Here is a 115,343-nt window from a genome sequence, read left to right on the forward strand (position 1 = left end):
GCATGCTGCCGCACAATAAACAGATACTTTGCACCAACGAAAGCAAAGGTCAGCATACCTGCAGGAGAACACAGCATGTCATCACTATCAAAAGAAGCCTCGTTGGTACATGAAGCGTTAGTCGCGCGTGGTTTAGAAACCCCGCTACGACCGCCATTGCATGAACTGGATGACGCAACGCGTAAGCAAAAAATTGCCGGTCATATGAAAGAGATCATGGAGCTGTTAAATCTTGATTTGAGCGATGACAGTTTGATGGATACGCCGAAACGTATTGCTAAAATGTACGTCGATGAGATTTTTTCTGGTCTCGATTACGCCAATTTCCCGAAAATTACCGTTATCGAAAATAAAATGAATGTCGATGAGATGGTGACGGTGCGCGATATTACGCTCACCAGTACCTGTGAACACCATTTTGTCACTATCGATGGTAAAGCAACCGTTGCTTATATTCCTAAAGATACAGTTATTGGTTTATCAAAAATAAACCGTATCGTGCAATTTTTTGCCCAGCGTCCGCAGGTCCAGGAACGTCTGACGCAGCAAATCCTGATTGCGTTACAGACTTTACTCGGAACGAATAATGTCGCTGTAAGTATTGATGCCGTCCATTATTGTGTGAAAGCCCGCGGTGTTAAGGATGCAACCAGCGCAACGACGACAACTTCATTAGGTGGGTTATTTAAGTCCAGCCAAAATACGCGTCAGGAATTCTTACGCGCAGTACGCCATAATTAATCATTGCAGGCAGGAAGTATGGAACGAAATGTCACGCTGGATGTTATTCGCGGCGTTGCCGTTCTTGGGATCCTGCTTCTTAATATTACCGCCTTTGGTTTACCAAAGGCGGCCTATCTGAATCCGGCCTGGTATGGTGTTATCACCCCGTCAGATATCTGGACTTGGGCTTTTTTGGATGCATTTGCTCAGGTTAAATTCCTTTCATTATTTGCATTACTGTTTGGTGCGGGTTTGCAGATGCTACTGTCACGCGGTACGCGCTGGATCCAATCCCGACTTTTTCTCTTGATGTTACTCGGTTTAGCACATGGATTATTGCTCTGGGAAGGCGATATATTACTGTCATACGGGCTGGTGGGGCTGCTTTGCTGGCGTACTATTCGTGATGCCCCCGAAGAGTACTCCCTGTTTAATACTGGCGTGCTGCTGTATTTGACAGGGATAGCCGTACTGGTGATTCTGGGTATCCTGCCTGGCGGAGAGCCGACTAACTTTTGGATACCTGACCTCGCTCATCAGCAGTATGAACTGTTCTGGCGTACTCAGGGTGGGTTTGAAGCCATCGAGAATCGAGCCGATTTACTGACATCTGCGTGGGTTGCTCTGGCTATTCAGTACGGCTGGCAGCTTGCCGGGATGATGATGATTGGCGCAGCTTTAATGCGTAATGGTTGGCTGAAAGGAGAGTTTAGTCTCCCGCATTATCGCCGTATCGGCTGGGGTTTAGTGTTCCTGGGTCTGCTGATTAATATTCCCGCTATTATTGCTCAGTGGCAGCTTGACTGGGCATGGCGCTGGTGTGCGTTGTTGTTACAGGCACCACGTGAATTAAGTGCGCCCTTTCAAGTAATAGGTTATGTGGCCTTGATCCTCGGTTTCTGGCCGCAGTTATCCCGTTTTCGCGCGATAAAATGGGTCGGTTGTGTCGGTCGAATGGCGCTGACTAATTATCTTCTGCAGACGATTATCTGTACGATATTGTTCTATCATTTTGGCTTGTTTATGAAACTTGATCGCCTGAGTTTACTGATATTGGTTCCTGTCATCTGGAGTATTAATATTCTGTTCTCAGTCTTGTGGTTGCGCTATTTCCGCCAGGGACCGGTTGAATGGTTGTGGCGTCAATTAACGCGACGAGTCAGTGGTGAACACCAGACCATCAATGTAAGAGAATGATGTGTATCACAGAGGTTAACGAATAGTGTGTAAGCGATTTCACTGATGTGATTCCCGTCACGTCATTTATCCCTCAGTTCACCACAAAATAGACACCTGATTAACACCAGGGTGCTGTTATGAAATTAACCTCTCCAATCCCGATAACGATCCGTGACGTCGCGCGTAGCGCTGGCGTCTCTGTCGCTACTGTTTCACGGGTGCTTAATCACAGCTCGGTGGTCAGCCCGCAAACACGAGAGACAGTGATGCAAGCGGTAACGGAAATGAACTATCGGCCTAATGCAAATGCCCAGGCGCTGGCGACGCAAAATAGTGACACTATTGGTGTCGTGGTGATGGATGTATCCGATCCGTTCTTCGGTGCGCTGGTCAAAGCGGTCGATATGGTTGCCCAGCAGCACAATAAAAATGTGCTGATCGGCAACAGCTATCATCAGGAAGCTAAAGAGCGTAATGCAATTGAAGTATTGTTGAGACAACGATGCAATGCCTTGATTGTTCACTCTAAAACATTGAGTGATAAAGAACTGGCAGGATTCTTGGATAGTACGCCTGGAATGGTATTAATCAACCGAATTATTCCAGGTTACGCGCATCGTTGTGTCTGCCTCGATAATATCAGTGGCGCAATCATGGCCACCAGAACGCTGCTTCAGCAAGGACACCAGCGTATTGGTTATCTGGCATCCAGCCATGAGATTGAAGATAACGATATGCGGCGTACTGGCTGGCTACGTGCATTGTCCGAACAGGGGATCATCGCACCTGATAGCTGGGTAGGCAGCGGGCAACCCGATATGCAGGGTGGTGAAGCGGCGATGGTTGAACTACTTGGCCGTAATTTACAGCTTAGTGCTATTTTCTCATACAATGACAGTATGGCGGCTGGTGCACTTACTGCATTGAAAGATAACGGTATTTCTGTTCCTCACCAAGTTTCGATCATCGGTTTTGATGATATTCCTATTGCCCGCTATACCGATCCCCAATTAACGACGATCCGTTATCCGATAGTCTCGATGGCGCGGCTTGCCACTGAACTGGCACTCCAGGGGGCGAGAGGAAACGGTGATAATAGTGACGCACATTGCTTTATGCCAACTCTGGTGCGGCGTCACTCAGTTGCCGCGAGGCAAAGTGTGTCCGCGATCTCTATCCCGTCATTACTTTGATGTAACCGCTTTCAATTTGTGAGTAAATTCACAGTTAATTAACAACTTGCTGGCTATGATGCTCAGGCATTATCAGGTGAAACGCGATGAAACGCGATGAAACACAAGGCAGTGATGGAGCATTAACGTGACTGTCGTGCCATATATAAAACAAGCAGCCCTACACAATAAAAAAACCGGAGATACCATGAATATAAAGGTGTTAGCTTTAACTGCTCTGATGTCTTGCACAATGTTCGGTTCTATGGCGCATGCAGCTGATGATCGTATTGGTGTGACGATTTATAAGTACGACGATAACTTCATGTCAGTAGTACGTAAAGCCATCGAGAAATACGGCAAAGACTCGCCGCAAGTTCAGTTACTGATGAATGACTCGCAAAACGATCAGTCTAAACAAAACGATCAAATTGATATTTTGTTAGCTAAGGGGGTTAAAGCCCTGGCAATTAACCTGGTGGATCCGGCTGCGGCAGGTACAGTCATCGAAAAAGCGCGCTCACAAAACGTTCCGGTGGTTTTCTTCAACAAAGAACCTTCACGTCAGGCGCTGGATAGTTACGATAAAGCATACTATGTGGGGACTGACTCAAAAGAGTCAGGCATTATTCAGGGTGATTTAATTGCCAAACACTGGGCGGCCAATCCAAACTGGGATTTGAACAAAGATGGTCAGATTCAGTTTGTGTTATTAAAAGGTGAGCCCGGCCATCCGGATGCAGAAGCACGTACCAGCTACGTGATTAAAGAGCTGAATGATAAAGGTGTTAAAACGGAGCAGTTACAGTTGGATACTGCAATGTGGGACACCGCGATGGCTAAAGATAAAGTTGATGCCTGGTTATCTGGTCCGAATGCGAACAAAATTGAAGTGATCATTGCTAACAACGATGCAATGGCAATGGGTGCTATCGAAGCGTTGAAAGCACACAATAAATCTTCCATTCCGGTATTTGGTGTTGATGCTTTACCAGAAGCATTAAGCCTGGTTAAGTCTGGTGCAATGGCGGGTACGGTACTGAATGACGCCAATGGCCAGGCTAAAGCGACTTTTGATCTGGCTAAAAACTTGGCAGAAGGTAAAGCTGCTAACGAAGGAACGGAATGGGTTATCGAAGACAAAGTTGTTCGTATCCCATACGTTGGCGTTGATAAAGAAAATCTTGATGAATTTATCGGTAAATAAACTACTGTTATCAGCCAGGATGTAGAAATAGAGGTTTGTTCACTGGCAGAGAATATTGCCAGTGAACAGCAATTCCGATTAAATTCTTTTTCCTGAATAAATAGCTGCTAGTGAGTAATGCATCAAAACAGTGTGTCAGAAATTTTTCGATACTCACGTTTGGTACCCGTATTCTTTCACGTTGTTGAGGTGATACCTTTATTTCGTTAATTGAATCGTATATACCCGTCATACTGCAAGTTACTTGGGTGTTGTCTGCGTCCAGCCCGTCGAATCACAAAGTTTATCTATGCTCGTCGACGGGCTGAACTGGGAGTCTACAAGCAACTCAAATTATTTTGGGTATAAACAGCGTGAATTATTTAGGGTCTGGAACTGCTATTTAGCGACACAGGTATAATTATGGTCGACAATAACACAGCTGCGCCGACAGAGTTTTTATTAGAAATGACACATATTAATAAGTCATTTCCCGGTGTTAAAGCTCTGGATAATGTAAATTTAAAAGTACGTCCTCACTCCATTCATGCATTAATGGGAGAGAATGGTGCCGGGAAGTCAACATTATTAAAATGCCTGTTTGGTATTTATAGTAAAGACTCAGGAAGTATTGTTTTTCAGGGGCAAGAAGTTAATTTCTCCAGTGCTAAAGAAGCACTGGAGAACGGTGTTTCAATGGTTCACCAGGAATTGAACCTGGTATTACAGCGTACGGTTATGGATAACATGTGGTTGGGGCGTTATCCTGTGAAAGGTATTTTTGTCGATCAGGCTAAAATGTACCGTGATACCAAAAGTATCTTTGAGGAACTCGATATAGATATTGATCCTCGAGCACGCGTTGGTACGCTTTCAGTATCTGAAATGCAGATGATAGAAATTGCCAAGGCATTCTCTTATAACGCCAAAATTGTCATTATGGATGAACCTACTTCTTCATTAACTGAAAAAGAAGTTCACCATCTTTTTACTATTATTCGTAAATTAAAAGAGCGTGGCTGCGGTATCGTTTATATCTCACATAAAATGGAAGAGATTTTTCAGCTTTGTGATGAAGTCACTGTGCTACGTGACGGACAGTGGATTGCGACTCAACCTTTGGCCGGCCTGACCATGGATGCCATTATCTCAATGATGGTCGGTCGTTCTCTTAATCAACGTTTCCCGGATAAATCAAACGTTCCGGGCGAAGTGATTCTTTCCGTTCGTAACTTAACCTCATTACGCCAGCCGTCTATTCGTGATATTTCCTTTGATTTGCATAAAGGTGAGATTCTTGGTATCGCTGGATTAGTCGGCGCTAAGCGAACCGATATTGTTGAGACCTTATTTGGTATTCGTGAAAAATCAAGCGGTACAATTACGCTTCACGGAAAGAAAATAAATAACCACAGTGCCAATGAAGCGATTAACCATGGCTTTGCCCTGGTGACAGAAGAGCGTCGTTCGACGGGTATCTATGCTTATCTGGATATTGGTTTTAACTCTCTTATTTCAAACATTGGTAAATATAAAAATAAAATCGGTTTACTTGATAATACGCGTATGAAAAGTGACACCCAGTGGGTCATTGATTCCATGCGAGTAAAAACTCCCGGACATCGTACCGCAATAGGATCATTATCCGGTGGTAATCAGCAAAAAGTGATTATTGGTCGTTGGTTATTAACGCAACCAGAAATTTTAATGTTGGATGAGCCGACTCGCGGTATTGATGTCGGCGCTAAATTTGAAATTTATCAATTGATTGCTGAGTTGGCTAAAAAAGGGAAGGGGATCATTATCATCTCCTCAGAAATGCCCGAGCTATTAGGAATAACGGACCGGATTCTGGTCATGAGTAATGGCCTCGTTGCAGACATTGTTGATACTAAAACTGCCACGCAGAACGATATTCTTCGTCTCGCATCTGTGCATCTTTGATAATTTAGGGGCGATTAACATGAGTGCATTAAGTAAAAAAAGTTTTCTAACTTATCTGAAAGAAGGCGGCATCTATGTAGTACTTTTGGTGCTGTTAGCCATCATTATTATTCAGGATCCGACTTTTTTAAGCTTGTTGAACCTGAGTAATATTCTGACTCAGTCATCAGTACGTATTATTATTGCTTTGGGTGTTGCAGGTCTTATTGTGACTCAGGGTACTGACCTTTCTGCCGGACGTCAGGTTGGCCTTGCTGCCGTGGTGGCTGCCACGTTGTTACAATCGATGGAAAACGTCAACAAAGTCTTCCCTGAAATGCAGACCGTACCCATTCCTGTCGTCATGCTGATTGTTTGTGCGATTGGTGCAGTCGTTGGTCTGGTGAACGGTATTATCATTGCTTACCTGAAAGTAACGCCGTTTATTACGACTCTGGGTACTATGATCATCGTCTACGGTATCAACTCCCTTTACTATGATTATGTCGGTGCCTCGCCAATTTCAGGATTCGACAGCCAGTTTTCCAGTTTTGCCCAAGGCTATATTGCTTTAGGGAACCTCAGACTCTCTTACATTACATTTTATGCGCTGATTTCGGTATTGTTTGTCTGGGTTCTGTGGACGAAAACCCGTTTCGGTAAGAATATTTTTGCCATCGGCGGTAACCCGGAAGCGGCCAAAGTTTCAGGGGTTAACGTGGGTGTCAACTTGATGTTGATCTATGCGTTGTCCGGAGTGTTTTATGCCTTTGGTGGTATGCTGGAAGCCGGGCGTATCGGATCTGCGACCAACAACCTTGGTTTTATGTATGAACTGGATGCTATTGCTGCTTGCGTAGTAGGTGGGGTGTCGTTCAGTGGTGGGGTAGGTACGGTAATCGGTGTTGTCACCGGGGTTATCATCTTCACCGTCATTAACTACGGCCTGACCTATATCGGCGTGAACCCTTACTGGCAGTATATTATTAAAGGTTCAATTATTATCTTTGCCGTTGCACTTGATTCACTGAAATACGCGCGTAAGAAATAATCCCTTCTACCGCAGACAGGCCATCCTGTCTGCGGTATCTCTTCTTTTCACATTTCTCAATTCAGGTTTTAATTTTTCTTTTGCTGTAATTCAAGCAGTTGTTCCGGACTTACCGCCGGGTAGCCCTGCGCGTCATCGGGTACTTCATGGAGTGGGGGAATCGGTACCAAAGGGCCTAAAAAGCGTGGTTCACGCTTGAAGATATACAAATCAGCTAAGGCTCCAAGACGGGCGGCGAATTCACGTAAACGCACACTCAAGATATTTTTTGGCGAAGGAACAGCCAGGCACTGTGCCTGAATTCCCATATGGCGGGCGATAAACAGCGCTCGTTCACAGTGGAAGCGTTGAGTGATAATAATAAAATCGTTAGTATCAAAGACTTTACGGGTACGTACTACAGAGTCCAGCGTACGAAAACCGGCATAATCCATCACGATATGAGTTGGATTAACGCCCCCTGCGATGAGATCTTTTCGCATCGTTCTGGGTTCGTTATAATTTTGCTGGGCGTTGTCACCACTCAGTAATAAATAATCGACTTTACCGCTGTTATAGGCGTTTAAAGCGCCCTGAATACGGTATTGATAATACTGATTAATCCCACCAGTACGGTAGTATTTTGCCGTTCCGAGAACCACTCCCACTTCACGATAAGGAAGATCCTGTACCTCGTCATAAATATAGGGCGCAGTTTTCCAGCTCATCCAGCGATCCAAGCCTAAGGCCGCTAAAAGCAGTAAAATGATAAAGATAAGCAAGCTATAAAACACGCGCTTCAACATGGACTTGCAGGCTCACCTTAATTAATACAGGAAGGTAAAGGCTACTTTAGCCAGCAATGAAGCGCAAGAATTGTACGTTCGGTTGCAGGAAAAAACAGCAATGCGGGTGATATTTACCCGCAGTATCGTTAATCAAGCAAAGTCTGAATACTATTGGTTACGCCAATGGCATTCAGTGTGGCGCTTACTGCCGGCCACTGAATCAGTGTGGCTCCACGGCGTTCAACCAGCACGGCGCGTTTAATTTCACTGTATTCATATCCGGATAAAGACAGAATATTCAGTGCTGCTTGCAGTGGTGGTAGGGAAGGATTGAATGCGGCATTTTCTGCATAGCTACCCACAAAAATATTGCCGTCCTCAGTTTCTAAAGCGATACCGGAAGGGGCCTGGCTGTAAGGGGCATGGCTACGGTTAGCGGCGACAATGGCCGCCTGGGTCACTTCGTCACCTGCAACAGTCAGCTGATGATCTTCTTCATCAAGCAGCAGGGTTTTAATATCCAGATCGCGTGGGCCAAAGGCATTCGGTAAGTAGTCAGCCAAAGTCGCGGCTGGTACATCCGGTAGATGAATATGTAGCTGTGTACCACTGTTTAATTCGTTCATAAACTGGCGGCAGTGGCCGCAGGGCGTATAGTTAACAGTAATAGATTCAAGCGCTTTTTCACCACGCATCCAGGCATGGGTAATGGCACTCTGCTCGGCATGAACCGTTTGCTGCATGGTGCTACCGATAAACTCCATATTCCCGCCAAAATAGAGATTACCACTGACGCCACGGGCAACGGCACCGACATGAAAATTCGATATTTCTGGACGTGCGCAAGCCGCAGCAAGTGGTAACAGAGAGAAAGCCAGCTCATTATCATTCAGATTTGTATGTTGCTTAATATGTGCGACTTCTGCGGCAGTGAACATTGCAGGGAAGTGTTCATCGGCCAGAAGGGGTTGCAAAACGGTCTGAAGTGAAGGGGATAATTGAGTAAAAGCGGAATCGAAACGTGAGCGCATGTTTTAGCCTCATAACAAGGATAACGGGGAGCCAGTGTACGGTTCTCTCTGGTGTTAATGTGTGATCTATTTCTTATTATTAATGTAATTAATGAAATATATGTTAAAAATACGAGATCGGCAGCAAATATTACCCCCAGAGCGTCAGCAGCACCGGAAAAATAAACGGTGCCAGCAGAGAAGTGATAACACCGCATACCACTAAGGCTAAAGAGCTGAAAGCCCCTTCCTGAAAATCCACTTCGGCGCAACGCGCGGTGCCTAAGGCATGAGAGGCGCTTCCCATTGCTAATCCGCGCGAAGCTTTGGCTCTGATACGCAGAAAATTAAATAAAGAATGGCCAAATACCGCACCAAATACCCCGACCAGAATTACACACATCGCGCTAATGGCGGGAATGCCCCCGATACTCCCCCCGACGGCCATGGCAATGGGAGTGGTAACCGACTTAGGCAGAATAGAGGCTGCAATCTCGGGTGATGCGCCGAGTAATAAGGCGACCGACGTCCCGGTACACATGGCGGTTACACTGCCGATTAAACATACGGTGATAATTGATTTCCAGCGTGCACGAATTTGATGAAGTTGTTCATATAAAGGAAAAGCCAGTGCGACCACTGCAGGCTGGAGTAAATCGTTCAGGACTTCGCTACCTTGAAAATAATCGACATAAGGCGTATTGGTCAGCACCAGTAAAGGAATAATCACCAGCATGGCAATCAGTAAAGGATTCAGTAGCGGAGACTTGTAGCGAATTGCCAGTTTGCGGGCGGCAAAAAATACGAATACGGTAAGGGGAAGTGACCACCAAATATTGTGTATCATTTTTTTGCCTCCTCTTCTTCACCGGCAACGACTTTTTTGTTGTGGACCCACTGTGAACTCCAGCCAACGACCACCATCACAACCAGTGTACTGACCAGACAAGAGACAACTATCGGGCCAAATTGTGCCTTCAGCATATCGTAATATTGCATTACCCCTACACCGATGGGCACGAACAACAGAGCCATATAGCGGATAAGCAAGTGGCTGGTGGGTTTGACCCATTTTGCCGGGAGGATCTGCAAAGCAAGCAAGGTAAACATAATCAGCATACCGATGATACTGCCAGGAATGGCAATAGGCAGCAGCGAGGCGATAAATATGCCAGCGTAGAGACAGGCATAAATAAGGATAAAGGATCGCAGGTACTGCCAGAAAATTTTTACTGTACTGTGCATAGGATATTGTCCCCCGAGATACCCATTCATCATACAATTAAAGTGGTGTATTTTCTATGAGATCTCGCGCTCAATTTATTGCCATCATACTTCACGTTATTTAGGTGTTGTGCTAGGAAGAACTCGCCCAATGGTCGTATGCGTCTGGCGCTATTGTTTATCTGTGCTTCATGCTCGCATGTTTTAATGCGCTACACTTAAGTTATAGCCAGGTAACGAGAAACAGGGAGGATGATATGTGAGAGCGAATGACGGAGAAGTGTTTTATATCGGGCTTATCATCTAACGATAAGCCCGATAATGATGAGAGTTTGGCAGGGATAGTTAGTTCACCAGAACCGGCATTCCGGAACGGTTTTTAATCGCCTCATTAACCACATGCGTGTCAACATCAGCCTGACCCGTAACGTTGACGATAGCGCTGGTCAGTTTAATCGGAACGATGGCTTTTGAATTAAACTGCTCTTCTGTTGTAGAAAGTGGGTTATGCACTTCGAGATAGCGGCTGCCGTCCGGTTCATTTGTTGCTTTAACCGGTTCATCAATAAATTGAACACGCGTACCAACTGGCACATTCTCGAACAGGAATTTAATGTCATCATTACGTAAACGCACACATCCGTGGCTCACGCGTAAGCCAACCCCAAAGTTAGCATTGGTCCCGTGGATAGCATAGAGACGACCAATATACAGCGCGTACAATCCCATTGGATTATCCGGGCCTGCCGGGACAACGGCAGGCAGCGGATTACCTGCAGCAGCGTATTCAGCATGCATTTTTGCCGTCGGGGTCCAAGTCGGACCTGCTTTTTTACGTTCAACTTTAGTGGTCCAGTTAATGGGGGTATCGGTACCTAACTGACCAATACCGATAGGCAGGACAATCACGGTATTCGTGCCTTTCGGATAATAATAGAGGCGCATCTCAGCACTGTTGACAATGATACCTTCATGCACGGTATCCGGTAAAATCAGCTGCTGAGGAATATTCATGACGGTACCGGGTTTTGGCAGATAGGGATCAATACCAGGATTCGCCTCCAGCATGTTGGACAGCCCCATCTGGTACTGTGCCGCATAATCTTCCAGCGGGGCAGTGCTACCTTCAGGAACAGCGACAACTTGGTTTTGGCCGACCAGACGGCTACCATCAGCAGGCAGGGTATAGGTTATGGCTAGCGCAGATTTGCAGAAAAATGCGGTGACGACGAAAGGCAGTAAAAGCGAACTAAGTTTCATATTCATGATGTAAGCGATGTCTATACCGTGCTGGCCAGTGAAATAAAAAGGAGATGAACTCGCTGGCATTATAAGGGTAATGATTGCATTCAGGAAATCAGATATCGACTAAAAGGCACTTTTTTATCCCTCTTACCTTGAGGGGGCAAGATACGGGCGGATTCATTGCTTAGTTTATGGCATAATAAAGCAGAATCACCATTTCAGAACTCAGACAACTTAAATTCTTCAGGACATCTCTGTGCTAGTATCCAGTAACATCACTATGCAATTCGGCAGCAAACCGCTGTTTGAGAACATTTCCGTCAAATTTGGCGGCGGTAATCGCTACGGCCTGATTGGTGCCAATGGCAGCGGTAAATCAACCTTTATGAAAATCCTGGGCGGGGACTTAGAGCCAACGCTTGGTAACGTTTCTCTTGATCCTAATGAACGTATCGGTAAGTTGCGTCAGGATCAGTTTGCCTTCGAAAAGTTCACCGTACTGGATACGGTGATCATGGGTCATAGTGAGCTATGGGAAGTTAAACAAGAGCGCGACCGTATTTATGCTTTGCCTGAAATGAGCGAAGAAGACGGCTACAAAGTTGCTGATCTTGAAGTGACCTACGGTGAGATGGATGGCTATACAGCCGAGTCTCGTGCAGGAGAATTATTACTGGGTGTGGGTATTCCGGTAGAACAGCACTACGGTCCAATGAGTGAAGTCGCTCCGGGCTGGAAACTGCGTGTGCTACTGGCCCAGGCGCTGTTCTCCGATCCAGATATTCTGCTACTCGATGAACCGACCAACAACCTGGATATTGATACTATCCGCTGGCTGGAACAGGTACTGAATGAGCGTGACAGTACCATGATCATTATTTCGCATGACCGTCACTTCCTGAACATGGTTTGTACCCATATGGCCGATTTGGATTACGGCGAATTGCGTGTCTACCCGGGGAACTATGACGAATATATGACGGCAGCCACTCAGGCTCGTGAGCGTCTGCTGGCTGATAACGCCAAGAAAAAAGCACAGATTGCCGATCTGCAATCCTTTGTCAGTCGTTTTAGCGCTAATGCCTCTAAATCCCGTCAGGCGACTTCTCGTGCGCGTCAGATAGACAAAATCAAACTGGATGAAGTCAAAGCGTCCAGCCGTCAGAATCCATTTATTCGTTTTGAACAAGACAAAAAACTGTTCCGTAACGCGTTAGAAATTGATTCCCTGAGCAAAGGCTTTGATAACGGCCCGCTGTTCAAAAATGTCAAATTGCTACTGGAAGTGGGCGAGAAACTGGCCGTGTTAGGAACTAACGGTATCGGTAAATCGACCTTCCTGAAAACACTGATGGGCGAACTGACACCAGACAATGGAACAGTTAAATGGTCTGAAAACGCCAAAATTGGTTACTACGCTCAGGATCACGAATACGAATTTGAAAACGATCTCAGCGTATTTGACTGGATGAGTCAGTGGAAACAAGAAGGTGACGACGAACAGGCAGTACGTAGTATTCTCGGACGCCTGTTATTTAGCCAGGATGATATTAAAAAACCGGCTAAAGTGCTTTCGGGCGGTGAGAAAGGGCGTATGTTGTTCGGTAAGCTGATGATGGAACGTACCAACATTCTGATCATGGATGAACCCACTAACCACCTCGACATGGAGTCTATTGAGTCACTGAATATGGCTCTGGAAATGTTTGAGGGAACGCTTATCTTTGTTTCTCATGACCGTGAATTTGTAAGTTCACTGGCAACCCGAGTTCTGGAAATGACCCCTGAGCGTGTGATTGACTTTACTGGCGGGTATGAAGATTATCTGCGCAGTCAAGGTATTGATAGTTAGTCATACTTTTACAGTAAAATCGGGTGGCCTTAAACCACCCGAAAATATGCTTAACAGGCCGATAGCACCAGAATGGCGGTATATCGGTCATTTTATCCTCATCATCTGTTTGCTTTCATCTGAGCCTCCCTTTCTCAGTAATCCCACCACCGTTACCTGCTCCTTATGCAGACAGTTCTATAATCTCTGTCAACGTTTCTTCATCAAACTCACAATATATTCAACAGAGTAGCGATATCTGACCGCCATACTTCAAATGGTCTGGTGTTGCTTGCGTCCGGTCCGTCGAATCACAGAGGCAATCTGTGCTCATCGACGGTTGATGCTTTGCACCTGTAAACAACTTGAATTACTTTGGGGATAGCGACGATTCGCCTGTTTTCGCAAGGCCCGGTAGCTCAGAGAGGTAATCAGGGAAAATGTTGCTACCCTTAGAACAGGAATGCTTGCCAGAGCAATCATTATGAAGCGTGACGACAACAGGCTGCATACATTATCTGAATGCCCCGCTTATTGAGCGTGGTAACAATGAATCAACCTTTCTTTGACGCTATTCGACAGTGGGGAAATCATCTATGGCTCTTTCAGCTTCAACTTGTCAGCAACTCGGTTTTATTGGTCTTGGTCGTATGGGGGCTGCGATGGTCCGCCGCATTACTCAGGCGGGTATTCAATGTGTGGTCTTTGACAAAAATCCTGATAGCAAGCAGTTAGTGCCAGCCACGGCAGTCTTTAATACCACGATTGAAGAAATGGTAGGTAATCTGCAGGCTCCTCGCCATATCTGGCTGATGCTACCGGCAGCGGTGGTAGACTCTGTCATTGAAACCTTGCTTCCGCTGCTTGAAAAAGGGGACACCTTGATTGACGGGGGAAATTCACACTTCACCGAAGATATCCGCCGGGCGAAAAACCTGGCTGAGAAAGGTATTCATTATATGGATGTTGGTGTCAGTGGCGGTGTCTGGGGTGAAGAACGAGGCTATTGCCACATGATTGGGGGGCCGAAAGATCGCTATGACTTTCTCGAACCGGTATTCCGTGCATTAGCTCCGGGGGTTGATAGCGCCCCACGGACCGCAGGCAAAAACGGTGAACCCTCTCCGGCAGAACAAGGTTACCTCTATTGCGGTGAAACCGGTGCCGGTCACTTCGTTAAAATGGTTCACAATGGTATTGAATACGGCATGATGGCGGCTTATGCAGAAGGTTTGAGTATTCTTAAACACGCCAATCTGGGTCATCAGACAGTTGAAGCGGATGCTGAAACCAGCCCGCTTGAGCATCCGGAATATTATCAATATAACCTCCCGGTCGCTGACATCAGTGAATTGTGGCGACGGGGAAGCGTGGTTGGCTCCTGGCTGCTGGACTTAATTGCTCAGGAAATGCATCACTCTCCGGACCTTGAAAGTTATGAAGGGCGCGTATCTGACTCGGGGGAAGGGCGCTGGACCTCAACGGCTGCAATTGATTTAGGTGTTCCGGCCCCGGTACTGACAAGCGCACTTTATTCACGTTTTGCCTCACGGGGTAATGATTTGTTTGCCTCACGTATTCAGTCGGCAATGCGCCATGCTTTTGGTGGACATCAGGAAAAAACAGCAGACTCAGATGGAAATAAAGGAGCATAACAACATGAGCAATATGTCATTAGTCATTCTGGGTGCGAGTGGCGATCTCACGAAAAGATTACTCATGCCTTCCCTGTTTGAGCTTCATAAACTGGGTTTAATTCCTTCCTTAAATATCATTGGTTATTCAATTGATAAATGGAACCGGGATGATTTTATAAAGCATTTGCACGATTTTTTAGCTGAATCAGGTAAAGATTTTGACGAAGCTGAGTGGCAGACATTTAGCCAGCATTTGGATTTTGTCAGCGGCTCATTAGAGGCCGATGAGTTAAAACAGCTAGAGAGCAAAGTCACCGGATCGGCACTGTTCTACCTGGCGTTACCGCCAACGTTATTTGGCCAGGCTGCACTGGCGATTGGTGAGGCCGGGCTGGCAAAAGAAGACGCTGATAACTGGCGGCGTATCCTGATTGAAAAACCTTTTGGTACGAATCTCGCAACGGCTGAAGAGTTGCGCAATCAGGTTCATACGCATTGGGACGAAACACAGGTCTACCGTATTGACCACTTCTTAGGGAAAGAAGCGACTCAGAACCTGATGATTTTTCGTTTTGCTAACCGGGTATTGGCTCCTGTCTGGGAAGCAACGCATATTGAGCAGGTTCAAATTACCTATGCTGAAACATTAGGCGTCGAAAATCGTGCGGTGTATTACGACAAATCCGGTGCTATGCGCGATATGTTACAAAACCACTTGATGCAGTTACTGACGCTGACCGCAATTGAACCCTTAGGTCGCTGGGACGGTGAAATTCTACGTGACCATAAAGTGGAAGTGCTGAAATCGATTCGTCCTACCGATGATATGGATCCCGCCGACTGGGCGGTACGCGGCCAGTACTGCGCGGGTGTGGTTGAAGGGAAATCGGTAGCAGATTACTGTAATGAGCCCGGTATACCGGTAGAAACCAATACTGAAACCTTTGCCGCACTGAGACTGGAAATCGATAACTGGCGCTGGAAAGGCGTGCCTTTCTATCTGCGCAGCGGTAAGCGTCTTACTAATAACTATGCGGAAATTGCGGTGGAATTTAAGGCCCCAGCCGGCGCGTTGCCGGGTGATTTGGCGGTGGAAAATAACTGGCTGATATTCCGTATGGGTGCCGATATGGGCATGGAAATGCATATGACTGCCAAGTTACCGGGTATGCATGTCAAAACACATAATATCGCGCTCAGCGCACCTTATGCCCAGCCGGGGCAGCATGAAGTCTCAGCCTATGAGCAGTTGTTGATTGATGCGCTTAATGGTGAAAGGGCCCACTTCTTACGCTTTGATGAGGTTGAGTGGGCCTGGCGTGCGATTGAACCGGCGCTGGAAGCCTGGAAAACAGGAATGCCGGATCTGTATAAAGCCGGGACTGAAGGCCCTGATACCCAACACCGCATTATGCGTCCGGGTCATAAATGGCGTTCACTGGTGCATCAGGAGAAACCATGAGTGAAAATATTGCTCCAGGTGCTCCGGGAGGAGCAGCGACCTGGACCAGTAGCGCGAAAGATATCGTGGGAACAGGACTCGGCAATGGCCGTGTCTGGTTCAGTATCGGTTACGGTATCCTCAATGAGGTCTACTGGCCATCAAACAGTACTCCACAAATCAGAGACTTAGGCTTTATTATTGTCGGTGAAGATTTCTGGTCAGAAATCAAACGGGTACACAACTACAGTCTGAGTACGCCAGCAGCGGGTATGCTGTTGCCAAAGATTGTTCATGAACATGAGCGCTATCGCCTGGAGCTGGAGATTGTCGCCGACCCAGTTCGCGATGCGTTATTAATTCGTTATCAGTTGGATGGCGAAGGATTAAGACTGTATCCGTTATTAGCCCCTCATCTTGGAGGAGACGGCGATGATAATACGGGCTATGTCACTGAACAGGGACTGTTGGCAGAAAAGAACAGTCAATGTCTGTTCCTGGCAGCAGAGCGAGGATTTTCTCGTGGCAGTGTCGGCTATGTCGGAACGTCCGATGGCTGGCAGGATTTTAGCCAACATCAACAAATGACCTGGGAATACTCGCAGGCAGGGCCTGGTAATATTGCGATGCTGGGGGAGCTAACCGATGCCAGCGGTACCCTGGCATTAGCCTTTGCCAGTAATCCGGAAGGAGCGATGACCCTGGCAAAGAGTGCGTTAGTGGCAGGCTTTGCACAGGCGAAGGCTCAGTATATTCATCACTGGACAGAGTGGCATAAAAATGTGCATTTTCCTCAGAAAAAACCGCTGTCAAAACCCTTAGCGGATGCCATTAAAACCTCTATTTCGGTCCTCAAAACCCATGAAGGGCGAACCTTTCCAGGGGCTATGGTCGCAAGTCTGAGTACACCATGGGGATATGCGCATAAAGATCCTGGTGGCTATCATCTGGTATGGCCGCGAGATTCGGTTGAAGTCGGGTTTGCCTTACTCGCCTATGGGCTAATTGAGGAGGTCCGCGCCTTACTGGCTTATTTAATTGCTATTCAGCAGCCAGATGGTCACTGGATGCAGAATAACTACACAGATGGTCGGGCGTACTGGCAGGGTATTCAGCTTGATGAAGTCGCTTTGCCGGTGTTGTTTGCGGCCAAGCTACATGAAGAGGGCCTGTTGGGGGATATGCATGGTGCTGTGGTAAAGATGGTACAAAAAGCGTTAACCTATATAGCGCTTCATGGCCCCTCAAGCCCACAAGATCGCTGGGAGGAGAATGCCGGTATTAACCCCTTTACCCTGTCAGTATGCATCGCTGCCTTGGTAGCAGGCGCAGAGTCCGGATTTGTGGAAGAAGGGGAGCGGCATTATGCGCTTTCTCTGGCGGATGACTGGAATGAACGCCTGGAGTCCTGGGTTTATGTCCGTGACAGTGAACTGGACAGGGAGCATCAAATTGCCGGTCATTATATTCGCCTGAACCCCGCCTGGCATTCGGCACGATATGGTCATGTCACTTTACGTAATCGCCATGAAGAAACCATCAAAACTCGCAGTCTGCTGGGAATGGAATATCTTTGTATGGTGAGACTCGGGCTACGTAGTGCGATAGATAGCCGTATCTGTGATACGACTAAGTTAGTCGATAAACTGTTACGCGTTGACTTGCCTGCCGGTCCTTATTATTACCGTTATAACGAAGATGGTTATGGTGAGCACCACGATGGCCGGGCTTTTGATGGCAGTGGAATCGGGCGTTTATGGCCATTGCTCAGCGGTGAACGCGGGCATTATGCTGTCGCGTGTGGAGAAGACGTTCAACCCTATATTGATGCCATGCTGGCATCTGCAAGTATGGGAGGGATGTTACCCGAACAAATCTGGGACCAGGAAGATATTCCGGAACGCGGTCTTGTGAAAGGACGCCCTAGTGGCAGTGCGATGCCTCTTAATTGGGCGCATGCTGAGTTAGTGAAACTTTCCTATGCCCAGGAAAGCGGTAAACCGATAGAGCGACTGGATGTCGTATATCAACGCTATGTTGAACAACCCCTTTCACTGAAGGTACGGCACTGGCGTGACTATTTATCCTGCGATATTTTGCCTTCAGGTGTTGAGTTACTGATTGAAGCCAGCGAACCCTTTGTACTGCACTATGGCTTCGATGGCTGGCAATCTTTGCAGGAAAAAAACAGTATTCCTCTGGGGCTCGGGATTTATGGTGTCCGACTGAAACCTGAACAATTAACCGGAAAGACACTCCAGTTCTCCCGTCGTTTTGATGCTCATGGCTGGGAAGAGAAAGACTGGGAATTGCAGATCAATCCCACAGTTAGCTAACGATTATTTTTGCATGGAATAGTGGCAGGGAGGGATATTTTTCTCTCCCTGCCTGTATCCGTCATACGTCAAGCAGCCTGGGTACTGTCTGTGTGGAACCCGTCGAATCACATTTTTATCTGTGCTCATCAACGCCCTGTAAGTCAGCCGCATGATTCGGGTATTATATTTTTATTTTCATTATGAAATATAAAATATCTTATTTGTAACTTAATCAGTTAAAAACATAATATTTCTATAATCATAATCGTTTTTTATAAGACTAACGATAATAAAGATATCTATATTCAGATATCCATCTTGTTACCTGTTTTAGAGTTAATATTTTCTGTGCTGAATATTTCATTTCTTTTCAGATTGTTTGAAATATAAATGCGCTCTTGTTGTTAGAGTAAAAAAGGATATCAGATGAAGGATTCTATGTCGTTAAAGTTGTTAAAGCCTGTATTTCTAACAGTTATTTTATTTTTATCTGCGTGTTCGTTAAAGGATTCTCAACAGAGCTCAACGCCACAATCCGCGGGGCAAAAATCAGACAGTATTGATTCAAATAAAACCTATTTTCCATTAGGCCACTATCCACAAGAGGTTGAGTATTGGATCCCTACTGCAGCAAAACATAATGATCTTTCAGTTATTAACCAGACTCAGCAGAGAAAGTATTTTTCTTATTTATTATCAAAATATTACGGCACGGGTGAACAGGATAAGTCCCCATGGAATGCCAGCTATATCGCGCACATTCTGAAAAATAAACCAGAAAATAATCGAGATGCCAGTATCAGGCAATTACTGTCGCCAGAAAGCCTCTCCTGGGGGGCTAATTTCAGACAAAACTCGGCGCGCTGGAAGAATGAAATCAGAAACAACAGTATGGGCGCGATTAGTACCATTTATCAGGCATCATCCCGGGCAATTACCGTTCGGGCTACGCTGGTAAGAGCCTTACCTACGGAACAGCCTGCTTATCACGACCCCCGTCGTGCTGGGGAAGGCTATCCCTTTGACTACCTGCAAATGTCAGCAATTCAGCCAGCCACGCCGGTATATATCCTGACCGACAGTCAGGATAAAGCATGGCGATATGTTATTTCACCCGGGGTGACGGGGTGGGTAAAAAGCGAAGATATCGCGACCGTTAGCCCTGCGTTTGTTAATCAGTGGACCACGCTTGCGATGAAAAATGCGGGAACATTTATTCAGCAACCCGTTTCCGTTCATCAGGGGAAGCAATTCTATTTCCTTGCGCGCCCGGGGACTATTTTACCCTTTGAATATCATCGTTCAGGATATTTTTCTGTCTTAATTCCGGTGCGAAAAGCGGATGGCAGGGCAATGATTAAATCGGTCTCTTTGCATCAGGATGTCTTCACGGCTATGCCTTGGCCGATGACACGTACCAATATAGCCACGCTGATGAAATCGATGAGTGGTCTACCCTATGGTTGGGGAAATACGCTGTTTTATAATGACTGTTCATCGGAACTGCGTAACCTGATGATGCCATTTGGTATCCTGCTACCCCGAAATTCAGCGGCACAAATAAAAGCAACTGCGCGTCTGGTTGATTTGAGTAAAGAAAGTCTTCAAGACAGAATTGCTTATCTTGAAAAACACGGTAAGGCCTTTACTACCCTGATTTATCTCCCAGGGCACATTATGTTGTATATCGGAAACAGTCAGATTAACGGTAAATCGGTGCCAATGACCTATCAGAATTTATGGGCTCTGCGTCCTGAAAATGCGGAGAGCCGCAGTATTATCGGTTCGTCGGTCTTTTTTCCGTTACTTTCTGTCTATCCGGAAAAGCCCGAAATGGTCTCTTTGGCAGACAAAAAAGAATTTAAGCTCGGTTTTCTGGAATCCGGGGATGATAACGGATAAAAATAGCTGACATCGTTTTACTGTCCGGACATCAGCAAAGCCCGGACAGTTTGATACATGACAGGAAAGTCTGTCCCGTGATGTTATATTATCTGCTGCAGAAATAAATCCAGATTCTTCCGTCCTCTCTTAGAGGTCAGATAACTAATGTCGATTAGACATTTTTTCTCTCGATAGTCTGCTCACCCCAGAACAATCGCTCTTTATCCGTTTTAGCGAAGGCAAGGGGAAGCACTTCATCACTGCCTTCTTCCCAGATTTTTTCTGCCAGCACCTCATCATAATCTGCTAATTCAAAGATAGCCTGGGCAATTTCAGGTGATGTATTACGCAAACTTGCCCATTCTCCGATATGGTGTTGTTTTTCTTGATCTGTAGACATGATGTTCTCCGTTATTGTTATTTTGGATATAAATATAGAACGTATCCTATGTTTTCGCAAAGCCTGAGATTTTTATCATAAAAAGAGCTATTTTCACCGAACGATACAGTTTATTTATTCCAGGCCATTGCACCTGAATGAATCACACCGCACTATAAGACTTTATTCCTCTATTATGACTTTTCATGGTTCACTCATGCCTGCGTTATTCTCGCGTTATTTTTCACTGAAACCTCAAGAAGCCCTGCTGATCCTTATTACCATGTTCTGGGGGGGAACATTTCTTGCCGTGCAGTTTGCAATGACGCTAAGCGATCCCTTGTTCTTTGTTGGACTGCGTTTTGCGACCGCTGCGTTAGTTGTCGGACTATTTTCAATAAAATCTCTGTCCGGATTAACGTTACTAGAGTTTAAAGCCGGGGTGCTGATAGGTATCTCTATCGCTATTGGTTACAGTTTACAGACTTGGGGTTTGCAGACTATCTCCAGCAGTAAGTCAGCCTTTATTACTGCTATGTATGTGCCGCTCGTGCCATTACTGCAATGGCTCTGCCTCGGGCGAATGCCGGGTCTGATGTCGTGGATTGGTGTGGGGCTGGCATTTATGGGCCTTATTTTACTGGCCGGGCCTGAGGGTTCTTCTCTGACACTGAGCACCGGGGAAATCATTACGTTAATTGGTGCCGTCGCTATTGCTGCGGAAATCATTCTGATCGGTGCTTTTGCCAGCCGGGTTGATATTAAACGCGTCACTGTTGTACAGCTTGCGACCGCCTCTATTATCGCTTTTGCCACTATGGTACCTGCTGGTGAAAGCATTCCTCCTGTCAGTAATCAACTCATGATTGTCGCCTTAGGTCTGGGCATTTTTAGTGCCATTATTCAGGTAACGATGAACTGGGCCCAGCGTAGTGTTTCGCCTACTCGCGCAACGCTTATCTATACCGGTGAGCCAGTTTGGGCAGGAGTCTTTGGTCGTATTGCTGGCGAACGGTTACCGATGCTGGCGTTAGTGGGTGCAGCACTGATTGTTTTCGGTGTTCTGGTCAGTGAGCTTAAGTTAAAAAGAAAACGCAAAAAAGCGTCGCTGACACCAGAAAGTTTATAGCAGAAGTTGAAAAACCAGGCATCAACAATAAATACCTGGTTTCAGATTACTGAAAAAGAAGGAAAACACGCGTTTTTCCTTCTTTGTGGTTAGCAGGCGAAAATCAATAAATTGATTTTCCTGATTTTTTTCTTTTTTCTGTTATCCGATAGTCATCAGGCTGGCATTGCCACCCGCAGCGGCAGTATTCACACTCACTGACCGTTCCAGGTAGAGGCGTTCCAGTTGAATCGAGTGCTCGGCGCGGGCCAGTCCTTGAACCGTGACAATAGCCCCTTCTCTGGCGGCGATATCTTCGCAGAGTTGACGTAGCTTGTCTGAATCTCCGTGATAGATAACGGCATCGAATGATCGAGCGAGTACCGTATCGATAGCAGAGAAATCTATCTGCTGCTGTATCTGGGTAGGTAATTGAGTGTAGAGCGCACGGTGTATTGCGGTTTCTGCCCATAAAGCACGGCTGCCAACACAGATAACGGCAGCAAGTTGTACCAGCAGATCAGACTCATTATCTGCCAGACATAACACGCATGCTCGCGGTAGCAGGTTGTAGCTATTGCGCTCGCCGGTTGGCCCGGTTAATAATCGGGTAGTACCTGACTGATTTTGTTCCGAAAATTTCCTGCAGACGGGTTCCAGTTCCGGGTGGAGGGAGGCAATCCACTGGGTTAAAATATGGTAGGTGGACTGGAATTGCTCTCTGACAGGAAGAGCCATCGGCGCCGGAGAGTCCTCGGAAGTAAAGGGGCCATTATCCGGACTCTGGGCTAACAAACGGTACAGATAAAGTGGCCCACCGGCTTTTGGCCCAGTGCCTGAAAGTCCTTCGCCACCAAAAGGTTGCACTCCGACGACAGCGCCTACCATATTACGATTTACATACAAATTACCGGCTTTCACACTACCGGTAACCTGAACGATAGTTTCATCAATACGGGTATGTACGCCAAGGGTCAGGCCATAGCCTGCGGCATTAATCTGTTCTGTCAGAGCACTGAGCTGATGACGTGGGTAACGTACAACATGCAAGACCGGGCCAAAAATTTCTTGCTGAAGCTCATCAATGCTATTTAACTCAATGAGCGTGGGTTGTACAAAGGTTCCGTTTTCCCACTTCTGCTCATCGGATTTGTTCGCATAAGTTGCCTGAAAAATCGGATGACCTTTGGTTCTCATGGTTTGAATATGTTGTTCAATGCGTTGTTTTGCTTCATCATCAATCACCGGGCCAATATCAGTCGTAAAGCGACCCGGATTGCCCATGCGGTACTCGCCCATGGCTCCCCGAAGCATCTCCAGAGTCTGTTCTGCAATATCTTCTTGCAAACAGAGAATACGTAGTGCGGAGCAGCGCTGACCTGCACTGTCAAACGCTGAGGCCATCACATCGACAACCACTTGTTCTGTCAGTGCTGAGGAGTCGACAATCATTGCATTTATACCACCGGTCTCGGCAATTAAAGGGATCGGACGTCCCTGAAGATCAAGATGGCCGGCAATATTACGCTGTAACAGTGTTGCTACCGCAGTTGAACCGGTAAACATGACCCCCCGAATACGCGAGTCATTTATAAGCGCAGCCCCGACGGTTTCCCCCTGGCCTGGCAGCAGTTGTACGACGCCTGCAGGTACACCGGCTTCCAGTAGCAGACTGACGGCCTGGGCGGCAATCAGCGGCGTCTGTTCAGCAGGTTTTGCCAGCACGCTATTTCCTGCGGCCAGTGCGGCGGCAACTTGTCCGGTAAAAATAGCTAGCGGGAAATTCCATGGGCTAATACAGACCACTGGGCCGAGAGGACGGTGAGTATCATTATCGAAGTTATGGCGTATCTGGCTGGCATAATAGTGCAGAAAATCTACCGCTTCACGCACTTCAGCAATGGCATTACTGAAAGATTTTCCGGCCTCACGTACCAGCAGACCAATCAATTGCTGCATACGATTTGCCATTAAGGTACCGGCTTTATCCAGCACTGCGGCGCGTTCTTTGACTGGTGTGGCAAACCAAATAGAGGCTGCATTCACGGCATTATCCAGTGCCTGAGAAACCTCTTCAGGGGTGGTTTCCCGGCTATAACCGACAATATCGCGGTGGTCCGCCGGGTTTTTTACCGCCTGACAGTGGTCGGCATTTTGTACTTCGTTGAGTACCGGCACCGCCAGCCATTTCTGGGTTGTACTATTGAGCAATGCTGAGGAAAGAGAGGCAAGGCGATGTTCATTTGCCAAATCAAGACCACCGGAGTTCTGTCGTGCATCACCGTATAACGCCAGTGGGAGCGGGATCTTGCTATGGGGCAGACCCGTTTTTCCTTCCTTCAATGCAATGGCTTCAACAGCGCTGACAGGGCAGGCGACCAGTTCATCCAGCGGTAAAGTGGTATCGGCAATACGATTAACAAAAGAGGTATTTGCGCCATTTTCCAGTAACCGACGAACCAGATAGGCAAGTAAGGTTTCATGGGTACCTACCGGGGCATAAATACGACAAGGACGATTGAGTTTACCGTCGGCAACATTGCCCACGACCTGTTCATACAGTGGTTCACCCATACCATGTAAACACTGAAACTCATATTGACCAGGGTAATAATTCTGACCAGCCAGATGATAAATAGCAGCTAAAGTATGGGCGTTATGGGTGGCAAATTGCGGATAAATAAGATTAGGCACCGCCAGTAATTTTTTGGCGCAGGCGAGATAAGAAATATCGGTATAGACCTTACGGGTGTAGACCGGGTAGCCTTCAAGACCGTCTATTTGAGCGCGTTTAATCTCGCTATCCCAGTAAGCGCCTTTAACCAGACGGATCATCAGGCGACGCTGACTGCGGGACGCTAAATCAATCAGATAGTCAATGACGAACGGACACCGCTTCTGGTAGGCCTGAATCACAAACCCAATACCATTCCAGCCTGATAATTCAGGTTCAAAACAGAGTTTTTCCAGTAGGTCGAGTGAGATCTCCAGACGATCGGCTTCTTCTGCATCAATATTAATACCAATATCATACTGACGAGCCAGCAGAGTTAACGAGAGCAAATGGGGATAAAGCTCATCGATAACGCGTTGATATTGCGAACGGCTGTAACGTGGATGCAGAGCAGAAAGTTTAATCGAGATCCCCGGGCCTTCATAAATACCACGCCCATTAGATGCTTTACCTATAGCATGAATCGCCTGCTGATAAGCCAGTAAATAGGCTTTGGCGTCGCCAGCCGTCAGAGCGGCTTCCCCCAGCATGTCGTAAGAATAACGGAACCCTTTATCTTCGAGCTTACGGGCATTAGCCAATGCTTCGGCAATGGTTTCTCCGGTGACGAACTGTTCTCCCATCAAACGCATTGCCATATCTACCCCTTTACGCACCAGAGGTTCGCCGCTTTTACTGATAATTCGATTCAGTGAGCTGGAAAGACTGGTTTCGTTATGAGTGGATACTAATCGTCCGGTAAATAATAAGCCCCAGGTGGCAGCATTAACGAATAACGAGGGACTGTGGCCGAGATGAGAATGCCAGTTGCCGTTACTGATTTTGTCGCGGATTAATGCATCACGCGTAGCCTTATCAGGAATACGTAATAGTGCTTCTGCAAGGCACATTAAGGCGACGCCTTCTTGTGAAGAAAGGGAAAACTCTTGTAATAATCCCTGAATGAGTCCTGCCTTACCAGAGAGGTTCTTATGGCCGCGTAATTGTTCAGCTAATCGATAGGCTGTTTTAGCGGTTTTTTCCGCTATTGCTGGTGGGAGTCTGGCTTGCTCCAGGATCATTGGCACTGCATCTGTCTCGGGACGTCTCCAGGCGGCAGTAATTGCCGATCGTGTGACGGATTGCGGCAGTATCTGTTCAGCAAATTCGAGAAAAGGCTGGGGAGGCTCTTCTGTGACTGTCGTTTCCTCGGGACCTTCCAGTAATGCGTTTCCGGGGATAGCCACCGCCGCCAGGTGCTCGTCTCTATCAAGCTGCTCCAGATAACTAAAAATGGCTTGTTTTATTAGCCAGTGGGGAGTGCGATCAATACGTGACGCCGCCGCTTTTATGCGCTCCCGAGTTGCATCATCAAGCTTTACTCCCATGGTTGTTGTCGCCACGCTTCTCTCTCCAGTGATGTTAGAACAAGTTGTTATCGAGCAATATCCATCAAGTTGCAACTTTGTGCAACCTTGTTAAAAAGCTTCTCTTGTATATGTGATGTTGCTTTCAATTATGTCACTGAAATAGCCATAAGCCGCTATTCACAGACAGGTACTCTTGATGATAAAGGTTGCACCTTTTGGTGGTTCATACCGAATAACGGGCGTGACCTGGGAATGCAAGCAATATGAAAATCTCAAAGAGAGATCGCTGTTTTGATAAATATATTGTCGGGGGGGTTGTTTTATTTTCAATGGTAATGATAATCAATACCATTGAATGCTTACCGTTCTTTACTTAAATTGACAGGTTTTCACACTAAAAGAGGTCTGGAATGTTTGTTCCTTTTCTTATCATGCTACGTGAAGGACTGGAGGCAGCGCTGATTGTTAGCCTGATCGCCAGCTATCTTAAACGTACTCAGCGCGGTCATTTGTTCGTGGCTATGTGGGTTGGCGTGGTGACAGCTGCCGCTCTTTGTCTGATTCTGGGGCTGGTAATTAATGAGACAACCGGTGAGTTTCCACAAAAAGAGCAAGAACTGTTTGAAGGTTTGATTGCTGTCGTGGCTGTTTTTATTCTCACCTGGATGGTGTTCTGGATGCGTAAGGTTTCCCGCAACGTTAAGGGGCAGCTGGAACAGGCAGTGGACAGCGCTCTTGGCAGGAAAAATAATCATAGCTGGGCGCTGATTCTGATGGTGTTTTTTGCTGTGGCGCGAGAAGGGCTGGAGTCGGTCTTTTTCTTACTTGCAGCGTTTCAACAGGATGTTGGCATAATGCCTCCAATCGGCGCGATGCTTGGCCTGGCAACAGCTATTGCGCTCGGATTCCTTATTTATTATGGCGGAGTTCGTCTTAATCTGGCTGCTTTTTTCAAATGGACCAGCCTGTTTATTCTGTTTGTCGCAGCCGGACTCAGTGCCAGCGCGATTAGAGCCTTTCACGAAGCCGGACTCTGGAATCATTTCCAGGATCGCGCTTTTGATATGAGTGAGATGCTGTCAACACATTCACTATTCGGAACCTTACTCGAAGGTCTTTTGGGTTACCAGGAAGCTCCTACTGTCAGTGAAGTTTCGGTCTATTTTATCTATTTGATCTCTGCATTGGTGCTGTTTTTTAGCCCGTGGAGTAGTAATGCTCCGACAAAAAAGGCCCAGACAAACGTAGTGCGTTAATTACCGTCGCGCAGGATATCTGCCGCGAATACATCCATTGATTGCGATACAGGAATGCGTCATGAGTCAGTCTTTCCAGTTTAGTGCCCGGCCTCTTGCTCTGGCTGCTGCTATTTTATCCTCATTTGCGGCTCAGGCCGCGGATGTTCCACAAGTAAAAGTTGTAGTAACAGACAAACAGTGTGAGCCGATGAGTTTGACGGTTAACGCCGGAAAAACCCAATTTATTATCCAGAATAAAAGTCAGAAGGCACTGGAGTGGGAAATCCTGAAAGGAGTGATGGTGGTCGAAGAGCGTGAAAATATCGCCCCTGGCTTCACCCAAAAAATGACGGTAAATCTGCAACCTGGTGATTACGATATAACCTGCGGTTTACTGAGTAATCCGAAAGGCAAACTGGTGGTAAAAGGAACCTCTACCGAGACCGGAAAAACCTCAAATCTGCTGGCGCTTGCGGGCCCTATTGCTGACTATAAGGCTTATGTCCTGGGCGAAACTACCGCGCTGGTAAAAGAGACGCAGGTGTTTACTGCGGCAGTAAAAGCAGGGGATTTAGCACAAGCAAAAGCGCTTTATGCTCCGACTCGCCAGCATTATGAGCGAATTGAACCTATTGCTGAATTATTCTCCGATCTTGATGGCAGTATTGATGCGCGTGAAGATGATTTCGAACAACAAGCCAATGATCCACAGTTCACAGGCTTCCACCGGCTGGAAAAAGGTTTGTTTGGTGATAACTCTACTGCTGGCCTGGAAAAATATGCTGACCAGTTGAACACCGACGTGCTCGATTTACAGACCCGTATCACTGAACTGGCCTTTCCTCCTGCGAAAGTTGTTGGTGGAGCCGCGGCGCTGATAGAGGAAGTTGCCGCCAGTAAAATCAGCGGTGAAGAAGAACGTTACAGCCGTACAGATCTATGGGATTTCCAGGCTAATGTCGATGGCGCAGAGAAAATTGTTAATCTGCTGCGGCCTCAACTCAACAAAGAAGCCCCTGATTTATTAGCAAAAGTGGACGCTAACTTCACTAAAGTGGATGGTATTCTGGCCAAATACCGTACTAAAGATGGTTTTGAGAGTTATGACAAATTAACCGACAGCGATCGTAATGCTCTGAAAGGGCCTATTACGGTACTGGCGGAAGAACTCTCCAAACTCCGTGGTGTCATGGGACTGGACTAAGTTAATGGCAGAGCAGATTAAGCCGGATAATCATCAACCAGCACGGCGAAAATTGCTGAAAACATTAGGCGCACTGGGAGGTGCGCTGGCTGTCGGAGGCGGCTGTCCTGTGACCGCCGCCGCACCAATAGCGACAACGGATACTGACCCCTCAGGCAATGCGCGTCTTGAAACTGAGCCCTTCTATGGTGTGCATCAGGCGGGTATTCTGACTCCACAGCAAGCCTCTATGATGCTGGTCGCTTTTGATGTGCTGGCCAGTGATAAGCAAGAACTGGAACGGTTATTTCGTCTGCTAACGGCACGTTTTGCTTTTCTGACCCAAGGAGGGCCGGTACCAGATACACCTAATCCAAGGTTACCCCCACTAGACTCTGGGATCCTCGGAGCAATGATTTATCCGGATGACCTGACGATGACTCTGTCTGTCGGAAACTCACTGTTTGATGAGCGCTATCAGCTGGCATCGCTTGCTCCTGCTCAATTACAGAAAATGACACGTTTCCCTAACGATTCTCTGGATGCCAGCTTGTGTCATGGCGATATTTTGATACAAATTTGTGCTAATACAGCGGATACCGTGATTCATGCCTTACGAGACATTATTAAACATACCCCCGACTTACTGAGCGTTCGCTGGCGGCGTGAGGGATTTATTTCTCAGCATGCTGCTCGCAGCAAGGGTAAAGAAACACCGATCAATCTTCTGGGTTTTAAAGATGGTACAGCAAATCCAGATAGCCAGAATAGTATACTCATGGATGAAGTCGTCTGGGTGACGTCCGATCAAGATGAACCCTCATGGACAATAGGGGGCAGTTATCAGGCTGTTCGTATTATTCAGTTCAGGGTGGAATTTTGGGATCGAACACCACTACAGGAACAAGAGACTATCTTTGGTCGGGATAAGTACAGTGGCGCACCGTTGGGAATGAAGCTTGAACATGATACTCCTGACTATAGCGCCGATCCCGATGGTGACATTATTGCTCTTGACTCGCATATCCGTCTGGCAAATCCCCGTACTCCGGAAACACAATCGAGTTTGATGATGCGTCGTGGCTATAGCTACTCATCAGGTGCAACAAAATCAGGGCAGCTGGATATGGGACTGCTGTTTGTTTGCTACCAGCATGCGCTGAATAGTGGTTTTATTGCTGTCCAAAAACGGCTCAATGGTGAAGCCCTGGAGGAGTATATCAAGCCTATAGGTGGCGGTTATTTCTTTGCTTTACCGGGTGTGATTGATAACCAGCATTACCTTGGACAGGGATTAATGGAATCTTGATTTGAGGGGATATAATAAAAAATAAGAAAATTTTCGCTGCCGACACAAGCTGTTATCTCACTGTCACATTACTATGGGATAAGACATAAATAGCAATATAATTTGTTTCTTCAATGTAAAATTTTTGTTGCGGCTTATGTGGTTGTTGCTGTAAATACTAATGTAGATAGCGGTGGTTATCAGTAGTGACAACCTATCATCAGGGAGTAGTGTATGACGGCGTCTCATACGGTACGGTTGAAAAAACACACGACTCGCACAGACAAATGCGGGCACTACTCTTCTGGTTTCGTTATCTTCACCCTCACTTACCCCCTTACAGCATTCAACATATGTCATATTGGTGCGTTAAGCCGCATTCCACGTGCGGGCTGTGATGCATCATCCAGTAAGGCAACTCATGGCTTACAAGGAAGCCAAACCTCATCCGTTAGTGACCACTATCGCGCTTGTTTTGACAGCGCGGGAAATGAAACCAACAGTAAGGTGCCATCCATGGGAAGACAGAAAGCTGTTACCAAAGTTCGTCGCGAAGCCAAACGTGTGCTGAGACGCGACTCACGCAGCCATCGGCAGCGTGAAGAAGAGTCGGTTACTGCGCTTGTACAGATGGGCGGCGTAGAATCTATCGGTATGGCGAGAGATACTCGCGATCATTCGCCTATTGAAGCACGCAATGAAGCCCAGGCGCACTACCTTCACGCCATAGAAAGTAAACAGCTGATATTTGCCACTGGTGAAGCAGGCTGCGGCAAAACATTTATTAGTGCTGCCAAAGCTGCTGAAGCATTAATCCTTAAAGACGTTGAAAGAATCATTGTGACTCGCCCGGTATTACAGGCTGATGAAGATCTCGGCTTCCTGCCTGGTGATATTTCTGAGAAGTTTGCCCCTTACTTCCGCCCGGTCTATGACATTCTGGTGCGGCGTTTAGGGAGTTCTTTCATGCAATACTGTCTGCGTCCGGAAATCGGTAAAGTTGAGATAGCGCCTTTTGCTTATATGCGTGGCCGGACATTTGAAAATGCTGTGGTAATTCTGGATGAAGCACAGAATGTTACGTCTGCACAAATGAAAATGTTTCTGACACGGTTAGGAGAGAATGTCACTGTTATTGTTAATGGCGACATCACTCAGTGCGACTTACCCAGAGGCGTTACTTCTGGCCTCAGTGATGCCATGGCACGTTTTGAAGAAGATGACATGGTAGGCGTGGTACGTTTTACCAAACAAGATTGTGTGCGCTCGGCGTTGTGCCAGCGAGCACTGAATGCTTACGATTAGTTTTGTGCGATTAAACAGCCAAAAGCCCGGCCTTGTCCCGGGCTTTTTACTGCCGATCACGTTCATATTCTGTCACTTCGCGTACCCCTGCCTGGGTGGGTAATAATACCTTCTGACTGACTGAGCCCAGAGCAAGGCGAATAGCCTGGGGTGTATGTGATGTGGCACTAAAAGGCTCTGCTGTCGAAACGGAGATACTGACTTTTAGCAACTGGCTGGCACTGGGATATGCGTCATTCTTTAGTATGCTAATTGGCTTTATTTTTTTGCTATCAAGGACTGGTTAAAGGTGGAATAGCGGCTGTAGGTCAGCTGCAGTTATTGCAACCTTTTATTGCGTTGGCACTCTGTGCCTTGTTTTTAGATAAAACGGTAACACCACTAATGATGATCATTACGACGGGCATCATGTTATGCATCATGGGTTCGCGTAAATATGCCAGATAACGCAAACAATAAAAAAAGCCTGAACAATTGTTCAGGCTCTCTCATCAAATATGGCGGTGAGGGGGGGATTCGAACCCCCGATACGTTGCCGTATACACACTTTCCAGGCGTGCTCCTTCAGCCACTCGGACACCTCACCATATTATTGCGTCAACCCAGTGGGCCAACGGGGCGCTACTATAGGGAGTCAGCCCGTTGTGGTCAAGTCTATTTTGTTGTATCCCATCTGTTCGATTAACAGATAACCGATCGGGATACGTTAAGAATGCGCGAATGAATAATGCTTAATCTGTTGTTTTGATCGAGCCTTGGATTGATTCTGATAAGGGATCGAAAGATTGCTAAAAAGAGGAATGAAGTGATGATGGGGAGGGAGCGTGGCGACAAGTATTCCGGACATAAAAAAGCCTGAACATGCGTTCAGGCTCTCTTATCAAATATGGCGGTGAGGGGGGGATTCGAACCCCCGATACGTTGCCGTATACACACTTTCCAGGCGTGCTCCTTCAGCCACTCGGACACCTCACCATATTACTGGCTCATATCAGTAGAGCCGGCGCTAATTTAGGGGAAAAGTGCCTGTCACGTCAATGTTAATTTCACATTTATCTGTCTGTTTAGTCAAACTTCAGCCACTTTGACTCTTTAATCAGCATGAGGTATCAGTTTTATACCATTGAGCTGCGGTAATTTACTGTCATATCAAATATATTAGTTGAATTACAAATAACGTAACCGTAGCAAACTCGATTGAGTTACTTCAATAATGTTGTGTCATCACACCCCACAGGAGCGAACATGGATATCATTTTTTATCATCCGGCACTGACTGTAGATAATTGGTTACAGGCGTTTAAACGCGCTATTCCGCAGGCACGAATACGTCAGTGGACTAAAGGTGATGATGCGCCTGCTGATTACGCTTTAGTGTGGAATCCCCCTGTAGAAGTCCTCAGACAGCGAAAAGGTCTTAAAGCGGTATTTGTACTGGGGGCGGGTGTAGATGCCATACTGAGCAAGTTTCAACAATATCCCGATATGCTGGCGCAAGGGGTGCCGTTATATCGTCTTGAAGATACAGGTATGGCTCAACAAATGCAGGAGTATGCAGTGAGTCAGGTATTACACTGGTTTCGTCGCTTTGATGATTATCAGTTACAGAAAATAGCGGGTCAATGGCAGCCGCTGGATGAGTATCGCCATGAAGAGTTTACTGTTGGATTGTTAGGTGCGGGTGTTCTTGGTGGCAAGGTTGCAGAGAGTCTTACCGCTTGGGGTTTTCCGGTTCGTTGCTGGAGTCGCAGTAATAAAGAATATCCAGGTGTCAGTAGTTATGTCGGTAATGAGCAACTTCCCGCTTTTCTTAGCGGTACGCGAGTACTGATAAATCTGTTACCTAATACACCGCAAACAGCAGGCATTATTAATCAGAACTTATTAAATCAGTTAGCAGAGGGCGCTTATGTTTTAAATCTGGCACGAGGTGCTCATCTGGTAGAATCTGACCTGCTGGCAGCACTTGACAGTGGCAAGATCAAAGGGGCCATGCTGGACGTATTTGCTAAAGAACCCTTACCCGTGGATAGTCCGCTATGGCGACACCCTCGAGTAGCAATAACGCCACATATCGCAGCGGTCAGTCGCCCCGATGAAGCTGCGACTTTCATTGCCAGTACGGTAGCACGTATTGAAGAAGGGACTGTGCCTGCCGGTGAGGTCTCGATCTCTCGCGGTTATTAAGGCTCTGGCCTTTTTTAGTCAGGATATTAACGCAGTCAGGAAAGGCTGGTAACAGAGCTCAGACTAATATTTGTCACGAATTACTGCTATTCTACCTGAAAAGAGAAGGAGAATTGTATGTACCCTGTTGACCTGCATATGCACACTGTTGCCAGCACCCATGCCTATAGTACGTTGCACGACTATGTTGTTGTCGCTGCGAGCAAAGGTATCAAATTATTCGCTATCACTGACCATGGCCCCGATATGGCAGATGCCCCCCATTACTGGCATTTTGTTAATATGCGGATTTGGCCACGCGTTATTAATGGCGTGGGTATTTTACGAGGTATTGAGGCTAATATAAAAAATACTGCGGGTGAAATTGATTGTACTGGCCCAATGCTGGAAGCACTGGATTTGATCCTTGCTGGTTTCCATGAACCTGTATTTCCGCCTAAAGATAAAGCAACACATACAGAAGCAATGATAGCCACTATAGCTAATGGTGATGTCCATATTATTAGTCATCCAGGAAATCCGAAGTACGAAATTGATATTCCTGCTGTTGCGGCTGCTGCTGCCAGATATAACGTTGCTCTTGAGTTAAACAATTCGTCTTTCACACATTCACGTAAAGGCAGTGGACCAAATTGCCGTTTAATTGCCGAAGCTGTTCGTGATGCAGGTGGCTGGTTAGCATTAGGTTCTGACTCACATACCGCTTTCACGCTGGGTGACTTTGATGAATGCCTGAAAATACTTCGTGAAATTAACTTCCCGGAAGATCGTATTTTGAATGTCTCTGCGCAGCGTATGCTTAGTTTCCTTGAAGCTCGCGGTATGACCCCTGTTGCAGAATTTGCTTCGCTCTAAAAGTATGTTTAATGGATAGCCTGTTATGAATGAGTTTTCAGTTATTTGTCGCATTTTAGGTTCACTGTTTTATCGCCAGCCACAAGACCCGTTACTCGCACCTTTATTTACTCTGATCAAAGAAGGGAAGCTGGTAGCCAGCTGGCCATTGGAGCAAGATGAATTGCTCACTCGCCTCCAGCGGGATCTGGAACCTGCTATCATTCAGGAAGACTATCAAGCCTTGTTTACTGGCAGTGAATGCAAAGTTTCACCCTATAGATCAGCCTGGCAAACAGAAGGCAACGAACAGGAGGTTCGCCAGTTTTTGGAACAACGCGGCATGCCTCTGGGGGAAAACCCTGCCGATCATTTTGGAGCCTTGTTACTCGCGGCATCCTGGCTTGAGGACCAATCACAGGAAGATGAATATCAGGCACAGATAACGTTATTTGATAGTTATATCTTACCTTGGGCTGGGAGCTTTTTGGGTAAAGTGGAGGCTTCCGCAACAAGTGCTTTTTATCGTACTTTGGCAGTGATTACGCGTGAAGCGCTCCAGGCGATGAGAGATGAATTACAGGAATCAGAAAGTGAAGATTAGTGATGTTTGTCACATAATTTATGTAAATATGATTACCATTGCATAAAATATGTGATTTATAATGAAAGCAGAAGTGGCGACTGCTATTATTTTTACCTATGAAAACAAAAACACTCCTTTCACTCGCTTTGACGACAGGTGTCCTGTCTGGTCTCTGGGCCTGGACTGCGGATAGTCTCGGCCTGATCAGCTGGATGGGCTTTCTGGGATGTACCGCTTATTTCGCCTGCCCCCAGGGCGGGCTTAAAGGGCTGTTCATCTCACTATTTACTCTTTGCAGTGGTGTAGTGTGGGCACTTGTCATTATTCATGGAAGTGCCCTGATTCAACACATCAATCTCATCAGTTATATCCTGACTGCGGTCGTCGCATTTATGATGTGTCTTCAAGCCCGGCATATCCTTTTGTCGTTCGTTCCTGGTACATTTATTGGCGCTTGTGCAACATTTGCTCATCAAGGCGACTGGCCTGTCGTTATCGCTTCTTTATTACCTGGATTGTTGTTTGGTTTCGCGATGAAAAATAGTGGCTTATGGCTTGCCAGGAGTGATAGCAAAGATAAACTTATAGAATAGTTATAAAAATATTATACAGCATAACATTCAGAAAGGATTACAGAGATTAAGTATAATTGATGAAAGAATACATCAGTGATTAAACAGGAAACAATAAGATTGTTTTTATTCAAAAATATTGTTTTATGATATAAAAAAATAAAAAAATAACGCATCATGAAAATATTTTTATAAACAAATTTAACTATAAAATCAATGTTTTAAATAACTGTAAAATAAAAGCGTTATGACATGTCGGAACAAATAGAGAATGCCGGAATTGTTAATGCTATCCTCATTCTTCATACGTTCACGTAGAGTTTACATTTCATAAATATCAAACTAAACTATGGGTTTTTAAATAAGATAAAGAGAATTATGCTATAATAGTGAATTGATTCAACATAAGGAATAATGTGAATCTTGAGGGAAGCACACTGTATTGTGATATATAAGTAACATTATATTACATTAATAGTGGGTTCATTCATTAAATATCTGACGGACCTGATAATGAATACTAATGAAATGAATGATGGAAATATTTTTTTTCTGAATTTTACATTTAATCGAAAGTTGCGTATTTTGCAACAGGGTGAGCAAGTAACGCAATTAAGAAAAAAAGAAGCAGAAGTACTGGCACTTCTTTGTGATAGTCATCCTAACCCAGTGTCACAGGATGACTTCCTGATGAAGGTATGGGGAGGAGGCTATGTTACTTCGCAAAGTATTGCTCAAGTCATAAGATCGCTTCGACGAAGTCTTGGAGATGATAAAAAAAGTACGATATCGACGATCCCAAAATTAGGTTATAAATTAACAATAACACCTATCTATGAAGATGTATTACCGACTAAAAAAATTCAATATGGTGACGTTTTAAAAATTAGTCATGAACGTGATGATTTTTCTTACACAGAACAAAAAACACCCATAAATGGCATATCTTCTTCCAGCTCTATATCTATTATCCCTTACGTATCAGCCAAGAAAAAAATTTTCTCATCAAGAAAAATTGCCTTCTCAAGTGTGATATTAATTTTAGCAAGCTTGGTCGGTGTTACTATAAATATAAATAGTAATATTGTTGATAATAGCGATAATGCTGAAAAAAATACTGAAAAAGAAGCGCCTGTGTTAGTTTTGCGACAAAATAATAACTCAACTAATACCGATGACGTCTTAACGTATTGTGGTCATCCGAATGAGGTTTTTGTAGGGTTGCTTAATAATAACGTTGCTAACGATTGCTTTGTTAATTGAGGTTTGGGGAAATATGCATTGAATAGTAGCGCAAGTAGTATTTTTTCTCTTGCGCTATACAATTAAATATACTCCTTATTTTCAATCTCAATGACTAGCGCAAGAAAATTTTTCACGTATACCGGACTGATAGGGAACCTTAATTTTATCGATGATTTTATTTTCCTCAAGGATAGTAGCAATAAGTTTTGAAATATATCTATCACGATAATACGGAGTTTTAGAATGATATTTACCTATTCCTTCCCAGGAGTAAGCATTATTCTCTATTACTCTACTTAAGATCCATGACCCTGAAAACACATTCGCACAACTATTCTCACGAATTTCTTTTTCAGTAACCCCCAGTTTTCCCAGTGTATTAAAATGAATACTATTAATTTGCATAATACCTACATCCTGAGTTTTATTTTTATTAACATTTATCACATCCTGGCGATTGTTTGACTCCTGCCAGATGATGGCTTTTATTATCAGTGGGTTAATTTTAAAACACTGAGCTGCTTCATGAATACAATCACTGTAGCTAGCACCGGCAACTGAAGATACTAACAAAAGTGATAAATAATGATAGTTTCTTTTTATTTTCATATCTAAAACAAGAAAGATTTCGAGATGCTAATGTATAAATTAATAGAGAATCAGTTTCTTACTCTCATCGTCTTCATCGACGTCGATCATCTTATTTATCAGTGTATTGTTCAGCATGTTTATACATGCTATCTGACATGTGTTTTTATCTAATACTGCCGTCGTATAGTCCTCATACTCGGGGGTTGAACGTAGCATTAAATCTGCATTCAGCAATGCAGCGTTGAGCTTTTTCATTGTAGCAGGTTCATTCGGTGAAAAACTTTTCATTTTTTCCAATAACTGGTCCAATGTTCCATCTGGTTTATTATTTTTTATATATGTCAAAACTAAATCATTAAAATTAGATTGCTCATCTGCTGATTGAGTCTGATTATTATATTCTGAGTTAACGTTATTTATTATCGTACTCATGGTATTTCTCTCCGTTATACATGATTAATTATTATTTGTTATCGTCCACTATTATGTGTGGAGGTTGCTGTCCGATATTTTCCAAAAAATCAGGGCTAAGTTTGTCAATCTCCTGACTGAGAGAATGAATTGATTCATCTGATTCAGCCAGCCATTGCTGACACACAGAGTCAATTGGAAAGCGAATAGAGTCCATATCATTCTGTATTGTAATGTGATTGTCATCAGTCAATATATAATTTGAATCATCAGCTCCGGTTGGGAGTTTGACTGTTTTAGGTATAATAATACGTAGTGGTTTATGTTGACCCGACTGAATCTGTAAGTTGTGAATAATCCGTTCGACGATCACGGTATCGTTGAAAGACTCTTTTATTGAGCTGAGCAACTTGCTGCGGAAAGTCGTAAGTCTGATTTTTTGTCGTTTCTCATAATCTTCGAGGAAATCGACCAGCTGAGAAAAAAAAAGTTCAAATCCCATTGAGAAACCTTCTTTTTGACTGTTTTCTCTCAATAAGACAGTATGAGATTCATATTCAGCATACATTTCATTACATCGTGCAAGAGTTCGTTCAAGACTTGCCGCCATACGCTGATAATGATCACGTTCCTTTCCTTTAATTATAGAGTGCTGATGATAATTCAACGGTAAATTATTCCCTGATATCATACGCATAATTAATAGCCATCCTAAGTAAGTTTATATTATCAGGTGTTTTTGCGATAAAAAGCTCTGGTAAAATAATATTTTTTGAAAAACAGAGAGATAAACGCTGCCGTAAGGCCGCGGGAAAATGGAGCGTTAAGCCTGTGATAAAGGCTGCTCCCCATATCGAATAATCTGTAACAGGCATTCTTCCATTGATACAAACAGAGTGTCGCAGTGGCAATGATATGAATGCCAATAAATTTTTATCATTGATTAACGACATTTTATTAATAAGAAGTTGATCACGTAAAAGATAACTACCGATCAATTCAGCTATTTTTGGAATCATTTTCCAGTGTCTGAAAATAGATATCGAGATAGCATCATTGGGCTGCCAGCTAGCAGGCAAATTTTCCAGTTTATATTGATTGATAATCCAGTGATTAAGTATTACATCAGCCACTATATTTCTTGCAGAATACAGTGTAAGAAGATTGTCTGAATGTATATACATAACGGGATAATATAAGATATTCAGCATATGGCTATCTTCAGCTTTCATAACTAAGTAACCTGTTTATGATCTGGTTCATAATTATTTTTTTTCTCTTGATTTTTGATGTCTTTCTCGCGATTTGAATTTTTTGTTTTATGTGTGTGTATAAAATAACCAGAAGATATTACTAACAGAATTCCAAAACATAAAAATAAAATTATCCAATCATTAAATACTGATTTTTTTATTTTTAATGGTGATGCATATTGAATTATTGGTGCCTGAAACAATACGACGGAAATATTTTCATATCTTATATCATCAATACTATTTTTTATGAGGTTTTTTATTTTAGAAATAAAAATATTATTATCGATTTCGCCATTATAAGAAATTAATATCCCAATATGACTGGCTGACCTTTTCCCTGAAATATCATTAGCATAATACGGATAGTTAATATGAACACGGGCATTAACAACTTGATCTATTATTCTTAATGACTGTTCAATACGTTGCTCTTGTAAAGATCTGACTCGTGCCTGCTCTGCACTGGGAGATGAAACCAGTGAACTATCGGGAAATGCATGAGCAATTTGAACATCTGCAGCCCAAGGAAGCTGGTACTGATTAATAACAGAAAGTGCTGCTGTATTTTCTGCAGAACCAACGATTACTGCATAACCAGACTTTAGATTTCCATCTTTCTGCGCAGTTATATTATGTTGTTGTAAAACGGATAATACTTGATTAGCCTGCTCCTGTGTTAAGTTATCTAAGATTTTTTCATCATTGCACCCTGAAATGAGTATCACGGTAAATATTAGTACGATGGTATGAGAGATTTTTGATAACATTATTGTGATTTTTCCAGAGTTTCTATCGTCGCAACACCTTTTCGTGCCAGAGTACTGATTAGTGAAATATAGTTACTGTATTCCCCAATATAACTTTGTAACCTTAACAAGGTTTGTGGATCGGAAGAGAAATTTTCTGAGTGACTCAGAGAGTTGATCATCTCTTTATATTGAGTATTTGTTTCGCTAAGTTTGTTAAATGTACTCGACACTAAATTATTAAAATTATTATCATGTACTGAGACTGAATGATGGTCAGTGTCAAGAGAAGAATAAGATGTTAGTTTAGTGAGTGAAGACAATGCTTCAATACTGTGCGTCATAATTTTTCCTTTCTTAGATACAGGTACGGACTTACTCCGTACCTTCGATAGTTAACGGAAGTTCTGGATAATGGCTGCACCAATATCTTTATAGGCTTTAACAGTGCTAGTTTGAGCATTACGGAATAGGGTATATTCCTGAAGTTTTGCTTGATAATTTGCCAGTACTGCCGGGTTTGAAGGATCTCTCTTTAGGTCTTCTTCCGCTTTATTAAGTTCTACCATCATATTTTCGGCTCCGGACTCAAATCCTCCTGAAAGTTCAGTCAAGAAACCATTATCTGTAGCATTGAGTGGTGTATTATTAGACATATTTAAAAATCCTTGTTATTTAGTGGGAAATACCAATGTCTTGGGTTTAGGAATAAATAACCTTTAGCTGAGTCTACGTATGACTTGTTTCTTAGCCAATCTTCATCAAGATTAATGGAGAATGTAATAGCAGTTTCTCCCCAGTTTTGAATATAGCCATTAATAAACTCATGCAATGAATTTAGCATGTTGTCGCTTAAGGTATCTCGAACAACAAGTGAGTAACCTGCTGTGGTATCTATTAATTTATAGTGAATGTTAAGTCTGTCCAAACCCTGCTGAGCGATTTTAAGCAACTGTTCTTTTGTTTTAACAATAAAATCTATACTTAAAGCATAAGGAATTCTTTTTAATATTATTTCTTTTAAGTCAATTTCTTCCTGAGGAGTTAAAGTACGATAAATCGCAAGAACAGGATGTTGAGGTAAACGATAGTCAAACTGTAAAACGGGATAACCTAATTTGGACAGTTCATCAATAAGTTCTATTTTATTTTTACTCAGTAAAACGACAAGAAAATTATCATGATTATTCATTTTATGTACAGCTTCTGTGGCCCATGTCATTTCACGAGATTTTTGTGCAAGAATATATATATTTTTATCTTCTCGGCCTTTGACGACTTCTAATGGTGCAGGGGCCCCAGAAAGTGCTTCGTTGAGACTGATGACTTGCTGATCTCCTGGTTTTTTATAAAAGATGAAAATACTAAAAAATAAAATTATTATGCTGATAAATATCCCTGCAAAAAAAAAGATGAGTCGTTTTTTTTTTGTATTATTTATAGTGTTATCATGAAATGTCGATTCTATGACTGGAACTATATGATTTTTTTTGATATTTTCAGACCATTCATTATCGCTATTTTTAATAGCCAGTCTGATATGTTCATGAATAAATACTTCATTTTCTCTAAGTAATGATTTATAGCTATTGCCATTTTCATCATGGATTTCAATATCAAAATAGCAACCATTATCATCTTGACCACACTCAGATAAGTGGAGTGAGATATTTGGAGAAGTAAGATCACAAGGAATATAAAGAGTATTTGCTGTATAAGAAGTTGCATGTTCACTATCTAGTGTAAATTCTGACGACTTATTCTGTAAGCTCGATGCCGGGTTAATGATAAGAAAATAATCATTTTCAGGCAGGTTGAGTTCACAACCAAACATAGGCCCGAACAATATCTTCAGTGAATAATTTTTAGTTAATTCTTCATTTATCATAGTGCAGATTACTTCTTGTTAGTGTGGTTCATCGATATGGAGCCAGATCATCCCAAACATAGGTATAACATGATAAAAATTAATGGCACCGAATGTACATTACAATAGAATTCATTTTATTGATTAGAACAGACATTTTATGCGGGATGCCTGTCGCGAAAAGTCGGATTCTTATACCATGACTGCATTTTGTTTTAGCCAATAAATGAATCTTGTAAATAGTATTAAATATAAATACAAACAAACTATAGATATTTATTATCAAATATTCAATGATGTTTCGTTGATTTTTTTTTGATTTATTTATTATATTCTTTAAATATTTTTTAATTTTATAAAAGTGAATTGACGCTGAATATTTTTCTGTTAGATTTAATGGAAAACATCTGTTAAATAAAAGAACACAGTTGTATTAAATTGCGCTCTATATAAATATTTAAATTTAAGTATTATATATTGATATGTTTGTAGTTTGTCATGATTTTATCATTGCCTGTTGTGCATATGATTCTAACATCAGATCGAGGCTCTATGAAAAAAACATTAATGAACTGTTCGGGATACTATCGTTCAGATATGAAAAAAGACGATAGATTATTGACTCCCGTTATAGATGAAATCGTTGATGATACTCTACTGATCAATAATGAACTGTTTTTAGCCAGGCCGACGAATGAAAATTCAACGCTGCGTTTTTCCGTAGGCAGGATAAGTAGTAATAACAATACGGTCATAAATAATTCTGTTCTGTTGGCATCGAATGATAGTTTAAGTGTGGAGTTTATCAACCAATGGATAGTTGAAAAATTCCCACTGTCGCAAATATCAACACTATTTTGCTTTCTTGACTATCAGATGAAATATTGTGAATCGAATGTAAAAAAATTAACGAGTGCTTATGAGGAAAACAGAGTTACGGGGAAAGAGTTGATAGATAATGAACGTAGTGTGGTCTTACTGCTCGAAAATAATAATGACCGCTTAATGGACATACTTATCAGTAGCATAATTGATCCTCAAAAACAGGTTATGAAAAATATCTTTGCATTCATTCGCAATATGGAAAGCTATTGGATAGCCTATTTTTTATTATCGCAGGTATTTAGCGATAATAATGATAGTGATGCTTATAAACTCTATAATGCTTGTAAGGTTTATGGCGTTTCTGAGTCATACTTCAGAAAATTATGTCATAACGCATTTACTTGCGGGCCAAAAAAACAGTTGCGGATGTGGAGAGCTGCTTATAGTGCATTGCAACTTATTGAAAAAGACAAATCCATCGCAACTATAGCAGGTAATAACGGATATTCTTCGTCATCTCATTTTTCAAGTGAGATAAAATCTATCTTTGGTATTACACCGAGGGAGTTCAAAAAATTGGAAGGTTTGCTACATGAATAAGCAGTTAAAGAAACGAAAATATCATAAGGTGGTAATATTTTTGTTTGGTCTTTTTATTTGCTCTAACAGTTTTGCAGAGCTATTTAGTGGCAGTAAAAAGGATATTAATCCTGACATTAAAACGCTATCCAGTTCTGATGAGGATAATTTTTACGTTGCAAGTAATAACAGTGTCCAGCAATTATTTTATGTTCTTGGTGGGGCGCTGAATAAACCTGTCATAGTAAGTACTGAAGCAGCAAAAAAAAGAGTATCTGGTAATTTTGACCTGAGCAAGCCGAAAGAACTACTTACAAGTCTGGCTGCGCGTACCGGTCTTATCTGGTATGACGATGGCAGTTCTATTTATATGTATGACACCAGTGAGATACAAAGCAGTGTCGTACGTTTGGCTTATGCACCTTTTGATAGACTTGTTGCTTTTTTACAGTCATCCGGACTCTATGATCTGCGTTTTCCGCTGCGTTCAAATGGTCAGGCTGGTTCATTCTATCTGTCTGGTCCACCCGTTTATGTTGAACTTATTACCGCAGCGGCAAAGTATATTGATGCAACATATGCCAGACCCGGAACCGGTGAGACAACAATCAGGGTTATCAAGTTAAAGAATACCTTTGTCAATGATCGTACCTATAACCAGCGTGATGTACCAATCATTATTCCTGGCGTCGCGACGGTATTAAATCAGTTGCTAAATGGTGGAACAGGGAAAAATGGGAGATTGGCACAGGCGAATATTACCGTTGATAATGATACACAAAAAGCATTAGAAACAATGTCAAATAGTCAGAGTGGTAATTTTCCTCCATTGCCAGATTTTAATTTGTCGTCAAATAGATCATCAGAAGCGATGCCGGGGAAATCAGTAACGGACTCTATCAGTATTGTAGCGTATTCAGATACTAATAGCTTGTTAGTACAGGGCTCGGAACGGCAAGTTAGCTTTGTGGAAGATCTCGTGAGTGCTATTGATTTACCTAAGCAGCAAATTCAACTGTCATTATGGATTATTGATATTTCGAAAGATGATGTCAATGAACTGGGCGTACGCTGGCAGGCTGGCGTACAGATGGGGAATTCGGGTATTACATTTAATACGAGTTCATTACCACCTAAGAATAGTGTTCTTTTTTTAGCCGATGTTACGGCTCTGGCTAAAAAAGGGAACGCGCAGATAGTTTCGCGGCCAGAAATACTGACTCAAGAAAACATACCTGCTTTATTTGATAACAACAGTAGTTTTTATGCAAAATTGGTTGGTGAACGTAATTCCTCACTAGAGAAGATCACATACGGAACAATGATCAGCGTGTTGCCACGTCTTGCACATCGTGAGCAAGAAATAGAAATGGTATTAAACATTCAAGATGGGGGAGTATTACCTAATGCCGATGGTAAGAATGACTATGTTGATAATTTGCCAACGGTTCATAATACCCAAATTAGTACTGAAGCACGTGTACCAGTAGGATATAGTTTATTGGTTGGTGGATATAGTCGTGATCAGGATGAACAAAATAACATTGGCATACCATTATTAAAGGATATTCCATATTTGGGGAAACTCTTTAATTACAGTTACATGAGTAATAAGAAAATGATTCGCTTGTTTTTGATTCAACCGCAATTATTAGCACGCGGTGAGAGTTGGCAAGGATATGAAACGAATGATCCCATTCTGGGAAGGTCCCAGGAAGGCGGCGATGTGACATTAAAATCAACAGTCTCTATGCTACGTAATACGATGAAGTCATATTAAGGAGCATTATATGTCTATCCGCTCTATCACTCCCGTTGACGTGAGTCGCTTTTATTTTCGGCAGAACACGAATCGCGTTGCAACTAATCATTCACGTAATTCGAGTAAAATAGCGGAGTCAACAATTATTAATCTGCAAGATGAAATAAGTTCCGCTAGCGAAGAAATAAGCGACATCTTTAGTGTGTTTGGTCGATTTAGTAAAACCGGACGCAGAAATGATGGTGCGGAAAATGACTTTGTTTCATCAATACTCGAAGATAAGGCTGATGAAAAATTAGGAACTATCGTCAAGAATATTCATAATTTACGGAATCTGGCTAAATTTTTAACTTTTTCCAGGAGTCTTTTTCCTAATGATAGCGATCTTATGTTGGCGCTACGAGAACTTCTATTAAGCCGTCAATTATCAGAGTTACAAAAAAAGATAATTAGAGAGTCGATACATGAGTTAGAGAAGTTTTGTGATAGCGGAAAGATGAACTCAGGCATTAATATTGGTCAGCTTGCAAAACGTTTTAGTAACAGAAAATGTGGGGTTCCAGTCTCATCTAAAGAGTTACGTAATAGTTATTTGCGTTTTCTTGAGCTAGACATTCCCGCAAGTTTGATATATCAAGACTGGATTGATGAGTTTGGGTGCGAAAATCGTACGCGTTTACTTTCTTTCACACTATCGGCATTAGTTGCCGATATGAAATCCAATGTTCCTGGCATACATTTTGATGAATTTGGCCCCTTGAGTTCAAAATTATCTGATGCACGAATGTTGCATACTCTTGATCAGTTATTACTTGAACATTTTAGTAATTTTTCCTTTTATGAAAAGCTAAAAAGTACTAATGGTATCATCGTAGATGAGGGAGTCATAAAGCTATTTATGATTGGTCTGACAGACAGCCATGCTTTTGAAAAAGAGTTGTCATATTTTCATCAACAGTATATGTCTGAACTTTTGATTAAACAAAAAGCGACTGCCTGCCAGGCATTTCGTAATGTTTACAACGTTACTCCTGAGAATTTATATATCTATCCGAAATGTCGACTTTTTATTCAAGATTATATGTCCTCATTGATGCTTTCAATGCATAAAAAAGAAATGAATAATATCCACTGGTAGAGATAATATTTTATCGAAAACCAATCCATGCTATGTTTGATTAATGTTTTAGGTTAAAATGCTGCAAAATTTTATCTCACAAATTAGAACCAGACCTGAACTTATTATTCTGGTAATAATGATTATGGTTGTGGTAATGTTAATTATTCCATTACCCACTTTTTTAGTTGATTTTTTAATCGGTCTTAATTTAACAATAGCTCTATTAATATTCCTTGGGTCATTTTATATTACCAAGATTCTTGACTTCTCAACATTCCCATCAATATTGTTAATTAGTACTATATTTCGGTTGGCAATTTCTATCAGCACAACGCGCTTAGTACTGGCAGACGCTGATGCTGGAGAAATTATCACAAGTTTTGGTGAGTTTGTTATTGCAGATAATTTGGTTGTTGGTTTTGTTATTTTCTTTATTGTTACAATTGTACAATTTATCGTTATTACTAAAGGTTCTGAACGTATTGCAGAGGTTGCAGCCCGGTTTTCTCTTGATGCTATGCCCGGTAAACAAATGAGTATTGATGCTGATTTACGAGCTGGTGTTATCGATGAAGCAGAGGTTAAACGGCGGAGACGCGATTTAGAGGCTGAAAGCCAACTCTATGGAGCTCTCGATGGGGCAATGAAGTTTATCAAAGGTGATGCTATAGCTGGAATCATTATCATCTTTGTTAATTTGTTAGGTGGTATTACAGTCGGTGTTTTTCAGCATGGTATGAGTTTGTCACGTTCTATGTCAGTCTTTACTATGTTAACAATTGGTGATGCTTTGGTTGCTCAGATCCCGGCTCTTCTTATTTCGATCAGTGGTGGGTTGATTGTTACACGGGTTAATAATAATGAAAATAATAACCTTGGCGCAAAAATACTTCGGGATTTATTCTCCAACAAATTTATCCTTGTCATTACGGCAATACTTTCTATTGCGCTTGGCTTGCTGCCTGGATTTCCATTTCCAATATTTGCCGTGCTGTCTGTATTATTTTTGGCTGTATTTTTTCAGCAAAAAAGGACCGAAAAAAGAGGGAGGAATTCAAGTAGTGATATACAGAAAGAAAATGATCAGGTTGAAGAAAAAAATAAACCTGTAATGATTGATGGTCAATACATACCAGAAACGATACCACTGATTATAACGGCCTGGAAAGGTTATGAATCATATTTTGAAGAAAATAACTTATCATCATTGTTGAAACGGAATTTCTTTGTTGAATATGGTGTCAGATTACCTGATGTGGTGATGCATTATGATAATGATGTTGAACATGGCAAGCTATCGGTAGCAATTAATGAAATACAGGTTGCGACATACCAGGTTATTCCCGGAATGTATAAAGTATTAATGAGAGGAGAGGAACTACAAATTCTTGAGCCAAGCGTAAAAGTAATTGATACACCGAAAGGTGATACTTATTGGTTGCCAGAGAATTTGAATAGTAAAGCTCATCAGCTAGGTTTCTATACCAGAAGTTCTATCGATGAATTTTATGCCTGCGTTTCAACATTATTAGTACATAACATTTCGGAATTCTTTGGTATTCAAGAGACCAAAATACTATTGGATGATCTTGAGATAAAATACCCAGAGTTACTCAAAGAGTGTTATCGTAGTAATACTGTCCAACGAATTACTGAAGTTTTTCAAAGATTACTTCAGGAACGAATTTCTATTAGGAATATGCGCCTTATTCTTGAAGCTCTGGTCCAGTGGGCGCCTAAAGAAAAAGATCCGATCATGTTGGTTGAGCATGTGCGAGGTGTACTGGCACGCTATATTTCTAATCGTTTTTCTACTAAAGGAATAATTAGAACATTGGTGATGTCACATGAAATGGAGAGTGATATCCGTGCAGGTATTAGACAGACATCAAATGGAACATTTATTAATCTTGCTCCTCCTGAAACGGAAAACATTATCAGGCAGTTAGAGTCAACATTAAGCATTAATGGTATTGATGCACGGGATATTATTTTAATGGTATCTCTTGATATTAGACGTTTTGTTAAAAAGATAGTTGAAGGAACTTATCCTGAAATGGAAGTGCTCTCTTTTGGAGAAATTTCTACAGGCGTTAAGGTCGATGTTATTGGTTCACTTGATAAATAAAATGAGGTGTTTATGAAGTATGATTTAGTCTCTCTGTTGTCGGCAATGTTAAAAAATGTTGGAATGGATAATATCATTGATAAAAATTTGAGTAATCATTCAACAATTTCTTTAAACATGAAAGACGATATTCCAACTATTCATATCAAAAATGATAATGACCAAGTGTGGGTATGGGCAACGTTATGTGATTATAATGTTTCAAATCTATCTTATTTCAGCAAAAACCTTTTTCCTATTATGTTTAATTATAATGAAGAAGTTTTCTATTGTGGACAGCCTTGTTTATATCCGATTGAAGGAAATCTAGAGTTACGCACGCAGGTTAAAGATGAATATTTAGCGTCACCAGAGGTTTTTTTAGTATTCCTAGATCACTATCTTACTATTTTACAAGACTATCGTATGGTTCTGGTCTGAACACATGGAGTGATAGTATGACCGATCATTGTTTTGTTCATCTCGCACACCCTTTACGAATTCAGGGAAATATGATAGAGGCTCATTTGCCTGGAACGAAAATTGGCGAAGTCTGTGAAGTACAGCGTTCTATTCTTGAACCCGAAGTGATAGGTATCGCACAGGTTATCGGTTTTAACAGGGAGTACACCCTGCTGAGTTTACTCAATGATAATCAAGGCTTCTCCCGGGACAATGTCTTGTTACCAACAGGAAAACCATTTCAAATTGAAGTCAGCAATGACATGAGGGGGGCAATTATTGATGCGACAGGTACGATTCGAGGCAGGCTTGACGATAATTCGCCAGAGATAATAACAACAGGAAGTACCCTGGAAGTCACCGGCTCACCGCGTGATTTTTCACAACGTAAACCAATAACAGATCCTTTAGCTACGGGGGTTAGATCTATTGATGGTTTGCTAACCTGTGGGCAGGGACAGCGTATGGGAATATTCGCTGCAGCAGGCTGCGGTAAAACATCATTAATGAATATGATAGTTGAGCATTCGGAAGCCGATATCTTCGTTATTGGCTTAATCGGTGAGCGTGGAAGGGAGGTGACCGAGTTTATAGAAGAGTTACGCCAGTCTTCGAAGTGTTCTCAAGTGGTTATGATTTATGCTACGTCAGATCGTTCCTGTGTTGAACGCTGTAATGCCGCGCTGATTGCATCGACTGTTGCAGAATACTTCAGTAGGCAGGGGAAGAATGTAATACTTTTTATTGATTCAATTACTCGATATGCCCGAGCGTTGCGAGATATGGCATTGAGTATGGGCGAATTACCTGCTCGTAGAGGGTATCCGGCATCCGTTTTTGAAGCATTGCCCAAATTGCTGGAACGTCCAGGGCGATTTATTGATGGTTCAATTACTGCTTTCTATACGGTATTGATTGAAAATGAAGAAGAATCAGATGTTATTGGAGATGAAGTTCGTTCAATTCTGGACGGACACATCTACTTAAGTCAAAAACTTGCTTCACGCGGACATTTCCCTGCAATTGATATTTTACAAAGCACCAGTCGTGTTTTCCAAAAAGTAACAGCAAATGATCATCAAGAAGCAGCGCTGCGTTTCAGAGATTTTTTAGTTCGTCAAAAAGATATGCAGCTTTATCTTGATCTGGGGGAGTATCGACGCGGTGAAAATATCGACAATGATTTAGCATTTGACAAAAAAGAGCCGATGGAATTTTTTCTTAAGCAAGATATGAACGAATACTCAGATATACACTCTTGCCTGGATAATCTTTATGGATGCGTGGCGTAATGGAAAACAGTTTATTTCTCTACTGGAACGTAAACAGGATATTTTAAAAGGAAATATTGCAAGAACTGAAAATAAAATTGCGGCGATAAAAAAAGAGATAAAAAAACATCAGCAGGAACAGCAATATATAAATCAGCAAATAAAGTCACTCACTCCTTCAGGAAGACTGACACGTGCAGATATTTATAAAGGGATAAGACAGCAGGGGGCATTATTAATACATCTTCAAATAATCATTCATAAAGTGACACAACTTGAAGATGAACAATATAAACAGCAAAATATACTTGATAGTTATCGTTCAGCTATGCAGCAGTTAGATAAACGATACTATAAATTGACGTCATATATAAAAAAGCAAAAGAATATCTATTATCGTCGTTGTGATAATAATGTTGAAAATGAGGCACAAGAGGTGGCTGTTTATGATAGAAAAAAAATCTGAAGTGATATCAGTTCTCACATCTTTCAATGAAAAAGAGTGTGAGGAACGTGATTTTTTGAACAGCCTTTATAAAAAAAGAAAAGATCAAAAAAACGGTCACGGCGAAGATATTAATGCCAGGATATTCAATGTTATTCCTGAATTATATCATAAATATATGTTCCCTGATGATCGAGGTAAGCCGTCTGTTACTAAACACGATTGGTCAGGCGTTCAGAATATTATGCATCAAATGAATCAGGACAGACAGCAACAGATTTTTTTCACAACGATGTCGAAAATAAACGAAAACGATACTAACTTGAAAGAGGGGATAGCATCATCAAATTTGCGTACTACCACAGCAGCAGAGGTTGCCGTGGTGGATAACTCTGAAAAGTTAACTGACGTGGCGGGAGATGACTCCAAAGAATTAAATATAGAAACAATGAAAACGCAGGTATCCACTGTTCCACTGAAAAATGATGTGTTGTCAAGTCGGCAAGAACCAATGAGACCACGTCTGGAAACACACAGATCGCAAAGATTAATATCTGATAAAACATCAAAAAATAATATAAGCATGGTAACTAAGTCCGAAGAAATACAAAAAAAATCATTTAATCTCGATTATCCATTTTCACGCTGGCCGGGTGAACGTTCAGTGAAAGTCTCTATCCCTGTGGATATAAACGCTTCCAGGCATTTGACTTTACTTCCCTCAGATTTTCATGCTGCAGAGATGTTATTACGCCAAGCAGGTCAGTTAAGTGGGTTTACTACTGAATTATTGCATCCACAGCAAGAAGATGAAGAATCTGAAAAAAAACAAACTCGAGATGACAGGGAAGAGGAATAAGAATGAGTCTTCGATCTCAATTGCGCTTGAGTGATTCAAGATATATGAAGCTTATCCGAGCGTGCCATGCCTATCCTGGACGTGAAATCGTTGAGACTCAAGCTGAGACGTGTTACTTGCAATTACTGTTAGTTGATGATGGTGATTGCCAGAGGACAGCATTTTTCAGTATTGATCTCTGGCTTCAAAATATGAATAGTCATTTACCTGACATTCCATGGCAGCAGGTACCAGCAGATTATTTAATCCGTTGGCTAAATACATTGCAGTTAAGTTTCCTCATTGAAGGTTCAATGTGGACTGTTGCTAATATTTGCCAGCCAGAACTATCTATTCCTGGGCGATTATTAGCCATTACAGCAGAGCCATGTAACGTATTATGTACTGACTGGCCAAGTGATTCGCAAGAGAAAGGTGGACTGGATATAAACTTTACACAGTTGCCATTAAATTTACGTTATGTATTAGGGAAAAGTCAGGTTGAACTCTCTGCGTTAGTGGATCTGATGCCAGGCGATCTGCTGATGATAAAACAGCCCTCATATTATCTGGCCATTGGAAAATGTAATTTATTTGAATTTAGTTATCAAGGAAATGATGAGGTCATAGTGGAAAATTTTATTTACGATAGTCAGTTTTCAGAACATGCAGAAGAAGAACATTTATTGAACTGGAGTAATTTACCTGTAGATATAGAGTTTGTCTTAGATAATAACACTCTCACTCTGGAAAGTTTGAATAATATTAATGTCGGTAGTACCTTACCAGTGAGTGCGGGTGCAGAACAAAAAATAAAAATTTATCTGAACAGAAAGTTTTTCGCAATGGGGGAACTCGTTGCACTGGAAGGTGGTGGTTTAGCCGTAGAGGTTAGTCAAATAAATATGCGTCCGGAAAATGGAATGAGTGATCCTGATGCTAAGTAATGATATTTCGTTAATTGCATTATTATCTTTTTTCTCACTGCTTCCATTTATTATTGCAGGGGGGACTTGCTTTATTAAATTTTCTATCGTGTTGATCATGGTACGTAATGCATTAGGCATTCAGCAGGTTCCTTCTACAATAACATTAAATGGTATAGCATTAATGTTAACTGCTTTTGTTATGATGCCAGTATGTCATAAAATATCAAATTATATTGAGTCAAATAACATTGACTTTAATAAAAGTGATTCAATTGTGCAACTCATGGATAATGGACTAAGTAGTTATCGTGAGTATCTTGTTCAATATTCTGACCATGAGCTGATTCGTTTTTTCAATAAAGTGCAACAGCAAACCACAGATGATCAAGAAATTATGATTGAAGAACATGAGTTGAGCTCATTATCTTTAATGACATTGATGCCAGCTTATGCTCTCAGTGAGATACAAAGCGCCTTTAAAATCGCTTTCTATCTTTATGTTCCCTTTGTTGTTATTGATATGGTGATATCTAGCATACTTCTGGCTTTAGGGATGATGATGATGAGCCCTATAACAATATCAATTCCAATAAAACTCATTCTATTTGTTTCGATGAATGGCTGGAGTTTACTGACTAAAGGACTGATTGCACAGTACTCGGATCTGATGACAATATGAACAACATATTATTTATAGGTAACACAGCATTAATTGTGGTATTGAAACTCATTGCTGTGCCTATTGCATTTGCAACAATCGTAGGGATTATAGTCGGCTTGTTTCAAACTATTATGCAAATACAGGAGCAGACATTGCCTTTCGGTCTAAAAATGCTGGCGGTTTTCGCCAGTATTTTTATGTTAATTGAATGGTTCTCTGCGGAACTGATGACTTTTGCTACTATGGCGATGACAATGGCGTTTCGCTAAGCATGGTGAATTTATGTCTTTTGTCATTTATTATTTAAGTTTTCAAAATAACGTTGCCATTTTTGCTATGGCTTATGCTCGGTTGGCTGTGGTTTTTTATATGCTACCAGTATTGGGTGAACGAGTCTTATCAGGGCTGGTTATAAAAAATATCCTGATTTCTTTGACTATAATGGGTCTCTGGCCATACTTTCAGGTGGTTATTTCTCCGGAACAAGGTTGGTTTATTTTACTAATAAAAGAATTTGTTGTTGGGCTAGCCTTGGCGATGACACTATGTGTTCCCTTCTGGATTGCAATTAGCGTTGGAGAGTTACTGGATAATCAAAGAGGTGCAACTTTAAGTGATAGTCTTGATCCCGTTAATGGTGGACAAGGTTCTGTTCTGTCTGGATTTATGAACTTTGCTTTTGGAGCCCTGTTTTTTATCAATAATGGTATTCAACTTATTTTAGAATCAGTGATTGAGAGTTATAAAGTTTTTCCCCGAGGAGGGGAGCTATTAGATTTTCACTGGCAAGAATTAGGTTTACTTCTGATGGTTACTGTCAAAAACAGCCTGATGATGGCGGCACCAGTTTTGATTGTGATGATGGTATCTGAAATTTTGTTGGGCATCTTTGCGCGTTACTGCCCTCAGTTAAATCCATTTTCTATATCACTCACAATTAAAAGTTTTATTGCATTTGTTGTTTTTTTATTATACGGATTTAATTCTCTGTTTGATCAGTCTCTACAGATATTTTCTATAGTTTCATTAAAAAATTTTCTCTCTTAAACGGACCTCATTCTCATGGCAGAGAAAACAGAAAAGCCCACGGGTAAGCGACGGAAAGATTCGGCAAAGAAAGGGCAGACCTTCAAAAGCAAAGATCTAATAACGACAATCTGTTTGCTTTTTAGCATTTATTACATTACCCACTTTCTAAGTTTTAAAGAATTTATAAAGTTGTACTCAATTACTATGCAGCATAACCTAAAAATCAACATCAATGATTTTTTGTTAGAGTTGGTGCGGGTTTTTATTATTACCGTATTACCCGTTATTGTTATTTCTAGTGTGATGAGTATAGCAATGACTTTACTGCAAACTCGATTCTCTATTGCAACTGAAGCGATAAATCTGAATTTTAAAGCACTCAATCCTGTGGAGGGGATGAAAAAAATATTTAACATTAGAACGGTAAAAGAATTAATAAAATCAGTGCTTTATTTGGTGGTGTTTGTAGTAACTGGTTATGTTTTAATTCATAATGACCTGAAGAAAACATTATCTGTGGTATATGGTGATTTGAATGACTTGATTACTCAATGGTTAATTCTGGTCTTTAATGCGGTTATCACTTTTATTATTTGTTCACTCGTCGTATTAGTCGCTGATTTTATAGCAGAGTATTTTCTGCACTTCAAAGATCTCAAAATGGATAAACATGAGGTTCAGCGTGAACGAAAAGAGAGTGATGGTAATCCGGAAATTAAAGGTGCACGTAAACGTATCCATCAGGAGATTCTTTCAGGTGAAGAGATGTCGGCTATCAGAAATTCTGAAGTCGTCATGGCGAACCCAACACATATTGCTGTTGCAATTTATTTTAATCCTGAGGTTGCCGCGCTGCCTTTCATTGCTCTTCGCTCGAGTCATCAGAAAGCCAGAGCTGTAATAGCCTATGCTGAGAAAATCGGTATTCCGGTTATTCGGGACATTTATCTGACACGTAAAATTTATAAGAGCTATCGGCAGTACAGTTTTATTTCTCTTAATGATGAACTACTTATGAAGATAATGGATGTTCTCATCTGGTTACGTCAGGTAGAAACTGTAGGTATGGAGTCAGTATCACTTTCTCCATCTGATACAGGTCCGGTTAGCATATCTGATTCTGAGGGCAGCGATCATCGGTCAACGATAAATAATAAACCATAGATATCATTAGGGGAGTACGTTTTTTTTGTATTAATTATTCTAACCAGTCAGTATGATTTTTATGTTCTTCACTGTCTGCATTCAAGTTAGGAAATTTTTTGGTATTTAAAATAAATAGTGTAAGAGGTAAGAATGGATAACAAGCATATGTGCGACACACCAGGTAACGAAGAACATTTTAATGATGAGAATGATGTTATTCAATATTCTGATAGTTTACTGGAAGCTATTCAGAATGGAGCCACACTGAAGGATGTGAATGGCGTCTCAAACGATACTATGAACGATGTTTATAAATTAGCCTACGATTTCTATCATCATGGAAAACTTAATGATGCTGAGTCACTCTTTAGATTTCTCTGCATATATGATTTTTATAATCCGGAATATGCAATGGGATTAGCTGCGGTCTATCAACTTAAAAAGGATTATCAAAAGGCTATTGATTTTTATGCATTAGCTTATTCTCTTTCAAAAGATGATTATCGTCCCATGTTTTATGCCGGGCAGTGTAATTTAATGCAACGTCGTTCTGTGCAGGCTCGCAAATGTTTTGAAATCGTTGTGAACAGATGTGACGATGAGGTATTAAATCAACGGGCCAGTACCTATCTTTTAGCTCTCAATGAAATAAATAGTGAAGAAGTCGAGGATGGGCCAACAGAAGAAACAAAAGAGGATATATGAATGAGCATTCACGTTGAAAGTTTTGACTATATCAATAATAACCAGGCTGAATTTGAAATTAATCAGCTAAAAAAACAAAGTGAACAGGCAAAGCGTTTTGTCAATCCAGCGATAAAAGACCATCCCCAGTTAGGTAATATTAAAGATGCTTTACAAGTATTACAGCCCAAACAACTTATTAGCATATTGGAAAATACCAGAGATGCAATAAGTGGAAATAGCAGTGCTGTTAATATAGCTCGTCAAAATATGCCTGTATTAACGGAACCGGCTGCCGATACCAATAATACGGCAACGAATTCCTCAGCTCAAATGGTGGAGTTATTAAGTAGAATAAGTCAATTAGTCACCGATAGTTCACTGAATAAACAATTAATTCAGCTTAATAGCTATAATGCCAGTATGGCCGGAGCTGTGAATAGTTATTCAGAACTTGCAGCAGAGTTAGAGTTACAGAGTGAGCAGTGGGCGAATAGTTTTGATGCCCTAAAGCAAGCTCAAGAAAAATCTGCTCAACTTGAGAAAGAGGTTAAGTCTGCCGAGTTTGATCTGAAAAGTAAGCAGGCAGCATTGAGTAAATTAGAATCTCAGGCTCAAGGACAAGACCCAGTGTCATCAGAATTAAATAAACAAATTGATGATGCAAGAAAAGAGGTGATAGCTGCTCAAGGCACCGTTGATAAAAAAATTCAAGCATTAAATCAGCATACTCAGAATGTCTTAAATCCGGCAATCAAGGCCGAGACCGCCTCCCGACAAGCACTGAATATGACATTAGAAAAATCCCGAGAACTGACAAATACCCTGTCTGCACAGCAACAAAGTACAATAGAAAACCAGCGAAAACAGAATGATCAGCAATCGCATAGTTTAACTTTTCTTATGGCATTAATATCTCAGCTGATTGATCAGAGCGCGAGTAATAACCTTAAAGCTACTGCAGAACTTAAAATGAAGTTATCCGAAGCAGCAGCAAAAGATTCAGAAAAAAAAGCGCAAGAGTATGAGGAGAGCGTTCGTAAATCAGAAGAAATGCAAAAAGTTATGGGTTGTATAGGCAAAGTTCTGGGGTGGGTGATTACAGTAGTAAGTTTTGCTGCTGCAATTTTTACTGGTGGTGCATCTCTGGCATTTGCCGCAATCGGTCTGGCATTGGCGATAGGTGATGAAATTAACCAGGCGGTAAATGGTGTTTCATTCATAGCTCAAGCGATGAAACCACTAATGGAATCTGTTATTCAACCTATGATGGAGTTACTTGGTAGTGTATACGCGAAGATCTTGGAGTCTGTTGGTATTGATAACTCTACCGCTAAAATGATAGGACAAATTATGGGGGCAATAGCTACAGCGGTAATAATGGTTGCGGCTGTGGTTGCCGCTGGGAGTCTCGCGAGTAAATTAGCCAGCACAGTTGCCAAAAAAATTGGCTCTAATGTAATTGATAAAGCCATGAACAATATTGTTGGTGACGTACTCAAACGAATCGGGCAGGGTTTGGGAGGGGCTATGGGCATGCAAGAAGCCAAAATAGCACAATTTGGCGTACGTACTGAAATGGCGCTGTCCGCTGCTACTACAGCAAATACAGCAATTCAAACGACAGGAAACATTATTACTGCAGATATGAAGGTTGATGCTGCAAAAATCAAAGCTGCTTTATTAAATAATACAGCATTACAAGATCTTCTTAATGAAATGCTAGAACGTGCCGTAGCGTCTTTTACAGCACGAATAGAATCAACTGATTCAATTATCAGGAATATATCGTCAATTGCAGAAAATAATATGCAAACGGGACAATATGTTACCAGGAAAATGAGCACTGTTGCAGGATGAAAACTTCCACACTACTTACAAATAGGAATATAACTTATGACTAATATCGCTATTTCAGATAGCCATAATTATGCTATTCAGCAAACACAGAGAAATAACATTGTAAAATTATCCGAAGATGATAATGCCCCTCCGTTAACTACTGATGTAAGATCTTTTGTTACATTAGCGACACAGCCAGGGATGATGGGTACTATTCTTCATGATCAAAGTGTGATGTTTAATATCAATACACTACCGGCTTTATTAACGCCACCTGTCGGACGTGAGAAAATTGACTCAGAGCAGAAGGATGAGTTGATGAGTTTAATTACGAAGATGAAAGGTGGAGATATTAATAAACTGGAACGTGCTGCCGCATCAGCGGCAATGGTTTTTAATGCACAAATAAACCCGCATCAAACAGCCAATAGCACTGCTATTGGGACTAAGGCTGCACCGGTTTCTTCTTCGTCGACAGCACCTGCTACTGATGCTACACACGCCCGGACTCCTGTAGAAGGTGGAACAGATATCACTGCGGCTGATGCTTCAGGAGGGCAGTTCATCAATATTACGGGGGATATAAAAAAACTTGAATTGAGTAATTTGTTCACACGCGTTTTAACAGCTCAAGAAGGTCAATTTTTGAATGCTTCCGCGAAGGCGAGTATGCGTGCTGTTGAGGCAGCGGATCGCTCAGGGAATAAACTCATTGATGCCGAGAAGCAGCGTATGACCGGTGCGATCACTTCTGGTTCGCTTGGGCTTGTAGGCCAGGGAATAACCAGCACTCGCACCATCAATGCTCTGAAAACTGAGTCAAAATCTATTAATAATAATCTTGCTTCGGCATCCCGCATGGAAGCCAAACTTGGTACCCATCAGTCTTCAATCGCTTCATCCACAGATAATCTGTTGCACCAAGGAAAATCATTAAGTGATACGGTCTCCGGTAAGATGGATGCAAGTGCATCGAAAATAAAAGATTTTAGTGATACCAAACGTAATGATCATAACCAGATACAGCTTAAGACGAGTCAGACGCGTGTAACGTCCGATTATAGCAATGTGGCCGTTAATTCTAGTCAGAAAGTTATTGATGGTGCATTCAATGTTGAAGCGGCTAATGAAACGAAGCAAGCAGAACTGGCTCGTGCGGATCAGAATGTAAATAATGAAATATCCAATACCCATCAACATGCAGCCAAAAAATCTGCTGAGTCTAAAGCTGCATTAAATCAAGCGATTGAAAATATGATGAACAGTAATAATAGTACTTTATCGGCTATTGCCGACAGAATACGTTAAATCTAACATAACAGGTCGGATAAAACCTGGCCTGTTATAGCAAGGAGTATTATATGTCTTCCCCATTGGAGTATCGGCCGAATATAGAGCCACCTATATTATCTTATGATGCGGATTTAAAAAAAACACCTGTGTTGAGTAATGAAAATATTGAGCCATCTCAAGAAAAACATCAAGATTTTCTTAAGGATGTTATCAAGGCATTATCCTCTCCGAAAATAGAAAATACAATTAATGATATAGAATCCATAATCGATGAATATAAGTTTAATGAAAATACTCATCATGTTAAAAGTGATAAATTATTTAATCTAATCAACGCTCTCAAAAGTAATCACATTCAATTACCTGAATCCTTTGATGGTTTTAATAATGGAAATAAGATTGCAAAAAAAAACTCTGATATATCAGATAACATTCTGAATGAGATTAGAAATCAAAAACTTTACAGAAAATCAGCGTCAGCACAATTTGTAGCATCGCCAGCTATGCTGGAAAAAGAGCATGCGGCTGACGATAAAATCACGACAAGTATGAGCTATGGTGATATATGGAAAAGAATGATTGAGACTATCGGAGTAATTAAAACAGATAGTGTCGATTTTTATGCTGATTTGCTGCACTCATACACTGAATTGTATGCATCATTCGATAAAAATATCCTGACGTCCTCTGCCGAAGCAGTCTCTGCTGGTGATGATGGTAATAATGTTTCATTTGATAAGGATAAAATGGAAAAGGGCTATGATGGATTTAAAAAAGATCTCGATGAGTTAAGTGTTGAACTCGGTAGCGTTCCCGGGTGGGAATATATGACTGAGGAACAAAAAAAACAGCAAACCGCCGCGCTAGCTCCGGCATATAAAATCGATAAGAATGGACAGATCAGTTTTGATTTAGAACAATATGAAACGGTCTCAGGAACTTATCCTACGGGAATAAAAAATGGCAAAGTATCAACAGCCAGTTATCAGGCATGGCTGACCACAATAAATGCTAGCGGGAACGCTTTCCAAAGTAACATGCAGTCTTTTGCCCAGCGTTATACGAATGTAAATAATACTTTCGATAACTTCATTAAAATTTTCAGCTCTTCAATTAGTACATTAGCGGAGAGTGCCAGAGATGTATTTAAGTCTTTGTGAAAATAAACGCATCTTGTCGCCATGTTACAATATAGAATTTCAGTAAATTAATGACTATTTTTATCTGAAGCTGGTTATCTAAGTCTACTTTAATTATTAATATTCAATTGCGCCTAACAAAATATGGAGTAAGTCAATCTACCATAAGTTATCTTTTAAAGATGTTGTGGCGCGTGAATAAAATTGAGAAAGTTAAAAAGGATTAAATTATGGTGTATATAATACCTAAGTCCAAGCCTGTTATTAGTGAGCTAATTTCAGGGCCTGTAAAATCTAATAAATCGACTAAATCTTTTCAGAGCGGCTTTGCTTCCGCTTTTACGGAAGTTACCCTTCAAGATGTCCAGCAGGATTTTATAAAGTTGCCGAGTCAAACTGATTTTTCCGATAAACTATTTGATGAAATGGTTTTACAGAATTTACCAGGTAAATGGTTTGAGAATCATAACAATGATAGGGGGGATGCAATAAGAAGTATGCTGGGAATTATTTATGACTATATTGAGCCTGAAGATTTTTCTGCTGTTGACAGGATTTTCATTGAATTTAATAAGTCAGATGAGAAATTTACGAAAGACGGGAAATGTGCGAAGGATCTGGGTTATCTATTCCAAAAATATGGTGAGTCAGCACTTAGAGCACATACTAAAGAGTATATTCAAAATTGCCGTGATGCATGGCATTATCACCACGAAACGCATAATGAAAAGATATCCGATGATGATATTTTTTTAGTGCAGATGATGGCTTGTAAGGCGGTTATTGAAACGCAAATTGAAGCGTTACGTCAGGAGAAACAAGGATGGTCCGATATCATATGCAGTGGAACGTTCATCAAGGATGCATGTTCATCATTAGCAAAAACGCTGAAACACCATAACATCAATCAGGTTAATCAACGTCCAGATGGATCTCCACTGGGTAATATATCGAAAAATAGCCCCTCATTGCCGTCTGTGTTACAACAACCTAAGACCGAGCATTCTGCTATTACTATTCCTGCGGGGAATGGTTATGTACCTGTCACTATCAATAATACAATGAATGGAGGCAATGGAACGGTTGGCGGCAATGCAGCGGGACGTGTTCCTGCATCAGAGATCGATTATGGAATTGCGTTATTGAATACACCGAATGAAGAACTGGGAAATGAAAAAGCGCGTTTGGTTGAAAAATTCATGGATTTATACTGGGGACGAGCTAAAAATGGTGGGCAGGACAAATTTGCCAATCATGTAGACAGTGTTGTTCAATGCGAGCCTCTCCCAGAATTTTCTGAGACATTGCTATCCTCGCAGACAAACCATACTGTTGGCATCTTACCACAGCCACAATTAGCCCAGGTTATTGAGCGTTTACCTTTACCGCGGCCACAATTAGCCCAAGTTACTGAGAGTTTACCTTTACCACAGCCACAATTAGCCCAGGTTATTGAGCGTTTACCTTTACCGCGGCCACAATTAGCCCAGGTTACTGAGAGTTTACCTTTACCACAGCCACAATTAGCCCAGGTTATTGAGCGTTTACCGTTACCGCGACCACAATTAGTTCAGGTTATTGAGAGTTTACCTTTACCACAGCCACAATTAGCCCAAGTTATTGAGAGTTTACCTCGGCCACTGATGGCACAAGCCGCAAGTGTCAGCGCCACACAAAAAATGGTGTCAGTTGAGCATAATATCGGCCAGAGAGCAGGTGAAGCGTCAACATCCTCGATTCTGAGTTATAATTTACAGTCTGCAGCTAACCAGGTAACAAAAGAATTATCTGGACTCCTGACTGAGATATCAGCTTCGATGAGTTCAAACAATATCCATCAGAAGACGCTGTCAGAATTAACTGCGAAAACGTTTTCTGTGCCTGAACAAAGATTGCCGCCAGCAAGCACTGAAAAAATTGGAAGGATAAAAAATATTGCTCGTTCTAATAACTCAGTGCCGCAATTAGTGACAAGATTCGAGACAATGAACACCCAACATTTGATGGATAATGAGCGAGCCACCAATAGAGAACCTTTAAGTCTGAATGATGAAAGAAATGATATTTCACTATCACGCGTGAATATTAATGAAACAGAATTTCAACCACTTAAACGAGCACCCGATACATTTAAATATTCACCGGTTTATACAACTGACAGAACTATAGATCCGTTTAGTCGTCATGCTGCTAATCTGAATGAACTGGCTAATTATCTTAATGGCCAGCCAGGAGATAAACTTAATGATGTAATATCTGACAGTAATTTTGCGAGCGGTTTATGACGCCGAAAATAACGCATGAAGATGCTTTTCTGATTGTGAAAAAAATTATCAATGAGGTTAATGGCACACCGATTAAAAATATTAATTCTGATGATAGTCTCATCATTGATTTAGCAATGGACTCAGTGGAGTTGATTGATTTTATAATTCGCCTTGAAGAATTCAATGTGACAATCCAAGAGTCAAATATATCAAATGCATTAACAGTAGGAGACATTACGGCATTTTTATTAAGGAAGTGAATTATTCTGTTTTTTACGATGCAATATAAACCCTGTGTATAAAAAAGGATATCTGTATGAGTTTATTATTTTCAGTGTATGTGAATGGTTTTAAAGATTTACCAAAACTCAGTCATGACCTGATAATCGGAAGTAAAAAAATTGCTGAAAAAGTCGCAGGTGAAATAAAGAGTGGATTTATTTCTCTTTTAAATTCAATTTCGAACTCATTTATTTCATTACAAAAAATGTTTTCTTTTTCAGGAGTGGAGAGCAAGTTTTATAACGATGATAGAGGTTCTTTATATCAGGCTGAGCCTTCATCTGCAAAAGTTGAAAATGTAACCGAGAACACCGTTGAGAATACGCGCTCACAAAACATCGGGCGAGATGAATTTAATAAAATGAAGTCGGAGATGCATGCCAAATTAAATTACTGTTTTAATAAGAAACAGGCTAATTAATTCGGTTTTTTCTAAAAGCCAGCAACTGCTGGCTTTTTGTAATATATCTGTGGATGGCAGGTGAATGAATGTATACGTCATGCTATAGATAAATGATAGCTAATAAATATCGTGGTTAAGTTATTGTTCAGGATAAACTCAGATAATTTGCTGTATAGTAGGTATCTCAGTGAGAATAAAATATGAGGTATCACTATGTCACTGCTGAAATGGCAGCAACAATTTGAATATTATCTGCGTGAACACTGGAATCATGATGACAAAGCCCATGATATTGCTCATTTACAGCGTGTCTGGAAAACGGCACAGCACATCATGACAGAAGAAGAAACCGCTTGTGATCTGGTCGTACTGACCGCCTGCTATTTTCATGATATCGTAAATTTGCCGAAGAATAGTCCCCAGCGCCAGCAAGCCTCTTTGCTAGCTGCTCGGGAAACAATAAGAATTTTACAAACGCATTTTCCTGACTTCCCCGCTGTATATTATGACGCTATTGCTCATGCTGTGCATGCGCATAGTTTTAGTGCTGCCATCACTCCTGAATCAATAGAAGCAAAAATTGTACAGGATGCGGATCGGCTGGAATCATTAGGTGCTATTGGATTAGCTCGTGTATTTTATGTTTCAGGAGCACTCGGTCGACCGCTATTTGACAGTGATGATCCTCTGGCTCTTCATCGACCAATCGATGACAGCTATTATGCTTTGGATCACTTCCAGAATAAGCTCCTTAAATTACCCGATACAATGCAAACAGAGACCGGTAAAATGCTTGCCCGGCATAATGCAGATTTTCTGATTCAGTATATGGCTAAGCTTTGTGCTGAGCTCACCGGTGATTATTTACAGGTTGATGAAACGGTGATTCGGCGCTTTTCTTAAACCAATATAGCCAGCTTGATAGCATTCAGGAGTTTGCATGGCTGATGTTCATAGCAAAGAGATCCGTAGCAAGAATATGCGCGCTATCGCAACTCAGTATACGGCGATCGAAAAACAGTTGGCTGCACTGTTGACTGAGCGTGGTATTCCATTCCGTATGCAGGATGCTTCACTTGCAGGAAAACCTGATTTTGTTCTGGAGAGTGAGCGCTGTATTATTTTTACCCACGGCTGTTTCTGGCATCAACATCACTGTTATTTGTTTAAAATGCCAGCAACACGCCATGAGTTCTGGCTTCATAAACTGAAAAACAATGCTGCCCGCGACAGGCGAAATATGACCTCTTTGGCTGCTCTGGGTTGGCGAGTTTTAGTGGTATGGGAATGTTCCTTAAGATGGAAGAAGAAACTGTCACCACAAGCCCTCACGGAACGACTGGAAGAATGGATATATTCTGGCGTATGCCATGCGGAGATCGATACACAAGGCATACACCAACTGGCTTTATAAGAAACCATATCCGACATGCTTCAAGTTGTCTGGGATTGCTGGCGTTCATGCTGCTGAATCACAAACCCTGCCTGTGCCCATCGTCTGTCAACGCTTTGCGCCTCGGAGCGGCTCGAATTATTTTGGGTACAGCTAAAATTATTTGCTCAGTTCCGAAGGAGAAGCTATCGCTTTTTCTGGAAAAAGATATTTTCCCAGTGTCACCAGAACAACGGCAAAAATAATGATGCCGAGTGCCAGCCATTCAATAAGAGATAAACTTTCGCCACCAAAACCTGTTCCTAATAGTACGGCCACCACGGGATTTACATAGGCATAACTGGTCGCGACGGCCGGGGTTACATTACGGATCAGGTACATATACGCACTGATGGCAATGACAGAACCAAAAATGGACAGGTAAGCAACCGCCAGTATACCTGCTGTATCTGGCATAGCGGTGAGCCGTTCACCTGCGAGTATAGATGCGGCCAGCAAAACAAAACCGGCGGTGAGCATCTCAATAGCACCAGCCATCATCCCTTTTGGTAACTCAATACGTGAACCGTAAACAGAACCAAACGCCCAGCTTACTGAACCCAGTAAAATTAGCAGTGCCCCCCAGGGATTGCCGCTCAGATTTCCTCCACTGTTCAGTAACACGATCCCGACTAAACCTATCGCGATACCCAGCCATTCCAGTTTCCGGGTTCTGATTCCGAAAAAACGACTGAAGCAAAGGGTGAATAACGGTACGGTGGCAACCATAACTGCGGCAATACCAGAGGGAACTTGCTGATGTTCTGCGACAGTGACCAGACCATTGCCAATGGCAAGCAGTAGAATACCAAGCAGTACTGCATTTAATAGCGGTCGTAAGGGAGGCAGTTTGTGTCCCTTTAATAGCAGTATTGCCATCATTAATACACCTGCACAGATAAAACGCACGCCAGCCATCAATAGCGGTGGCCAGCTTTGCACTCCGACAGCAATGGCAAAATAGGTCGACCCCCAAATGATGTATAAGGAGAAAAGTGCGGCTATCAGGGGAAGTAATCGAGCCGATCGCAGTTGCATACATCCTCGTGATATTTCAATAAAGTCAGTAAGTAAACTCTAAAAAAATACAGATAGCGAGCATTTTAGTTGTGCTTGTTTTGTTAATGTTTATTGACAAAGCAAGCACAACTTGCGTGGGGAAACCGATGCCTTTAACCGACTTAAAGGGCGGCTTTTCAGGGCAGAGAGCTTGGGGCATCTTGAGAAGATTACAGTCAGGGACGTTTGACTTTCTATTGGAGAAAACATTGATAATGATTTTTATTTATCTCGTGCAGATAACTGGCTTAGTAAACAGAGTACCTGCTACCATGTTGATAATGATTAGTGCTCTGTTCAATAAGACGTTAGAAAAAGACGGGAGAGAAATCCATGCAAATCAATGATCATGTGACGGTGAAGACTGATGGTGGTCCAAGACGTTCCGGCGTTGTGATGGCTGTTGAATCTTTCAGCGAAGGAACGATGTATCTGGTCTCTCTTGAAGATTACCCTTTAGGGGTTTGGTTCTTTAATGAGGAAGGCCATCCGGATGGTATTTTTGTTGAAAAAAAAGGGTAGCATACTCAGGACTTTCTGTATCCGGAGAGAGTAAATAACTCTCTTCCGATGCCAGAGATAATGATGGCTGTAAAATGGCAGCACTCACGAAATCTCTTCACATGTTATGTTTTTATATTCTTTGCCCGTCAGCACGTAGGGCACAGATATAATAGGGTCTTTTGATTCTACTGTGCGTTGGCAGACTCGTATCATTAGGCCACAGAAACACAAAGTCAGTTATAAAAAATGCTTTCGAAAATAATGTGTGGCATTTTTGTTCTTTGTAGCCAGAAATGATGGCGTGAATCAACGTTGTTATTGCCATTTTCAGGTTGATTATACCCGTCATACTTCAAGTTGCCTGGGTGTTGCCGTATTGAGGGCCGCCGAATCACATAGTTATCTATGCTCATCGACGGTTTGAACTTGTTGCCTACATATAACTCGAATTATTTAGGGGATAAAACACAGAACTGTTAAAAACTGTAAACATTTAATCAGGGTTAACAATAATGCCACTTGTCATATTTTCAGTGAGTCGTGCAACATGGAAAATGACTTTTTTATTATGTGTTTTTATCTTTCGCTTAATATTTCCTTTGTGCGATGAAACAGTTTTCGGTTTCACTTTCATTCTTTCTGATATTTTATTTGTTTCCTGCCCCTCCATCCAGAGTTTTAAAATGCAGTTTTCAGTTCTGCTCAAAGTTAATACTGGAATGTTAATACCTGCAATACATTGTCCATTTCTTTGTAAGTAACCTTCCAATATTTCATCTAAAAACTCTGGTTTAATTGATTTTGAACTGATCAATAGATTGTTTTTTACTCGTAGAAATGCATCAAAACTTGCATTGGCTATTGCCATAAAAACCAGAAAAAGAGTTTTTGCATGCAGGTTAATGGTTTTTTTTATCTGAAAGCTGTATTCTGCATTATGAATAAAGCAGTCCTCGTTAATAAATACTACCCGGGGAGATGTACTTTGACAGGCATCTGCCAGTTCAGCTATTGTCTCTACGCCAGAAATATTCTGACTATTTATTCCTCTACTCGTCAGATAAGAGATAAGTCCTTGCTTGGTATAACTACACGAGTCCATGATGACTGTCGACATAATAACCTCAATTCTGAATATCTTATTATTGCTCTAGTTTTATCTGCGATATTTGGATTTTTTAATAAATAATAACTACTCGCTTATTGGCTGTATGATATATTATTTTCGATGGGGTCTACTTTCGCTATTACGCTTGATTAGTTAAAGATGAAAACGCTATTCTGTAAAGGATATTATTATTTTTCAGGAGTTTTCGCAGTAAACACGTAACAAAAAAGTGGGTAATATTTTTATATTACTCGACTGTGATGAGGTTTATTAGTGCTTTTTGACTATTACTGAATATTCAATTGAGCCTTTTTTTGTCTCAAATTTAAAATCAGAGGCGGGGGAGTTCGTGGATAATATTAGCGAGAAGATCAAATATTGTGCTGAATAAATGTTCGGTGAAAGGGGCAACTAACGGCATCATTGCTGAAAAAACTAGCATGCCAATCGATAAGGTTACAGGGAAACCAATGACGAAAATAGAAAGTTGTGGTGACATTCTGTTCAGCATGCCGAGGGCGATATTCAGCGTGAGTAGTAAGGTAATAAGAGGTAGGGCGAGCATTAAGCCATTAATAAAAATAAGTCCGGCAGAACGCGTTAATGTCATAAATACCTGACTATTAATCGACACATTACCAACAGGTAAGGTATGAAACGTATCAACCAGCATGGAAATAAGCCATAAATGGCCATTGAAGGTCAAAAATAGCAGTATCGCCAGGATATCCAGAAATCGGGCAAGAACCGGCATATTAAGGCGGCTACCGGGATCAAAAAAAGTGGCAAATGAGAGTCCCATTTGTAATCCGACGATCTCACCGGCTGTACGCACAGCTGCAAAGGCAAACTGCATCGTAAATCCCAGCGCCGCACCAATTAATAATTGCTGCATCGCAAGCCAGAAACCATCAAGTGAGAAAATAGGAATGTATGCCACTGGCAGAGACGGTGCAATAATGACCGTTATCATAATGCCTAACGCTATCTTGACTCGTTTAGGTATACTGCGCTCGGCCAGTACTGGTGCTGTCATAATCAGCGCTAACACCCGTAACAGTGGCCAGAAATAGTGATTTAACCATTCAAGCCACTGATTGCTGTCAATCTGTATCATCCAATGATGTAGGGTAAATTGGTGAATAGAGTTCGCATATAATCAAGCAATAGATTAAGCATCCACGGGCCGGCAACAACAATAGTGATAAATACAGCGAGGATTTTTGGAATAAATGACAGCGTCATTTCATTTATTTGCGTTGCCGCTTGCAGCAAGCTGATAACTAAGCCACTGAGCAAGGCGACTAACAGTAAAGGGGCTGCCAGCGCCAGAGCAACGGTCATAGCCTCGGTGCCCATCATCATTACGGATTCTGGCGTCATCTTATTTTCCCTAACTATAGAAACTTTGTGCTAAAGAGCCGACCAGCAACTGCCAGCCATCGACCAGAACAAATAGCATTAGCTTGAAGGGTAACGCTATTGTTGCCGGCGGAACCATCATCATCCCCAGCGACATCAACACACTGGCGATAACCAAATCGATAATCAAGAAGGGGATAAAGACCGTAAAACCAATCTGGAAGGCGGTTTTTAATTCACTGGTAACATAGGCTGGTAGCAGAATTCGCATCGATACAGCTTCTGGTCCTGGCAGAGGCGGTGTGTTCGCCAGACGGGCAAATAAGGCCAGATCGGCTTCTCGAGTCTGGCGTAGCATAAATTCCCGTAGCGGTTGTGCACCGGTTTCCAGAGCCGTTTCCAGACTGATTCTGTTCTCACTAAAAGGTTTATAGGCATCAGTATAAATCTTATCAAACACAGGTGACATGATGAAAAAAGTCAGAAAAAGTGAGAGGCCAATTAATACTTGATTAGGCGGTGCTGATGGAGTGCCTAATGCGTTGCGAAGTAATCCAAAAACGATGATTATCCGTGTAAAACTGGTCATCATCAGCAAGATTGCAGGAATAAAAGTTAACGAGCTAATAAAGACCAGCGTTTGTACTGGCAATGACCAGCTTTGTCCGCCATTTGCCAGTGGCTGGCTGACCAGACCGGGTAACTGAGCAAAAGCCGCTCCAGGCATAATCAGGGCTAACAGAATGAATATGTGAAACTGCCCTGATTTCATTGTACTTTTCCGCCAGGTTTTAACAACTTTTTCATTATTTTCTGGAAATCAGTGGCATTATCCGGTGATAAAGGCTGTTCGCTTTCCCCGGACGATGGCAGGGTATGCAAATGTGTGATTTGCGAAGCTGTTACCCCAAGAACTAGCCGAACATCTTCGATATCGACGACAACCACGCGTTCCCGTGGGCCGAGGTTAGCGCTGGCGCGAATGTGGAGTGTTTTTTTACCGGTCATACTGCTCCCCATGAATCCAAAGCGTCGGGCAATCCAGGCGGCAAGTAAAATCAGTATGATAATCCCCCCAAGCGCAGCACTCACCGAGATTAGCGGTGAGTCAGTATGCGCGGGAGTGGATAAAGCAACGGACTGGGTTTTCATTTAGCGACTCAAACGACGCATTCGTTCAGAAGGCGTGATGATATCGGTAATACGGACACCGTATTTATCCGCCACCACCACCACTTCACCCTGAGCGATTAAATAACCGTTAATCAGAATGTCCAGGGGCTCTCCGGCAAGACCATCCAGCGCGACAACGGATCCTTGAGTCAGGCGGAGTAACTCTTTAATTGTCATGCGCGTCCGACCTAGCTCGACAGTGAGTTTGACCGGAATGTCCATTATCAAATCAATATCTTGCAGGTTCCCTGCCACACTGCTGTCTTCCAGTGCACGAAAGACATTATCTGCAGTACTTTTACTGGCGACTTTCTGTTCGTTTAAAGCATCAGCCCACAGGTCGTCCACTGAACCAGGGTTATCATTGGGCGGTTGATTAATGTCACTCATTTGAGCTGTTCCTCGTGCAGTGAATTCAAGACTGGGTTGATCAAATGTTCAACGCGCAGGGCATACTGACCATTCATCGTGCCATACTGACTGGTCAGTACTGGTACCCCATCTACATGGGCAATGATGCGTTCTGGTTTATCAACAGGTAACACGTCACCGGGTTTGAGTTTGAGTATTTGCGATAAACGTAGTGGGATGTCAGCAAAGTTTGCTATCAGTTCCAGTTCTGAATGCTGAACCTGACGTACTAGCGTATCGCGCCAACTTTGATCTTCCTGCCGTGAGTTTTCCAGTGGTGGATTGACGAGTAACTCACGCAACGGTTCAATCATGCTAAAGGGCAAGCAAATATTAAATTCACCGGTCAGATTCCCGATTTCCACATGGAAAGGGGTATTGACCACAATGTCATTAGGTGAGGTCGTGATATTAGTAAATTTCACCTGCATTTCAGAACGGACATACTCAATATCAAGCGGATAAATCGCTTTCCAGGCATCGCTGTAGGACTCCAGCGCCAGTTTGAGCATGCGATTGATAACACGCTGTTCGGTATGTGTGAACTCACGTCCTTCAACTTTGGTTGGAAAACGGCCATCGCCACCAAACAGGTTATCAACGGCAATAAAAACCAGACTTGGTGAGAAAACAAATAAACCGGTGCCGCGTAACGGTTTCAGATGGATCAAGTTAAGGTTTGTTGGCACCGGAAGATTACGGGCAAACTCAAGATATGGCTGAATACGAATGGCGCCGACAGTAATATCCGGACTGCGTCGCAACAGGTTGAATAGCCCCATGCGAAACTGGCGGGCAAAACGCTCATTGATAATTTCCAGCGCTTGTAAGCGCTCTCGAATAACACGACGCTGCGTATTAGGATCATAAGGCCGAATATCGGAGTTGCTGCCAGGGCTTTCTAATGGCAAAGCATTATTGTCGCTGTCGCCATTCAACAACGCATCTATTTCAGCCTGGGAAAGAATACTATCGCCCATAAAGTTATCGCAGAATGAATGCGGTATACAGCACGTCGCTGACTACCTGTGGTTTTTTTCCGGAAACCAGCGGAGTCGCCAGCGTAGATTTTATCGCTTCAATTAACTTCAACTTTCCGTCTTCGGTTGCCAGTACATTGGCATCCTGACGTGAAAATAGCAGTAATAACCGACTGCGAACTTCGGGTAAGAATTCACTCAACCGCTGGCGAGTTTCTTCTTCCTCTAAGCGCAATGTCACACCGATATATAAAACACGATCGGCATCACCAAGATTAACGGTAAAAGTGTCCAAAGCATAAAAAATAGGCGCAGCAGGGGGAGGCGGTGCCTGTTCTTGCTCCCCACTGACTTGTTGTTGCAGACGCCAATAGCTATAACCTGCACTTGCACAGGCGGCAAGAGTAATCAGAACCAGTAACGGCATCCATACGGTGCGACGGCGGCCTTTTTTCGAGGCGGTATCAGTCATTGAACGCTTTATTCCTATATCTCTACAGCTGTAACACAATTATCCCGTGTCTTACGGTGGTCAAAGCGTTGAAAAAGGCTATTTAATGTCTTCACCTCTGGCGTTTACCTTTGAAGGTACCCGTCATGCTTCCCACCCGCGGGGTGAGGCTGGCGTATAGCCAGCTTATTCAGAGACTGTCTTTGTTTATTCAGGCGAATATATCGACAGCCCCTTTATTCTGAGCAAGACGCTGTAATGTTTCGCCGGCGGCTAAGGAGATATCATCCTCTTGTGGTTCCATACTGAATGTAGCGTTCTGTCGGGCAGTTTGCTGTTCTTGCTGAGAAGTCTGTTGCTGCGGCATTGAACCCTCATCGCCGACGTGGCTCTGACTTAACTGCACACCATTTTCATTAAGCGAAGTGCGTAACATTGGCAAGGCTGCCTCAATTGCGGCACGAACATGGCTGTGTGGTGACATAATTTGTAGCTGTAACTGGTTATCATCCAGTTTTAAACTGATTTCGACTTTACCCAGGTGTTCAGGGTGTAAACGTAGCTCTGCATGTTGCTGTCCCTGACGGGTAAACAGCATGACTTGCTGAGATAATTGTTGTTGCCACTCCTGAGTGCCTAGCTGGGCATTCAGTACCGGGGTGGCCGGTACGGTCAACGGGGCGCCAGTCGAAACGGCAGGAGTGCTGCTGCTGAACGACGGGTTTAAAGGGGGCTGATTATCGGTCACTCGCAGGTTGACCGGGGTATCTGCCGGTACAAAGCGAGCGGTCATATTATCCGTTTCCAGCTCGTGTGAGCTATTGGTATCAACAGTAGGGGAGGCGGCAGATTGTGGATTGGCGGTCAGTGCCAAATCCAGTCCTTTAGTCGTTACCGACGCCCTGGCGGAGAGTTTACCCGCGGCCTCGGAAACAGGTGTGAATTCCTGTTGGGGCAGCATAGCAAATAAGGCACTTATCGCCTGCAAGTCAGGGTCATTATCCTTTTCTGCTGTCTCATTTGCTGTGAGTAACGCTTTTGTTGTTGTCGGATTTTTTCCCTGAGGAGCCAGTAAGGCCGCCAGACTTTCTTGTGGTTCACCACGCATACTTTCTGCCACCTGTTCCAGTGCCAGCTTAATACTGTCATTTTTTACAGCAACTTTACGTAACACGGCCTCTTCAATATCGGGTTTAAGGTCTGTTTTGGCTGTTCGGATTAGCTGTAAAAAATTCTCTGCTATCTCTTCGCCGTCACTTACCTGACTTTCCGGTGTGCCGGATTTATTAAGCGAATTTTGTTGTGTCACATGGGGCAGTGTAATCATTCACCTTTCCTCTGAGTGGCGCGCTGGGCATACTCGTCCATTTGTTTCTGATCGCGTTTATTTTCAGCAAGCAATGCAGCGGTTGCTTTTCTTTCCTGTAATGTTTGCCAGGCCTGCAACTTTTTTTTCTTTTCGCGCCATGCCTCCAGCGCTTGTTCAACTTTATGATTCCACTGCATCAATTGCTGACGATGCTGCTCAATCGCTTTTTCCAGTGTCAAAATAAATTGCTGATAGTTATGCCAGCGGGCATTCGGCATTCCCTGGGACATATTAGTGTTGAGGGAATGACGATACTCATCCTGATAATTCATCAGCATATCGAGTTGCTGTTCTGCGTGCTGACAGCCACGGCGCATATCACCGAGCATGATGGCTGCCTTTTCTACTTCCTGAGAAGCAAGCTCACTTAAGGTATCCAGTGCGCTGTATTGAGCCATGTTTATCCTCTATCAAACTGCGGGAAATAACGTCTCCAGGGTCAAACAAGACTCTTCCCAGCCAGCACGCTCCTCAATACCTTGTTGCAGAAAAGCTTCCAGAGCTGGCCAGAGAGTAATGGCTTTATCCAGCATCGGGTCGCTTCCTTTGGCATAAGCACCGACATTGATCAAATCCCGGTTACGCTGATAGTTGGAGAGCAACTGTTTAAAATGTCGTACGCGAGCATAATGTTCATGGCTAATGAGAGAAGTCATGGCCCGGCTGATAGAGGCTTCAATATCGATTGCCGGATAATGACCTGCTTCAGCTAAACGGCGTGACAAGACAATATGCCCGTCAAGAATGGCCCGCGCTGAGTCAGCAATGGGATCTTGCTGGTCATCACCTTCGGTGAGTACGGTATAAAAAGCCGTAATCGATCCGCCGCCTTCCGTGCCGTTACCCGCGCGTTCAACCAGCGCCGGGAGTTTAGCAAATACAGAAGGCGGGTAACCTTTGGTTGCCGGTGGTTCACCTATTGCCAGGGCAATTTCACGCTGAGCCATCGCATAACGTGTCAGGGAGTCCATAATCAGCAAGACATGCTGGCCGCGATCGCGAAAATCTTCTGCTATACGTGTTGCGTAGGCAGCACCTTGCATCCGTAGTAGAGGAGATACATCTGCCGGCGCTGCTATCACAACCGAACGTGCGCGACCTTCAGCACCCAGAATATTTTCAATAAAGTCTTTAACTTCACGGCCACGTTCCCCGATCAGCCCGACGACAATAACGTCGGCTTTGGTATAACGGGCCATCATACCCAGCAAGACACTTTTACCGACCCCCGACCCGGCAAACAGACCCATACGTTGTCCACGACCAACGGTCAGTAAGGCATTAATTGGCCGGACACCGACATCAAGTACTTGCTCAATGGGTGTACGTTGCAATGGGTTAAAAGGCGTTGAACCCAATGAACCATGGGAGGCGGTATCAGGAGAGGGCAGGCCATCAAGCGGACGACCACTCCCATCCAGTACCCGTCCGAGCAAACAAGGACCGAGCGGTAATTGCTTGCTGCCTTGTTTGCTATTCATTGTTGCTGCCCGGGCATAAACGCGAGCGCCGGGCAAGATACCCTCGACTTCTTCCAGGGGCATCAGAAACAGTTTATGGCCATTAAAACCGACAACTTCACTCTCAACGTCGCGCTCATGCTGTTCAATGATACAGGTCGCCCCCAGGGGAAGCTGGAGACCGGTGGCTTCCAGTACCAGGCCGGTGGCACGTGTCAGGCGACCATACTGGCGTACAGCAGGTAATTGAGCCATTCGGGTTTCGAAGCTATCAAGCGTATCGAGCCAGCGTGTCAGTCGGGCAGTCATTAGAGTACTCCCGGTGCCGCCAGGCGACATAGTTCTTGCCAGCGAGTGGCAACGCTTGCATCTAAATCCCCTTCATCTGCAGACACTTTACAGCCGCCTTGATGTAAGGACGGATCGCCGCGTAACCGCCAGCCATGCAAACTTAAGGTCGCACCCAGTACATCCTCAACGCGCTGTAAGTCATCAGGGTGGACACGTAACTGTGGTTTACCGCTAAATAACGGTTCTTGTGCCAACAGGTTTTGAATTTGTTTAATCAGCGCTGCGCTGTCAACTGAGGGAGTCTGACCAATGACCTGACGGGCAGCTTCCAGAGCCATTTGCATTAAACGTGAGGCAATCACACTGTCCAGTGCATCAAGGGTATACTGGAATTCACTGACCAGTTGTTGCATGCGGGCATGGAGTGGGGCTTGCTGAAGCTTTGCTTCAGCCATACCTTGTTCCAGACCTTGTTGAAAGCCCGTTTTTCTGCCTGCTTCCAGGCCTTCGCTGTGGCCCGCAGCAAAGCCGGCTCGCTGCCCTTGTTCATGGGCCTGAGCCTGCAGCATGACCAGAGTTTGCGCGTTGTCCATCTCTGACGAAGGCTCTTGCTGATGCGACTCAGATGCAATCTCAATTTCGGCGGATCCATCCTGTTCCAGCTCCGTTTTCGGAAAGGTGAAATCATCCGGTATCCATGGCTTCCAGGGCTGGGTATCAGACATAGGTATCCTCGCTGGTACCTATCACCATTTCGCCCGTTTCTGCCAGTCGACGTACGATCAGCAAAATCGCCTTCTGTTCGTTTTCGACCTGAGACAAACGAACCGGGCCACGATTGTTCAAATCATCGCGCAGAATATCGGCAGCACGTTGCGACATATTGCGCAGGAATTTCTCGCGAAGTTGCGGTTCTGCGCCTTTCAGGGCCACCAGCAGAGACTCGGATTCCACTTCCTGGAGCAAGCGTTGAATACTGCGATCGTCCACACTGACCAGATTTTCGAACAGGAACATTTCGTCGATGATTTTTTGTGCCAGTTCGCCATCAAAGTCACGTACGGCGCTGATAACCGCTTCTTCCTGCTGGGTTTTCATCAAGTTAATGATCTCTGCTGCGGTTCTTACGCCACCCATTTTGCTGCGTTTAAGATTCTGACCATCCAACAGGTTATTCAGTACCTCTGTCAGTTCGGCGAGCGCAGCAGGCTGTACGCCACCAAAGGTGGCAATACGTAACATAATGTCATTTCGCGCCCGTTCATCGAACAGTGCCAGAATATCCGCAGCCTGATTGCGTTTTAAATGCACCAGAATGGTGGCAATAATCTGCGGATGCTCATCACGGATCAGGTCAGCCGCACTTTGCGGCTCCATAAAGTTCAGTGTTTCAATGCCGCTGGTGGTATCGCGGGTTTCGAAAATATCTTCTAACAGGGTGGCGGCACGTTCTGCCCCCAAGGCTTTTACCAATACCGAGCGCAGATAGTCGCTTGCATTGACGCTCAAGGCGGCAAACTGTTCGGCTTCCTGCTCAAATTCCGTTAATACATCGGTAAGGACTTTGTTCGAAATCTGCTGAACATTGGCCATCGCGGTACTCAGATGCTGCACTTCGCGGGGATTAAGGTGTTTAAATACCTCGGCGGCACGATCTTCGCCAATGGTCATCAGTAAAATCGCACTTTTCTCGGTTCCGGTTATGCTCATAGCTCATTACTCATCCATTGGCGGATCACCAGCGCAACGACACGAGGATCGCTGTCTGACAGGTCACGAACACGCTGGCTCATAATTTCAACACCCAGACGCTGGTTCACTTTACGTTGTTGTATTTGCTCATCACGCGTCAGATGCACGGTTGCGTCAGGTTCTTCCGCTTCTTTACGAGCTTGCGCTGCTTCACTGGCCAGTTTTATCGCTTCTGTGCGTTGAGTTATCAGTGGTCGTATGGCTTTGCGCCACAGCAACCAAGCAACGAGCAGAACGAGTAGCCAGCGCCCGGAAGAGAGCAACAGATCAAAGAACATCTGTGACTTCCAGAACGGCAGATTTTCGAGGGCTTCATCTTCGACTGCGCTGAAAGGAGAGTTAACGACATTCAGGGTATCGCCACGTGTCTCTGAGAAGCCCATCGCTTCGCGGGTCAGGCTCTCAATTTGTTTTAACTGGTCTTCACTCAACGGAGCAGGGCTTCCATCTGCCTGCTGGCGATAATTAATGACCACGGCGACGGACAGACGCTGAACATCACCTACATTGAGGCGGGTATGACGAATTGTCTTATCCACTTCGTAGTTGGTGGTTTCATCCCGGGTGCTATTGTGGCTGCCATTCTGACTGGTGGCAGCGGCTGTGCCGGGTTGATTATTACCTTGAGCATTGGGCTGAGCGGGCGTGGTAATCGGAGCCGTATTGGCGGGCGCTGGCTGGTTAGATAACGCACCCGGAACGCCGCCCGGGAATTGCCCATTCGACTGTTCGCTCTGGTTTAGCTGGCGAGAACGTATGGCACTCTGTTCAGGATCTCCATTGGGACGATATTGCTCTTCGGTCTGTTCTTTGCTGGCAAAATCAATTTGTGCCGTGACCTGAGCGTGGACGTTACCGCTTCCGACAATAGGAACCAGAATGGATTCAATACGACGCTGATAGCGACTTTCAACATCCGTGGCGTAGTTTAATTGCGTGTCATTGAGCGCGCGTCCCGGTGTTTCGGAGCGCGTAAGCAGATGCCCGCCCTGATCGACTAACGTTACATTACCAGGCGGCAGACCTGCAACGGCACTGGAAACCATATGTACGACAGCATTAACTTGGCCTTCATCCAGCGCCCGGCCAGGTTCCAGATTCAAAGTGACCGAGGCTGAAGGCGCCTTTTGCTCACGTACAAATAATGAAGGTTTTGGCATGGCCAGGTGGATACGGGCGCGCTTAACCGGGCCGAGGGTTTCAATTGTCCGCGCCAGTTCGCCTTCCAGTGCCCGCTGATAATTCACCTGTTCACTGAACTGACTGATACCAAATTTTTCTTTATCCAGCAGTTCAAAACCGACGGCGCCACCTTTGGGTAGCCCTTGCTGGGCGAGACGTAAACGCAAGTCATAGACTTTATCGTCAGGGACCAGGATAGCGCTGCCATTGTCTGAATAACGATACGGAATATTCATCTGCGTCAGTTGCGTGACAATAGCCCCGCCGTCCTGGTCGGATAAATTATTATACAGTACGCGGTAATCAGGTGTTTTTGCCCAAAGCACCAAGGCGACAATAATCGCAACTGCAGCCGCAGCGGCCACAATAAGAGGAATTTTCGGGTTGGCGCGCAGGCTGGTTAACCACTCAGTTGCCTTGTCAGGTGGCGTTTGTGCCTGTGTGGCCGTCATTCAGCACCTCGGCGCGCAGCGTATACAGAGTCATTCGAATAAAGAGTGAACACAAAAGGCTCCCTGAGAGACTAATACAACAAAAATGCCACAATATGGCAGTGTCATTATTTTCTTTTTAGGGAATTTCTATGGCTGAATTAGCCTAGTATTTTGTGTCTAATTAACGCCTTTACTCTGTTGGTAAGATGCTAATCTGCTTGTGATTAACTTACAGGGGAAACCAGATGGCGATTCAGGGTATTGAAGGCGTGCTGCAACAGCTAAGGGCCACCGCGGTTCAAGCGCAACAAATCACACCGCAGCCACAAGCCACGGGTAGCGTGAATTTTGCGGGTGAATTACAGGCCGCTCTCGGCCGTATCAGTGAAGCCTCAAATACTGCCAGAACCCAGGCAGAGAAATTTTCTCTTGGTGTGCCGGGTATTGGACTGAATGACATGATGGTTGATCTGCAAAAATCCTCAGTATCATTAGCGATGGGTGTCCAGGTGCGCAATAAACTGGTTAGCGCCTATCAAGAAATGATGAATATGCAAGTTTAGCGAGGTAAGTTATTGATATAAAGCAGTTTTCTACATGGCGGCTTTAGCGGAGCACGTATGTAGCACAAGATCGCTTAATTTCTCATTAATGAGGTCTATCTGATCTGAGTTGTTTTCTGTCATCCCAGGCACCATAAACTCTGTGAACCATCTGCGAGTCTGAATGACCCATTTGAGAGGCAACATAATTTGGATTAGCTCCGACTGACAACAACCAGCAGGCAAATGTATGTCTTGACTGGTAAGCCTTTCTGTGACGCAACCCGGCCTTTCTTAACGCAGCAGTCCAGATCTACGAAATTGAATCCAGTGAGTAATGTGATCCTGACTTCCCGTTTATCGCGTTGACCGATGGGTTGGGTTTCTTTGCTGAAAACGTTTTTGTGGGTAGCTTAACAGCCCACCAGGTGGGTTCTGTTCTCTGCTTTATTAAATCACATCTTAGTTGTACAATTCAGTTGTGATTAATTGAATTCAGCGGAGCCAACCATGATGACCTATACCTTTTCCGACGTTCGCCAGAAATTTGCCAGCGTTCTTGATTCCGCCGTAACTCAGCCGGTGACAATTACGCGCCGCTCTGCTCCTGACATGGTAATCATCACCGCTGAACAGTTCGCGGAACTGCAAAAAGCAAAGTTTGAGGCATCTCTGTCTCGCGTAATGAGCAAGCCAAAGAATCAGGCTCTGTTTCAGGAATTAGCTGATAAATGATTTTCTTTCTGAGCGTTGAGCAGGTCATCGCCATTCACGATATCCAAATCGATTACTACGGTGGCTTGCCGGGATTGCGTGATATTGGCACTGTTGAGGGGATGTTAGGCCGCGTAGAAAACCTGCATGTTTATGAGAGCATCAGTGATTTACACATGTTGGCGGCATCGTTGTTGCTTTCGATAGCTCGCGGTCATGGCTTCAACGATGCCAACAAGAGAACTGCAACGGCATCGGCCATGGTGTTTCTTGATATGAACGGCTCGCCAATCACACCTAACGATGGCTTTGCTGATTTCGTCGTTGAAGCCGCTCAAGGATTGCATGATGTGTATGCGGTAGCTGAGAGGTTAAGAGGTCTGACATCGCCCTCAGGGGCGATGTCAGATTGCTGACAAAGAAGGAAAAAACGTGGTTTTTCCTTCTTTGTGGTGAGCAGCCGAAAATCAATAACTTGATTTTCCTTGTTTTTTATTAGGTGGTCTCTATTTATTCAGAGATGACTTAAGGTTTGTCAATACTCTGAAATCGCCCTCAGGGGCGATGTTTTATGACAAAGTTTAAAGTTCCATCTCCGATAAACTTATCCAAATTTTGCTATTTATTCTGTCATCATGAAAGAGCATTCACAGACATAACGTCAGTAGAGCCCGCTATTTTACCCAATAAACCTCTTCTCTTTTTTCTGTCTTGTTTAATGACTGATACCCAAAATAATTCGGGTGGCCTGTAGGCGCGAGGTGAGGCGAGCCTCACGCACGCAACACCCAAGTCATTTGAAGTATGACGGGTATAAATGAATATGACTTTCTTCCGGGGACTGTTTCACCTGCCTTCATGAAGCGATCTCTTATCGATACAGTGAGCTTCAGGGAAGTCGTTTTTTGATATGAGCGATTGTGAATATTCGTTATCAATGACGACAACTGCCTTTGCCGATGTTCTTTGATGGCCTCTCACTTTATCGTCGTTATTAATCCAGGTCATGAAACCTGCTGATTTTCGTGATAATTGCTTACGCTTTGGTCGAAAATCCGTTAATTTTTCGGTAATCGCTGTAATTTCGCTGTTAATCACAGGAGAAAGACGACTTTATGAACCCGCAAGAAATGCTGGAAAAAAAGACGGTTTTATTAACCCCCGAACTACAGCGTGCCGCAGACTTTATTCGCCAGTATCCTCATGATGCAATTAATCTCTCGATGCGCGCTTTTGCCGACCAGGTGGGTGTGAAGCCTGCAACGTTATTGCGTCTGGCGCAGCGTCTGGAATATTCCGGCTGGGAAGCCTTTAAACAAGATTTTGTTCAGGCTTTAGGGCTGAACCATGAAAGTTATCAGAGCCGCGCCAGGAAACTGTTAAGTCACAGCAGTTCGACCACGCTGTATCAGGCTATGTTTAACGCACATAACGACAATTTACATGAAACCTGGCAGCAAAATCATCAGCAAATGAGCGCCGTTATTGAGGCCCTGTTCCGGGCGGAACATGTCTATATTTGTGGTTTCCGTGCCAGTTATCCGGTGGCTTACAGCCTGTTTTATAGCTACCGGCTATTTGAAAAACACGTTTCACTGATTGACGGTCAGGCCAGCAATTATGAAGTTTTTACACGAGAGCTGACCACCGACGATGTGGTGCTGATGATCGGTTTTTCACCCTATTCCCGAGAGTCGCTTGACGTGCTGGAGGCTGCCCGTCTTGCCGGGAGTAAAATCGTTGCGCTGACTGACTCACCGCTGTCGCCGCTTGCACAATATGCGACCCATACACTCTATTTTTCATCACACAGTCCTTCATTTTTTCCCTCCGTTGTGGCGGCTATGGGAATGGCAGAATCACTGCTCGCGCTTCTGGTTACCCGTTATGGGGATAAAGCCGTAGGGAAAATCGCCCGTGCAGAACAATTCTTTTTCTCTTGCGGGGCTTGGGTAAAGGCTACTCGCTGAACGAAATGAGTCTCTGATATCTGATGCAAAAGAACGCTATCCGGTAAGTAAGGCGACAGGGGCGTGGCTTAATGCTATTTTGAACTTGGGGGACAGCCAGGATTACTGGCAGGATCTGACATTATCCAGGTGAATAAGGAAACGCGGATGAAACAAGGACTACTGATAGCAGGGCTCTTATTGCTAACGGGCTGTGCCGGGAAAGAGTATTCTGAGGTAATAGCGCATCCAGCACCCGCCGGCCTTACGGGATACTGGCAGTCAGTGGGCCCGCAAAGCGAACTTATCAGCCCCGAAGCCCTGGCATCGCTGGTGGTCATGCCGGATGGAACAACCCTCGACTGCCGCCAGTGGCAACGAGTGATCGCCGTTTCAGGTAAGCTATCCCTGAAGTCAGATGGCGAGAGCTGGCAAAATACCACTGAAAAAGAGGATATTTACTCACTGGTACCGCGCGATAACCAGCTTAAATATGCGGGAATGACTTTACAGCGCGTGAGTCAGCTAACAAGCGAATGCACTCAGGCCCTGCAAAACTTGCAAGTGGCCATTGAGCAACAACCGCTTCCGTGAGTTGTTTTGTGATTATAATTCACCGCTGACGACTGGCTCAGCGTCCGGGCTATTGGCTGGCAGCAATAACATACCCGCCAGCCGACCGTAAGCGAGGTTAACTGACTGTTGCTGATTCCCCTGGTGAATAAGCACTTTTAGCTCATCCATCCGTTCCAGTAACAGCCGTTTCACTTCAGCTTCATTTTCCAGTAACTGACGCAGAATCTCCCGTACTTTACCGGGGAAGGGACTGTCAGCTGCGTTAGCATTACTGGCAGAAAGGGCGTTCACATGCTGGATATAATTCAATTCTCCGTCGATTAACGCCTCCCACTGTTGAGTTCTGGCCATAATCAGCATTTGGTTACTCAGCAGCAGTAACTGCTGCCAGTCTGCAAGGGAGGAAGAAGTGGGTGTCATTACGGCATGTCCTGGGTTAAACCAGCGGAAGGATTAATTTGATTCCATGCATCTGCAATACCTTCAAGCAGCCCCTGTACTTCGGTGAGTGCCTGTTTGTTATTACGAAGATTCGCTTCCAGCAGACGGCGTACCATGTAGTCATACAGGCTATCAAGATTGCCTGTAAGTTCACTGTTGACCGAGTGATCAAGGCCTGCTTGCAGGCCATTGGTAATAATATTCACCGCTTTTGAAATGGCCTGACCCTTGCCCGCAATGTCACCTTGATCCATCAGGATCTCGGCTTTTTTTAAGGCGCTGGTCGCGCCTTCAAAGAGCATCACCACTAATTGATAGGGTGAGGCGCTCAGGACCGCACTTTCCAGGCCGACTTGGGCGTATGCATTAACTCCGGCGCGATTATACATCTGTATATCCTTTTATGAACTCATTGCTTCGAACTGCTTCGTCAGATAGTTACCGGTATTCGTTAGCTGATTCACCATCTTATCGAGCTCGGTAAACTGTTTTTTATAGCGCTCAATGACGCTGTTAATGCTGACATTGGTGGTCTTAATTTTGTCATCAAGATTTTTCAGCGTTTTATCAATGCCGTTAGTGGCATTTTTGATTGCTCCGTCACTGGCCAGGACACTGGTTAAAAGCTTATTAATCTGGACGCCAAATCCCGTTTTTTCACCATCGCCTACAAAGAATTCGCTCACGCTGGTGGGTTTCTCATTGAGGGCTTTATCCAGTTGGGCATCGTCGATGCTCAGTCTGCCGTTAATATCCTGGGTCAGACCCAACGAGGCGAGGTTACCAAATTCACCCGTTTGTGATGAACTCAGCATGGAGCGAAGCTGAGTCTGAATGCCACGTAGCGTACCGTCCCCCAACAGATCGCCATTCGAACTGTCTTGCGTGGTGCTGTCTTTATCCACAGCGGTGAATTTGGTTTGTGAATCAATGGTGGTCTGGAGTGAGTTATAGGCATCCACAAAGGCTTTCACTGCGGTTTTCATGGGGGCGGTATCTTTGGTGACGGTTAATTTTTCCGCTTTGTCTTCCGTTGTTGCCGTCAAATTCAGGGTGAGACCTTCCGGTGCGCCGGTGATGGTATTGCTGCTACGGGTGATGGGGATATTATTAATTTTTAGCTCAGCATCTTTAGCTTCAACTTTTTGCTCCATACCATTTTGACTGGCGGTTTTGTCATAACCAATGGCTGCCTGTAGTTCGTCATCACCCGTGACGCTAATCGTCATGGCATTTTTTTCGCCGGTATCCCGGGCAGTAAAGGACAAATGGAAGCTATTATCATCTGCCTGAATAATACTGGCCGTTACGCCACCCTGTTGCTTATTGACGGCATCACGGATTGCGGTCAGTGAGGTTTGATCGTCACTCAATGACACTTTCATCACTTTTTGGTCATCGCCGCTACCCTGGGTAAACACCAGCGTACGCGGTTCTTCAGCAGCGCTTTTAACGGTAGTTAATGGCGTGTCTTTGCTGTCAAATTTACCCGATACCAATGATTGTGCCTGAGCCAGTTGGGTGACTTCTACGGAGTAGTCGCCGGCGGTTGCCGCTGCATCAATAGTGGCAGTAAAGGCTTTATTGGTGCTGGTCACTTTTGTGGTGGCAATGTTTTGCGCTTTTGATAACGCTTCAGCCGCACTTTGCACTTTTTGCACAGAACTCTGCACCACGCTCCAGGCCGTCAGCTTGGCTTTATATGAGGTTTGCTGGCTGGTAAGGGGGGTGAGCCGTCCTTGTTCAGCTTTAGTTAAATCATCAAGCAGATCACCGAGTTTTAAATTAGAACCCACACCGAGCGCACTGACGCTTGCCATATTCTATTCCTTCATTAAACGGATACCAGTGGCACAGTTATCGGCACCCGTTACAGGAAGTTTAATAAAAAAGCATCTGGAGCAATGGCGAAGTTAAGCAGGGTTTAGGGGGGTATTTCATCTTTCAAGGAATTTTAAAAAAAGGCTAAAGATCGTTTTAAAGGAGTCGATAACGGTATCAACGGCAAGCAAGCCGTAGGCCCGCAGCCTGAAACTTAAACTTACAGAAAGGAATACGACTATGGCAGTAATTAGTACTAACAGCTTGTCGCTGATGACTCAAAATAACCTGAACAAATCCCAGGCTTCTCTGGGCAGTGCTATTGAGCGTTTGTCTTCTGGCTCACGTATCAACAGTGCTAAAGACGATGCTTCTGGCCAGGCAATTGCCAACCGTTTTACTTCTAACATTAACGGTCTGACTACCGCAGCGCGTAATGCTAACGACGGTATTTCCATGGCGCAGACTGCTGAAGGTGCGTTGAGCGAAATCAACAACAACTTACAGCGTGTGCGTGACCTGACGGTGAAAGCGCAGAACAGCTCTAACTCTGCCTCTGATATTGACTCCATCCAGTCTGAAGTTAACCAGCGTATGGAAGAGATTGACCGCGTTACCAAGCAGACCGACTTTAACGGTATCAAAATTCTTGATAACCGTGGTGGTGACGCTAAGCCTTATAATTTCCAGGTTGGCGCTAAAGACAGCGAGCAGATCAATATTGATATCAATTCAAGCGCTGGCTGGAATCTGGCTGCTGCTGGTCTGAATGGTGCTTCAAATGAAGTATTGAACCGCAATACAGAAAGTTTAAAAGGAGCAACAGAGACATATAACGATAAGTATACTGAAGTCCTTACAGCTAAATTAGATGCTGCTAAAGATGGTTATACTACTTATGGTGAGAAGGCAACTGAGGCTGAGGATGCTGCTAAAGCCCTTGCTGAAGCTCTGGCTGATCCTACTAAAACTGCTGATGAATTGAAAGAGGCAACTGATGCATCAACTAAAGCTACGACTGAGCAAGCTAAGGCTCTTGAGGCATTTAAAAAGAGTGCAGGTATCGATTCCAAAACCAATCTTTCGAATGAAACTCATACTGCAATAGCTGCATACTATACGGCTGCAGAGAACCTTTCTGATGCAGATCCTGATGACGCTGAAGCAGTAGCAGCAGCAAAAGTAGCAGCAGCAACAGCAGCAGCTAGCGTTGCTGGTAAAATCTCTGGTTTAGATACCACGGCAAAAGATGCTGCAGCTAAAGCGATTAACGATAAACCAGGAGCTCTAGTCAATGGTAGCCTGCGTACCGTTGCAGCGACCGGCTTCGACGTTCTGTCCGGTACCGTTGACTCTAACGGGGCAACTGATGGTAGCCCACTGGCTGACATTGATGCAGCCCTTAAAGCTGTCGATGAGCAACGTAGCTCCCTGGGTGCGTCTCAGAACCGTTTTGAGTCCACCATCTCTAACCTGAACAACACCGTTAACAACCTGTCTTCAGCCCGTAGCCGTATTGAAGATGCAGACTACGCGGTAGAAGTTTCTAACATGTCTAAAGCACAGATCCTGCAACAGGCGGGTACTTCTGTTCTGTCTCAGGCAAACCAGGTTCCTCAGGCAATGATGTCTCTGCTGCGTTAATTATTACTCAGCGCTTAAAAAACTCGCTTCGGCGAGTTTTTTTATTGTTACTGCCTCCCGTTTTATTCAAAGGTCACTATAAAAATCCGGGTATCGATCCCCATCGCTAACCGGTTAATACAGATAAAACAGCAGAATAAATGTTCCCAGCCAATGCTAGCAATTTTGGGTGTTTTTTTCGCCATATCTTGCTTGCTACTGCCAAATATACCCGCTATTTCCCCCACTATTCTGACGATTAAAACGCCTACAGAAACGGATAATTGTGCCGATAAATAAACTAACGCAGGGCTGTTTATGGTGAACGCACTCTATACCGCTGAAGGTGTCATGGATAAACACTCACTGTGGCTGCGCTATGTTCCATTGGTCCGCCATGAAGCATTGCGTTTACAAGTTCGTCTACCCGCCAGTGTTGAACTTGACGATCTGCTGCAAGCCGGGGGGATTGGTTTGCTGAATGCGGTGGACAGGTATGACGCTTTACAGGGCACCGCTTTTACGACTTATGCGGTACAGCGCATTCGTGGGGCGATGCTGGACGAACTACGCAGTCGAGACTGGGCACCCCGTAGTGTCAGACGCAATGCGCGTGGTGTGGCCCAGGCTATCGGGCAGCTGGAACAAGAGCTCGGGCGTAATGCCACAGAGACCGAAGTCGCAGCGCGATTAAATATTTCGCTGGAAAGTTATCGTCAGATGTTGCTCGACACTAACAATAGCCAGTTGTTCTCTTATGACGAATGGCATGAAGAACACGGTGACGGGATTGAACTGATAACCGAGCAGCATCAGCAGGAAAACCCGCTTCAGGCATTACTGGACGGCAACCTGCGACAGCGGGTAATGGAGGCGATAGAAAAATTACCCGAGCGTGAGCAACAGGTTTTAACCCTTTATTACCAGGAAGAGCTCAACCTCAAAGAGATTGGCGCGGTACTGGAAGTAGGGGAGTCAAGAGTCAGTCAGCTACATAGCCAGGCGATTAAACGCTTGCGAAGCAAGCTGGGCAAGTTATAGACCTGGCGAAAAATTCTATAACGATGGGGAATCAAAATGACACAAAAACAAGAGAAAAAAAGACCCTTAAGCCGCTATCTGAAAGACTTTAAGCATATGGCAACGCATTGCGCGCATTGCAGTAAAGAACTGGACAGGATAACCCTGACCCGGGACGGTGCGATTGTCAATAAAATCAGCATTGCTCAGCTTGATACCCTGATTACAGACGCTGACTGGCAGGAAGAGCAGAGTCACTGGGCCGCGCTGTGTCGTTTCTGCGGCGATCTCTATTGTAAAGAGCAAAATAATTTTTTCGATATTATTGGTTTCAAACAGTACCTGTTTGAACAGACTGAAATGAGTCATGGCACTATTCGTGAGTATGTTGTGCGGGTGCGTCGTCTGGGGAATTATTTCAGTCAGCATTGTGTTGCGCGGCCTAAAGAAGCCAATGCATTTAGTCTGGAAGAGCTGAACGACGGGTTACCCGAGATAAGCACAAATAATTATCGTATTGCCCTGCGCAAATATGATCAGTTTATCAGCAACAGAAACAGTGAAATACGTTAGCTATTTGTTTCTCCGGATACGGCTGTTTCAAGCGTGAAAGCGAAAAATGACCGTATCTGGAGAATGCCCTTTCTTAAGCAAGACAGTCAAATCAGAAAACCTTCATCCATATTTTTTCTCGTTTGCACGACAAAATCGTTATCACCAGGCATAATCATTCTTACTTTCCTTCTTGTGTAAGAGGCGTTATGTCGCTCAATAATCTGGTTCGCTTCCCTCGTCTTGAATTGCTGGGGGCTCCCACACCGCTGGAGTATTTACCGCGTTTTTCTGACTATCTTGGGCGTGAAATTTATATTAAACGTGATGATATTACCCCGGTTGCACTGGGGGGAAATAAGCTGCGTAAGCTCGAGTTTTTAGTGGCAGAGGCATTAAGTCAGGGAGCCGATACATTAGTGACCGCCGGGGCCATTCAGTCTAACCATGTCCGCCAGACAGCAGCGGTGGCGGCAAAACTGGGGTTGAATTGTGTGGCGCTGTTGGAAAACCCTCTCGGTACTCAGGCGGCAAATTATCTCACCAACGGCAACCGTCTGCTGTTGGATCTGTTCAATGCAGAGATTGAAATGTGTCCGGTACTTGACCGACCAAACGAGCAACTTGCTGAACTTGCTATTCGTCTGGAAGCGCAGGGCTTTCGTCCCTTTGTTATCCCCGTTGGTGGCTCCAGCGCGCTGGGTGCTTTGGGGTATGTGGAAAGTGCCCAGGAAATTTTTCAGCAATGTGAAGGTAGTGTCGCGCTCTCTTCCGTTGTGGTGGCATCGGGGAGTGGGGGAACCCATGCCGGGCTGGCCGTGGGGCTTGAGCAGTTAATGCCGCAGGTCGAGCTTATTGGTGTCACGGTATCAAGAAGCCGCGATCTGCAATTACCGCAAGTAACCGGTTTACAACAAGAGGTGGCAGAGTCTTTGGCGCTGGTAGCCCAAGCCCCGATAACCTTGTGGGATGACTACTTTGCTCCCGGTTATGGTCGTCCCAATGACGCAGGTCTTACTGCAATAAAAATGCTGGCACAGCTCGAAGGCGTGGTACTTGATCCGGTCTATACGGGTAAGGCCATGGCAGGATTAATTGACGGTGTTGAACAAAAACGTTTTAAAGATGAGGGACCCATTTTGTTTATTCATACGGGAGGGGCTCCGGCACTCTTTGCCTATCACCCGGAATTCTAGTCTTATCGCTATAACCGCAGGTCGATACTGCATCATGATGGCTGGCAAAGCCTGTGCTGCCAGCCATCCGGGTTTATTGCTTGTAAGCCTGTTTTATTTGTTTCACAGTGTTACAAAAAACCTCTGCCTGAGCGGTGTCTTCCATTTCGGCGATTTGTTTTTCCATTTTCAGTATTACACGTCCCGCATCGGCCTGCCCCATAGCCAGTAACATCTGAGTTAACAAGGCTTTCAGGCAGGAAACTTCACTCGCCAGCTGGCGAACATTCTCTTCCGTGGAAAAATCAGGAGTACTCATTTACGTTCCTCAATGCTTGGTGATTTCTCTGTCTCAGCATGGTGAGACATTAAGGCGACGGAGTATATCATGGCTTGCGTGAATTTTTTGCCATGAAACCGATCTGCATCCATTTATCCGAACGCTTGCCGCGCATCGAGATCCCGCATTTGTCGTGTGATGAAATGCATAAATGCGATTTTTTTGTTGTAGAAACGTTAACACGCATCCTGCAATTCGAATGATTTTGGATATAACAATGTGTATAGCGATAAAAACAGGAGGATAAGAGTCTTGTTTCGTAAGCTTTAATCCGTCGACTGTTAGTTTTTTAAACAAACTATCGGTCAAAAAGATAAGAAAACTCTTCATAATGCGTTGTTGTCTACGGTTATAACAAATTGAATTTGCCTCTCGGCTGAAAAGGGTTACTCTATGAATCGTTCCCATCAGTAACATTATCCCTTTTCTGGAGATTTATTCTTTGACCAACGTACTTCTTGTTGATGACCATGAGTTGGTGCGAGCAGGGATACGACGTATTCTGGAAGATATTAAAGGCATTAATGTAACGGGTGAAGTCAATTGCGGTGAAGATGCCATTAAATGGTGCCGTAGCCAGCCGGTGGATGTCGTCTTAATGGATATGAACATGCCGGGGATCGGCGGACTGGAAGCTACCCGCAAAATTTTACGTTACGCGCCCGATATCAAAGTCATTATGTTGACGATTTATACTGAAAATCCTTTACCGGCAAAAGTCATGCAAGCCGGTGCTGCTGGCTATCTGAGCAAAGGCGCTGCGCCACAAGATATGGTTAATGCGATTCGCCTGGTTATGTCGGGGCAGCGTTATATCGCATCTGATATTGCCCAGCAAATGGCCTTAAGCCAGATTGAACCCGATAAATCAGCTTCTCCTTTCGGATGTTTATCTGAGCGTGAGTTACAAATCATGCTGATGATCACCAAAGGGCAAAAGGTAAATGAAATATCTGAACAGCTAAACTTAAGCCCCAAAACAGTCAATAGTTATCGTTATCGTATGTTTAGTAAGCTGAACATCAGTGGTGATGTCGAATTAACGCATCTGGCGATTCGTTACGGACTTTTCGATGCGGAGACATTGTCCGGAAGTGAATGATATTTTTGACCCTCGGGTTTTCTTAAAAACGGTTACCAGTCAGCCTGGTGTCTATCGGATGTATGACACCAGCGAAACCGTCATTTATGTCGGGAAAGCAAAAGATCTTAAAAAACGACTGGCGAGTTACTTTCGCAGCAATCTTGCCAGTCGAAAAACCGAAGCACTGGTGGCGCAGATAGCGCATATTGATGTCACCGTGACCCACACTGAAACGGAAGCGCTGTTGCTTGAGCATAACTATATTAAGCTCTATCAGCCTCGCTACAACGTTCTTTTACGTGACGATAAGTCTTATCCCTTTATTTTCTTAAGTGCGGATAAGCATCCCAGACTGACGATGCACCGTGGGGCTAAACATGCCCGTGGCGAATACTTTGGCCCTTTTCCTAATGGTTACGCGGTTCGTGAAACGCTGGCGCTATTACAGAAAGTTTTTCCGGTGCGTCAATGTGAAAACAACGTTTATCGTAATCGCTCGCGCCCTTGCTTACAGTATCAGATTGGCCGTTGCCTTGGCCCTTGTGTTACCGGGCTTGTCAGCGAGGAGGATTATGCCCGTCAGGTGGACTATGTGCGGCTATTTTTGTCCGGGAAGGATGATCAGGTTCTGAACTTACTGATTGAGCGAATGGAACAGGCCAGTAGTCAGCTGGAATTTGAAGAAGCTGCGCGCATACGCGACCAGATTCAGGCCGTACGGCGGGTGACAGAACAGCAGTTTGTCTCGAATAACGGCGATGACTTAGATGTGGCAGGGGTGGCATTTGACGCCGGTATAGCCTGTATTCACGTGCTTTTTATCCGTCAGGGCAAAGTGCTGGGGAGTCGCAGCTATTATCCTAAAGTTCCGGCAGGCACTGACCTGGCAGAGGTCGTGGAAACCTTTATTGGACAGTTTTATTTACAGGGTAGTGAAAGCCGCAGTTTACCAAGCGAGATCCTGCTCGATTTTACCCTGCAAGATAAAACGGTTCTGGCGGACACGCTCAGTGAACTTGCCGGGCGAAAAATCAATATCCAGAGTAAGCCGCGTGGCCTGCGTGCGCGTTATTTAAAACTGGCGCGTACTAATGCTGCGACTGCCTTAGTCACGCGATTGACTGAACAGTCGACGATTCATCAGCGTCTTAAAGCGCTGGCAGAAATACTGCAGTTGCCTACGATTAATCGTATGGAATGTTTTGATATCAGCCATACCATGGGGGAGCAGACGGTTGCCTCCTGCGTGGTGTTCGATAGCAATGGTCCGTTACGGGCAGAATACCGCCGCTATAATATCACGGGTATTACACCGGGCGATGACTATGCCGCCATGGAGCAGGTATTACAGCGACGCTATGGAAAAGCGATTGAGCCAGATAAGATCCCCGACGTGGTGATTATTGATGGTGGCAAAGGGCAACTGGGGCAGGCCAAAGCGGTATTTGACCATCTTGATGTCCCCTGGGATAAACATCATCCATTGTTACTGGGCGTGGCGAAGGGTAGCGATCGTAAAGCTGGACTGGAAACCTTATTTTTAGAGCCGACCGGCGAAGGTTTTGCGCTGCCGCCTGACTCTCCCGCGCTGCATGTTATCCAGCATATTCGGGATGATTCACATAATCATGCGATTTCCGGACACCGGAATAAGCGTGCCAAGGTAAAAAATACCAGTGCACTTGAAACAATTGAAGGTATTGGACCAAAACGGCGTCAGATGCTGCTAAAATACATGGGCGGATTGCAACCACTCAAGAATGCATCTGTCGAGGAAATAGCAAAAGTGCCGGGTATTTCACAGGCGCTTGCAGAAAAAATCTACTACTCGTTGAAACATTAGGGTCTCTGTAGCAACATAGAGGCAATTTACCACCTTTAGCAGAAATTTACCCGGCGCCATGCAATTTAATATTCCTACAATGCTCACGCTATTTCGAGTCGTGCTTATCCCGTTTTTTGTTCTGGCGTTCTATTTGCCGTTCAACTGGGCTCCTTTCCTCTGTGCGTTTATTTTCTGGCTGGCGGCGATTACCGACTGGTTTGATGGCTTTCTGGCCAGAAGATGGAACCAAAGTACCCGTTTTGGTGCATTCCTCGATCCGGTTGCCGATAAAGTTATGGTCGCCGTAGCATTAGTGCTGGTCGCCGAACATTACCATGCCTGGTGGGTAACGTTACCGGCTGCAACCATGATTGCCCGGGAAATTATCATTTCAGCTTTACGCGAATGGATGGCTGAAATTGGAAAAAGAAGCAGTGTTGCCGTTTCCTGGGTCGGTAAGACCAAAACAATGGCACAGATGCTGGCATTGATTGGCATGTTATGGCGTCCGAATATGTGGGTCGAGTATGCAAGTATCGCGCTTTTCTTTGTCGCAGCAGTGCTGACATTCTGGTCGATGTTCCAATATTTAGCGGCTGCAAGAGGTGATTTGCTCGAACAGTGATCTATCCGGCGCAAAAATAATCAAACGATTCGTAGAGTTAGAAAATTTCATTGACTCGCCGCGCCAGACAAGTAGAATGCAACGCATCGAAAGGCAGCAAGGCTGCTTCGATAAAAGTAAAAGCAAGTGATTAGGTTTTTATCTTCTGACTTGTTAAATGCGGGAATAGCTCAGTTGGTAGAGCACGACCTTGCCAAGGTCGGGGTCGCGAGTTCGAGTCTCGTTTCCCGCTCCAGATATTAAGTAACAGAGTTTCTGTTACTGGTAGTAAAGGCTTAGAGACGGCGCGTTAGCAAAGCGGTTATGTAGCGGATTGCAAATCCGTCTAGTCCGGTTCGACTCCGGAACGCGCCTCCAATTTTTTCCCGAGCCCAGATGGTGAAATCGGTAGACACAAGGGATTTAAAATCCCTCGGCTGTAAGGCTGTGCGGGTTCAAGTCCCGCTCTGGGCACCATGGGAAATATAAGAATAAAATCAATGATAAGCAGTGTCGTGCAAGCCACCTTCGGGTGGTTTTTTATTGCCTGAAATTCAGGTTTCGCCATTAGCTTTCGCCATCAAAACGAGGCGTTACTCCCCCCTGCCAGTCGCGCTTTTTACCGGTATTGTGCTCAGCGTATTGATTACCGTCTTTATAGGGTCGATAACCTGTACAGGCTTATGGATCTATACCCGTCATACTTCGAGTTGCTTGGGTGTTACCTACGTTCAGCCCGTCGAATCACATAGTTTGTCTATGCTCATCGACGGGCTGAACTTGGCGCCTACAAGCAACTCGAATTATTTTGGGTATATAGCCGTTTTCGCCCTTTGCAGGTGAAAGTGCTCAATTAGGGATAAGCCTGGGTAGCGATGATGTTACTTTTCCTGCCTTCGTTTCAGAGAATTTATTGTGTTATGTTTTAGTCTCTTTTTTTAAATTTCCCATAGTAGATGAGAGTTTAGCCTGAGCTAATTTTTTGAAATATTAACATTTTCTCTTTATATTAACGGGTCAGAATGACTAAGAGATTCAGGTCATTTATTCTGAATAAAATATTAATATTTTGGCAGGCTCAGCTATTTACGCTTTAACCGTTTTTTCTGAAATAAATAAGTTAAAAATGCACTTATAACACCAATAAGAGGCATGGCTGTCGCCCCCATCAGAAAATTTTCCTGGTCTGTTTGATTATTTCTACGTATATCTTCAAAGCGTTTAAGTGCTTTTTGTTCATTCATCGCGCTGACTTCTTCAAACTGTTTTTCAAACCCGCTCTGAATTAACTGAAAAGCATGGTCTGTATCTGTTACCTCCAGAGCAATGGTTTGATTATCTTTTTGGAAAAAACAGTAGTCACGCATAAAAACTCCAAATCAAGATGGGGATATGCAGGTTTCGACCAAAATCAACGCATAACTTGCACATCAGTATAGGCTTTTTTTTATAAAAATGAATCGACAGTATCTCAATACTGCTATGAGGATAACTGCCTGAGAACACTTCTTTCCCAGCATATCCCGCACTTTCGTTGTACTATAGTGTGACGATGATTAATTGCCTCACAGATAGCTTGTTCAGACAGGTTATGCTGTGATGCCAGGAGGAAGCAGTAATGAACCAAGGCCCACTCAGTGAAGATGAAATAGAATGGATTGATGAGGTATTAGCGAAGTACGGTATCCCAGATTCGGTCATTGATGCGGCTGAACTGGACGGCTTACTGACGGCGCTGTTATCAATGCGTGATTCTTTTGAGTCAGCAGAACTGTGGCAGGCACTTTGGGGGACGTTACCTGAGTGGGAGAGCGATGCCGAACGGATCCGCTTTGAAGCGCTGGTTTATCAGCATCGGCAGGATATTGCCGAACGTCTGGAGTTTTACCCGACACAGTTTGAACCTCTGTTTGGCAGTGATGAAGTGGATAACCGTGAAATCGTGCTGGTGGAAGAGTGGTGTTATGGCTATATGCGCGGTGTGATGCTGACTCATCGTGATGACTTGCCTGAAGAGTTGCGTCCGGCGCTCGCCGTAATTGCTTTACATGGTATTGAAGAGAATATTGTGACCATCAACCAGATGTCACCGGCTGCATATCTTGACAGCATTGATCAGATAAAACCTGCGGTATTGAGTCTGTATCATTACTGGCTTCGCCGCAACAGCGGTCAGGCATTACATTGATAGCGGTTTGATGTTTCAGGTTGTATGGGAGTGTCGTACGAAGGAAAGTTGAAGCAGACCATTGACTGTCAGGGATGGACTGCATTTTGCAGGCTGAAGCAGCCTGCAAAATGCATAAAGAAACTCAGGACTGGGAGTCCATAGTTGCCAGTTCTTTATCTATCAGGTATAAGCCTTCGCCGCTGCCGGCCACCAGACTGAATTTATCCAGTACAGATTTAAACAGTTTCTCTTCTTCGTGCTGCTCAGAAACATACCACTGCAGGAAGTTAAAGGTAGGGTAATCCTGAGATGTCATTGCTGCATGTGCCAGCTCATTAATTTGACGAGTAATTAATTGCTCGTGCTCGTAAGTCGCTTTAAACAGAGCATCTAACGAAGCATAATCATTATAAGGTGAAGGGACTGCATTAATTTTTGGCATATTCCCGGTGTCGCTCAGATAGGCAAACAAACGCTGCATATGCGTCATTTCTTCCTGGGCATGACGACGCAGAAATGCTGCTGCACCTTCGAAACTGTGGTAGCTGCACCATGCGCTCATTTGCTGATACAGCAGGGAAGAAAAGAGCTCAAGGTTCATTTGCTCATTAAGTCTTTCGATCATGTCTTGTTTTAACATGGGTAGCTCCATAAACAGGGTACGTCAGATAATTAATACTCTAGGTATATATTTCTATAAAAGCAAATAAAATGTTGCAATTATTAATTAAATGAGAATGGTTGTTAATATTATTATTGATTGAATAACACGGTAATAATAATGCGAATTACTCTTATTATGTATTCCGTGAAATATTAAGCCATAATTAAAATAATCAAAAATATAAAATATCTTGAAGAAACAATCCTGTTCTTTGCCATTAATTGATATATCCAAAATTATTCGCGTTACTTGCAGGCACAAAACGTTGACAGGAGCTGAGCACAGACCAACGATATGATTCGGTGAGCAGGCTCCCAGGCTACTTGACGTGTATCGGGTAGCGATAAGAGCGCCCCGCAGAAATAAACTCTGTCAGGGGGATTTACCTCGCCGGTCAGCTGTGGCTAAATGCTTTTCTTTCAACGTTGTCCGTAACATGAATATTCTTCATTTTGTCCTTGCTCTGTTTGTTATCCTTGGTCTTGCCTGGTTAGTTAGCTTTGACCGCAAAACGATCCGTATTCGCTATTTAGTTCAACTGATCGTTATCGAAGGTCTGCTGGCTTTCTTCTTCCTGCATTCAGATAGCGGGTTAAGCATTATCAACGGTGTTTCAGGTTTCTTTGGCCATTTGCTGGCCTTTGCCGCCGATGGAAGTGATTTTGTTTTTGGCGGCATGAGTAAAGCCGGACTGGCATTTATTTTCCTTGGCGTACTGTGTCCGATAATCTTTATTTCGGCATTGATCGGTATTTTGCAACATTTCCGTATTCTGCCCGTCATCATTCGGGTCGTGGGGCTGTTGCTGTCAAAAGTGAATGGTATGGGGAAACTTGAATCCTTTAATGCCATTAGTTCACTGATCCTGGGGCAGTCAGAAAACTTTATCGTCTACAAAGGTATTCTGGCAGATTTAAGTTCGCGTCGCCTGTTTACTATGGCAGCAACGGCCATGTCGACAGTCTCACTGGCTATTGTCGGCGCGTATATGACGATGCTTGAGCCTAAGTATGTGGTTGCGGCGTTGATCCTTAATATGTTTAGCACCTTTATCATTCTGACAATAATCAACCCAAGCCGTCCGGGAACGGAAGAACCTGAAATCAAACTAGAAAAGCTGCATGAATCCCAAAGTTTCTTTGAGATGCTGGGTGAATATATTCTTGCCGGTTTTAAAGTCGCGATGATTATCCTCGCTATGCTGATTGGTTTTATTGCTTTAATCAGTGCAGTTAACGCATTGTTCGCGACAGTGTTTGGTCTGAGTTTTCAGCAGATACTGGGTTATGTGTTCTATCCTTTCGCCTGGCTGGTTGGAATACCGCATGCGGATGCGCTGGCTGCGGCAGGCATTATGGCAACGAAACTGGTTGCCAATGAGTTTGTTGCCATGATTGAACTACAAAAAATCATGGCCACTTTATCGCCGCGCGGCTTGGGCATTCTGTCTGTTTTCCTGGTCTCTTTTGCTAACTTTGCTTCCATTGGCATTGTGGCTGGAGCGATTAAAGGATTGAGTGAACAGCAGGGGAATGTCGTATCGCGGTTTGGTTTACGTCTGGTCTATGGTGCAACGCTTGTAAGCCTGCTCTCGGCAGCATTTGCCGGACTCGTACTGTAAAGATTTTGCGAGAGGAAAATGCGTTTTCCTCTCGCATAACAGCGAGTCAGCGATTAAAAAGCGACACAGACTTTCTGGTCAACCCGCATCACTGAGTCCTGGTTAAAGCGTGACTGATAAATACCGCGTAACTTCTCGATGTTATTATTACTTTCTGCGTCACCGGAGTGAATAAGCATCAGTGCTTTACTGGATTCTCGCGCCAGTTTTCCATCATTACCCAGCCACTGCCCGTTGGCATTAAATACGGTAAGTCCTTCACGAAAAGACGGGGTCACATCGTTATCAACGAATCCCTGCCACTCTGTTGCGGTTATTTCCGATCCTGCCGGACGATTAAGCCCAAAATAGAGAGTGCTTTGCGTCATCATATCGCCTACAGCGCAAGGTGTAGTGGTATTTAACGGCGTTTTTGTTCTGTCAGCACAGCCGGTCAGAAGTAACAGCAGAGCGCCTGTTATCGTTGTTTTATAGAATGTCATGATTTACCTGTCTGATTCTCATTATTATGGCTTTCTCGAGGAATTTGATGCGCGCATTAAAGTGGCTGATACCACCTTTGATGACATGTTTATCAAATAACGACCCAATATACCGGGTAAATCATCTATAAGCAGCAGAATCAGACGGACGGAGATAAACGGATCTGGCGGTAGTGGCATTATGCCCCGGGCGTTCTGATTAATGAGTCAGGAAATTACCAGTTACTGGTGACAACGGAGTAGGGGGTTCCACTTGTGCCACGACACTGATAGTCCAGCTGAACCTCGTAGTTCAGACATTGGGGACCACTGAATACCGTACAGGTCTTGGTTTCACCATAGCGTAAGGCGGTTGAATAACCCCATTTTTGACACTGCTGAATAGCTGTCGATTGTGTCAGTGAGTCATCAACTTTTCCGTCGTTAAACGGGAGCAAACTGTAGCCCAGGCTAACCACGCCAGCAGTGGGATCGGTACTCACAATATCGGCTGTTTTATTTAACGTGCATCCACCGAGCAGTAGAGTGGCAATGAACAAATAATGATACTTCATCTTATTGATACCTTAGCCATAATAGCCTCAGGGTAACACGTAGCGTGCGTGAAGAAAGTATTCTGAACTGGATAAATAGTGATAACGTATTGTTTTGATTTAAAATACTAAATTAAGTGAAATTGTCTCCCGGATATTCTTTGCAGCAACCGTTGAAGTGTGCGAAATGTGAACGCAATCTTAAGTTTTGAAATCATATTTCAGTAAATTTGAAGGTGCGTTCTTTGAATAGTAAGATGGCGCTGTCAGTGGTACCCGATACTGAACTTTCCGTGAACTAATCTGGAGATAAAATATGAAAATCGCGCTGATGATGGAAAATAGCCAGGCAAGTAAAAATGCTATAATTCTTAAAGAATTACAGGCGGTTGCCTCGGAAAAGGATTATCCCGTTTATAACGTAGGTATGAGTGATGAACAAGATCATCATCTGACTTATATTCATCTTGGTATTATGGCGAGTATTTTACTGAATGCGAAAGCCGTTGATTTTGTCGTCACCGGATGTGGAACCGGACAGGGCGCTTTAATGTCATTAAATATTCATCCGGGTGTTATTTGTGGTTATTGTATCGATCCGGCTGATGCTTTCTTATTTTCACAAATCAATAATGGAAACGCACTGTCGCTGCCTTATGCTAAAGGATTCGGCTGGGGGGCAGAACTTAATGTTCGCTATATTTTTGAAAAAGCATTTAGCGGACCCCGGGGAGAAGGTTATCCCGTTGAACGTAAAGAACCGCAGGTACGTAATGCCGGTATTCTGGGGCAGGTTAAAGCGGCGGTCGTGAAAGAGCATTATCTTGATACCCTGCGTGCAATTGATCCTGAGCTGATAAAAACGGCGGTTTCAGGAGAGCGTTTTCAGGCCTGTTTCTTTGAGAATTGCCAGAATAAAGAGATCGAAGATTTTGTTCGTGGTGTATTGGCATAAACATCATAACTGACTGAGGTTCAGAATTATTCTGAACCTCAGTCTATGGCTATTCTGTAAGTACTGGCCACCTGTCTCCTCAGAATTCCACGTCTTAATCCTACTTGTCTTTACCTCATTGTCAGATATGCAGGTTATACCCGTCATACTACAAGCTATCCGAATTATTTGGGGTATATGTGAAGACCAATAACACCATGGTGTTCAGTATCAGGATAGCGCTATAATTGGCCCTTAACCCGTTGGAGAGCTTTATCATGACGCAACAAGTAAATAAACCTGAACTGAGCGAACGGCAAAAGGACGAAATTGACGAGATGGCTCTGGAGAGAGTGCGGGCAATGAATAGCGACGAATATTTATGCCAGCGAATTGATCAGAAAGTTCACGAAATGGAAGAACATCTGAAAGCCTATTTTCATCAGCGTTTCTCTGCTCATCAGAATAAATCGTCTGACAAGTAACCTGTTTCAGCAGAGTTCATGTATCACCAGCTGTCAGGTTTTCTTCTCTTGTTGTCGTCCGGTTGGTTGCTTTGCCGCGAACGGAGCAGGTAGACTGACGGCCGAACAGAACAGGAGAAGAAGTATGGCCGAACAGTTTTCTGCCGATCAGGAGTTAGTTTCTGACGTTGTTGCGTGTCAGTTGGTTATCAAGCAAATTCTGGACGTCATCGATATCATCGCGCCAGTTGAAGTGCGGGATAAAATGGCGAATCAGTTAAAATCGATTGATTTTTCCAACCATCCGGCTGGAGCCGATCCCGTCACCCAGCGTGCTATTCAGAAAGCGATAGCGCTGATTGAACTCAAATTTTCACCACAACAGGATGCACACTGATCGCAGAGTGTATATTCTGACTCATTCGGGTTGTAGGACAAAATCTTAACGCTCGGTGTGACGTCTTGAATTCGGTTGAACGCATGTCGCCATGTACATGTCGCTCGAATCATTTGGGGTATGTCAATCCATAAAGAGGGCGCGCCGTCGGCTCGTTCCTCTTATTTCTGTTTCCCTTTTTTATACTCACTCTATTTAGACTTCAAGTTGCCTGAGTGTTGCGTGCATTCAGTCTGCCGAATCACATAGTTTATCCATGCTCACCGACACGTCTCACCTCGTATCTACAAGCAACTCGAATTATTTTGCGTATCTGTCCCGGATTATTTATCGCAAATATATGGCTTTGTCGTTTTAGCTGATTTGTGCCCCAAATCCACTCAACAAAAATGGCATGATTGTGTGTATATGGAAATTAATTTTTATTTTCACACATGATAATTGGATTTTATTGGCTTGCTTTCGGAAAACGGCTTTTGCTGTGAGGTGGTAAAATACCAGATCAATTCACAGTGAAATTTCTGTGAGCACTGACACTTTGTTGGTAAATTGTGGTGTTTTCAGGAAAATTGTTTATGAGGCGTTGTTGCGTGGAGAGGGTGGGCAACAGAAGAACTTAATACTGATAACATTTTGATAATTTCAAATATAGATATCGTTTTTTCAATGCCATAAACAGCGTTTCTCTGGGGTTGAATCTCTGTCATTCACGCCATAAAAACACTGGATTATTTAATGCTGACAGTTAAATTTTTCTTATGAAATAAACCCCATCAGTTTCTCTGAGAACATCACATCAGCAAGAAAGGACTGGTTTTCATAACCAGAACCTGAAATTTTATGAAAAGAATTGAAACTCATTAACTTTCTCTCACTTGTGGCGGAATTTCGTCCAAAAGGTACGCGAAACTCGACTGTACGCAGCATGCTCGCGGGTAAGGTGTTATTAGTCATAAATGCTTTAACCTAATGCTGAAGTTATAATCAACTGAAAAATATAGTTAATTTTAGTTGGTGATATTCTGTTGAATGATAATCAATAGTGAGTCTCACCTCCCAATTCCTGATCAACATTTAGCCAAATGAAAAGCTGTGCTGATGATTTGAAGGGAAAACTCTTAACCTTTTTGTGTGATGTGTGTCACATTTTTTTCAAAATCGCAGCATGTTTCATTGTATGTGCTACCTGCTACGCGTAGAGTTCGCCCTCATTAGGATAAATCTTAATTGTCAGACATCAGATAACTAAATAAATGTTTCTTGCTGGTAATAATAAGTCTGTTTTAAAGCGTAATTTGGTAGTTGCTGGGCGTTATCGGGATGTTTTGCTGGCTATACGGTAGCTTGCTGCCCCAGATAACAGTTGAAGTAATGGGGGGAGGTTACTGTCCTTATACCTTCAGATGATAAGTATGAACAATATTGCTTTGTTCTGATGTTTCCAGAAAGCAATCATAAGCGTGTCATTCTTATCCTGAAAAATTAGGATTAACCGGTACAAACAAACAGTTGTTTTTGGGATGATAAAAATGCATACATCCGAGTTGCTAAAACATATCTATGATATCAATTTGTCATATTTACTGCTCGCACAGCACCTCATTAGTCAGGATAAAGCCTCTGCGATCTTTCGCTTAGGTATTACTGAAGACATGGCAACGACCTTGGTTGAGTTAACGTTACCTCAAATGGTCAAATTGGCGGAAACGAACCAATTGGTATGTCAGTTTCGTTTTACTGACCACCAGACTATTACTCGCCTGACACAGGATTCGCGTGTGGATGATTTGCAACAAATCCACACCGGCATTTTATTATCTACCCATTTACTCAATGGGGTATCGGAACCAGTTGAAACATCCAAAAAGAAAAGAGCGTGAAATGAGTGAAAAAAGTATTGTTCAGGAAGCACGGGATATTCAGCTGGCAATGGAACTCATTACTTTAGGTGCCAGGTTGCAGATGCTGGAAAGTGAAACGCAACTGAGTCGTGGTCGCCTGATTAAACTTTATAAAGAATTACGTGGCAGCCCTCCGCCAAAGGGAATGTTACCTTTTTCCACTGACTGGTTTATGACATGGGAGCAAAATATTCATGCCTCCATGTTCTGTAATGCCTGGCAGTTTTTGCTACGTAGTGGATTAAGCGAAGGAGTTGATGCAGTTATCAAAGCTTATCGACTGTATCTTGAACAATGTCCTTCCCCGGCAGAGGGGCCATTACTGGCACTAACACGTGCCTGGACATTGGTTCGTTTTGTTGAAAGTGGCATGCTGGAACTCTGCGAATGTAGCAGTTGTGGTGGCAATTTTATCACACATGCCCATCAGCCCGCGGGTAGTTTTACCTGTAGTCTCTGCCAGCCTCCCTCCCGAGCAGTAAAAAGACGTAAACTTTCCATAAACTCTGCCGATATTATTCCGCAACTGCTGAATGAACAGGTAGAACAGGTCGTTTAACGCTTACAGTGTTAACACATTTCAGCAGCGGTGAAGTTTTACTGCTGCTTTTTTTATGTCTGCGTTTAATGCCTGTTGTTGTTTTTTTGTTCACTCTCACCACATTCAATAGCGGAAGGATTGTCTCGTGCTGATTTTAATAGGTTATCTGGTCGTTATAGTGACTGTATTTGGCGGTTATATGATGACAGGCGGGCATCTTGGCGCACTGTATCAGCCCTCGGAATTTATCATTATTGGCGGGGCGGGCATTGGGGCTTTTATCGTCGGTAATAACGGCAAAGCGATTAAGGGAACGCTAAAAGCGTTGCCATTGCTATTTCGTCGCTCTAAATACAACAAAAGTATGTATATGGATCTGATGGCATTGTTGTATCGCCTGATGGCTAAGTCCCGTCAGCAAGGGATGTTTTCCCTTGAGCGTGATATCGAAAAACCGACGGAAAGCGAAATTTTTGCCAGCTATCCCCGGATCCTCGCGGATACCATCATGCTGGATTTTATCGTCGATTATTTACGCCTGATAATCAGCGGAAATATGAATACGTTTGAAATCGAAGCATTGATGGATGAAGAGATTGAAACCCATGAAAGTGAAGCTGAAATTCCGGCGAATAGCTTGTCACTGGTGGGGGATTCTTTGCCTGCTTTTGGAATTGTTGCAGCGGTGATGGGAGTGGTTAATGCCCTGGCTTCAGCCGACCGACCGGCGGCGGAACTTGGCGCGTTGATTGCTCATGCAATGGTGGGAACTTTCCTTGGTATTTTACTGGCCTATGGGTTTGTTTCCCCACTCGCGTCGGTATTGCGCCAGAAAAGTGCTGAAACCACGAAAATGATGCAATGCGTCAAAGTCACTTTGCTGTCGAGTCTCAATGGCTATGCACCTCCTATTGCTGTGGAGTTTGGACGTAAAACACTCTATTCCAGCGAGCGCCCGTCGTTTATTGAACTTGAAGAGCATGTTCGTGCTGTTCGTTCTCCAAATGCTCAACGAGCCACAGAAGAGGAAGTATGAAAAATCAGGCTCACCCTATCGTTGTTGTCAGACGACGCAAAAGTAAACATCATGCGCAGGGTGGGCATGGTTCATGGAAGATTGCTTATGCCGACTTTATGACAGCCATGATGGCTTTCTTTCTGGTTATGTGGCTTATCTCCATTTCCAGCCCTAAAGAGCTGGCACAAATTGCCGATTATTTCCGTACTCCACTGGCTCAGGCCATTACAGGGGGGCAGCGTCTTTCTGATAGTGAAAGCCCCGTTCCTGGTGGAGGGGATGATGTGACCCAGCAACAGGGTGAGGTTAAAAAATATCCTGATATTGAAGAGTTACGCAAACGTATGGAAAGTAACCGCCTTAAACGCATCAAAGGCGATCTCGACCAGATGATTGAGTCTGATCCTAAATTACGGGCTCTGCGTCCGCATTTACAGATAAAACTGGTCCAGGAAGGTTTGCGTATCCAGATAATTGACAGCCAGAACCGCCCGATGTTTAAAACCGGGAGTGCAGAAGTTGAACCCTACATGCGTGAAATCTTGCGAAAAATAGCCCCGGTTCTTAATGATTTGCCCAATAAAATTAGCTTGTCAGGACATACTGACGATCTGCCTTATGCCAGTGGTGAGCGGGGTTACAGTAACTGGGAACTATCGGCTGACCGGGCAAATGCTTCCCGTCGGGAATTGGTTACTGGCGGACTTGATGAAGGCAAAGTCCTGCGTGTTGTTGGGATGTCATCAACGATGGTGCTATCAAACAGAGGGGCAGGGGATGCAATTAACCGGCGTATTAGTCTGTTAGTGCTTAATAAACAGACTGAGAATGCCATCATGCATGAAAATGCAGAAAGTGAAAATAGCCCCCTGGATGCCTTGAGAGCGCTGTCTGATACGTCTCCCGGGGATAATAATATTGCGCCACAACCAGATATGAGGTGATAGCGTGAGTATGGATATCAGCGATTTTTACCAGACTTTTTTTGATGAAGCAGATGAATTGCTGGCTGATATGGAGCAACATTTGCTGGACTTGGCACCCGAAGCGCCTGATGCCGAACAGTTAAATGCCATTTTCCGGGCGGCACATTCAATTAAAGGTGGCGCGGGAACATTCGGTTTTAGCCTGCTGCAGGAAACAACGCATCTGATGGAGAATCTCCTTGATGAGGCCCGCCGTGGCGAAATGCAGCTTAGCTCAGACATTATCAACCTGTTTTTGGAAACTAAAGATATTATGCAGGAACAGTTAGGTGCCTATAAAGCCTCAGAAGAACCGGATACTGCAAGCTTCGAGTATATTTGTCAGGCGCTGCGCCAGCTCGCCCTGGAAACTCAAGCGGGGACGGCGAATAAACCGCAGATAACGAAAACAGAGCAGCCTGCTGTTGTGGTCTCTGCCAGCAGTGCGGGAAATAAACTGCGTGTGCTGCTGGACGGTTTGAAAGAGAGCGAACGCGATGTCATGTTAGATGAATTAGCCAATCTCGGAGAGGTTAGCGATGTGGTGAAAGAGACCACGTCATTGACAGTTACCCTTGAGACGACGGCCAGTGAAGACGATATCGCCGCAGTATTGTGTTTTGTGATTGAACCTGAACAGATTCATTTTTTACCACTCGCAAGTCTTCCGGAGTCTGATGCTTCTGTTACCACTGGCGATATTGCCGTAATTACACCGTCGACACTCACGATTACTGAAGCCAAAAACACGTTACCAGAAACCGCCGCTCCGGTTAGTGGGCGTGTGATCAGGGATAAACCGACAGCTCGCAGTTCTGAATCGAGCAGTATTCGTGTGGCAGTGGAAAAAGTTGACCAACTCATTAACCTGGTGGGGGAGCTGGTCATTACCCAGTCGATGCTGGCCCAGCGTTCGGGGGAATTAGATCCGGTACAGCATGGTGATTTGATTTCCAGCATGGGGCAACTGGAGCGTAATGCGCGTGATTTACAAGAATCGGTGATGTCTATTCGCATGATGCCGATGGAGTATGTCTTCAGCCGCTTCCCGCGTTTGGTTCGCGACCTGGCCAGTAAACTGGATAAACAGGTTGAGCTGACTCTGTTGGGGAGTTCAACCGAACTCGATAAAAGCTTGATTGAACGTATCATCGATCCACTGACCCATCTGGTACGTAACAGCCTCGACCACGGTATTGAGTCCCCTGAAAAACGCCGTGCTGCCGGTAAAAGTGAGTCGGGGAATCTGATTCTGTCTGCAGAGCACCAGGGGGGAAATATTTGTATTGAAGTCACCGATGACGGTGCCGGACTTAATCGCGAACGTATTCTGGCAAAGGCCTTATCTCAGGGACTGGCTGTGCACGAGAATATGAGTGACGATGAAATTGGCATGCTGATTTTTGCGCCCGGTTTCTCGACCGCTGAGCAGGTCACTGATGTCTCCGGGCGCGGCGTAGGTATGGATGTGGTTAAGCGTAATATCCAAGAAATGGGTGGTCACGTTGAAATTCAGACCAAAGCCGGAGCCGGTACCACGATACGGATCCTGTTGCCACTGACGCTCGCTATTCTTGATGGTATGTCAGTAAAAGTGAGTAATGAAGTCTTTATTCTGCCACTGAATGCGGTGATGGAATCTTTACAGCCTCAGGAACAGGATTTACATCCATTAGCCGGTGGCGAGCGCGTACTGGAAGTGCGCGGTGAATATCTGCCGTTAGTCGAACTCTGGAAAGTTTTTGACGTACAGGAGGCAAAAACTGAAGCCACACAGGGCATTGTTGTCATTCTGCAAAGTGCAGGTCGCCGCTTTGCGCTGTTGGTTGATCAACTGATTGGCCAGCATCAGGTAGTAGTAAAAAATCTTGAGAGTAATTATCGCAAAGTGCCGGGTATTTCAGCAGCCACGATCTTAGGTGATGGCAGTGTTGCCTTAATTGTCGATGTTTCTGCTCTGCAAGGCTTAAATCGTGAACAACGTCTGGCGCTTCCCGCCGCTTGAACAACCGCTTAAGAAATAGGTACGCAAATGACAGTATCCACGCATGTGACAAAATTAACGGGTGAAACGGTAGGACAAGAGTTCCTCGTGTTTACTCTTGGTAATGAAGAGTACGGTATTGATATTCTGAAAGTGCAGGAAATACGTGGCTATGATCAAGTCACTCGAATTGCGAATACTCCAGCTTTTATTAAAGGTGTCACCAATTTACGTGGTGTGATTGTACCTATTATCGACCTGCGTATTAAATTTGCTCAGGATGATGTCGAATATAATGATAATACTGTTGTTATCGTTCTGAATTTTGAACAACGTGTTGTCGGTATTGTGGTTGATGGTGTCTCTGATGTGTTGTCACTGACGACTGACCAGATTCGACCGGCCCCTGAGTTTGCGGTCACCTTGTCGACTGAGTATCTCACTGGTCTCGGTGCTCTGGGCGATCGTATGCTTATTCTGGTTAACATTGAAAAATTATTGAACAGTGAAGAAATGGCTTTAGTCGAGTCCGCTGTACTGTAATGAATGAGTTGTAATATTTAATGCTTTCCTGACGGCCTTATCTGTCGCTGTAGATAAGGCTTTCCTCTCAATTGTTTATTGCCTTTCGCGTAATTTATTCATTTCCCTGCGCCATAAAATAAAGTTTTCATTCATGCTGCCGATAACAACGGTTAACGCTTGCTGAGCATCTCTGGTAGAGAAACCAATAGGCCACTCAGGGCTTCACTGGGATTTTTTGATTCCGTTAAGCCTCATTTTTGCTGATGGCGATGTAAAGATGATACCGAAAATCAGACAGATTAAATCGTACTTATCAATATTAGCTAAGGAAGGGATTGATGTTTAACCGTATCAAAATTTCGACCACGCTTTTTATTATTTTAGTGATTTGCGGCGTATTGCAAATCGGCAGTAATGGCTTGTCCTTCTGGGCTTTTCATAACGATTATCAGAATTTAAGCATGGTGGAGTCCAGTAATCAGCAGCGTGACCTGTTAACGCAAAGTCGGGCAGCATTGCTCGAAGCGGGTGGGGCATTAAGTCGCGCCGGTACGCTGGCGGCCTTAGTGTATCCGGAAGATGAAGTTAAGCATCAAATTACCCTGGCGAAACAGGGACTGGAACATGCGGATGATGTCTTTACTCAGTTCAGTGAAACGCCAGGCGGCAGTGAACACGACACCGACATGATGGCCTCTGCTCAGCAAAGTTTCACCCGTTTTGAAAGTGCCCTGCGCCAGCAAATCTCCTGGCTGGAAGGTAATCAACTGGCTGAGTTTTTAAATACCCCGGTAGGTGAAGCGCAGGAGAACTTTGACTCCTATTTTAATGCCTGGCAGCAGACGATTAATCAGCGCATTACCGAAGCCCGTCAGGGGAGTGAAAGCAATTATCTGTTGTCAGCGATTATTTTTGGCAGTGTTGCTCTGATTGCGGTGCTACTGACTGTGGGGTCCTTGTGGTGGTCACGCAAAATGATAGTCCAGCCACTGGCGACTGTGCGTAACCATTTCGACAGTATTGCTGAAGGTGACTTATCGAAACCGATAGCGGTGTTTGGGCGAAATGAAATCTCCATGATTTTTGGTAGCCTGAAAAAAATGCAAGGTGCACTCAAGGAGACCATCAGCCAAGTGCGCGACAGTAGCCAGGCGATGCATCTGGGAGTCTCTGAAATCACCTTGGGAAATAATGACCTGTCTTCCCGTACCGAGGAGCAAGCGGCATCTTTGGCGCAAACGGCTGCCAGTATGGAACAGCTCACTGCTACCGTCGGACAAAATGCTGATAACGCCAGACAGGCCGCTCAACTCTCGCGTGCCGCAGCCGATAAGGCAAAACAAGGCGGTTCTCAGGCAGAATCTGTTGCTCAAACGATGCAGGGAATTGCGGGAAGTTCACGAAAAATTTCCGATATCACCAATGTCATCGACAGTATTGCTTTTCAGACCAATATCCTGGCGTTGAATGCGGCTGTTGAAGCAGCACGAGCAGGGGAACAGGGACGTGGTTTTGCGGTGGTTGCGGGTGAAGTCCGGAATCTTGCCAGCCGCAGCGCTCAAGCAGCAAAAGAGATAAAGGTATTAATCGAAGAATCTGTCGAACAGGTGAAGCTGGGATCTGAACGTGTCGGTGCCTCCGTCACTATGATGTCTGAAATTGTCCATTCAGTTACTCAGGTAAATGACATTATGGGCGAAATCGCCTCGGCGTCAGATGAGCAAAGTCATGGTATTGCTCAAGTAGCTCAGGCGGTGAGTCAGATGGATCTTGTTACCCAGCAGAATGCGGCCTTGGTGGAAGAATCAGCCAGCGCCACTGAATCACTGGCAAGCCAAACAGAATATCTGAATCAAGTTGTCAGGGTCTTCCGGTTAAGTGACGCTTAAACCGGCACCGGGCAGAAGAACGTATTATTTCAAGATAATAGCTTAAGAGCTATTGAGAGACGCTATGACATCACCGAGCCCAACTGGGCAATCGTCATTATTACAACAAATGACACAGCGTCTGCCGCTTTCCGATGTTCATTTCCGTCGGATATGCCAGCTAATTTACCAGCGTGCAGGTATTGTGCTGGCTTCTCATAAGCGAGATATGGTGTACAACCGACTGGTTCGTCGTTTGCGATTACTGGGCCTGGATGATTTCGGGGATTATCTGGGAACGCTGGAGGCGAATGCCAATGATGCTGAGTGGCAGGCCTTTATTAACGCCTTGACCACTAATCTGACGGCTTTTTTTCGCGAAGGGCATCATTTCCCTATCCTGGCCGAACATGCCAGGCAAAGAAAAGGGGAATATAAAATCTGGAGTGCGGCATCTTCGACAGGCGAAGAGCCCTATTCTATCGCGATTACGCTTGCTGATGCGTTGGGTGAAGGCCCCGGACGCTGGAAAGTTTTTGCCAGCGATATTGATACCCAGGTGCTCGAGAAGGCTCAAGCAGGCGTGTTTCGTCAGCAGGAACTTAAGACACTTTCCCCGCAACAACTTCAGCGCTATTTCATGCGGGGTACTGGCCCGCATGAGGGCTATGCCCGGGTTCGTCAAGAGTTGACTAAGCAGGTTGAATTTGCAGCGATTAATTTGCTTGATGCAAAGCTGCAAGTACCGGGACCCTTTGACGCCATATTTTGTCGTAATGTTATGATTTATTTCGATAAAAAAACTCAACAAGATATTTTGAGTCGCTTCGTCCCACTGTTAAAACCTGGTGGATTACTGTTTGCCGGACATTCGGAGAATTTCAGTCATCTCAGCCGTGACTTCTGGCTTCGTGGCCAGACCGTCTATGGGTTGAGTAAGGAAAGAACATGACAAAAATACGTGTGTTATCAATAGATGACTCCGCTTTGATGCGGCGGATAATGACGGAAATTATTAATAGCCACAGTGATATGGAAATGGTTGCCACCGCGCCGGATCCACTGGTTGCACGTGACTTAATTAAGAAATTCAATCCTGATGTTCTGACGCTGGATGTCGAAATGCCGCGTATGGATGGTATTGATTTTCTTGAGAAATTGATGAGATTGCGGCCGATGCCGGTGGTGATGGTGTCATCCCTGACGGGAAAAGGCTCTGAGGTAACACTCCGTGCGCTGGAGTTAGGTGCCATTGATTTCGTGACTAAACCCCAGTTAGGGATCCGTGAGGGGATGCTGGCTTACAGCGAAACTATCGCTGAGAAGGTCCGGACTGCATCACGCGCCAAGCTGGGAACAGCTGCGAGTCGTAGCGCACCAGTACTCCTTAAAAATGGCCCCTTACTCAGCTCTGAAAAACTGATTGCGATTGGTGCCTCAACCGGAGGAACAGAGGCGATTCGTCATGTGTTACAGCCACTCCCGCTTTCCAGCCCGGCCGTATTGATTACTCAACATATGCCTGCGGGATTCACTCGTTCATTTGCTGAACGGTTGAATAAGCTGTGTCAGATTGAAGTGAAAGAAGCTGAAGATGGTGAACGTGTATTACCGGGACATGCCTATATTGCTCCGGGTAATCAACATATGGCACTGACGCGTAGCGGTGCAAACTATCAAATTACTATTACGGATGCTCCCCCGGTTAATCGCCATCGTCCCTCGGTCGATGTCCTGTTTCACTCGGTAGCAAAATATGCCGGGCGGAATGCCGTGGGTGTCATTCTTACCGGGATGGGCAATGATGGCGCAGCCGGAATGCTGGCTATGCACCAGGCGGGGGCCTGGACCATTGCTCAGAATGAAGCCAGTTGTGTGGTGTTCGGCATGCCGCGCGAGGCCATCAATGCGGGTGGCGTTAGCGAAGTGGTCGAGTTAAGCCAGATAAGCCAGCAAATGCTGGCAAAAATGAGTGCCGGACAGGCAATACGTATTTAATTGAAGGAGCCCGATTTTTATGGCTGACAAAGAACTCAAGTTTCTGGTGGTAGATGATTTCTCAACGATGCGACGCATCGTGCGTAACTTATTAAAAGAGCTAGGTTTTAATAATGTTGAAGAGGCGGAGGATGGTGTTGAAGCCTTCAACAAACTTCAAGCCGGGGGTTTTGGTTTTGTTATCACTGACTGGAATATGCCGAATATGGATGGGCTGGAATTACTGAAAGCGATTCGTGCCGACGGGGCTCTGGCTGCGATGCCGACGTTAATGGTTACGGCAGAAGCTAAAAAAGAGAACATCATTGCGGCAGCACAGGCGGGAGCGAGTGGCTATGTCGTTAAGCCTTTTACCGCCGCGACGCTTGAAGAAAAACTGAACAAGATATTCGAAAAGCTTGGCATGTAAGGAGGAGCAAATGCACTCACCAGCCAACCCTGCAATAGATTTACACCCGCAATCAGCGGCAGATATCGTTGCACGTATCGGTAGTCTAACGCGGATGTTGCGTGACAGCCTGCGTGAACTGGGTCTCGATCAGGCGATTGCTGAAGCAGCAGAAGCGATACCGGACGCACGAGACAGACTGGATTATGTGGTACAGATGACGGCTCAGGCTGCTGAACGGGCGTTAAACTGTGTCGAACTTTCTCAGCCTCACCAAACGCAACTTGAACGTGGAGCCAAGGCGCTCAGTGGGCGTTGGGATGAGTGGTTTGCAAACCCCATTGAGCTTGATGATGCGCGTGAATTGGTGACGGATACTCGCCGTTATCTCTCAGAGGTGCCTGAACATACCAGTTTCACTCATGCTCAGTTACTTGAAATAATGATGGCGCAAGATTTCCAGGATCTGACAGGACAGGTCATCAAACGCATGATGGATGTCATTCAGGAAATCGAACGGCAGTTACTGATGGTGTTATTGGAAAATATTCCTGAATCTGATACCCGGAAAAAACGTACGAACGAGAGTTTATTAAACGGTCCGCAACTGAATGCCAGTGCGACGGGTGTGGTCGCCAGTCAGGATCAAGTTGATGATTTGCTCGATAGCTTAGGCTTCTGAGCATCAACACACCTTGCAGAGATTTATCTGCAAGGTGTGTCTTAACGTCAAAATAGCCGCATAAAAACCGCTGTAATTCTTCCATTATTTGTTAACAGCTCTGGCATGCTTTGGCTGATTTTACGGCCACGGGATTTTCAGAGTGTCTGAAGAGAGCGATCAGGAAAAAACAGAAGCCCCCACACCCCACCGACTTGAAAAAGCGCGGGAAGATGGACAGATCCCGCGATCCCGTGAGCTCACTTCATTACTCATGCTGTTGGTTGGACTCAGTGTTCTTTGGGCCGGAGGTGCCTCACTGGCCCGCACCTTGGGAGCAATGCTCTCAGATGGCCTGCTTTTTGACCATAAAATGATTAATGACCCTGGTCTTATCATTAATCAAATCAGTCATTTAATTAAGCTCTCTGTCATGGCTCTCCTGCCGCTTATTGCCGGGCTGGTCATTATGGCGATTGCGGCCCCTATGCTGTTGGGCGGCATTATGTTCAGTGGTAAGTCGATTAAGTTTGATCTTGGCAAAATGAACCCGATTAAAGGGTTTGCCCGAATGTTCTCGATGCAAACGATGGCGGAGTTATTTAAGGCATTACTAAAAGCCACTCTTGTGGGCGTCGTGGTTGGCTGGTTCCTGTGGCATAACTGGCCGTCAATGTTACGCCTGATCCATGAACCGCCCGTGACTGCATTAAGTCGTGCCCTGGATATGGTTGCATTATGTGCCTTACTGGTGATTCTCGGCCTGATCCCGATGGTGGGCTTTGACGTCTTTTTCCAAATATTCAGTCATATCAAAAAACTGAAAATGACGCGTCAGGATATTCGTGATGAACACAAACAGAATGAAGGTGACCCGCATGTTAAAGGGCGAATTCGTCAACAACAGCGGGCGATGGCTCGTCGACGTATGATGGCTGATGTCCCCAAAGCTGATGTGATTGTCACCAACCCAACCCATTACGCAGTCGCTTTGCAATACAACGAAAACAAAATGAGTGCGCCAAAGGTGCTGGCAAAAGGAGCTGGAAAGGTGGCGTTACGCATACGTGAACTTGCTGAGCAAAATCGTATTCCGATGCTGGAAGCCCCCCCACTGGCTCGCGCTTTATACCGGCACGCAGAAATAGGTCAACAGATCCCAGGTCAGTTATATGCAGCTGTCGCCGAAGTCCTGGCCTGGGTCTGGCAGTTAAGACGCTGGCGTATGGCCGGGGGACTGATCCCGCAAAAGCCTGAAAACTTACCGGTGCCAGCGGCACTGGATTTTATCAATAAAAAGGACTCCGATGAGTAATTTGATAACAATGCTGCGTTTACCTCGCGGTATGAAATCGGGTCAGTGGCAGATCCTTGCCGGACCTATTCTGATATTACTTATCTTGTCGATGATGGTGCTGCCGTTACCGGCTTTTGTTCTGGATCTGTTGTTCACCTTCAATATCGCCTTATCCATTATGGTGTTACTGGTGGCGATGTTTACTCAGCGTACTCTTGAGTTTGCCGCCTTTCCGACCATTTTGCTGTTTACCACCTTATTACGTTTGGCTCTTAACGTTGCCTCAACGCGTATCATTTTGCTGGATGGTCATACCGGTGCTGCGGCAGCAGGTAAGGTTGTGGAAGCCTTTGGCCATTTCCTGGTGGGGGGGAACTTCGCCATTGGTATCGTGGTGTTTATTATCCTCGTACTGATTAACTTTATGGTGATTACTAAGGGCGCCGGGCGCATTGCGGAAGTCGGGGCCCGTTTCGTGCTGGATGGCATGCCCGGTAAACAAATGGCCATTGATGCTGACTTGAACGCAGGCATCATTGGCGAGGAAGAGGCCAAAAAACGTCGCGCCGAAGTGACTCAGGAAGCCGATTTCTACGGTTCAATGGATGGTGCCAGTAAATTTGTCCGTGGAGATGCCGTTGCAGGTTTAATCATCATGGTTATCAACATCATTGGTGGTTTACTGGTGGGGGTTATCCAGCACGATATGCCGATCGGTGCGGCGGCGGAAAGCTATACTTTGCTGACTATCGGTGATGGTCTGGTCGCACAAATACCTGCGCTGGTTATCTCAACGGCTGCGGGGGTGATTGTGACCCGGGTTGCCACCGATCAGGATGTTGGTGAGCAGATGGTGACCCAGTTGTTCAGCCATCCGCGTGTGATGTTGTTATCCGCAGGTGTCCTCGGTTTACTGGGATTAGTTCCGGGAATGCCAAACTTTGTCTTTCTGCTATTCACTGCAGCGCTTTTAGGACTGGCATGGTGGCTACGTGGTCGCGAAGGGCAGGTTATCGCTGCGCCTCAACCGGTAAAAATGCCGGATAATACGCAAGTGGTGGAAGCCAGCTGGAATGATGTCCAGTTAGAAGATCCCTTAGGTATGGAAGTGGGTTACCGTTTAATACCCATGGTGGATACTCAGCAGGATGGTGAATTGCTGGGACGAATTCGTAGTATCCGCAAGAAATTTGCCCAGGAAATGGGCTTTCTGCCGCCTGTTGTACATATCCGCGATAATATGGATCTGACCCCGGCACGTTACCGTATTCTGATGAAAGGTGTTGAGATTGGCAGCGGTGAAGCTTATCCCGGACGCTGGCTGGCGATTAATCCAGGTACAGCAGCAGGCACTTTGCCTGGAGAAGCCACCATTGATCCGGCTTTTGGTCTGGCGGCGATTTGGATTGAAAGTGCACTCAAAGAGCAGGCACAAATTCAAGGTTTTACGGTCGTTGAAGCCAGTACCGTGGTTGCGACACACCTTAACCATCTGATTGGCCAGCATGCGGCTGAATTATTTGGTCGTCAGGAAGCACAACAACTGCTGGACAGAGTTGCCCAGGAAATGCCAAAACTGGCTGAAGATTTAGTTCCTGCGGTGATAACGCTGACTATCTTGCATAAAGTGTTGCAAAACCTGCTGGAAGAGAATATCCCGATTCGCGATATGCGCACCATTATGGAAACCCTGGCAGAACACGCCCCGATTCAAAACGATCCCCATGAGCTGACGGCTGTCGTACGGGTTGCTTTGGGACGCGCTATCACACAGCAGTGGTTTCCGGGTAATGCTGAAGTTCAGGTTATCGGCCTCGATCCGGCGCTGGAGCGTATTTTATTACAAGCTTTACAAGGTGGCGGCGGGCTTGAGCCTGGGCTTGCCGATCGTTTGCTGGCCCAAACTCAGGAGGCCTTGCAACGCCAGGAAATGATGGGAGCCCCGCCGGTGTTACTGGTGAATCATGCTCTGCGTCCACTTTTGTCACGTTTTTTGCGCCGCTCCCTGCCGCAGTTGGTGGTGCTCTCTAGCCTGGAACTGTCGGATAACCGTAATATTCGGATGACGGCAACGATTGGGGGCAAATAATGCGCGCTTTGCTGCTGTTATTGTTCTTGCCTTTACTGGCCAGCGCCGCCGGGGGGGGGGCATGGCAGGCGAGTGGCATTGGGATTACGTTGAGTCAGCGGGGAACTGCGATGAACTCTGCGGCGCTTTATGCGCCAACTGACGTGAGCGGAAGGATGACTTTAATCGCCTGGCGTTACCAGTTAATGACGCCTGAACCGGCCGGACTCAGGGTTAAACTGTGTGCGCCGAGTCGTTGCGTGGTATTGGATGGCCCCAGCGGTAGCACTCGGGAATTAGCCGGTATTTCTGCCAGCCAGCCGCTGATTTTTGTCTGGGAGGTGGCGGGCAGAGGGCGTTTTTATCCGGCATTACGCGTTCGCAGTAACCAGGTTATTGTCAACTACACGCCCTGAGTCAGAAATCACAGATAAAAAAACGGCATGCCATTGATTCATGACATGCCGTTGTTATTTTTGCAGATTACATCCGTTCTACAGTTTCAATACCTAATGTATCCAGACCCAGCTTCAGCGTTTTAGCGGTTAATAAGGCCAGTTTTAAACGGCTGTTACGCAATTCATCATTACCTGCGTTCAGGATAGGGCAGTGCTCGTAGAAACCAGAGAACAGGCCTGCCAAATCATAGAGGTAGCTACACATGACATGCGGGGTGCCATCACGAGCAACCACACTGAGCGTCTCTTCAAATTGCAGCAGGCGGACTGCCAGCTGGATTTCTCTCTCTTCTGTCAGCGTCACCGAATGTTTCAGCAGCTCGGCTTCAGTCATCTCCGCTTTACGGAAGACGGACAGTACGCGGGTATAGGCATACTGCATATACGGCGCGGTGTTACCTTCAAACGCCAGCATATTATCCCAGTCGAAAATATAGTCAGTGGTACGACTCTTCGACAGGTCAGCGTATTTAACTGCACCGATCCCGACGACATTGGCCAGATTTTCCAGCTCATCGGCAGGCATATCCGGATTTTTCTCTGCAACCAGACGACGAGCACGATCCAAGGCTTCGTCCAGTAACTCAGAGAGTTTAATCGTACCACCGGTACGGGTTT

Annotated in this window: 115 protein-coding genes, 5 tRNA genes and 2 pseudogenes (1 of these 122 only partly in view); 79 read left to right on the forward strand and 43 right to left on the reverse strand. The window is 44.3% G+C overall.

What is annotated here, in order from left to right:
* Positions 1-75: 75 nt before the first annotated feature.
* The 6 genes from folE (at position 76) to mglC (ending at position 7,234) form a co-directional block, all read left to right on the forward strand.
* Positions 76-741 carry a GTP cyclohydrolase I FolE gene (gene folE, locus Q1A40_RS08760; RefSeq protein ID WP_299999327.1) on the forward strand — a complete coding sequence of 222 codons (666 nt, stop codon included), beginning with the start codon at positions 76-78 and terminating at the stop codon, positions 739-741.
* Between the two features lie 18 nt (positions 742-759).
* Positions 760-1,920 (forward strand): DUF418 domain-containing protein YeiB, encoded by a 1,161-nt coding sequence (yeiB, locus tag Q1A40_RS08765; RefSeq protein ID WP_299999329.1) that lies wholly within the window; start codon positions 760-762, stop codon positions 1,918-1,920.
* A gap of 119 nt (positions 1,921-2,039) precedes the next feature.
* Entirely contained in the window at positions 2,040-3,095 is a 1,056-nt protein-coding gene (galS, locus tag Q1A40_RS08770) for an HTH-type transcriptional regulator GalS (RefSeq protein WP_299999331.1), read from the forward strand.
* Between the two features lie 187 nt (positions 3,096-3,282).
* Complete coding sequence (mglB, locus tag Q1A40_RS08775; RefSeq protein ID WP_299999332.1) at positions 3,283-4,281, forward strand: galactose/glucose ABC transporter substrate-binding protein MglB; 999 nt, start codon at positions 3,283-3,285, stop codon at positions 4,279-4,281.
* Between the two features lie 402 nt (positions 4,282-4,683).
* Positions 4,684-6,204 carry a galactose/methyl galactoside ABC transporter ATP-binding protein MglA gene (mglA, locus tag Q1A40_RS08780; RefSeq protein WP_299999333.1) on the forward strand — a complete coding sequence of 507 codons (1,521 nt, stop codon included), beginning with the start codon at positions 4,684-4,686 and terminating at the stop codon, positions 6,202-6,204.
* 19 nt (positions 6,205-6,223) lie between these two features.
* Entirely contained in the window at positions 6,224-7,234 is a 1,011-nt protein-coding gene (gene mglC / locus Q1A40_RS08785) for a galactose/methyl galactoside ABC transporter permease MglC (RefSeq protein WP_299999335.1), read from the forward strand.
* A gap of 68 nt (positions 7,235-7,302) precedes the next feature.
* On the opposite strand, the gene sanA is transcribed toward mglC, so the two are convergent.
* From sanA to ldtB, 5 genes are all read right to left on the reverse strand, one after another.
* Positions 7,303-8,019, reverse strand: coding sequence for an outer membrane permeability protein SanA (gene sanA, locus Q1A40_RS08790; RefSeq protein WP_299999337.1), 717 nt, complete (start codon positions 8,017-8,019; stop codon positions 7,303-7,305).
* A 128-nt stretch (positions 8,020-8,147) separates the two neighbouring features.
* On the reverse strand, positions 8,148-9,032 hold the full coding sequence (gene cdd / locus Q1A40_RS08795) for a cytidine deaminase (protein ID WP_299999339.1): 885 nt from the start codon (positions 9,030-9,032) through the stop codon (positions 8,148-8,150).
* Positions 9,033-9,162: 130 nt separating this feature from the next.
* Complete coding sequence (locus Q1A40_RS08800) at positions 9,163-9,858, reverse strand: CidB/LrgB family autolysis modulator (protein ID WP_299999341.1); 696 nt, start codon at positions 9,856-9,858, stop codon at positions 9,163-9,165.
* Positions 9,855-10,256 (reverse strand): CidA/LrgA family protein, encoded by a 402-nt coding sequence (locus Q1A40_RS08805; protein ID WP_299999343.1) that lies wholly within the window; start codon positions 10,254-10,256, stop codon positions 9,855-9,857. Before Q1A40_RS08805 ends, Q1A40_RS08800 begins: the two co-directional genes overlap by 4 nt.
* A 324-nt stretch (positions 10,257-10,580) precedes the next feature.
* Positions 10,581-11,501, reverse strand: a complete 921-nt coding sequence (gene ldtB, locus Q1A40_RS08810) for a L,D-transpeptidase (protein ID WP_299999345.1) — start codon at positions 11,499-11,501, stop codon at positions 10,581-10,583.
* 235 nt (positions 11,502-11,736) lie between these two features.
* Between ldtB and Q1A40_RS08815 the strand changes: the two genes are divergently transcribed.
* The 5 genes from Q1A40_RS08815 (at position 11,737) to Q1A40_RS08835 (ending at position 20,609) form a co-directional block, all read left to right on the forward strand.
* Positions 11,737-13,332: an ABC-F family ATPase gene (locus Q1A40_RS08815; RefSeq protein WP_299999346.1), complete on the forward strand. Its 1,596-nt coding sequence runs from the start codon at positions 11,737-11,739 to the stop codon at positions 13,330-13,332.
* 575 nt (positions 13,333-13,907) lie between these two features.
* Entirely contained in the window at positions 13,908-14,966 is a 1,059-nt protein-coding gene (gene gnd, locus Q1A40_RS08820; protein ID WP_299999348.1) for a phosphogluconate dehydrogenase (NAD(+)-dependent, decarboxylating), read from the forward strand.
* Positions 14,967-14,970: 4 nt separating this feature from the next.
* The gene (gene zwf / locus Q1A40_RS08825; RefSeq protein ID WP_299999350.1) at positions 14,971-16,410 is read left to right on the forward strand and encodes a glucose-6-phosphate dehydrogenase; all 1,440 of its coding nucleotides are present in this window, start codon (positions 14,971-14,973) and stop codon (positions 16,408-16,410) included.
* A complete protein-coding gene (locus tag Q1A40_RS08830) occupies positions 16,407-18,725 on the forward strand; it encodes a glycoside hydrolase family 15 protein (protein ID WP_299999352.1) in 2,319 nt (772 codons plus the stop codon). The genes zwf and Q1A40_RS08830 overlap by 4 nt, the downstream gene beginning before the upstream one ends.
* 408 nt (positions 18,726-19,133) lie before the next feature.
* Positions 19,134-20,609 carry an SH3 domain-containing protein gene (locus tag Q1A40_RS08835; protein WP_299999353.1) on the forward strand — a complete coding sequence of 492 codons (1,476 nt, stop codon included), beginning with the start codon at positions 19,134-19,136 and terminating at the stop codon, positions 20,607-20,609.
* A gap of 154 nt (positions 20,610-20,763) precedes the next feature.
* Here Q1A40_RS08835 and Q1A40_RS08840 read toward each other — a convergent pair whose 3' ends face one another.
* Positions 20,764-20,991 (reverse strand): YccJ family protein, encoded by a 228-nt coding sequence (locus Q1A40_RS08840; RefSeq protein ID WP_299999355.1) that lies wholly within the window; start codon positions 20,989-20,991, stop codon positions 20,764-20,766.
* A gap of 196 nt (positions 20,992-21,187) precedes the next feature.
* On the opposite strand from Q1A40_RS08840, the gene Q1A40_RS08845 reads away from it, so the two are divergent.
* Positions 21,188-22,099 carry a DMT family transporter gene (locus Q1A40_RS08845; RefSeq protein WP_299999357.1) on the forward strand — a complete coding sequence of 304 codons (912 nt, stop codon included), beginning with the start codon at positions 21,188-21,190 and terminating at the stop codon, positions 22,097-22,099.
* 141 nt (positions 22,100-22,240) lie between these two features.
* Here Q1A40_RS08845 and putA read toward each other — a convergent pair whose 3' ends face one another.
* Complete coding sequence (gene putA, locus Q1A40_RS08850) at positions 22,241-26,194, reverse strand: trifunctional transcriptional regulator/proline dehydrogenase/L-glutamate gamma-semialdehyde dehydrogenase (RefSeq protein WP_299999359.1); 3,954 nt, start codon at positions 26,192-26,194, stop codon at positions 22,241-22,243.
* A gap of 377 nt (positions 26,195-26,571) precedes the next feature.
* Here putA and efeU point away from each other — a divergent pair, with 377 nt between their 5' ends.
* From efeU to phoH, 4 genes are all read left to right on the forward strand, one after another.
* A complete protein-coding gene (gene efeU, locus Q1A40_RS08855) occupies positions 26,572-27,417 on the forward strand; it encodes an iron uptake transporter permease EfeU (protein WP_299999361.1) in 846 nt (281 codons plus the stop codon).
* Positions 27,418-27,478: 61 nt separating this feature from the next.
* Positions 27,479-28,603, forward strand: coding sequence for an iron uptake system protein EfeO (gene efeO, locus Q1A40_RS08860; protein WP_299999363.1), 1,125 nt, complete (start codon positions 27,479-27,481; stop codon positions 28,601-28,603).
* A 4-nt stretch (positions 28,604-28,607) separates the two neighbouring features.
* Complete coding sequence (efeB, locus tag Q1A40_RS08865; RefSeq protein WP_299999364.1) at positions 28,608-29,891, forward strand: iron uptake transporter deferrochelatase/peroxidase subunit; 1,284 nt, start codon at positions 28,608-28,610, stop codon at positions 29,889-29,891.
* A 495-nt stretch (positions 29,892-30,386) separates the two neighbouring features.
* A complete protein-coding gene (gene phoH / locus Q1A40_RS08870) occupies positions 30,387-31,175 on the forward strand; it encodes a phosphate starvation-inducible protein PhoH (protein ID WP_299999593.1) in 789 nt (262 codons plus the stop codon).
* A gap of 46 nt (positions 31,176-31,221) precedes the next feature.
* Here the strand turns inward: phoH and Q1A40_RS08875 are convergent, their stop codons facing one another.
* On the reverse strand, positions 31,222-31,386 hold the full coding sequence (locus Q1A40_RS08875; protein WP_299999605.1) for a hypothetical protein: 165 nt from the start codon (positions 31,384-31,386) through the stop codon (positions 31,222-31,224).
* On the opposite strand from Q1A40_RS08875, the pseudogene Q1A40_RS08880 reads away from it, so the two are divergent.
* Positions 31,373-31,622: pseudogene (locus Q1A40_RS08880) on the forward strand (EamA family transporter); the annotation flags it as partial. The gene Q1A40_RS08875 and the pseudogene Q1A40_RS08880 overlap by 14 nt on opposite strands.
* A gap of 51 nt (positions 31,623-31,673) precedes the next feature.
* On the opposite strand, the gene Q1A40_RS08885 reads toward Q1A40_RS08880, so the two are convergent.
* A tRNA-Ser gene (locus Q1A40_RS08885) sits at positions 31,674-31,761 on the reverse strand.
* A gap of 301 nt (positions 31,762-32,062) precedes the next feature.
* A tRNA-Ser gene (locus tag Q1A40_RS08890) sits at positions 32,063-32,150 on the reverse strand.
* A 270-nt stretch (positions 32,151-32,420) separates the two neighbouring features.
* Between Q1A40_RS08890 and ghrA the strand changes: the two genes are divergently transcribed.
* From ghrA to Q1A40_RS08915, 5 genes are all read left to right on the forward strand, one after another.
* Positions 32,421-33,362, forward strand: a complete 942-nt coding sequence (ghrA, locus tag Q1A40_RS08895) for a glyoxylate/hydroxypyruvate reductase GhrA (protein WP_299999366.1) — start codon at positions 32,421-32,423, stop codon at positions 33,360-33,362.
* 117 nt (positions 33,363-33,479) lie between these two features.
* Positions 33,480-34,217, forward strand: a complete 738-nt coding sequence (locus Q1A40_RS08900; RefSeq protein ID WP_299999367.1) for a phosphatase — start codon at positions 33,480-33,482, stop codon at positions 34,215-34,217.
* Between the two features lie 25 nt (positions 34,218-34,242).
* Positions 34,243-34,800, forward strand: coding sequence for a molecular chaperone (locus tag Q1A40_RS08905; protein WP_299999369.1), 558 nt, complete (start codon positions 34,243-34,245; stop codon positions 34,798-34,800).
* 98 nt (positions 34,801-34,898) lie between these two features.
* Positions 34,899-35,375, forward strand: a complete 477-nt coding sequence (locus tag Q1A40_RS08910; RefSeq protein WP_299999371.1) for a DUF1097 domain-containing protein — start codon at positions 34,899-34,901, stop codon at positions 35,373-35,375.
* A gap of 492 nt (positions 35,376-35,867) precedes the next feature.
* A complete protein-coding gene (locus Q1A40_RS08915) occupies positions 35,868-36,617 on the forward strand; it encodes a winged helix-turn-helix domain-containing protein (protein ID WP_299999372.1) in 750 nt (249 codons plus the stop codon).
* An 87-nt stretch (positions 36,618-36,704) separates the two neighbouring features.
* Here Q1A40_RS08915 and Q1A40_RS08920 read toward each other — a convergent pair whose 3' ends face one another.
* The 8 genes from Q1A40_RS08920 to Q1A40_RS08955 are packed head-to-tail and all read right to left on the reverse strand — an operon-like array spanning position 36,705 to position 41,491.
* Entirely contained in the window at positions 36,705-37,208 is a 504-nt protein-coding gene (locus Q1A40_RS08920; RefSeq protein ID WP_299999373.1) for a lytic transglycosylase domain-containing protein, read from the reverse strand.
* Positions 37,209-37,247: 39 nt separating this feature from the next.
* Entirely contained in the window at positions 37,248-37,622 is a 375-nt protein-coding gene (locus Q1A40_RS08925; protein WP_299999374.1) for a hypothetical protein, read from the reverse strand.
* Positions 37,623-37,653: 31 nt separating this feature from the next.
* Entirely contained in the window at positions 37,654-38,298 is a 645-nt protein-coding gene (locus Q1A40_RS08930) for a type III secretion protein (RefSeq protein WP_299999376.1), read from the reverse strand.
* Positions 38,276-38,833, reverse strand: coding sequence for a type III secretion system protein (locus Q1A40_RS08935; protein WP_299999378.1), 558 nt, complete (start codon positions 38,831-38,833; stop codon positions 38,276-38,278). The genes Q1A40_RS08930 and Q1A40_RS08935 overlap by 23 nt, the downstream gene beginning before the upstream one ends.
* 2 nt (positions 38,834-38,835) lie before the next feature.
* Complete coding sequence (gene sctJ / locus Q1A40_RS08940; protein WP_299999380.1) at positions 38,836-39,624, reverse strand: type III secretion system inner membrane ring lipoprotein SctJ; 789 nt, start codon at positions 39,622-39,624, stop codon at positions 38,836-38,838.
* On the reverse strand, positions 39,624-39,947 hold the full coding sequence (gene sctI, locus Q1A40_RS08945; protein ID WP_299999381.1) for a type III secretion system inner rod subunit SctI: 324 nt from the start codon (positions 39,945-39,947) through the stop codon (positions 39,624-39,626). Before sctI ends, sctJ begins: the two co-directional genes overlap by 1 nt.
* A gap of 51 nt (positions 39,948-39,998) precedes the next feature.
* A complete protein-coding gene (sctF, locus tag Q1A40_RS08950; RefSeq protein WP_299999383.1) occupies positions 39,999-40,259 on the reverse strand; it encodes a type III secretion system needle filament subunit SctF in 261 nt (86 codons plus the stop codon).
* A gap of 2 nt (positions 40,260-40,261) precedes the next feature.
* Positions 40,262-41,491 carry a PrgH/EprH family type III secretion apparatus protein gene (locus tag Q1A40_RS08955; protein WP_299999385.1) on the reverse strand — a complete coding sequence of 410 codons (1,230 nt, stop codon included), beginning with the start codon at positions 41,489-41,491 and terminating at the stop codon, positions 40,262-40,264.
* A gap of 531 nt (positions 41,492-42,022) precedes the next feature.
* Here Q1A40_RS08955 and Q1A40_RS08960 point away from each other — a divergent pair.
* From Q1A40_RS08960 to Q1A40_RS09065, 22 genes are all read left to right on the forward strand, one after another.
* A complete protein-coding gene (locus Q1A40_RS08960) occupies positions 42,023-42,895 on the forward strand; it encodes a helix-turn-helix domain-containing protein (protein WP_299999387.1) in 873 nt (290 codons plus the stop codon).
* Positions 42,888-44,654, forward strand: coding sequence for a type III secretion system outer membrane ring subunit SctC (sctC, locus tag Q1A40_RS08965; protein WP_299999389.1), 1,767 nt, complete (start codon positions 42,888-42,890; stop codon positions 44,652-44,654). Before Q1A40_RS08960 ends, sctC begins: the two co-directional genes overlap by 8 nt.
* Positions 44,655-44,664: 10 nt before the next feature.
* Complete coding sequence (locus tag Q1A40_RS08970; RefSeq protein ID WP_299999391.1) at positions 44,665-45,774, forward strand: HrpJ domain-containing protein; 1,110 nt, start codon at positions 44,665-44,667, stop codon at positions 45,772-45,774.
* 58 nt (positions 45,775-45,832) lie between these two features.
* The gene (locus Q1A40_RS08975; protein WP_299999393.1) at positions 45,833-47,884 is read left to right on the forward strand and encodes an EscV/YscV/HrcV family type III secretion system export apparatus protein; all 2,052 of its coding nucleotides are present in this window, start codon (positions 45,833-45,835) and stop codon (positions 47,882-47,884) included.
* Between the two features lie 12 nt (positions 47,885-47,896).
* A complete protein-coding gene (locus tag Q1A40_RS08980) occupies positions 47,897-48,304 on the forward strand; it encodes a hypothetical protein (protein ID WP_299999395.1) in 408 nt (135 codons plus the stop codon).
* Positions 48,305-48,321: 17 nt separating this feature from the next.
* On the forward strand, positions 48,322-49,617 hold the full coding sequence (gene sctN / locus Q1A40_RS08985) for a type III secretion system ATPase SctN (RefSeq protein ID WP_299999397.1): 1,296 nt from the start codon (positions 48,322-48,324) through the stop codon (positions 49,615-49,617).
* On the forward strand, positions 49,601-50,062 hold the full coding sequence (locus tag Q1A40_RS08990; protein ID WP_299999398.1) for a type III secretion system protein: 462 nt from the start codon (positions 49,601-49,603) through the stop codon (positions 50,060-50,062). The genes sctN and Q1A40_RS08990 overlap by 17 nt, the downstream gene beginning before the upstream one ends.
* Positions 50,043-50,900, forward strand: a complete 858-nt coding sequence (locus tag Q1A40_RS08995) for a hypothetical protein (protein ID WP_299999400.1) — start codon at positions 50,043-50,045, stop codon at positions 50,898-50,900. The genes Q1A40_RS08990 and Q1A40_RS08995 overlap by 20 nt, the downstream gene beginning before the upstream one ends.
* A gap of 2 nt (positions 50,901-50,902) precedes the next feature.
* Positions 50,903-51,826, forward strand: a complete 924-nt coding sequence (locus Q1A40_RS09000) for a FliM/FliN family flagellar motor switch protein (RefSeq protein WP_299999402.1) — start codon at positions 50,903-50,905, stop codon at positions 51,824-51,826.
* Positions 51,816-52,487 carry an EscR/YscR/HrcR family type III secretion system export apparatus protein gene (locus tag Q1A40_RS09005; protein WP_299999404.1) on the forward strand — a complete coding sequence of 224 codons (672 nt, stop codon included), beginning with the start codon at positions 51,816-51,818 and terminating at the stop codon, positions 52,485-52,487. The genes Q1A40_RS09000 and Q1A40_RS09005 overlap by 11 nt, the downstream gene beginning before the upstream one ends.
* On the forward strand, positions 52,484-52,738 hold the full coding sequence (locus Q1A40_RS09010) for a flagellar biosynthetic protein FliQ (protein ID WP_299999406.1): 255 nt from the start codon (positions 52,484-52,486) through the stop codon (positions 52,736-52,738). The genes Q1A40_RS09005 and Q1A40_RS09010 overlap by 4 nt, the downstream gene beginning before the upstream one ends.
* Positions 52,739-52,751: 13 nt before the next feature.
* Complete coding sequence (gene sctT / locus Q1A40_RS09015; protein WP_299999409.1) at positions 52,752-53,516, forward strand: type III secretion system export apparatus subunit SctT; 765 nt, start codon at positions 52,752-52,754, stop codon at positions 53,514-53,516.
* 15 nt (positions 53,517-53,531) lie between these two features.
* On the forward strand, positions 53,532-54,662 hold the full coding sequence (locus Q1A40_RS09020) for an EscU/YscU/HrcU family type III secretion system export apparatus switch protein (RefSeq protein ID WP_299999411.1): 1,131 nt from the start codon (positions 53,532-53,534) through the stop codon (positions 54,660-54,662).
* 132 nt (positions 54,663-54,794) lie between these two features.
* The gene (gene sicA, locus Q1A40_RS09025) at positions 54,795-55,349 is read left to right on the forward strand and encodes a type III secretion system translocator chaperone SicA (RefSeq protein ID WP_299999412.1); all 555 of its coding nucleotides are present in this window, start codon (positions 54,795-54,797) and stop codon (positions 55,347-55,349) included.
* The gene (gene sctE / locus Q1A40_RS09030) at positions 55,350-57,188 is read left to right on the forward strand and encodes a type III secretion system translocon subunit SctE (protein ID WP_299999413.1); all 1,839 of its coding nucleotides are present in this window, start codon (positions 55,350-55,352) and stop codon (positions 57,186-57,188) included. It abuts the gene before it with no gap.
* A 36-nt stretch (positions 57,189-57,224) separates the two neighbouring features.
* Complete coding sequence (locus Q1A40_RS09035) at positions 57,225-58,478, forward strand: type III secretion system protein (RefSeq protein ID WP_299999414.1); 1,254 nt, start codon at positions 57,225-57,227, stop codon at positions 58,476-58,478.
* Positions 58,479-58,531: 53 nt separating this feature from the next.
* A complete protein-coding gene (locus tag Q1A40_RS09040) occupies positions 58,532-59,623 on the forward strand; it encodes an IpaD/SipD/SspD family type III secretion system needle tip protein (protein ID WP_299999416.1) in 1,092 nt (363 codons plus the stop codon).
* A gap of 209 nt (positions 59,624-59,832) precedes the next feature.
* Complete coding sequence (locus Q1A40_RS09045) at positions 59,833-61,887, forward strand: hypothetical protein (RefSeq protein ID WP_299999418.1); 2,055 nt, start codon at positions 59,833-59,835, stop codon at positions 61,885-61,887.
* A complete protein-coding gene (locus Q1A40_RS09050) occupies positions 61,884-62,129 on the forward strand; it encodes an acyl carrier protein (protein ID WP_299999420.1) in 246 nt (81 codons plus the stop codon). Before Q1A40_RS09045 ends, Q1A40_RS09050 begins: the two co-directional genes overlap by 4 nt.
* A 56-nt stretch (positions 62,130-62,185) precedes the next feature.
* Complete coding sequence (locus Q1A40_RS09055) at positions 62,186-62,572, forward strand: hypothetical protein (protein WP_299999422.1); 387 nt, start codon at positions 62,186-62,188, stop codon at positions 62,570-62,572.
* Positions 62,573-62,767: 195 nt separating this feature from the next.
* Positions 62,768-63,457: a phosphohydrolase gene (locus tag Q1A40_RS09060; RefSeq protein ID WP_299999424.1), complete on the forward strand. Its 690-nt coding sequence runs from the start codon at positions 62,768-62,770 to the stop codon at positions 63,455-63,457.
* Between the two features lie 37 nt (positions 63,458-63,494).
* Entirely contained in the window at positions 63,495-63,968 is a 474-nt protein-coding gene (locus Q1A40_RS09065) for a very short patch repair endonuclease (RefSeq protein ID WP_299999426.1), read from the forward strand.
* Positions 63,969-64,106: 138 nt separating this feature from the next.
* Here Q1A40_RS09065 and yedA read toward each other — a convergent pair whose 3' ends face one another.
* Entirely contained in the window at positions 64,107-65,018 is a 912-nt protein-coding gene (gene yedA / locus Q1A40_RS09070) for a drug/metabolite exporter YedA (protein ID WP_299999595.1), read from the reverse strand.
* A gap of 360 nt (positions 65,019-65,378) precedes the next feature.
* Here yedA and dsrB point away from each other — a divergent pair, with 360 nt between their 5' ends.
* Positions 65,379-65,567 carry a protein DsrB gene (dsrB, locus tag Q1A40_RS09075; RefSeq protein WP_299999427.1) on the forward strand — a complete coding sequence of 63 codons (189 nt, stop codon included), beginning with the start codon at positions 65,379-65,381 and terminating at the stop codon, positions 65,565-65,567.
* A gap of 475 nt (positions 65,568-66,042) precedes the next feature.
* Here dsrB and rcsA read toward each other — a convergent pair whose 3' ends face one another.
* The 14 genes from rcsA to fliF form a co-directional block, all read right to left on the reverse strand.
* Complete coding sequence (rcsA, locus tag Q1A40_RS09080) at positions 66,043-66,666, reverse strand: transcriptional regulator RcsA (RefSeq protein WP_299999429.1); 624 nt, start codon at positions 66,664-66,666, stop codon at positions 66,043-66,045.
* A gap of 322 nt (positions 66,667-66,988) precedes the next feature.
* Positions 66,989-67,774 (reverse strand): flagellar biosynthetic protein FliR, encoded by a 786-nt coding sequence (gene fliR / locus Q1A40_RS09085; protein ID WP_299999431.1) that lies wholly within the window; start codon positions 67,772-67,774, stop codon positions 66,989-66,991.
* Entirely contained in the window at positions 67,771-68,040 is a 270-nt protein-coding gene (gene fliQ, locus Q1A40_RS09090; protein ID WP_299999433.1) for a flagellar biosynthesis protein FliQ, read from the reverse strand. The genes fliR and fliQ overlap by 4 nt, the downstream gene beginning before the upstream one ends.
* 10 nt (positions 68,041-68,050) lie before the next feature.
* Positions 68,051-68,791: a flagellar type III secretion system pore protein FliP gene (gene fliP, locus Q1A40_RS09095; protein ID WP_299999435.1), complete on the reverse strand. Its 741-nt coding sequence runs from the start codon at positions 68,789-68,791 to the stop codon at positions 68,051-68,053.
* Entirely contained in the window at positions 68,788-69,171 is a 384-nt protein-coding gene (gene fliO, locus Q1A40_RS09100) for a flagellar biosynthetic protein FliO (RefSeq protein WP_299999437.1), read from the reverse strand. The genes fliP and fliO overlap by 4 nt, the downstream gene beginning before the upstream one ends.
* A complete protein-coding gene (fliN, locus tag Q1A40_RS09105) occupies positions 69,172-69,582 on the reverse strand; it encodes a flagellar motor switch protein FliN (protein ID WP_299999439.1) in 411 nt (136 codons plus the stop codon).
* Entirely contained in the window at positions 69,579-70,583 is a 1,005-nt protein-coding gene (fliM, locus tag Q1A40_RS09110; RefSeq protein WP_299999440.1) for a flagellar motor switch protein FliM, read from the reverse strand. The genes fliN and fliM overlap by 4 nt, the downstream gene beginning before the upstream one ends.
* A 4-nt stretch (positions 70,584-70,587) precedes the next feature.
* A complete protein-coding gene (gene fliL / locus Q1A40_RS09115; RefSeq protein ID WP_299999441.1) occupies positions 70,588-71,055 on the reverse strand; it encodes a flagellar basal body-associated protein FliL in 468 nt (155 codons plus the stop codon).
* A gap of 190 nt (positions 71,056-71,245) precedes the next feature.
* Complete coding sequence (locus Q1A40_RS09120; RefSeq protein ID WP_299999443.1) at positions 71,246-72,361, reverse strand: flagellar hook-length control protein FliK; 1,116 nt, start codon at positions 72,359-72,361, stop codon at positions 71,246-71,248.
* Positions 72,358-72,801, reverse strand: coding sequence for a flagellar export protein FliJ (gene fliJ, locus Q1A40_RS09125; protein ID WP_299999445.1), 444 nt, complete (start codon positions 72,799-72,801; stop codon positions 72,358-72,360). The genes Q1A40_RS09120 and fliJ overlap by 4 nt, the downstream gene beginning before the upstream one ends.
* Before the next feature lie 12 nt (positions 72,802-72,813).
* On the reverse strand, positions 72,814-74,172 hold the full coding sequence (fliI, locus tag Q1A40_RS09130) for a flagellar protein export ATPase FliI (protein WP_299999447.1): 1,359 nt from the start codon (positions 74,170-74,172) through the stop codon (positions 72,814-72,816).
* Positions 74,172-74,879, reverse strand: coding sequence for a flagellar assembly protein FliH (gene fliH / locus Q1A40_RS09135; RefSeq protein WP_299999449.1), 708 nt, complete (start codon positions 74,877-74,879; stop codon positions 74,172-74,174). Before fliH ends, fliI begins: the two co-directional genes overlap by 1 nt.
* Positions 74,872-75,864 carry a flagellar motor switch protein FliG gene (gene fliG / locus Q1A40_RS09140; RefSeq protein WP_299999450.1) on the reverse strand — a complete coding sequence of 331 codons (993 nt, stop codon included), beginning with the start codon at positions 75,862-75,864 and terminating at the stop codon, positions 74,872-74,874. Before fliG ends, fliH begins: the two co-directional genes overlap by 8 nt.
* A complete protein-coding gene (fliF, locus tag Q1A40_RS09145; RefSeq protein ID WP_299999451.1) occupies positions 75,861-77,540 on the reverse strand; it encodes a flagellar basal-body MS-ring/collar protein FliF in 1,680 nt (559 codons plus the stop codon). Before fliF ends, fliG begins: the two co-directional genes overlap by 4 nt.
* Before the next feature lie 227 nt (positions 77,541-77,767).
* Between fliF and fliE the strand changes: the two genes are divergently transcribed.
* Positions 77,768-78,085 carry a flagellar hook-basal body complex protein FliE gene (gene fliE, locus Q1A40_RS09150; protein WP_299999453.1) on the forward strand — a complete coding sequence of 106 codons (318 nt, stop codon included), beginning with the start codon at positions 77,768-77,770 and terminating at the stop codon, positions 78,083-78,085.
* A gap of 30 nt (positions 78,086-78,115) precedes the next feature.
* Here fliE and Q1A40_RS09155 read toward each other — a convergent pair.
* A pseudogene (locus Q1A40_RS09155) lies at positions 78,116-78,410 on the reverse strand (tyrosine-type recombinase/integrase); the annotation flags it as partial.
* Between the two features lie 164 nt (positions 78,411-78,574).
* Between Q1A40_RS09155 and Q1A40_RS09160 the strand changes: the two are divergent.
* The 4 genes from Q1A40_RS09160 to Q1A40_RS09175 all read left to right on the forward strand — a co-directional run bounded on the left by Q1A40_RS09160 (position 78,575) and on the right by Q1A40_RS09175 (position 81,321).
* A complete protein-coding gene (locus Q1A40_RS09160) occupies positions 78,575-78,799 on the forward strand; it encodes a type II toxin-antitoxin system Phd/YefM family antitoxin (RefSeq protein ID WP_299999455.1) in 225 nt (74 codons plus the stop codon).
* Positions 78,796-79,194, forward strand: coding sequence for a type II toxin-antitoxin system death-on-curing family toxin (locus Q1A40_RS09165; RefSeq protein WP_299999456.1), 399 nt, complete (start codon positions 78,796-78,798; stop codon positions 79,192-79,194). The genes Q1A40_RS09160 and Q1A40_RS09165 overlap by 4 nt, the downstream gene beginning before the upstream one ends.
* A gap of 699 nt (positions 79,195-79,893) precedes the next feature.
* Complete coding sequence (locus tag Q1A40_RS09170) at positions 79,894-80,748, forward strand: MurR/RpiR family transcriptional regulator (protein WP_299999458.1); 855 nt, start codon at positions 79,894-79,896, stop codon at positions 80,746-80,748.
* A gap of 147 nt (positions 80,749-80,895) precedes the next feature.
* Positions 80,896-81,321, forward strand: a complete 426-nt coding sequence (locus Q1A40_RS09175) for a hypothetical protein (protein WP_299999460.1) — start codon at positions 80,896-80,898, stop codon at positions 81,319-81,321.
* Positions 81,322-81,333: 12 nt separating this feature from the next.
* On the opposite strand, the gene fliT is transcribed toward Q1A40_RS09175, so the two are convergent.
* Genes fliT through fliD form a run of 3 tightly spaced genes read right to left on the reverse strand, consistent with a single transcriptional unit; the run spans position 81,334 to position 83,564 of the window.
* The gene (fliT, locus tag Q1A40_RS09180; RefSeq protein ID WP_299999461.1) at positions 81,334-81,723 is read right to left on the reverse strand and encodes a flagellar protein FliT; all 390 of its coding nucleotides are present in this window, start codon (positions 81,721-81,723) and stop codon (positions 81,334-81,336) included.
* Positions 81,723-82,133, reverse strand: coding sequence for a flagellar export chaperone FliS (gene fliS / locus Q1A40_RS09185; RefSeq protein ID WP_299999462.1), 411 nt, complete (start codon positions 82,131-82,133; stop codon positions 81,723-81,725). Before fliS ends, fliT begins: the two co-directional genes overlap by 1 nt.
* Before the next feature lie 12 nt (positions 82,134-82,145).
* Positions 82,146-83,564, reverse strand: coding sequence for a flagellar filament capping protein FliD (fliD, locus tag Q1A40_RS09190; protein WP_299999464.1), 1,419 nt, complete (start codon positions 83,562-83,564; stop codon positions 82,146-82,148).
* A gap of 241 nt (positions 83,565-83,805) precedes the next feature.
* On the opposite strand from fliD, the gene Q1A40_RS09195 reads away from it, so the two are divergent.
* The 4 genes from Q1A40_RS09195 to dcyD all read left to right on the forward strand — a co-directional run bounded on the left by Q1A40_RS09195 (position 83,806) and on the right by dcyD (position 87,956).
* Positions 83,806-85,209, forward strand: coding sequence for a flagellin (locus tag Q1A40_RS09195; RefSeq protein WP_299999466.1), 1,404 nt, complete (start codon positions 83,806-83,808; stop codon positions 85,207-85,209).
* Positions 85,210-85,509: 300 nt separating this feature from the next.
* Positions 85,510-86,229: an RNA polymerase sigma factor FliA gene (locus Q1A40_RS09200; RefSeq protein WP_299999597.1), complete on the forward strand. Its 720-nt coding sequence runs from the start codon at positions 85,510-85,512 to the stop codon at positions 86,227-86,229.
* 36 nt (positions 86,230-86,265) lie between these two features.
* Positions 86,266-86,781: a flagella biosynthesis regulatory protein FliZ gene (gene fliZ / locus Q1A40_RS09205; protein WP_299999468.1), complete on the forward strand. Its 516-nt coding sequence runs from the start codon at positions 86,266-86,268 to the stop codon at positions 86,779-86,781.
* 188 nt (positions 86,782-86,969) lie between these two features.
* Positions 86,970-87,956 carry a D-cysteine desulfhydrase gene (dcyD, locus tag Q1A40_RS09210; protein ID WP_299999470.1) on the forward strand — a complete coding sequence of 329 codons (987 nt, stop codon included), beginning with the start codon at positions 86,970-86,972 and terminating at the stop codon, positions 87,954-87,956.
* Between the two features lie 73 nt (positions 87,957-88,029).
* Here the strand turns inward: dcyD and Q1A40_RS09215 are convergent, their stop codons facing one another.
* The gene (locus tag Q1A40_RS09215; RefSeq protein WP_299999472.1) at positions 88,030-88,254 is read right to left on the reverse strand and encodes a DUF2594 family protein; all 225 of its coding nucleotides are present in this window, start codon (positions 88,252-88,254) and stop codon (positions 88,030-88,032) included.
* A 463-nt stretch (positions 88,255-88,717) separates the two neighbouring features.
* On the opposite strand from Q1A40_RS09215, the gene uvrY reads away from it, so the two are divergent.
* The 6 genes from uvrY to Q1A40_RS09245 all read left to right on the forward strand — a co-directional run bounded on the left by uvrY (position 88,718) and on the right by Q1A40_RS09245 (position 92,265).
* Positions 88,718-89,377: a UvrY/SirA/GacA family response regulator transcription factor gene (gene uvrY, locus Q1A40_RS09220; RefSeq protein ID WP_299999473.1), complete on the forward strand. Its 660-nt coding sequence runs from the start codon at positions 88,718-88,720 to the stop codon at positions 89,375-89,377.
* The gene (gene uvrC, locus Q1A40_RS09225; RefSeq protein WP_299999599.1) at positions 89,370-91,202 is read left to right on the forward strand and encodes an excinuclease ABC subunit UvrC; all 1,833 of its coding nucleotides are present in this window, start codon (positions 89,370-89,372) and stop codon (positions 91,200-91,202) included. Before uvrY ends, uvrC begins: the two co-directional genes overlap by 8 nt.
* A 58-nt stretch (positions 91,203-91,260) precedes the next feature.
* Entirely contained in the window at positions 91,261-91,809 is a 549-nt protein-coding gene (gene pgsA / locus Q1A40_RS09230; RefSeq protein ID WP_299999475.1) for a CDP-diacylglycerol--glycerol-3-phosphate 3-phosphatidyltransferase, read from the forward strand.
* Between the two features lie 159 nt (positions 91,810-91,968).
* Positions 91,969-92,044: transfer RNA gene (locus Q1A40_RS09235), tRNA-Gly, on the forward strand.
* Positions 92,045-92,092: 48 nt separating this feature from the next.
* Positions 92,093-92,166, forward strand: a tRNA-Cys gene (locus tag Q1A40_RS09240).
* Between the two features lie 12 nt (positions 92,167-92,178).
* Positions 92,179-92,265: transfer RNA gene (locus Q1A40_RS09245), tRNA-Leu, on the forward strand.
* 605 nt (positions 92,266-92,870) lie between these two features.
* Here the strand turns inward: Q1A40_RS09245 and Q1A40_RS09250 are convergent.
* Positions 92,871-93,155: a hypothetical protein gene (locus Q1A40_RS09250; RefSeq protein WP_299999477.1), complete on the reverse strand. Its 285-nt coding sequence runs from the start codon at positions 93,153-93,155 to the stop codon at positions 92,871-92,873.
* A 251-nt stretch (positions 93,156-93,406) separates the two neighbouring features.
* Between Q1A40_RS09250 and Q1A40_RS09255 the strand changes: the two genes are divergently transcribed.
* Positions 93,407-93,976, forward strand: coding sequence for a UPF0149 family protein (locus Q1A40_RS09255; protein WP_299999478.1), 570 nt, complete (start codon positions 93,407-93,409; stop codon positions 93,974-93,976).
* Positions 93,977-94,100: 124 nt separating this feature from the next.
* On the opposite strand, the gene ftnA is transcribed toward Q1A40_RS09255, so the two are convergent.
* On the reverse strand, positions 94,101-94,598 hold the full coding sequence (gene ftnA, locus Q1A40_RS09260; protein WP_299999479.1) for a non-heme ferritin: 498 nt from the start codon (positions 94,596-94,598) through the stop codon (positions 94,101-94,103).
* 460 nt (positions 94,599-95,058) lie between these two features.
* Between ftnA and Q1A40_RS09265 the strand changes: the two genes are divergently transcribed.
* On the forward strand, positions 95,059-96,243 hold the full coding sequence (locus Q1A40_RS09265) for a nucleoside transporter C-terminal domain-containing protein (protein WP_299999480.1): 1,185 nt from the start codon (positions 95,059-95,061) through the stop codon (positions 96,241-96,243).
* 53 nt (positions 96,244-96,296) lie between these two features.
* Here the strand turns inward: Q1A40_RS09265 and Q1A40_RS09270 are convergent, their stop codons facing one another.
* The gene (locus Q1A40_RS09270; RefSeq protein ID WP_299999481.1) at positions 96,297-96,725 is read right to left on the reverse strand and encodes a DUF3574 domain-containing protein; all 429 of its coding nucleotides are present in this window, start codon (positions 96,723-96,725) and stop codon (positions 96,297-96,299) included.
* 215 nt (positions 96,726-96,940) lie between these two features.
* Complete coding sequence (yecR, locus tag Q1A40_RS09275) at positions 96,941-97,279, reverse strand: YecR family lipoprotein (RefSeq protein WP_299999482.1); 339 nt, start codon at positions 97,277-97,279, stop codon at positions 96,941-96,943.
* Positions 97,280-97,574: 295 nt separating this feature from the next.
* Here yecR and Q1A40_RS09280 point away from each other — a divergent pair, with 295 nt between their 5' ends.
* From Q1A40_RS09280 to Q1A40_RS09360, 17 genes are all read left to right on the forward strand, one after another.
* Positions 97,575-98,213 carry an RpiB/LacA/LacB family sugar-phosphate isomerase gene (locus Q1A40_RS09280; protein WP_299999484.1) on the forward strand — a complete coding sequence of 213 codons (639 nt, stop codon included), beginning with the start codon at positions 97,575-97,577 and terminating at the stop codon, positions 98,211-98,213.
* A gap of 257 nt (positions 98,214-98,470) precedes the next feature.
* Positions 98,471-98,677: a hypothetical protein gene (locus Q1A40_RS09285; RefSeq protein ID WP_299999486.1), complete on the forward strand. Its 207-nt coding sequence runs from the start codon at positions 98,471-98,473 to the stop codon at positions 98,675-98,677.
* A 124-nt stretch (positions 98,678-98,801) separates the two neighbouring features.
* A complete protein-coding gene (locus tag Q1A40_RS09290; RefSeq protein ID WP_299999488.1) occupies positions 98,802-99,053 on the forward strand; it encodes a DUF2766 family protein in 252 nt (83 codons plus the stop codon).
* A 1,529-nt stretch (positions 99,054-100,582) separates the two neighbouring features.
* On the forward strand, positions 100,583-100,933 hold the full coding sequence (gene flhD / locus Q1A40_RS09295; RefSeq protein WP_299999489.1) for a flagellar transcriptional regulator FlhD: 351 nt from the start codon (positions 100,583-100,585) through the stop codon (positions 100,931-100,933).
* Position 100,934: 1 nt separating this feature from the next.
* The gene (gene flhC, locus Q1A40_RS09300) at positions 100,935-101,513 is read left to right on the forward strand and encodes a flagellar transcriptional regulator FlhC (protein WP_299999491.1); all 579 of its coding nucleotides are present in this window, start codon (positions 100,935-100,937) and stop codon (positions 101,511-101,513) included.
* Positions 101,514-101,640: 127 nt separating this feature from the next.
* Complete coding sequence (motA, locus tag Q1A40_RS09305; RefSeq protein WP_299999492.1) at positions 101,641-102,531, forward strand: flagellar motor stator protein MotA; 891 nt, start codon at positions 101,641-101,643, stop codon at positions 102,529-102,531.
* Complete coding sequence (gene motB, locus Q1A40_RS09310) at positions 102,528-103,457, forward strand: flagellar motor protein MotB (RefSeq protein WP_299999493.1); 930 nt, start codon at positions 102,528-102,530, stop codon at positions 103,455-103,457. Before motA ends, motB begins: the two co-directional genes overlap by 4 nt.
* A gap of 10 nt (positions 103,458-103,467) precedes the next feature.
* Entirely contained in the window at positions 103,468-105,483 is a 2,016-nt protein-coding gene (cheA, locus tag Q1A40_RS09315; protein ID WP_299999600.1) for a chemotaxis protein CheA, read from the forward strand.
* Positions 105,484-105,510: 27 nt separating this feature from the next.
* Positions 105,511-106,005, forward strand: a complete 495-nt coding sequence (gene cheW, locus Q1A40_RS09320; RefSeq protein WP_299999494.1) for a chemotaxis protein CheW — start codon at positions 105,511-105,513, stop codon at positions 106,003-106,005.
* Positions 106,006-106,325: 320 nt separating this feature from the next.
* Entirely contained in the window at positions 106,326-107,876 is a 1,551-nt protein-coding gene (locus Q1A40_RS09325) for a methyl-accepting chemotaxis protein (RefSeq protein WP_299999496.1), read from the forward strand.
* Positions 107,877-107,940: 64 nt separating this feature from the next.
* Positions 107,941-108,807 carry a protein-glutamate O-methyltransferase CheR gene (cheR, locus tag Q1A40_RS09330; RefSeq protein WP_299999497.1) on the forward strand — a complete coding sequence of 289 codons (867 nt, stop codon included), beginning with the start codon at positions 107,941-107,943 and terminating at the stop codon, positions 108,805-108,807.
* Positions 108,804-109,853, forward strand: a complete 1,050-nt coding sequence (locus tag Q1A40_RS09335; protein ID WP_299999498.1) for a chemotaxis response regulator protein-glutamate methylesterase — start codon at positions 108,804-108,806, stop codon at positions 109,851-109,853. The genes cheR and Q1A40_RS09335 overlap by 4 nt, the downstream gene beginning before the upstream one ends.
* 19 nt (positions 109,854-109,872) lie before the next feature.
* A complete protein-coding gene (cheY, locus tag Q1A40_RS09340) occupies positions 109,873-110,262 on the forward strand; it encodes a chemotaxis response regulator CheY (protein WP_299999499.1) in 390 nt (129 codons plus the stop codon).
* Between the two features lie 10 nt (positions 110,263-110,272).
* On the forward strand, positions 110,273-110,923 hold the full coding sequence (gene cheZ, locus Q1A40_RS09345; RefSeq protein WP_299999500.1) for a protein phosphatase CheZ: 651 nt from the start codon (positions 110,273-110,275) through the stop codon (positions 110,921-110,923).
* Between the two features lie 142 nt (positions 110,924-111,065).
* Positions 111,066-112,217 carry a flagellar biosynthesis protein FlhB gene (flhB, locus tag Q1A40_RS09350; protein WP_299999501.1) on the forward strand — a complete coding sequence of 384 codons (1,152 nt, stop codon included), beginning with the start codon at positions 111,066-111,068 and terminating at the stop codon, positions 112,215-112,217.
* Complete coding sequence (gene flhA / locus Q1A40_RS09355; RefSeq protein ID WP_299999502.1) at positions 112,210-114,288, forward strand: flagellar biosynthesis protein FlhA; 2,079 nt, start codon at positions 112,210-112,212, stop codon at positions 114,286-114,288. Before flhB ends, flhA begins: the two co-directional genes overlap by 8 nt.
* Entirely contained in the window at positions 114,288-114,683 is a 396-nt protein-coding gene (locus Q1A40_RS09360) for a flagellar protein FlhE (protein ID WP_299999504.1), read from the forward strand. Before flhA ends, Q1A40_RS09360 begins: the two co-directional genes overlap by 1 nt.
* Positions 114,684-114,750: 67 nt before the next feature.
* Here the strand turns inward: Q1A40_RS09360 and argS are convergent, their stop codons facing one another.
* Positions 114,751-115,343, reverse strand: the final stretch of a protein-coding gene (gene argS, locus Q1A40_RS09365; protein ID WP_299999506.1) for an arginine--tRNA ligase. Its footprint extends 1,141 nt past the window's final position; only the last 593 of its 1,734 coding nucleotides appear in the window; its start codon lies off the right edge, out of view; it ends in the stop codon at positions 114,751-114,753.

Origin of the sequence: uncultured Cedecea sp., assembly GCF_947498825.1 — a bacterium.
Lineage (GTDB): Bacteria > Pseudomonadota > Gammaproteobacteria > Enterobacterales > Enterobacteriaceae > JGM124.

Coding starts and splice junctions, on each gene's coding strand:
- folE (WP_299999327.1), top strand. CDS start 76: ATGTCATCACTATCAAAAGAAGCCTCGTTGGTACATGAAGCGTTAGTC.
- yeiB (WP_299999329.1), top strand. CDS start 760: ATGGAACGAAATGTCACGCTGGATGTTATTCGCGGCGTTGCCGTTCTT.
- galS (WP_299999331.1), top strand. CDS start 2,040: ATGAAATTAACCTCTCCAATCCCGATAACGATCCGTGACGTCGCGCGT.
- mglB (WP_299999332.1), top strand. CDS start 3,283: ATGAATATAAAGGTGTTAGCTTTAACTGCTCTGATGTCTTGCACAATG.
- mglA (WP_299999333.1), top strand. CDS start 4,684: ATGGTCGACAATAACACAGCTGCGCCGACAGAGTTTTTATTAGAAATG.
- mglC (WP_299999335.1), top strand. CDS start 6,224: ATGAGTGCATTAAGTAAAAAAAGTTTTCTAACTTATCTGAAAGAAGGC.
- sanA (WP_299999337.1), bottom strand. CDS start 8,019: ATGTTGAAGCGCGTGTTTTATAGCTTGCTTATCTTTATCATTTTACTG.
- cdd (WP_299999339.1), bottom strand. CDS start 9,032: ATGCGCTCACGTTTCGATTCCGCTTTTACTCAATTATCCCCTTCACTT.
- Q1A40_RS08800 (WP_299999341.1), bottom strand. CDS start 9,858: ATGATACACAATATTTGGTGGTCACTTCCCCTTACCGTATTCGTATTT.
- Q1A40_RS08805 (WP_299999343.1), bottom strand. CDS start 10,256: ATGCACAGTACAGTAAAAATTTTCTGGCAGTACCTGCGATCCTTTATC.
- ldtB (WP_299999345.1), bottom strand. CDS start 11,501: ATGAATATGAAACTTAGTTCGCTTTTACTGCCTTTCGTCGTCACCGCA.
- gnd (WP_299999348.1), top strand. CDS start 13,908: ATGGCTCTTTCAGCTTCAACTTGTCAGCAACTCGGTTTTATTGGTCTT.
- zwf (WP_299999350.1), top strand. CDS start 14,971: ATGAGCAATATGTCATTAGTCATTCTGGGTGCGAGTGGCGATCTCACG.
- Q1A40_RS08830 (WP_299999352.1), top strand. CDS start 16,407: ATGAGTGAAAATATTGCTCCAGGTGCTCCGGGAGGAGCAGCGACCTGG.
- Q1A40_RS08835 (WP_299999353.1), top strand. CDS start 19,134: ATGAAGGATTCTATGTCGTTAAAGTTGTTAAAGCCTGTATTTCTAACA.
- Q1A40_RS08840 (WP_299999355.1), bottom strand. CDS start 20,991: ATGTCTACAGATCAAGAAAAACAACACCATATCGGAGAATGGGCAAGT.
- Q1A40_RS08845 (WP_299999357.1), top strand. CDS start 21,188: ATGCCTGCGTTATTCTCGCGTTATTTTTCACTGAAACCTCAAGAAGCC.
- efeU (WP_299999361.1), top strand. CDS start 26,572: ATGTTTGTTCCTTTTCTTATCATGCTACGTGAAGGACTGGAGGCAGCG.
- efeO (WP_299999363.1), top strand. CDS start 27,479: ATGAGTCAGTCTTTCCAGTTTAGTGCCCGGCCTCTTGCTCTGGCTGCT.
- efeB (WP_299999364.1), top strand. CDS start 28,608: ATGGCAGAGCAGATTAAGCCGGATAATCATCAACCAGCACGGCGAAAA.
- phoH (WP_299999593.1), top strand. CDS start 30,387: ATGGGAAGACAGAAAGCTGTTACCAAAGTTCGTCGCGAAGCCAAACGT.
- ghrA (WP_299999366.1), top strand. CDS start 32,421: ATGGATATCATTTTTTATCATCCGGCACTGACTGTAGATAATTGGTTA.
- Q1A40_RS08900 (WP_299999367.1), top strand. CDS start 33,480: ATGTACCCTGTTGACCTGCATATGCACACTGTTGCCAGCACCCATGCC.
- Q1A40_RS08905 (WP_299999369.1), top strand. CDS start 34,243: ATGAATGAGTTTTCAGTTATTTGTCGCATTTTAGGTTCACTGTTTTAT.
- Q1A40_RS08910 (WP_299999371.1), top strand. CDS start 34,899: ATGAAAACAAAAACACTCCTTTCACTCGCTTTGACGACAGGTGTCCTG.
- Q1A40_RS08915 (WP_299999372.1), top strand. CDS start 35,868: ATGAATACTAATGAAATGAATGATGGAAATATTTTTTTTCTGAATTTT.
- Q1A40_RS08920 (WP_299999373.1), bottom strand. CDS start 37,208: ATGAAAATAAAAAGAAACTATCATTATTTATCACTTTTGTTAGTATCT.
- Q1A40_RS08925 (WP_299999374.1), bottom strand. CDS start 37,622: ATGAGTACGATAATAAATAACGTTAACTCAGAATATAATAATCAGACT.
- Q1A40_RS08930 (WP_299999376.1), bottom strand. CDS start 38,298: ATGCGTATGATATCAGGGAATAATTTACCGTTGAATTATCATCAGCAC.
- Q1A40_RS08935 (WP_299999378.1), bottom strand. CDS start 38,833: ATGAAAGCTGAAGATAGCCATATGCTGAATATCTTATATTATCCCGTT.
- sctJ (WP_299999380.1), bottom strand. CDS start 39,624: ATGTTATCAAAAATCTCTCATACCATCGTACTAATATTTACCGTGATA.
- sctI (WP_299999381.1), bottom strand. CDS start 39,947: ATGACGCACAGTATTGAAGCATTGTCTTCACTCACTAAACTAACATCT.
- sctF (WP_299999383.1), bottom strand. CDS start 40,259: ATGTCTAATAATACACCACTCAATGCTACAGATAATGGTTTCTTGACT.
- Q1A40_RS08955 (WP_299999385.1), bottom strand. CDS start 41,491: ATGATAAATGAAGAATTAACTAAAAATTATTCACTGAAGATATTGTTC.
- Q1A40_RS08960 (WP_299999387.1), top strand. CDS start 42,023: ATGAAAAAAACATTAATGAACTGTTCGGGATACTATCGTTCAGATATG.
- sctC (WP_299999389.1), top strand. CDS start 42,888: ATGAATAAGCAGTTAAAGAAACGAAAATATCATAAGGTGGTAATATTT.
- Q1A40_RS08970 (WP_299999391.1), top strand. CDS start 44,665: ATGTCTATCCGCTCTATCACTCCCGTTGACGTGAGTCGCTTTTATTTT.
- Q1A40_RS08975 (WP_299999393.1), top strand. CDS start 45,833: ATGCTGCAAAATTTTATCTCACAAATTAGAACCAGACCTGAACTTATT.
- Q1A40_RS08980 (WP_299999395.1), top strand. CDS start 47,897: ATGAAGTATGATTTAGTCTCTCTGTTGTCGGCAATGTTAAAAAATGTT.
- sctN (WP_299999397.1), top strand. CDS start 48,322: ATGACCGATCATTGTTTTGTTCATCTCGCACACCCTTTACGAATTCAG.
- Q1A40_RS08990 (WP_299999398.1), top strand. CDS start 49,601: ATGGATGCGTGGCGTAATGGAAAACAGTTTATTTCTCTACTGGAACGT.
- Q1A40_RS08995 (WP_299999400.1), top strand. CDS start 50,043: ATGATAGAAAAAAAATCTGAAGTGATATCAGTTCTCACATCTTTCAAT.
- Q1A40_RS09000 (WP_299999402.1), top strand. CDS start 50,903: ATGAGTCTTCGATCTCAATTGCGCTTGAGTGATTCAAGATATATGAAG.
- Q1A40_RS09005 (WP_299999404.1), top strand. CDS start 51,816: ATGCTAAGTAATGATATTTCGTTAATTGCATTATTATCTTTTTTCTCA.
- Q1A40_RS09010 (WP_299999406.1), top strand. CDS start 52,484: ATGAACAACATATTATTTATAGGTAACACAGCATTAATTGTGGTATTG.
- sctT (WP_299999409.1), top strand. CDS start 52,752: ATGTCTTTTGTCATTTATTATTTAAGTTTTCAAAATAACGTTGCCATT.
- Q1A40_RS09020 (WP_299999411.1), top strand. CDS start 53,532: ATGGCAGAGAAAACAGAAAAGCCCACGGGTAAGCGACGGAAAGATTCG.
- sicA (WP_299999412.1), top strand. CDS start 54,795: ATGGATAACAAGCATATGTGCGACACACCAGGTAACGAAGAACATTTT.
- sctE (WP_299999413.1), top strand. CDS start 55,350: ATGAGCATTCACGTTGAAAGTTTTGACTATATCAATAATAACCAGGCT.
- Q1A40_RS09035 (WP_299999414.1), top strand. CDS start 57,225: ATGACTAATATCGCTATTTCAGATAGCCATAATTATGCTATTCAGCAA.
- Q1A40_RS09040 (WP_299999416.1), top strand. CDS start 58,532: ATGTCTTCCCCATTGGAGTATCGGCCGAATATAGAGCCACCTATATTA.
- Q1A40_RS09045 (WP_299999418.1), top strand. CDS start 59,833: ATGGTGTATATAATACCTAAGTCCAAGCCTGTTATTAGTGAGCTAATT.
- Q1A40_RS09050 (WP_299999420.1), top strand. CDS start 61,884: ATGACGCCGAAAATAACGCATGAAGATGCTTTTCTGATTGTGAAAAAA.
- Q1A40_RS09055 (WP_299999422.1), top strand. CDS start 62,186: ATGAGTTTATTATTTTCAGTGTATGTGAATGGTTTTAAAGATTTACCA.
- Q1A40_RS09060 (WP_299999424.1), top strand. CDS start 62,768: ATGTCACTGCTGAAATGGCAGCAACAATTTGAATATTATCTGCGTGAA.
- Q1A40_RS09065 (WP_299999426.1), top strand. CDS start 63,495: ATGGCTGATGTTCATAGCAAAGAGATCCGTAGCAAGAATATGCGCGCT.
- dsrB (WP_299999427.1), top strand. CDS start 65,379: ATGCAAATCAATGATCATGTGACGGTGAAGACTGATGGTGGTCCAAGA.
- rcsA (WP_299999429.1), bottom strand. CDS start 66,666: ATGTCGACAGTCATCATGGACTCGTGTAGTTATACCAAGCAAGGACTT.
- fliR (WP_299999431.1), bottom strand. CDS start 67,774: ATGATACAGATTGACAGCAATCAGTGGCTTGAATGGTTAAATCACTAT.
- fliQ (WP_299999433.1), bottom strand. CDS start 68,040: ATGACGCCAGAATCCGTAATGATGATGGGCACCGAGGCTATGACCGTT.
- fliP (WP_299999435.1), bottom strand. CDS start 68,791: ATGAAATCAGGGCAGTTTCACATATTCATTCTGTTAGCCCTGATTATG.
- fliO (WP_299999437.1), bottom strand. CDS start 69,171: ATGAAAACCCAGTCCGTTGCTTTATCCACTCCCGCGCATACTGACTCA.
- fliN (WP_299999439.1), bottom strand. CDS start 69,582: ATGAGTGACATTAATCAACCGCCCAATGATAACCCTGGTTCAGTGGAC.
- fliM (WP_299999440.1), bottom strand. CDS start 70,583: ATGGGCGATAGTATTCTTTCCCAGGCTGAAATAGATGCGTTGTTGAAT.
- fliL (WP_299999441.1), bottom strand. CDS start 71,055: ATGACTGATACCGCCTCGAAAAAAGGCCGCCGTCGCACCGTATGGATG.
- Q1A40_RS09120 (WP_299999443.1), bottom strand. CDS start 72,361: ATGATTACACTGCCCCATGTGACACAACAAAATTCGCTTAATAAATCC.
- fliJ (WP_299999445.1), bottom strand. CDS start 72,801: ATGGCTCAATACAGCGCACTGGATACCTTAAGTGAGCTTGCTTCTCAG.
- fliI (WP_299999447.1), bottom strand. CDS start 74,172: ATGACTGCCCGACTGACACGCTGGCTCGATACGCTTGATAGCTTCGAA.
- fliH (WP_299999449.1), bottom strand. CDS start 74,879: ATGTCTGATACCCAGCCCTGGAAGCCATGGATACCGGATGATTTCACC.
- fliG (WP_299999450.1), bottom strand. CDS start 75,864: ATGAGCATAACCGGAACCGAGAAAAGTGCGATTTTACTGATGACCATT.
- fliF (WP_299999451.1), bottom strand. CDS start 77,540: ATGACGGCCACACAGGCACAAACGCCACCTGACAAGGCAACTGAGTGG.
- fliE (WP_299999453.1), top strand. CDS start 77,768: ATGGCGATTCAGGGTATTGAAGGCGTGCTGCAACAGCTAAGGGCCACC.
- Q1A40_RS09160 (WP_299999455.1), top strand. CDS start 78,575: ATGATGACCTATACCTTTTCCGACGTTCGCCAGAAATTTGCCAGCGTT.
- Q1A40_RS09165 (WP_299999456.1), top strand. CDS start 78,796: ATGATTTTCTTTCTGAGCGTTGAGCAGGTCATCGCCATTCACGATATC.
- Q1A40_RS09170 (WP_299999458.1), top strand. CDS start 79,894: ATGAACCCGCAAGAAATGCTGGAAAAAAAGACGGTTTTATTAACCCCC.
- Q1A40_RS09175 (WP_299999460.1), top strand. CDS start 80,896: ATGAAACAAGGACTACTGATAGCAGGGCTCTTATTGCTAACGGGCTGT.
- fliT (WP_299999461.1), bottom strand. CDS start 81,723: ATGACACCCACTTCTTCCTCCCTTGCAGACTGGCAGCAGTTACTGCTG.
- fliS (WP_299999462.1), bottom strand. CDS start 82,133: ATGTATAATCGCGCCGGAGTTAATGCATACGCCCAAGTCGGCCTGGAA.
- fliD (WP_299999464.1), bottom strand. CDS start 83,564: ATGGCAAGCGTCAGTGCGCTCGGTGTGGGTTCTAATTTAAAACTCGGT.
- Q1A40_RS09195 (WP_299999466.1), top strand. CDS start 83,806: ATGGCAGTAATTAGTACTAACAGCTTGTCGCTGATGACTCAAAATAAC.
- fliZ (WP_299999468.1), top strand. CDS start 86,266: ATGACACAAAAACAAGAGAAAAAAAGACCCTTAAGCCGCTATCTGAAA.
- dcyD (WP_299999470.1), top strand. CDS start 86,970: ATGTCGCTCAATAATCTGGTTCGCTTCCCTCGTCTTGAATTGCTGGGG.
- Q1A40_RS09215 (WP_299999472.1), bottom strand. CDS start 88,254: ATGAGTACTCCTGATTTTTCCACGGAAGAGAATGTTCGCCAGCTGGCG.
- pgsA (WP_299999475.1), top strand. CDS start 91,261: ATGCAATTTAATATTCCTACAATGCTCACGCTATTTCGAGTCGTGCTT.
- Q1A40_RS09250 (WP_299999477.1), bottom strand. CDS start 93,155: ATGCGTGACTACTGTTTTTTCCAAAAAGATAATCAAACCATTGCTCTG.
- Q1A40_RS09255 (WP_299999478.1), top strand. CDS start 93,407: ATGAACCAAGGCCCACTCAGTGAAGATGAAATAGAATGGATTGATGAG.
- ftnA (WP_299999479.1), bottom strand. CDS start 94,598: ATGTTAAAACAAGACATGATCGAAAGACTTAATGAGCAAATGAACCTT.
- Q1A40_RS09265 (WP_299999480.1), top strand. CDS start 95,059: ATGAATATTCTTCATTTTGTCCTTGCTCTGTTTGTTATCCTTGGTCTT.
- Q1A40_RS09270 (WP_299999481.1), bottom strand. CDS start 96,725: ATGACATTCTATAAAACAACGATAACAGGCGCTCTGCTGTTACTTCTG.
- yecR (WP_299999482.1), bottom strand. CDS start 97,279: ATGAAGTATCATTATTTGTTCATTGCCACTCTACTGCTCGGTGGATGC.
- Q1A40_RS09280 (WP_299999484.1), top strand. CDS start 97,575: ATGAAAATCGCGCTGATGATGGAAAATAGCCAGGCAAGTAAAAATGCT.
- Q1A40_RS09285 (WP_299999486.1), top strand. CDS start 98,471: ATGACGCAACAAGTAAATAAACCTGAACTGAGCGAACGGCAAAAGGAC.
- Q1A40_RS09290 (WP_299999488.1), top strand. CDS start 98,802: ATGGCCGAACAGTTTTCTGCCGATCAGGAGTTAGTTTCTGACGTTGTT.
- flhD (WP_299999489.1), top strand. CDS start 100,583: ATGCATACATCCGAGTTGCTAAAACATATCTATGATATCAATTTGTCA.
- flhC (WP_299999491.1), top strand. CDS start 100,935: ATGAGTGAAAAAAGTATTGTTCAGGAAGCACGGGATATTCAGCTGGCA.
- motB (WP_299999493.1), top strand. CDS start 102,528: ATGAAAAATCAGGCTCACCCTATCGTTGTTGTCAGACGACGCAAAAGT.
- cheA (WP_299999600.1), top strand. CDS start 103,468: ATGGATATCAGCGATTTTTACCAGACTTTTTTTGATGAAGCAGATGAA.
- cheW (WP_299999494.1), top strand. CDS start 105,511: ATGACAGTATCCACGCATGTGACAAAATTAACGGGTGAAACGGTAGGA.
- Q1A40_RS09325 (WP_299999496.1), top strand. CDS start 106,326: ATGTTTAACCGTATCAAAATTTCGACCACGCTTTTTATTATTTTAGTG.
- cheR (WP_299999497.1), top strand. CDS start 107,941: ATGACATCACCGAGCCCAACTGGGCAATCGTCATTATTACAACAAATG.
- Q1A40_RS09335 (WP_299999498.1), top strand. CDS start 108,804: ATGACAAAAATACGTGTGTTATCAATAGATGACTCCGCTTTGATGCGG.
- cheY (WP_299999499.1), top strand. CDS start 109,873: ATGGCTGACAAAGAACTCAAGTTTCTGGTGGTAGATGATTTCTCAACG.
- cheZ (WP_299999500.1), top strand. CDS start 110,273: ATGCACTCACCAGCCAACCCTGCAATAGATTTACACCCGCAATCAGCG.
- flhA (WP_299999502.1), top strand. CDS start 112,210: ATGAGTAATTTGATAACAATGCTGCGTTTACCTCGCGGTATGAAATCG.
- Q1A40_RS09360 (WP_299999504.1), top strand. CDS start 114,288: ATGCGCGCTTTGCTGCTGTTATTGTTCTTGCCTTTACTGGCCAGCGCC.